This is a genomic window from Caballeronia sp. PC1 (genome assembly GCF_021353155.1).
Lineage (GTDB): Bacteria > Pseudomonadota > Gammaproteobacteria > Burkholderiales > Burkholderiaceae > Caballeronia > Caballeronia cordobensis.
Map to the genome: position 1 here is coordinate 115,344 of NZ_JAJUBH010000006.1, position 98,579 is coordinate 213,922.

Below are 98,579 nucleotides of genomic sequence, written 5' to 3' on the forward strand. Positions count from 1 at the left end.
GCAGCACCACGCGAAACGCGGGCAGCGGCTTGGGCAGGCTGCGGTTTTCACGCAACCGGCGGTAGATGTTCTCGACATCGATGATCGCGTCGTCGACCACCTCGCCGAGTGCGATTGCAAGGCCGCCGAGCGTCATCGTGTTCAGACTCACGCCCAACGACGTCAGCACGATGATCGCAACGAGCAGCGAAAGCGGTATCGCCACGGCGGAGATGACGGCTGTACGTGCGTTCAGCAGAAACAGGAAGAGCACCGCAACGACCAGCACGGCGCCGACGATCAGCGCCATTCGCAGGTGACTGACGGACGCATCGATAAAGTTGGCCGGCCGGAACACACCTGCATTGACCTCGACACCCTGTTTTTCGAGCACGGGCCGCAGGCTCGACAATGTTTTCTCGATGCCCTTTGTGACGGCGAGCGTGTTGGTGCCGTACTGACTCTCCAGGACCAGCATCACGCCAGGCTGACCCATGATCGAGGCCGCGCCTACAGTGGGGGCGGGCGCCCAAGTCACCGTCGCGACATCACCGAGTCGAACGGCGGCGCCGTTGCTCCAGCGCAGCGCGATAGCGGCGAACCTTTCGGGTGTCGTGACCTGGCCGTCCGCGTTGATGGCGATGCGCTGATTGTCGTTCTCGATGAACCCCGCGCCGCGCACGCCGGTAGATACGCGCGCCGCTGCCACCACGTCCTGCATCGTGAGGCCATAGCGCAAGAGCTTCGTGGGATCGACCTGGATCTGGAGTTGACGGGTTTGTCCGCCGAAGACGATGGCGTCCGCCACGCCGGGCACGCTGAGCAACTGCGGTCTGATGGTCCACTGCGCGATGTCATACAGTTCCAGCAGAGAACGCTTTTTCGAGGTCAGGCCAATCGCGCGCACGACACTGGTCGTGGTGGTGAGCGGCAGCAGCTTCGGCGGCATGACGCCGGCCGGCAGGCTTGCCGCAAGTGCGCTCACCCGCTCGGAGACCAACTGGCGGATCTGCATCACGTTCGCATGTTCATCGAAGACCAGCGTGATGGCAGACAGGCCCTGCATCGACTTGGAGCGCATCGACTGCAGCCCGACCATGCCGCGTAGGGCGTTCTCGACAGGTTGTGTCACGAGCGTCTCGACTTGCTCACTGGTGAGGCCCGGCGCTTCGGTCTGGATGATACTCATCGGCGGAGCGAACTCGGGAAACACATCGAGCTTCGCGCGGGTGAGCGAGTAGAGACCGTAGCCGGCCGTGATAAGGGCCAGCGCATAGATCACGCCGCGAAAGCGCAGCGAGAACCGGATGATTGCGTTGAGCATGAGCGGTTTGTTGGATTCGTGTCTACCGGGCGAAACAACGGGTCAGTCATCGCATTCGGGCGGATCCTTGCAGGCCGTCGCGATCCCTTGAGGCTTCAGTTCCTCGGATAGCAGCAACTGGGCGCCTTGCGTGACGACGCGGTCCCCAGTATGAAAGCCGGAGTTCACGAGAAAGCCCTGATCGCCCTCGTCGCCGGCGGAGACATAGCGGCGCGTGAAGTGATCGGGTGCTGTCTGCACGTAGGCCCACGGCTGTCCGCCGTACCAGACGACGGCCGACTCGGGAACGACGAGCCTCTGTGAGGCCGGCGCCGGCATTGGCACATGCGCTCTGGTGCGGGTGCCAACAGGCAACGCTCGATCCGCTGCGTAAAACCAGGGACTGCCTTGTATCGATGGATCGGCCAGCGGCGACGCCGACAGCTTCGTCGCGGTGACATGCTCGCCGTCGGGAGCGTCCACCGTGATGCGCGCTGGCGCGTTACTCTGGAGCCCCGCGGGCAGCGTCACGCGCAACACCGCCGTGCGGCCCGCAAGCAGCCGTTGAAACACGTCGGATTTCGGGTCCATCGACGCCCGCGCGAGCGCATCGCCGAACTGCTGGCGCAGCGTCGCCTCCAGCCCGCTGACCGTTGTGGTGGCCGATTGCAGCTTCGCCTGATCCGCCTGCATCACTGCTCGCGCGTCCTGCAGGCTCTTCTGGGAGACGTTGCGATCATCCTCGTACAGCACATTGCTGCGCTCATACTGCGTATGCGAATTACCGGCCTGAGCGGTGAGCGTATCGAGATCGGCGCGTGCGGCGGCCAGCCGGTTATGCAGGTCGAAGAGCGGCTGAAGATCGACGACCGTCGCCCATGCGTTAGTGTCAGGCCGTTTGGTGACGAGGGCGAGCGAGGCAGCTTCGATGTGGCTTGCTTGCTGGATCGCCTGGCTGACGGTCACCACCGTCTCACCATTGATCGTCTGAACGGCCGGCCGGGACGCCGGCTGCGCGGCCACGGATGATGCAGATGGTTTCGGATAAAGGTTTTGATAGATGTACCAGCACGCGCTGGCAGCCAGCGCGATCGTGATGGCAGAAAAGAAGAGCAGCCGGTATCTCATCGCCGTGGTTCCTGTTGAGTCAGAGATTCGTTGGCCGCCTCGGGCTCAAGGGGGCGCTGCATGGCATCCTCGAGCACACCGGCCGCCTTTTGGGCAGCGACGACGGCATCCAGGTGCGTCATTTCGTTTGCCTCGAAGTCGGCCTTGGCCTGCGTGAGCGTCAGACGATCGATGTTGCCGGCGGCGAAACCTGCCCGCTGACTGTCCAGCTGACGCCGTGCGGTGGTGAGATGGCGTGCAGAGAGCTGCACGGCGTCAAGGCTCGCCCGATAATTCGCGAGGGCACGATCCAGATCACCGAGTATCGAATCCTGCAAGGCCGCCGTGCGTGCCGCGGCTTCCTCGCGCTTCGCCTCGGCCTGCGCAATGTTCCTGGTTCTGGTCGAAGATCGGCAGCATGATACCCGCAAGTCCGAAGCCTATCTTGTGTGTACCGGTGTCGTATGTGTAGCCGGGTCCGAAATGGATGTCGGGATACTGTTTGGCCACTTCGAGCTGAAGCGCCGACTCGGCCGCCGCGTACTCGGCGAGCGAGGCAAGCAGATCGGCGCGATGGAAAATGGCATCGCGTTGCGCGTCAGCGGCAGGCGGCGCTGGCAGTGACGTACCGAATTCGTCGAGGGTGAACTGGAGGCCATCGAGCGCGGCCGCCGGCACACCGATCGCCGCCGCCAGTTGCGCAAGCGCATCCTGCTGCGCGCTTCGGGCCGCAGCCAGATCAGCCTGCGCCTGTGTCGCCGCGAGAACGGCCGCGTCGACATCCGGTCCCGAGTTTTCGCCGACCGATCGGCGCTTGCTGACCATCCGAACGACCTGCTGCAGTGCTTCCGCCTTGCGCGACAGATCGGCCCCGCGTTCGCGCGCGGCGTACAGAGCGACCAGCGCGTCCCGAACGTGTCCGCGGACCTTCCACGCTTCGTTGCCGATCGCAAGGCGCGCGGCTTCCGACAGGTGAGTCGCCTGATCGAGGCGGTAACCGCGCTTGCCCGCGGTCTCGATCGGAATGTCAAGGGCAGGGCCCCAGATGAAGGGCGCGCCCGGTCCAGGATTGGGCGTAGCGAACTGGAACGGCAACTGCAGGACGGGGTTCGGCATTGCGTCGGCAGCCTGAATGCCGGCTTTCGCGGTGCCCCAGTGGGCGCGCGCAACATCGAGCGCGGGACTGTAGTACCACGCCGCGAGCGTCAGCATCCGTTCGTCCCACCGGGCCGTCGGCCACGGCTGGACGTCGTGACCGAGTGCCTTCGTGAGAAACGCGCGCAAGTCCTCGCTCGCGAGTGAGCGCTGCTCAAACTGTTGGGCCAGTTGATCAGGCGCGATCGGCTGTGCGTGGTAGGACGCACAACCGGTGAGTAAGGTAAGGACAATCAGTATCGCGCGGCGCATTCCGGCATCCAAGGGTCTCCCGGCCGCAGGGGCGGACCGCTCATGACCCGGATGCTACGCACCCAGTTGTGAAATTTTCGTCAACAACGTGGCTCTCAGTCCTCCGCGGCGCTCGCGGGTCCCGCCAGGGGCAGGCTCAGCGCCACGCGCGTGCCCTGATCCTGTTCGCTTTCGATCTGAATTGCCCATCCACGCCGGTCGCAGATCTTTTTGACGATCGACAGGCCAATACCGAAACCCTTTGCTTCAGACGGCGTTTGCGAGGCCTGGTAAAACCTGTCGAAAACATGCGGCAACGCGTGCTCCGGAATGCCCGAGCCCGTGTCTTCGATGTGCAGCCGGCCGCGCGCGTATGAGAAGCGCACGCAGCCATGATCGGTGTACCGCAGCGCGTTGTCGGTCAGATTCGACAGAACGATTGCCAAAGCAGAGGCGTCCGCTTTGACTTGAACGCTGCTACCGACGTCGATCACCGTCTGCACGCCGCTGGCGGCACAGCGCTCCGCAAATGGCGCGAGCGTGGTCCCGATCATGCGCGTGAGATCGACCGACTCGACGCGCTGGGCAGAATCGTCGCGGGCAAGCATGAGAAGCGCATTGACAAGCTTGTGCATGCTGTCCACCGCGCGGTTGATCTGCGCGAGCCGGGCGCGCGACTTGCCGCTGATTCGCGAGTCCTGCTCCAGCAATTCGCAGCTGGTCTTGATCGCCGTGAGCGGCGTGCGCAGTTCGTGACTCACGTCGCCAGTGAACTCTTTCTCCCGCGCGATCATATCCGCCATGCGCCGATGATAGTCGTTGAAGGCCTCGACGAGCTCGATGAGCTCGGCTTCGTCATATCTGCCTGGATTGATCAGAGCTGCGCTTTCGTGCCGTAGTGCCTTGACCTGGCGGGCAAGGCTCGCGACCTGCCGCACCAGCAGTCCCGCGACGCCGTACGAAAGCCAGACCGTCAGCAGCGCAAAGAGGCCCGTGCCCGCCATCAGCACGTTGATCATCTCCTTGAAATGCTTTTCGTAGGCGCTGAAGTCGTAGACACGGTAGAGGCGCGCCCCTTCAATCGCCGCGATGCCAACGTGAATCTCCCGATCGCCGACGATGATCTCGTGCGTTCCGGCGGCCATCATGGCGACGCGCGATGGCAGCGCCTGCGATGACTCGTCCGCTGCCGACACGTAGCCGCCGAGTCGCTGGTCGAAGGGCGGCAGCAACGACGGATCTGCCTGGTAGCTTCGCAGCACGCTGACCATATCATCGTGGATCAACGCGGCAATGAGCCTTTCCTCTTGCGCTTCGGCAAGTACCCTGACGCCCAGCGCCTGGGCGATGAGCAGGACGATCGTCAGCGCCGAGAAAACCAGCGCGACCTTGAGGCGCAGGCTACTTCGCATCGGTGTCGCGGGCGACGAGCCGGTAACCGAGCCCGTGGACGGTTTCGATCAACTCTGCCTCGCCTCGTTGCGTCAGCGCCTTGCGCAGCGTGTAGATGTGCGCGCGCAACGTGTCGCTGTCAGGCTGCTCGTCGCCCCAGACCTCTGATTCGAGCTCGGCCCGGCCGAATACCCGGCCCGGCGCTTGCATCATGATTCGCAGCAGCTGCAGGCATTTCGGCTGCAGCTTGATGAGTCGGCCCGCACGCTCGACCCCAAGCGATGTCAGATCGAGTCGGACATCCGCAACCCGTAGTTCTTGGGCGGCGACTTCGCCTCTGTAGCGTTTGATCAGCGCACCGAGCCGGGCGCCCACTTCTCGCAAGGAAAACGGCTTGACCAGGTAGTCGTCGGCCCCATGCATGAAGCCGGCGAGCCTGTCGTCGAGCGCGTCCCGGGCCGTGAGCATCAACACGGGCGTATCGCGATGCGCTTCTTCGCGCAGCTTTCGGCACAGCGTGAGGCCGTCCATGCACGGAAGCGACAAATCGAGCAGGATGGCATCCCACGAAACGGCGACCGCCATCTCCAGACCAGCCTGACCGTTGGAGGCGTAGTCGACCACGTACCCGTTCGCTTCAAGATAGTCGTACAGGTTCGCGGCAATTGACGCATCGTCCTCGACAACAAGCACTTTCATCAGCTTTTGGTCACCGGTTATTTTCTAGTTCGATTTTGACAGCGACGTTAATTTTTAGCCTGGTTTGGATGTTGTGGTTCTGCATGAGACGGAGTGTGCTAAGCCACATTCGTACCGCGTCTCTCTCACCAGTTTCAAAGGCGTCGTCTGCGCCGCTGCCTCGGCGCAGGGAAGGTAAGATCCGCGGAAGGACGTTTTTTGACTTCAAAGCCCAGTGCGTTAGTGCTCCTAGTACGTGCAATCCGACCAATGCAGCCAAGCCATATGCTGCTAACGAGTGAAGTTCCCCCAGCCACTTCGATAAATCACGGCTCTGTTGGACAATGATCGGTAGAGAAAAAGCCGAAAAAGCGCGCGGCGTGGCCGGCGGCATTAGTCTTCATCCAACCAAGCAACGGAATAGCCACCATCAACACATAAAGCACATGATGGACCGCTTTTTCGGCAAAGCGAGCGGCTGTACCAACAGCGTTGATCGACCGTGGCAGCATATGTCGCGCCCTGAGCCGGTTTGCAAGGCGGACGGCCGCAAGTCCAAGTATGAGAATACCAATTGACTTGTGAAGCGCAATTAGATTTTCATGGTCGTCTAACATCAGGCCGATAAACAAATTGCCAATAAGTGCTACCGCCACTAGCCAATGCAGAAGAATGACCGACAGAGGATATCGCGTAACCTTTTTCATCATAAGTTACCTCTTCGCATGGGAGACTTATGCGAATCAGCTAAGCAATTTGTGGTAGCGCCTCTTCGTACCGTTGATTTGGAGCAGTGCTCGCTTTGCGTCGCTCATATTGTTCGCCTGGATCGCCTTCTCGACCTGTGCCAGTTCCTCCCGCAGGGCCTGCATGCCTTCGTCGTACGTGCGCTGATCATCGTGATAGGACTCGCGGCTCGCCTGCCGCGCGTCGCCTTCGAACCTCGTCACATAGCCCCGCAGTTCAGGCATTGTGGTACTCGCCAGTGCGCCCTGCATCGCGCGCTTCATGTCCTTCATCAGCGTCTTGATTTCGCCAGCGTGCGCTTGTGGCGCGGCGGCAAGAAGTGAGGCACACAGCAGCGCGCAGAGGTTCATGTAAAGCCGGGGTTTTGCCATGGCGTTCGATCCAGTAACAATAGTAAGTCTGACGGCTTTCAAAACCGCAGGCTAGTAGAGCGTCAGCACTGGCCTGCAATCGTAAAGAAAGGTGTGACCGTCGGAATGCGTGCTCGTGAGGAGGCAGTCGCTCCCGCCAAGAGAAAATCATCTATAGGGTTGTTTCTTTCAAGTTTGTTTCAAGACCTGGACGCGAATGCCTGAACGAATTGGTCTCGCTCGAGCCCGGAATGTGCCACGAAGCGAGTGCGCAAACCCGTTGATCCAAAAAGAGCCCGGCGGATGCCGGGCATAAAGGACAGCCGTGCCGTTTTAATGTCACGACTGCCGCGTGGCTTGACGAAACATACCGTTCACTATCCATCCGCCTTGTTTCTTGCCTTCACCTACCTTGTGCCGCGCCACCCGTCGTCGCCGACCGTGGAATTTGCAAGAGTCGATTTAGTTGTCGCAACGCCCACGATCCCATCGGGACGGTACCCGATTACAGATGTCCACGAGTGGGCTCAACCGTCGCCATACTGCAGGCCGATAGTTAACGAAAGCTTAAGCGAAGCCATGCCGCTAAAACCAGTTGCGCGCTACTTCCGCCGTGGACTTGGTCTCGGATGTCAGCGCGTATGGGCTCTGGCTGGAGAATCCGACCGCCACGCTGCAAAGTCGGTTGCGCAAGTTTCCTGGACCGACGGACAGCCGTAGGTGAAGCGAGCCCGGCGGCGATGTTAACTGTTCTCACGCAAGCGCGGCTCATCGCTTTTTTCTGCAACGCACACATGCGGAATGCGCGCGACTGGGAAGCAGACGCGTACGGTCAGGCCACGACCTTCGAGGCCATGTGCCAGAGTGATCGAGGCATGATGCTGTTCCGCGATGCGGCGGACAATCGAGAGACCCAGGCCGCTACCTGTTGCTGCGTGGCCGTTCCCGCGGTAGAACCGCTCCCATACGCGCGTATGGTCCACCTCTGGAATGCCGGGCCCAGTGTCCCGTACCTCCAGCACCGGCCGACCCTCGTGACCGTAGACTTCTACGTCGACTCGCGAGCCAGCTCCTCCATACCGAATCGCGTTGTCGACGAGGTTGTTCAACAGAATACGCAAGTTTTCTGCGTTTCCGCTGACCGTCAATTTTTTACCTTCTGCGAGACCGAGGTCGACATTGTTGGATTCTGCGAATTTGGATCGCTCGCTTACAACGGAGCGAGCAAGAGCAGTGAGGTCGAATTGGCAGGTCTCAGCGAGCTGCGAGTCCGGCGCGAGCCTTGCCAGTGTCAGAAGCTGCTCAGACAAACGCGAGAGGCGAGTGGCACCCATTCTGAGTTGGGCAGTGATTTCCTCTCGCTCGGCGACGCTTGATGCCCGCTCCAACAACTCAGCTTGCAGTCCAAGACCCATGATGGGCGTTCGAAGTTCATGTGCGGCATCAGCAATGAAGTGTTTTTGCGCGGTGAATGCGTGATCGAGCCGAAGAAGAAGATCGTTGAGCGCATCGACAAGCGGTTTCACTTCACCGGGCATTGCCGCGGTGTCGATTGGCTGCATATTGTTCGCGTCGCGCCGTTTGAGATTTGCTGCGATCTCGCGCAGAGGCCGCAAACCGTAGCCAATCCCGAACCAAAGGAAGAGGGCGAGCAGCGGTATCAGCGACAGCACGGGCCAAAAGAGATGCATCGCGATTTCGGCGACTGCTTCCCAGCGGGCCTTCCTCAACTGCGCAACACGCACCAACACGTCACCTTCTCGCGTAACGAACGAATGCCATAGTTGCCCACCCACCATGATATCGGCGAGGCCGGCGCCGGCCGGCGGCGGCAAACTCGAATCGGGATCGCTGCTGAAAATCGGTGTAGAGCCGCGCCAGACCTGAAGCAGCACACCGTGCGATTGTTCGCCAGACATCCGGTCATCGTCGCTTCGCTGCAGACCGGTCAATGACACGTGATTGTCCTCATCGACCACCACATGCCGGCCGATCACCTTCAACTGGTCACTGAGGACTTCATCGAGTTCATACAATGCCCCCCAATAGGTAGCAGCACTTGCCAACAGGCCCGCTAAAAGGGTTGCGGGAAGCAGCCAGAGCACCAGTCGTCTGCGAAGGGATTTCACGCGATCTCCCCAATTTGATAGCCGACCCCTCGCACGTTCCGGATCGCTTGTGCACCCAGCTTACGTCGGAGGTTGTGTACATGAACTTGGATCGCGTTGCTCTCAATCTCCTCGTTCCAGCCGTACAGGCGCTCCTCGAGTTGCTCTCGAGTAACGACAACGCTGGGATTTCGCATCAACTCATGAAGCAGAGCAAACTCTCGCGCCGTCACACCCACTTCCACACCACGTAAAAGGACGCAGTGACGGGCCGGATCGAGTTCGATCACCCCCGCTTGCAGTGTCGTCTGTGCCCGGCCAGCGTGTCGACGGTTCAACACGCGGATGCGAGCGAGTAGCTCCTCGAGCGCGAACGGCTTGACCATATAGTCATCGGCTCCTCCGTCCAAACCGCCAACACGATCTGCGATGCCGTCACGGGCTGTAATAATTATCACAGCGGTCGCGTCGTTGCGGGCCCGCAGTCTCTGAAGAAGTGTCAGACCATCTTGCTTCGGCAGTCCCAGATCGAGCAAAACCAGGCCGTACGAGGTGGTGCGCAGGGCGATGGAACCCGCTTCCCCGTCCTGTACCCAGTCGACGGCCATTCCTTCCCGCCGTAACCCGTACTGCAACCCGCTGCCAATTAGAACATCGTCTTCGACCAGCAGTACCCGCATATCCGATTCCTTAAAAGCCCGGAGTCAGTGGTGACTGTACAGGGACTTCCAGTTACTAGCTGGCCGCGCACCGCCCGATTGTGACAAGCCGCTCGGCGTACCACCCACGTCTCGACTAGCAATGTTTGGCGATTGCGCTTGCGCCCCAATACGCGCCTCCGCCGCTTGAATGTCGGCCGGATATTTCACTTTGTTGGGTTTATACCCAGCTCGCTCCAGTTGAATCAACTCGTTGCGTACTTGTGCACGGGAAACAGGGGTGTTCGATGCCTGTGCAAACGTTAGAGCCGGTGCGCTCAGCACCAGCGCCAGCGCCAAAACCTTGAATGTCGTGTTCATGTTCGATTCTCTCCAGTCAGGTGGACGTACAGCTGCGAGCGTTAGCGCGGGCAGCCCGTATTCCGCAGCTTGAGGGCGAAGAGTTAAGACATCGTTAACGCGGCGAATGTTGAGAGTTTTGTGCCCATGACCCACGTGTCACAACGCTTTCTGAGGAATGAAGCGCAACCCGTTGTTCCAACTGCAGACCATGGCGCGTTTCTGCCGACCGACCTCTGAAGTCCGATAGGAGACGCCAAGGGCAAGAATCGATCGTCGCGGTGGTGCTGGGACTGCCCAACGACAAACAACGCGACGTTGTTGGCGTAGCGGAGGTCAGCCCTCGAATCCCTCATCAAACTCACCGTACACTGACTAGGTAATTACCTGAGTCTTAGGCGACACTTAGCGCTGGAAACCTTCACGCCGCGATTTCAAGCAGCGGTTACTGCTGCTGGACGGTGTCTCACCTGCCGGATCGCGATCCAGCCTCCTTGACTGCTTAACCAAACCTTAAGTATGGCTTGTTAGCTTTTCTCCATCAGTTGCGAACATCCATGTTTGCAACTGGAATCTCTAGCAGGCTGTTGAAATACCCTCTGCGCGGGTCATCCGTGCGCAAGGGAGAAACGTTGATTTAAAGAATCGAACGACACTGAGCCCAAAGCGATGCGCGGCCCCGACGGCTATACCGAATCGATGTTCACGATGTCCAGACTGGACGATTTCGTTCCGGCCAATCATCCGCTGCGACCGATTCGCCTGTGGCTGAACGAGGCGCTCACGCGCATGGACGAGGTGTTTTCGCGCATGTACGAGAGCGAGGCCAAGGGCGGTCGCCCGAGCATCGCGCCGGAGAAGCTGATACGCGCGCTGTTGCTGCAGGTGCTGTATTCGATTCGCAGCGAACGCATGCTGATGGAGCAAATCTCCTACAACATGCTGTTTCGCTGGTTCGTCGGACTGGCGATGGACGATGCGGTCTGGGACCACTCCACCTTCAGCAAGAACCGCGACCGGCTGATGGTCCACGATGTCATGGTCAGCCTGTTCAACGAAACTGTCGAGACGGCGCGCGTGCGAGGTCACCTGTCAGGCGAACACTTCAGCGTGGACGGCACGCTCATTCAGGCGTGGGCGGGGCACAAGAGCTTCGTGCCCAAGACGAAACCGGATGACGATTCGCCGCCTGCGGGCGGGGCGGCTCGCAGGAGAACTGGCGCGGCGAGAAACGCAGCAACGACACCCATGAATCCAGCACGGACACTCAGGCGCGCCTGTTTCGCAAGAGTCGTGGCACGGGCGCGGTGCTTTGCTACATGGGTCACGTGCTGACCGATAACCGGCATGGTCTGGTGGTGAACGCACAAGTCACGCAGGCCAACGGCACGGCCGAACGGGACGCGGCCGCGCAGATGCTTGGGGATGCTGCGCGATTTGCCGGTAAGACCATAACGGTCGGCGCCGACAAGAACTACGATACGGCCGGATTCGTGGCGACGTGCCGGGAGAACAACGTGACACCACACGTGGCGCAAAACGATGCACGCGCGGGCGGTTCTGCGATTGACGCTCGAACCACCCGATGGCCCGGCTATGCAATCAGTCAGTGCAAACGCAAACGCATCGAGCAGGTGTTTGGATGGGGCAAGACAGTCGGCAAGATTCGGCAGGCGATGTATCGAGGTCTGAAGCGAGTCGACCAGCTCTTCGTGCTGACTCAGGCGGCGTACAACTTGACCCGCATGCGAACGCTTGCTGCCAGGGCAGCTTGAAAGAGTAAGCGAGAAGGAAAGCGGCATCGGCAGCATCTGAATCACAGAAAAGTCGGCGTCAATTCATTTGGAACACTGCATCGCGCTAGCTCTTCCGAATAATCGAGTGCGCGTTCACGAAGGGATATTTCAACGGCCTGCTAGGAGAACCTGATCATGAAACTGCTTCTCACATCTATTATCGTCGCCACACTGGCCTCCCCGATTGCGTCGATTGCGCAAACAGCCCAGCCACAGCTGAGCCGCGCACAGGTGCGCGCTGACCTCCGACAGATCGAGCAGGCCGGGTACAACCCCGCCCGCCGCGACGATGTCAGCTATCCAGCGGACATTCAAGCAGCCGAAATGCGCGTTGCAGCGCGAGACGGCTTGGATGGCGGTAGATCGAGCATGGGAGGCGCTCCGACTTCCACTTCCGAATCGGGTCACGCTACCGCGAATCACGGTCGGAATTCGCTCTTCAGTCACCATTGATCCGAGCGAAGTCGTTCGTGGGGGGGGAAGCTTGAGAAAGAGCAGCGGAAACACTGTCGTCCGCGTGGCGTCCGCCGTCACGACAACGTAGCCACACGGCGCAGGTCCGACGGCGGTTCTCTGGAAACCCCAGAAAGTTTGCACGGCGAGACGAGGCCGCCGCCATTGGTGGAGACCGAAGCCCTCGTGCACGTCGGACAGTCATCCGTTGGATAGTCATCGAATGACGCCCTCGATGCAAGGGAGGCAATCCTTAAATCTCCGCGGCCCAGGATTGAGCGGATTGTTGACCTGCCTCGCTGTGCACACCAACGATTCGCACGGGAGAGTTGTTGAAGTGCTCAGCTCGCATCGAGCGTTAGCCGGCGATCGCTCGTGTCTATTTGACGGGGCTCTTCGCTGGTACATCAGGAGCTGGCAATGAGAAGCTCGTTGACATTTACGTTGGCGTTGCTGCTTGCGGTGGCGGGCGCGTCGAGGCTTAAAGCGCAGGAGATTCAAGGAAAGACACGGCAGCAGGTCATAGAGGAGACCAGACAGGCGTGGGTAGACGGATGGCTTCCCTATAACCGACACGACTATCCGTTTAGCGCAGCAACGATTGAACGAAATAAGGAGCGGTATCAGAGGCTTCACCCTGGTGTCAGAGCGAAAAGCCCTTGACTTGGCCATGGATGAGCAAAGCGATCCAAGCGCGGCAACATTGTGGTCCGAGGTCGGCCTGCCTCTGCGAGATACGGGGGGGCGCACCGATCATCTCTGGTTTAGAGAGCACGGATAGCGACTCAGCGCCGCAAACGGGCCTATCGCTGCCTTACCAGGGAGCATGGATGCGAATGTACGCGTCGTCGGTCGTCAAGCCCGCCCCTCTGGTGTATATCCGATTTAACGGGTGGCGGGTGCACCGACGTGCGCCCACGTCGGCTCTGGGTATCCCGCGTTTTGTTGATCTCGCGCAACTCGTGGCACGTGCGACACACTTATTCTGGTGTGCGGACTCGTCGGCAAAAGAGAACACGGGGCGCGACAACTCGGAAACGGTGAACGGCGAGCGCACCAAAGTGCGCCAGGGTTCAGCAAATTGGCGATCAGGAAAGCCAATGTTCAAACGAATAATGGTTGGGATCGATGGAAGCCAGGCCGCCATCGGGGCACTCGCCGAGGCAATCCGCCTTGGGAGAGCGAAAGCGCTACTGTTCGTGCTGTCAGTGTCGTCGAACCCGAGGCCGACACGATCACCCCGTTCTCCGGCTTCGGTCACCCAGTGCCGGTTGCTCGATCACTTCGGGACGCGGCGCAGGCTGGGCTCGCGCGAGCATGTGATCTTTTCGTCCTAACCGGCGTTACTGGTGAAACCTCGCTGATCGATGCAGGCGACAGCGATGTTGCCTCAGTGCTGCTTCGCGAGTCACGTGCGTGGGGCTGACCTCGTCGTTCTGGGTACTCACGGCCGCCGCGGAATCGAACGCCTCCTGCTCGGCAGTACCGCCGAAACGTTCCTCCGGACGTCGGTTGTCCCTGTATTGGTCATTCCATCTCCGGAGGGCGTACAGCAAGGCGAGCAACGACAGCTGAAGTCTCAATGACATCCTGACCTTCCGCGCAGTGCAAAGTCGGCATCGCGGCACCCCCGCGGAACACCTCGGCATGTCGAAGGACCGTTTTGTGAAGAAGACCGTGTCGTCAGGCGAGCAGATCGAGTCGTTCGACGGCACGTGTACGCTGACCAAATGTCGATCGCAAGTGGCAAAGTAGATCACGGAGCATCAGCCATGACGGAGATCAATTCAGAAAATTTTCGCGTTCGCGAGGCCGACGAGGTCGATCTTGACAAGTGGCCGACGCGCGTCAAGCCCGCCTATAAATCGAAGGATGAATATCGCGCGATGCTGGGAGACCACACAGGAAGGCTTGTCAAACTTCAAGACTTGCTCTACGCGGACAAGCGTTATGCGGTGCTATTCATCTTTCAGGCGATGGACGCTGCAGGAAAGGATGGGGCGATCAAACACGTCATGTCGGGCGTCAACCCTCAGGGTTGCCAGGTGTTCAGCTTCAAACATCCAAGCACGGAGGAACTCCAGCACGATTTCCTTTGGCGCACCACTCGCGACCTCCCCGAGCGCGGCCGTATCGGTATCTTCAACCGGTCGTACTACGAGGAGGTTCTGATCCTGCGGGTGCATCCTGAAATTCTGCAAGGCGAAAGACTATCGACCGGCTGCGGCCGGGGCGAGGCGCTCTGGATGGGCAGGTACCGGTCCATCAAGGATCTCGAAGATCATCTGTATCGGAATGACACGCGTATCGTGAAATTCTTCCTGCACCTCTCGAAGGAGGAACAGCGCAGGCGCTTCCTCGCTCGCATTGACGAGCCGAACAAGAACTGGAAATTCAGCACGGCGGACATTGAGGAGAGGAAGTTCTGGGGCAGTACATGGATGCGTATGAAAGGTGCATGAGTGCGACGAGCACGGACTCCGCCCCATGGTACATCGTGCCCGCGGATGACAAGGAGGACGCGCGGCTTATCGTGTCGCAAATCATTCTCGATACGCTGGACACCTTGAAATTGCAGTACCCGGCGATGACTGAGGCGCGACGTAAGGAGCTGTTGGAGATTCGCGAACAGCTCGCTCAAGAGAATGACACTTCACGAGATCTGTCAGTTCGGACTGCCTGACTGTCGCTTAGGAACATGACTAGCCTAATCGAACGAAGGCGATACTCGGGAGCGTCGCCATCCAAGGAACACATCTGAAGATAAGTCTCCTCCGTTTGACGCATGAGACGCCGGACTCGCGCCACGCGATGCTTTAGCGAACTTACGGTCAACAAGCCTCGGCTTTCCTATCTGGGACATTGACTTTCGATGGCAACCGCCGCTCATAGTCACACCGGGTTTGGACAAGTACCACCAGCGCTTCAGACCACCGATCATTCGATGGGTCTCGGTTCGGCGGAGGTGCAGCGTCGCCTTCAGCAGTTCGGCGCTAACGCTATCGAGGATGCTCGCACGCCACTATGGCAGCAGTTCCTCGGCAAGCTCTGGGGACCCGTGCCCTGGATGCTCGAAGCGGTGATCGCGCTTCAGATTCTGCTCCGGCGCGACCAGGAGGCGTTTGTCATTTTATTTCTGCTCGCGTTCAACGCGATTGTCACCTTCTTGCAGGAGCGTCGCGCGCAGAATGCACTGACCCTGTTGCGCCACCAACTGCAGGTCAGCGCGCGCGTGCTGCGCGACGCAGGGTGGAGGCGCGTGGCGGCCGCGCAACTGGTGCCCGGCGACGTAGTACACGTGCGAGCAGGTGATCTTGTTCCGGCCGATCTCGTGCTGTTCGACGGAGCAGTCGTACTCGACCAATCGGCGCTGACCGGAGAATCCCTCGCCGTCGATGCAGGCCCCGGGCAACCTGCGTACGCCGGTTCCGTTGTGCGCCAGGGCGAAGCCAGCGGCGAGGTCACCGCCACCGGATCACGCACCTACTTCGGACGGACCGCGGAGCTGGTCCGCACGTCCAGCGCGCCCAGCCATATGCAGCGAACGATTTTTTCGATCGTCAAGCGTTTGGTCGGGTTCGATCTTGTGCTTATCGCGTTCGTCGTCTTCTATGCCGCGACGCATGATCTCCCGATGGCCGATACCGTGGTGTTCACGTTGTTGCTACTTGTCGCATCGGTTCCTGTTGCGTTGCCGGCGACTTATACGCTAGCCACGGCCGTCGCCAGTACTCGCTTGGCGAAACAAGGTGTGCTGGTTACCCGGCTTCCCGCGGTAGAGGAAGCGGCAGCGATGGACACCTTGCTCTCGGACAAGACTGGCACGCTGACACAGAACGTCCTGTCGGTCACAGAGGTGAAAGCGCTGGCCGCCGTCGACGACGCCGAAGTCTTACGCGCTGCGGCGCTGGCGAGCGATGAGGCCTCTCAGGATCCGTTGGACCTGGCAATTCTCGCCGCTTACAAAGCTGGTGAGCCGACCGAGCCCCTGCCCAAACGCATCAGCTTTCGGCCGTTCGTAAGCGGCCAGCGAACCCGTCTTGACGGGCGAAGGGCTACGCGACAGACGTGAGAGGCTGCCAGTTATGAGGCAGCAAAGATGCGATATCGCACGCTTTGTGGGTCGGCAAGCGTGTCAGGATGTCTTTCAGATACGCGTGGGGTTCGTGCCCGTTCAGTTGCGCTGAGCGAATGAGGCTCATGATCACAGCCCCACGTTGGCCTGCGCGAAGCGACCCCGCAAACAACCAATTGGTCCTGCCGATGGCCCATGGGCGTATTTGATTTTCGACCCAATTGTTGTCGATTGGTACGTGCCCGTCATCGAGGTAGCGCGTCAGCGCCTCCCAGCGCTTCAGGCTGTAATCCAAAGCCTTCGCAATGGCCGATCCGTCAGAAACGAGTTTCCGCTGTGTGACAAGCCATTCATAGAGCGCGTCGCACACGGGCTTGGCTCGGCTTTTACGAAGTTGGCGTCGAGCTTCGACATCCAAGGTCGCGGCATCGCGCTCGATGTCATAGAGCTCGGTGAAGAACGGTAGCGCCTGCTCAGCAAGCTGGCTGCTGTGATTGGCGTGCAGTTCGAAGAATTTGCGCCTCGCGTGAGCTGCGCAGCCGATTTCGGTGATGCCCTGAAGAAATGAGGCCTTGTAACCGCCGTAGTCATCACACACCAGCTTGCCACGCCAGCCGTCTAAGAACGTACGGGCATGCTCTCCAGCTCGGCTGCCCGCGAAGTCGTACACCACCGCGCGAAGGTGACTGAATTGCGTGGACGTATATGCCCACAGATAAGCCCGATGCGTCTTCCCTTGCCGGGGCTGAGCATCTGCACCGGCGTTTCGTCGGCGTGCAACACGCCTTGCTGCAAGATCTCTCGACGAAGGGCGTCGACCAGTGGCTGCAACTGCGCGCCACATGTGCCCACCCACGCTCCCAGCGTGGATCTCGGTATCGCCAGGCCCGCCCGAGCAAAGATCTGCTCCTGACGGTACAGCGGCAAGTGATCTGCGAATTTGTTGACCAGTACCGACGCTAGAAGTCCGGTGGTTGGGATGCCCTTGTCGATGACGTGCGCGGGCACGGGTGCCTGGATTAGCGTCTCACAGTGGCGACATACCCATTTACCGCGAATGTGTCGCTCCACCTTGAACACGCCCGGCGCGTAATCTAACTTCTCGCTGATGTCTTCGCCGATACGAACACGTTCGCATCCGCATTGGCACACCGTGTTGTCCGGTTCGTGACGGATGTCGACACGCGGCAACTGCGGCGGCAAGGGTGCGCGCTTGACGGTTCGTGTTGGCGCTTGCGTGAAGGCTCGAGCTCTTCGAGCTCTATCTCAATGGCAGCCAGGTCGCCATCAATCGCCTCGTCAAGCAGGCTCATTTGCTCGCTGTTGAGCTGTTCGCTGCGCCGGCCAAACTGCTGGCGCCTGAGCACGGAGATCTCGTGAGTCAGTTGGTCGATGCGAGTTTGTCGGTAATGCAGCTCCCGTTCTAGCTCACCGAGCTCTCGCCGTTTCTCCGTTACCTCCAGATCCTTGGCGTGGACCTCGGCGAGCAGTTGCGCTGCGAGGGCGCGCAACTGCTCTGGATTGAGGTCGTCGAGGTCGGCCGGCGGGTTCATGCAGACCAGTCTGCCAGAACCCCGCAAACGCGAGAAGCAGAACTGTATACGTCGCCCTTAACGCGTCAGATTATGCGTATCACGCCATCTTGGCCGATGCGCTGCCACGGCAGCCCGAGCACCAAGCCCGCCAGTTGCTCGTGCGTGAGCAACTGCTGCTTGGGTTCGCTGCCAGCGTGCGGCCAGACGAACCGCCCTCGTTCAGCCGGCGCGCTGCCAACCAGATGCCGATGCCATCGTGGACGAGAACCTTCAGTCGGTTGGCGCGGCGGTTGGTGAACAGATAGGCGTGGTGCGGATGCGCGGCGCCGAACACCTTCACCACGCGCCCCAACGCCGTGTCGAAGCCGGCCCGCATGTCCAGCGGATCGACTGCTAGCCAGATCTCGTCGACACGAATCACCGCAGCCACTCGCGCAGCCACGTCGCGCATTGCGCGGCTTCGGAGACCGGCCAGCTCACGGTTATCGACTGACTGCCCCGGCGAACTTCGACACGGATCTCCGTCGAGGCTACCTCCTTTACTCCCATAGCAACAGGGACGAACGCTGGTAGGGGTGTCGATTGAGCTTCTGCCGGGCCTTCAGACAAACGCTTTGGAAGTTTGCCTTCTGCCTGATCAAGCCAGCGGCGCAATAGATTCGCGTTGAGCCGATGTTCCAGCGCCACGGCCGACACTGACACGCCGGTGCCTTGGCAAGCGGCGACAACGCGCGCCTTGAATTCTTCGGTGTAGCGCCGACGACGGCGACGCGTCGGCAACGCCTCTTCTTCGATAGTGTTCACGTGTCCGCTTATTCGCTTTAGTGGACACGATACTCCCAACTGTTTCAGCTACATTCAAGGTGAGTTGCCGAGCCGCTTACGGCCGTTCGATCCGGCGACGCGCTCAAGCGAAGGAGTCTATGCAGTTGACGGCGACGAGTGGCGCGTGTTGAAGGGCGCGGCTAGCGCGGTATTCGCCCAATGCGGAACCGACGCAGCCCAACGCGAAACCGCGCAGGCAGCACAGCAGGTGCTTGCAGAGGGCGGTGCGCGCGTGCTGGCGATCGCGGCCGGCCCGGCAGGGGCCATTCGGCTTCTCGGTTTGCTCAGTCTGGCCGATCCGCCACGGGTCGACGCAGCAAGACTGATTGCGAAACTCGGCCAACTCGGTGTGCGCGTGATTATGGCAACCGGCGACGCCCTGGAGACGGCACGAGCCATCGGAAAGCAACTCGGTGTCGGGACGCGCGTCTGTGTGGCCTGTAGCGGCGACCTAAGTCAACCAGAGCACTGCGATATCTTCGCCCGAGTACTGCCCCAAGACAAGCATGCAATCGTACGGGCTTTGCAACAGGCTGAACATGTCACGGGCATGACGGGCGATGGTGTCAATGACGCGCCGGCGCTTCGGCAGGCCGAACTTGGTATAGCCGTCGCCAGCGCGACGGACGTAGCGAAGGCTGCAGCCGGCATAGTCCTGACGGATCCAGGTTTATCGGGCATCCTTACCGTTATCACCATGGGGCGCGATGTGCACCGTCGCATGCTGACTTACATTCTTAACAAAATCGTGAAGACGCTTGAGATTGTCGTGTTTCTCACGCTCGGTCTTTGGCTGACCGGCGGCTTCGTGATCTCGGCGCGTTTGATCGTGCTGCTGCTGTTTGCCAACGACTTTGTGACGATGAGCATCGCGGTTGACCGGGTGCGGCCGGCGAGCCACCCTCAGCGCTGGCAAGTCGGACAGCTCGTCGGAGCTGCTGCTCTGCTCGCTGCGGTCTCGCTTGTTTTCTCGCTATCGTTGTACGGCCTCGCACGCACCCAGTTAGGTCTGACCTCGACGCAGATGCAAACTGCGGTGTTCCTGATGCTGGTATTCACGACCCAGGCCAACGTTTATGTACTGCGCAACGATGGCCGGTTATGGACATTGGCCCCGGGGATTTGCCATGGCATCTGCCAGCGTTGCAGACGTGGTGCTCATTAGTGTAATGGCCGTGACTGGGACGCTGATGACGCCGATTCCGATCGAACTGGTCATCGTCATGGTCGGCGTCGTTGCGCTCTTCGCGCTTGTTCTCGACCAAGTCAAGCGGATCGTGTTTCAACGCTTCTCGCTCACTTGATCAATGACTGTAAGCGCAGGTCTTGCGTTCAGACATTGCGTGCTGCTCCGAGGGTAACGGAGTTCGGCCTAAGGGGACTAGTATGGCCGCTCGCTAAGGCCGCACAAGGGTGAGGGTGCCTCTGTCGCGACCGGGTAATAACAAATGACTCAAATTGGGGTGATCGTCAGGAAACCGACACGCCGAGGAGACGTCCGACACCAAATGTAAAAGCCGCCGCTGCAAGACCAATGACGATCTGACGAACTGCGGAGAAACCTGCGCTTCTTCCGTTGAATAGCGACGTAAAGACCCCGATCGCTGCAAGCGCAAGGACGCTCAACCCGATGCATTGCACAATCGCGAATTGACCAGAAGACCATAGGAATGGCATCGCAGGAAAGACTGCCCCGACGGCGAAAAGACAAAATGACACTCCTGCCGCGGACCATGGATTCCCGCCTAGCTCGGCTGGATCGAGGCCAAGCTCTTCGCGCGTGAGGGCATCGAGCGCTTTGTCCTTATCTCTCATGATTTGTGACGCGACGCGACTTGCTTCTTCGCTGTCGAGCCCCTTCGCCCGATAGATCAAGCGAAGCTCATGCTCTTCTGCTTCAGGCGTGTGCTCCAATTCGTCGGCTTCTTTTTGGATCTGTGTCTTCGCCAGCTCCCGGGCATTGGTGACCGATAGCCATTCACCCAGCGCCATGGAGCAGGCGCCGGCAATGATACCGGCAAGTGCCGTCAGGAGAATCGCCTTGTTTTGGTGCCTGCGCCAGAAACACACATAATCAGGCAGAAGTTCGACACCAACCCATCGTTGGCACCGAGCACAGCAGCGCGAAGATCGTTGCCAGAGGATACGCCCCTGTGCCACGACTCGGCATTGGCGATTTCGGCGCCTTTTGTCGCGGCAGGCTTGCCATCGTTCGCCATTGCCTGAACGACGCTGGCGTGGTGGTGCTCGTCTGCTGACATCTTAGCCGTGTCAGGATTGCCGGCATATTTGTTCCGATCTGCGAATTCAGCGGCAGCGAGCGACGGGAGGACAAAGCGTGGGCCGAACGCGCGGACCAGCGCCTTCATCAGTCCCGTCTTAATGCTTGGGCCTGTGCGAACACGTTGATGGTTAGCTCGGAGCTTATCTGCCCACACTTGAGCGTGCTGCCGCTCCGATGAGGCCAATTCCGCGAATGTCCGCTTTCGGTCCGCCTCCTTTTCGACGCGGGCGAGAGTCTCGTAGATCGCTGCGCTGTGCAACTCATCAGCTAAGTTTGCGCGATAGCGTCGTAGTTCGTTTTTCGATGCCATAGAGGCTATGCCATGGGATAGACGTAAGACTTTAACCCGGAAGTGCTTCAAGGCGCCGGCAAGACCCTTGGTGCGCCTATAACCAAGAATGGCAATGGTTCGTATTTGCGGACGTCCTTGTCGAGAAAGATGCGATCCACGCATCGATTCCGGCTAGACGCTATGGGTTTCTTAAGAATCGCCGACTACAATCACGGCACTGGTTGCTCGAGAAGCCCCCCTCTCGGTGGCGAAGCTCTCACATACAAGGTCCGTCTTGAAGCGAGATCTCGTCCGCATCGTTAGTGCGCATACAAAGCCGCAGCGCTAGCAGCGATGCTGATGCAACTTACTGAACTCGTCACTATTCAATGCTTTGGGATTCCGGAGAGGCTCTTTGAGCCGCCCCGATTTAGGCTGGCGGTTGCTGCGGCGATGGTCGCATTCGTTGGCGCGTCGCGGCTTGTCAGCTATCTCGCGTACACGAGTATCAACTGTATCGTCAACGTCGATGCCCGAAACGATTCACCTGACAGCCGAGGCGCGGTAATGCGATTCTTGAGCCAAATGCATCGTGACTTTACAGGCTCAGCGCCGGTGGCTCCAATTGACCCTGACGCCAGATCCTAACCAATTGGTCCTTTCCGATCGAGCTTATGCAGCGCAACCAGCTATCCAACGCTACCGACACCGTCACTCGAATTGCAGCGGGCGATGACCGTACGACGTACGATAACACTTCAATCTTCCTCCACTGGTTAACAGTCGGTTTGGTCCTCGCGCAATTTGGGCTGGCGCAGATCTGGGAATACGTTCCGCGGCCAACCCGGCATCTCATGATCGTGGCGCACATGTCGCTGGGCATTCTCTTGGCGGCGGTGATTGTGCTGCGGATCGTTTGGCGTCTATCGCCAGGACACGAGACGCCGCCCGCCACAGCTGGTTGGACAGAGCGTGCGGCCCAGGCGATTCACTATCTGCTCTATGGTCTGTTGGTTTCAGAGGCGGTGCTTGGTTTTGTTCTCCGTTGGTCGGGAAACGAGTCCATAAGCTTCTTCGGACTGCTGCTCCCACCACCGTTTGCACCTTTCAGTAAGTCAGTTCATCACGACATCGGGGAGGCACACGAATTCATCGCATGGACGATCATTGTGATGTCCGCCTTCCACGCGGCCGCCGCTTTGTTTCATCACTTCATCGTGCGAGATTCTGTGCTGATCCGTATGCTGCCGCACCTGAAGAAACGGTGAGAACGGTGACGGCCACTGTGCACACGCCTGCTAAGCAACGCAACGGCCATAAACCCCGCAGTATTCAGAGTCCCGCAATCACGTTTCTCAGCTTTTCGCGCAGTTCTTCCGCGATAGACGCTAGCGCCGAATTATTAGTGGCTTGCATCGACGCAACCGGGTCAACGGTCGCAACTTCAACGTCACCGCCCGCCGGCTCGTGGATTACGACGTTGCAGGGCAGCATGGCGCCGATCTTTTCTTCCGCTTGCAACGCCCGATAGGCAAAGGTGGGATTGCAGGCACCCAGAATTCGGTAGCGCCGAAAAGCGATGTCGATCTTCGCCTTTAGAGTGCCTTGGACATCGATATCCGTGAGAACGCCGAATCCCTGACTCGTCAACGCGTCGATTACACGACGGACCGCGTCGTCGAATGAAATCGCAAGAGTTTTTGCAAAGTAGTAGGCCATTTTGGGCTTCTCAAAAATGTATGAGATTGCGTAGTCCATGCCACGTTGTCGATCCCAGGCTTAATCGTTTGGGCATATAGCGCCGCCGCCGTCCCGTGGGCCGATACTTCATCCCGTGCAGGACCCGCTCCGTTTTGAGAAGTCGCATGTCATCGTTTGAAGGAGAATGTAGCCTGATGTCGTCCTTTTGTTTGTCGCGAGAAGCGCGGTGCGGAAATTTGCTTCGCGTAGCCTGCTTTTCTGGCCTATTGTCATTGTTTGCGGCGCCGGCGCCGGTTTCCTCGGCAGATCTCCCTCCAGTTATCAAGACGCTGCAGGCGCAAGGTATGAGCCTCCTGGGCCCCCTACCCGCGCCCCCCGGCATGACCGGCTGGGCAGGGCGGGCAGGCGTTCAACCACTTGCACTATATGTGACGAAGGACGGGCAGGACGCTATCGCTGGAACCTTCATCGACAGAAACGGCAACGATTTGACTGACGACGTGCTCAAGGCGTCCGCTGAACCGTCTATCTCGAAAGAACTCTGGGCCCAGTTGGAGCATGCCACCTGGGTCGTTGACGGAAAGCCGACTGCGCCAAAGGTCGTGTATGTTTTCACCGATCCCAATTGCCCGTATTGTTCGAGGTTCTGGGTCGAGGCGCGCCCTTGGGTGGATGCCGGACGGGTGCAAATCCGGCACGTGCTTGTCGGCATACTTACGCCTAGCAGTCCTGGAAAGGCTGCCGCACTGCTCACGAGTCGTGATCCGTCATCGGCCTTGCACGACTATGAAGCGCGGCAGACGAAGACGGTTGACGCTCAGATGGCGGCCGGCCACGCTCGGGCTCTTGAGGACAAGACGCTGGCGCCACTCGACCCGATCCCCGTCGACATCGCAAAAAAGCTAGCGGCAAACGCGGAGCTGATGCATGCCTTTACGATGCAAGCGACGCCGGGTTTTGTCTGGCGCGACAATGCGGGAGCTGTTCAGGCGCGCACTGGCTTGCCACCGGATCAACTCGAAAGCGTGCTCGGGCCGAAGCCTCGCTGAGCGATCGACCCAACAATGCTGTTAGCCGCGCAGGACACGTGACGGTGCCTATCGCGGGGCTTCCGACCGGTCGTTAGGCACGGCGTGCTCATTTCGGGAAAAGGTGCTTGAGCGCGTCGGATAGCGTCGCTTGTGAAAAGGGGCCTAGGTGCTCAGCGACGAGACGCCCTGATCGGTCGTAAAACAGTGTGGTCGGGTAACCTCTCACGGAGAGTCGTGTAGCAAGGTTACCGCGTGGATCGTGAAGCGAATGGTCCAAGCGAATGCCACGCGCTTCGAGATAAGGCCTTACGCCTGACGTGTCGATGTCTTCGTTCAGAAAGATGAAGTTCACGCCGGGCATCTCTCGCTGCATCTGTGCAAAGACCGGAAGCTCGGCTTGACACGGCGGGCACCAGGTCGCCCAGACGTTAATCACTGTCGGTTTTCCGGAAATCTGGATGATCTCGGTCGTATCAGTCGTGGTGGGCAGGGTCGCTCGAGGTAGATCAGGTTGCACCATTTGAGACGCGAGAACTTGTCCAGAACCGTAGACGACCGTGCCGGCAAGGAGTGCGACAATTACTGGAAGGCGGCGAGCATCCTTTCTTGTTAAACGCCAGGCTAAGATAAGGAATGATCCAAGCAATCCGGCCGGAGCGTCGAATCCGAGGTCTTGTACATCCAGGACTTGCAAAAGGTCGCCGTAGTCGGAAACATAGCGTGCAACGAATGCCAATCGAGCGACAAGCAATCCGACACAAATCACAATCGCGACGTCTGCCTCGGCGGTAGCGCGCCCGGGGCCGAGCACACCGGCAACCGACAGAGCTGCAAACACTGCCAACAAGAAAATCAACGGAGGCAGCGGTATAACAAGATGTCCAATCTGCATGATGGGTTTGCCGGCACCAAAAATTCAATGTGTTGCTGGGGCTCTGGGTCAGGCCGCCATTGCGACCTTCGCGACCATGCCTATCGCAATGAGTCCGGCGACCACCGCAAATGCCTGTTGCAGTCGTTGACCGCTCAAGCGATTCCCGATAAGCCTGCCGCCTAGCATGCCGATCATCGCGCCTGCGGCAAAAGGCACACCGACCTGCCAGTTCATCCGCCCGATGAGCGCTGTTGAGATGACGCCGGAAGCCGACACCAGCGTGATGACCGCGAGCGATGTCGCCATGATTGCTTGAACGGGAGCATTGGTTGCCTTCTGAAGCGCTGGCACGATGACGAATCCGCCACCTACGCCAAGCAGGCCAGACAAAAAACCGGCACCGATGCCAGCAAGGGCGATTGCTCTCGTACAGGCGGCAGTCCACACGAACCGGCCGGTGCCACCGTGCAACTGGCAGGGCTGGACAGGTTGGTCGCCCTGCACGGGCTGGGGTGTGCCGGTGGTGCCCTGCCTAAACAACCGCAGCGCCACATATGCTAGGACCGCTGCGAAGATGAGCGCAAGCGGCCCGTTCGGGAGGCGATGCGCGAGCCACAAACCCACGGGAGAAAATACTGTTCCCACCGCTGCCATCAACATAGCGGCCCGGTAGCGCACCAATCGAGCGCGCAGTCCCATGACTGCGCCTAATGCGGCCGATACCCCGACCGCCAGCAGCCCGACGGGCGCGGCTTCTGCAACGCCCAAATGAAGCCCGAACAGGAGCAGTGGAACGGCGAGGATGGCGCCGCCGGCACCGGTAAGCGCGAGAATGAGGCCGACTATCCCACCTAGTAAGGCGCTATTGACTAAAACGTGATCCACAGACTGACCTTTGTGAAAATGGTTAATCAACTGCTGGGATGTAGACGAGTGGGCTATTCATGCCCGTTGCATGGTCGCTTTTGCCCGCTCCACGAGTTCGAAGACGACCATGCCAGCGATCATTGCCGCCACGAAACCGACAGCTTTCGGATATCCCGCGCCGAGCGCGACCAATGCCGGGCCTGGGCAAAATCCGGCTAAGCCCCAGCCGATACCGAAAACAGCGCTGCCGAAGATTAGTCTCGACGTGATGGCCGTGCCGGCCGGAAGTTGCATAGGCGCTCCAAGGAGCGAACTGTTTCGGCGCTTCGCGACAAAAAATGCCAGAGAGCCGACCGCGATGGCTCCGGCCATCACAAAGGCAAGCGATGGATCCCAGCGGCCCGCGAGATCGAGGAAACCCAGCACCTTGGCGGGATTCGCCATGCCGGAGACCATCAACCCGATACCGAAAAGCAAGCCAGCGAGTAGGGCCGCGAGGCGTGTCATGAGGGCAGTCATATCAGCCTCCAATCAGGTGACGTTGCCGAAAACAGTCAAGATTCCGGCCAACATGAAGGTAGCGGTTGCGGCCAGCGAGCGCACCGACCCACGCGACAGGCCGCAGACGCCGTGACCGCTGGTACAGCCGCTGGCGTAGCGGGTGCCAATACCCACGAGAAACCCAGCAGCGAGGATAGCTCCCAGCCTGCGTCAATGTCCACGTGAGTAGACCTGCCGAGGACGCTTGCTACGACGGGCGCGCCTATCAGACCGGTGAGGAATGCAATCCGCCAGCCAACGTCATTGCGCGGCCAGCTCAGCAGGCCGCCGATGATGCCGCTTATTCCCGCGATTCGGCCGTTGCAAAGCACGAGCACGGCGGCGGCGATGCCGATCACGAGTCCCCGCCAGCGACATGCCGGGTGTGAAATGGATGACGTCAATCAGCATGATGGATCCCCTACTGCTGCGGGCAGAATTGTTCATAAAGTACCGCCATCACCGCGAGGGCTTGCGGGCTGGCCACCGAATAGAAGATGTTTTTGCCCTCGCGGCGCGTATTCACCAGGCCGCTTTCCCGCAACACGCCCAACTGCTGCGAGAGAGTGGGCTGCCGGATGCCGAGCAGTTGCTCCACTTCGCCGACGGAAAGCTCTCCTTGGGAAAGCTGGCACATCAGGAGCAGGCGGTCCGGGTTGGCGAGAACCTTCAGCAGGGCGCATGCATTTTCGGCGCCGGCCTGCATCGTGGCCAGATCGAGCGTCGGATTGGGATTGGAGTGTTTCATAAAATGTTCACGATCTATCTGAATATAGTATATTGCAAAACATAATGTTTGTGAATAGAATGGGCGCATCCAAGGAGCAACACATGAAGCCCATCATTCACCCGTTTTTCGACTCAGCGACCTGGACCGTGACATACGTGGTTTACGAGGAAGGTGATTCAGCGTGCGCCATCATTGACTCAGTGCTGGATTACGACCCGAAATCGGGCCGCACGTCTACGGCCAGTGCCGACAACGTGATTGCTTTCGTGCGCGAGCGCGGGCTGCGTGTCGAGTGGATTCTGGAGACCCATGCGCACGCCGACCATCTCTCTGCCGCCACGTATCTCAAGCGAGAAGTCGGTGGCCACATCGCGATCGGCAAGAACATCTGCCGGGTGCAAGGGGTGTTCAAGAAGCTCTTCAACCTGGAGCCCGAGTTTCGCCTCGATGGGTCGCAGTTCGACCATCTTTTCGCCGATGGCGAAACGTTTGCCATCGGCGGCTTGACAGGAAAGGCGATGCATGTGCCGGGTCACACGCCAGCTGACATGGCCTACCGGATCGGCGACGCCGTATTCGTCGGCGATACGCTCTTCATGCCGGACGTGGGCACCGCTCGTTGTGACTTTCCGGGCGGCGATGCGCACGAGCTCTATCGTTCCATACGCAAACTGCTGGACCTGCCGTTGCACACACGGCTCTTCATGTGCCATGACTATCCGCCCGAGGGACGCGAACCCACATGGGAAACGACAGTGGGTGCGCAGCGCGATGGCAACATCCATGTGCATGAGGGTGTGAGCGAGGAGCAGTTCGTGGCGATGCGGCAGGCACGCGATGCGACCTTGGCGATGCCCATGCTGATATTGCCGGCGGTACAGGTCAACGTCCGGGCGGGCGACCTTCCTCCGCCGGAAGAAAACGGAATCCGTTACCTCAAGATCCCGCTCAATGCTGTTTGATGCAGTGCTTGCCTGGCGTGGCGTCGAGAACGCCAGGCCGGCGCGTGGTTCAACGCTTTCAGGAAGTACCTCATGATTGTGCGCCCCCTCGCCACCGATCTTTCCGTTTCTCCTCAAATCAGTACTACTGATGTCTCAACTTTACAGGAACTCGGCTTTCGGTCGATTGTGTGCCACCGACCGGACGGGGAGGCGCCGAACCAGCCTTCGTTCAGAGAGATCGCTCACGCAGCGAACCTGGCCGGAATTCAGTCGATCTATCAACCGGTTGTACCGGGACAGGGTTTGATCGAAGAGGCCGTTGTGTTCGCAGCGCTTTGTGCCGAATTGCCCAAGCCGATCCTCGCCTATTGTCGCACCGGAACGCGGTCCACGACCCTGTGGGCGATGTCGCTGGCGGGCAATGTTACTTCGGCTATGGCGCGCGAGCGCACACAGCGAGCTGAATCCGATTCGGCAACCGTGGTGCCGGGAAACAAAGACGTACAGGCGGCGTTGGTGGAAGTTGTCGAGGCGGAACACACTGTAGTGATCGTCGGCGGGGGTGCGGCCGGAATCGCGGTGGCGTCAAGTTTGCGCGCCCGCGATCCCAAAATGGATGTCGCCATCATCGATCCTGCTGACACACACTATTATCAGCCAGGGTGGACGCTGGTGGGCGCCGGGATATTCGACGCCGCCGATACCGCGCGCACGATGGCCTCATGCGTACCTCCAGGCATTCATTGGATCAAAGCCGCCGTGCTAGCGTTCGAGCCCGACACTCACGCGGTGGTAATCGAGGGAGGGCGGAAGGTACGCTATCAGCGACTTGTCGTCTGCCCGGGGATCAAGGTCAACTGGCATGGCGTCGAAGGGCTCGTCGAAACACTGGGCCGCAACGGCGTGACCTCGAATTATCGTTTTGACCTCGCACCGTACACGGCGGATCTGGTCAAGCGAATGCGTGGCGGCACGGCGCTCTTTACTCAGCCGCCCATGCCCATCAAGTGTGCCGGCGCACCGCAAAAGGCGATGTATCTTTCGTGCGATACGTGGCGACGTAACGGTGTGCTGCAGAGCACGCAGGTGCAGTTCTTCAACGCAGGAGCCGCGCTATTTGGTGTGCCAGACTATGTGCCTGCGCTAATGGAGTATGTCGAGTCATACGGCATCGACTTGCGCTTCGGCCATACGTTGAGGAGCATCGATGGATCTCGCGGTCGCGCAACCTTCGAGCGCGTGCTAGCGGATGACAGCACGGACCGGGTCGAGTCGGATTTCGACATGATCCATGTGGTGCCCCCACAGACGGCGCCGGACTTCGTGCGCTCGAGTCCACTCGCGGACGCGGCCGGCTGGATCGATGTCGATCGCGGCACCCTGTGTCACACGAAGTATGAGGATATCTACGCGTTAGGCGACGCGATCAACGCCCCGAACGCAAAGACGGCGGCCGCCGCCCGCAAGCAGGCACCTGTCGTCGCACACAATGTTTTGGCAAGCCTGGGTCGCGTCGCTAGGATCGCACTGTACGACGGCTATGGATCATGTCCGCTAACGGTAGAGCACGGTAAGGTCGTGCTCGCGGAGTTTGTCTATGGTGGAAAGCTTGCACCGAGCTTTCCGGCCTGGCTGATCGACAGCACGCGGCCGTCGCGTCTAGCATGGTTCCTCAAGGAACGAGTTCTGCCGCCGCTTTACTGGAACGGCATGCTCAAGGGACGCGAGTGGATGGCGCGTCCTGCTCAGGTTGAGTGAACTTGAGCGCCGAATGCAATCGCGCCTGGTAAGGGCGGATTAAGCATTGGATTGTCGCTCGTGAAGGGCTTTGTGGAACAGCATGGCGGTACAGTGGTTGGCGATGGTGCGGTCATTCGGCGCGGATGTCCGATCAATTACCACAAACTGCCAAATCGCGACAACGCTGGTTCTTTATTGCAGAGCGTCACCGGGACCCAGTTCCGGGTCCCCGTCTTTTGAAGTGACGCCACGTGCGTGCTGCTTTGACTGATGGAGCGGTTCTAATCGGCACGGTAACCTTGCGGTCGCCCGGTTGCCGATCAAACCGGCCAGGGTTGTGTCATTTACCTGTCGGCGCGACGTCAGCCGATCTGTCGTCGGTGCGCGGCGCTACTCGCCATACAGCGTTGCCGACGTCGTCAGCCACAAGCAAGGCACCATGCGCGTCCAGTGCGACACCAACGGGTCGACCCACGGCGTAGCCGTCTGTCGTCAGGAAGCCGCTCAGGAAATCCTCAGGTACGCCAGCAGGTTTTCCATCGAAAAAATGGCACAAACACCACCTTGTAGCCGGTACGTGGTTTACGGTTCCATGACCCATGCTGGCCGACAAATGCGCCTCCACGATAATGAGGCGGAAACAGCGTTCGGTCGTAAAAGACCAGACCGAGCGAAGCCGTATGATTGCCGAGCGCATAGTCCGGCGCGATGGCTTTTGCAACCAGATCGGGGCGTTGCGGTTTGACGCGGGTGTCGATGTGCTGTCCGTAGTAGCTGTAGGGAAAGCCATAAAAAAGCGCCATCTTTCACGGCGGTCATGTAGTCGGGGACAAGATTGTTGCCGAGATCGTCGCGCTCATTGACTGCCGTCCACAACGCGCCACTGTCCGGTTGCCAGGCAAGTCCGTTGGCGTTGCGCAATCCAGTCGCATAGGGCCGCACATGGCCCGTGTCGATGTCGAACACGAGGATACGCGCTCGACCTTCTTCGGCGTCGACTCCATTTTCCCCCGCGTTGCTGTTCGATCCCACCGTGATGTACAGATGCTTGCCGGAGCGATCCGCCAGGATGTTCTTGGTCCAGTGATGGTTGATCGGCCCTGCCGGCAAGTCGGCAACCTTGACCCCGGGGCTTGTTATCTGGGTGCTGCCCGTCACATAGTTGAAACGCAGCAGAGCGTCCGTATCGGCAACATAGAGTTGATTGCCGATGAGCGCCATCCCGAACGGCGAGTGGAGGCCACCCAGAAACACGGTCTGAGTCCTCGCGACGCCGCTGCCATCCACATCGCGCAACAGCACAATGCGATCGGGGCTCGGCACACCGGCGCCGGCGCGCTTCATGACCTGCTTTCTGACCCAGCCGAATAGGCCGCTGCCCTTATCGTGTTCTTTTGGCGCGTCGCTTTCCGCGACCAGCACGTCACCATTGGGCAGCGTGTAAAGCCAGCGCGGGTGGGCGAGGCCACCGGCAAACCCGTGACGCGGTGCCTGCGGGAGCAGTGGGCGTGAAATCGTCGGGGCGCGCCTGAACAGGCGCGATGTTGACCATCGGAATCAAGGACGATTCCGGTGCCGGCATGACGGGCGACGAGCCGAAGCCGGTGTTGCTTGAAGCTGATGGCCCAATCGCACAAGAGGCCAGCGGCAAAACCAGTGAAATAGCCAGACGGTTTAGCAGGCGCATGTAGGTTCCGAGTGAACAGCGTTAATCGACGGTGTACGGGACGAACAGCAATAAACCGGCCATGACGTTGCCTGTTAAATGCGCAAACTATTCGGTGATTCAAGTGGAAAACCTCGGGCTCCCGGCTTCGGTCGTGCTGACCCCATTGACGGTCGTGCGGGAACAGCAGCGGAGTCGAGCATCCGAATATCTCCTCCCCCGGCGTCAGCTTTCCTTAAGATAAAGTCGCTAGGGTCTGTTTACATTTGCCGAAATGTGCTTACATCTCATCTTTTGCGTAAGTTTGCGGATGAGCCGAACACTGTTAAACGACGACGTATGGAAGCGATTAGAGCCGCTGTTGCCCGGCAAGCAAGGAGATGCGGATCGTCGATGCACGGACAATCGCATGTTCGTTGAGGCCGTGCTGTGGATTGCTCGCACAGGCAGTCCTTGGCGCGATTTGCCGGAGGAGTTCGGTCGATGGCATACGGTGTACATACGTTTCTCACGATGGCGTCGCAAAGGCGTGTGGGAACGTGTCGCACAGGCACTGGCCGAGCACGGCGAAATCGAGCATGTGCTGATCGATTCGACCATTGTCAGAGCCCACCAGCATGCAGCCGGCGCACTGAAAAAAACGGAGCGCAGGGGCTCGGACGATCGCGAGGGGGGCTGAGCACCAAGATTCATCTGGCAGTCGATGCAGCAGGTCGAGCGTTGCGATTGATCATCACCGAGGGTCAGGTCGCGGATATCGCGTGCGCGCAGGAATTGGTCGAGGGCCTGCGCGCCAACGCGATCATCGCCGACAAGGGCTACGACGCTGACGTCTTCGTCAAAAGCATTCGCGCCAGCCGTGCCAAAGCGGTTATCCCGCCACGCTCGAACCGCAAAACACGCCGTCGCTACGATCGAGCCCTGTATCGGCAGCGCAATCTGGTCGAGCGATTCTTTAGCCGTATCAAGCATTTCCGTCGCGTCGCCACTCGATATGACAAACTCGCCCACAGTTACCTCACATTTGCCTCAATCGCATGCACCTTTGGCCCGCTCGTGAATGTGAACAGGACCTAGCATCTATCGGATTTGCGTAGTGCTTTTTTCAGGCCAGCAGGCAATGTCCCGGGCGTAGTTGAAGGTTGAAGGCGGCGGTTCCCCGTTGGAAATCCGAGAGAATCGGGTTTCGACGACCAACTTCCCGGACAGGGAACCAAGGAGAACCGCCAAATGAAGCGTACCAAGAAGAAGCCCCAAAGCGCCAGCGCGCCGTTGCACGTGGTGCCCAAGCAGGACCCGGAAGGACTGCGTGCCTGTTTTGCCGAGAACAGTCAGCTCCTGTTGCCCATGCTCGATCTGATTCAGAACACCCGCGCGAGCATCGACGAGTTGATGCACGAAGCCGGCCGTAGCCTTGTCGAGCAACTGCTGGTGATCTCGGCGACGGAAGTCGCCGGCGAGAAGCATCCGGGCCGCAGAGGCGGCGAGATCCGCTGGCACGGCTCGCAGCAAGGCCAGATTGTGATGGACGAACGCAAGTTGAACGTGAAGCGGCCGCGCCTTCGGCGTCGTGGCGGCGGCGAAGTGCCGGTCCCCGCCTACGAGCAATTGAACGAGAATCCGCGGCTCGCCGAGCGCGTGCACGAGATCATGGTCACGGGCGTGTCGACGCGCAAATATGCCAAGGTCCTGCCCGAGATGGCCGGCACCGTTGGCATCTCCAAGAGCAGCGTCTCGCGCGAGTTCATCAAGGCCAGCCAGACGGCGCTCACCGAGCTGATGGGGCGGCGCTTCGATGACAAGGACTTTCTGGCGATCTACCTTGACGGCATCATCGTCGACTCACGTCACATCATCGCCGCTATCGGCGTGGACAGCCCCGGCGAGAAACACCTCCTGGGTCTCGCGAGCGGGTCGAGTGAGAACGCCCAGGTCGTCAAGGATCTGTTGCGCGGACTGATCGAGCGCGGCGTGCCTGCGGATCGCGAATACCTGTTCGTGATCGATGGTTCCAAAGCGCTGCGCTCGGCCATCGAGGAGTTCTTCGGCGAACGCGCCCACGTGCAGCGCTGCCGTGTGCACAAGCAGCGCAACGTCCTCGAGCGCCTGCCCAAGGAGAGCGTTTCGCAAACCGCCGCGATCATGAAGGCCGCCTACAAGTTGTCGACCGACGATGGCATCGCCAAGCTCAAGACGCACGCGGCGTGGCTCAAGGCCGACTATCCGGACGCCTCGGCCGCACTGCTCGAGGGGCTGGAGGAAACTTTCACGGTGAACAAGCTGGGCCTGACGCCGGCGCTCATGCGCGGGCTGTCGACGACCAACATCATCGAGAATCCCAACGGCGCGGTGCGCCGTGTCGCGGGGCGCGTGAAGCGCTATCGCGACGCCGACATGGCGTTGCGCTGGACAGCCGCGGGCTTCCTGGAAGCTGAGAAGCACTTCCGAAAAATCCTCGGCGTGAATGAACTCTGGATTCTCGCTGCGGCCTTGAAACGGTCACGCTCGAAATCAATTGACCATGATCGGAAGGTTGCCTAACCTATGCCGCACCCGCCGTCCCAACCTTCAACTGTCTTCGGGACATCGCCGGCCAGCAACTCAAGATTCGCAGGCCGCGCATCCCCATCGATTCATCAAGTCGTGACAACTTGAGGAGCAAGAATGGCGAAGATCTACAAAATGCAGCGTCCGGCATATGACGCGGTCGCACGCACACTGCACTGGCTAACCGTCCTGTTGGTCGCAATGCAATTTGTGATCGGCTGGACGATGCCGGACGTTCACAAAGACACGCAGCCGGTTGATCTGATCGCGTGGCATCTTGGGGTGGGCGCGACGCTCGTCGCCGTCATTGCAATCCGGGTGATCTGGCGATTGACGCATTGGCCCACGCCGGATGAACTGCCACCGCTACTCAGCGTCGTTTCGCGCATAACGCATGTTCTCCTCTACGCCGCCCTGGTGCTGGTGCCGCTGCTCGGCTGGATCAATGCGTCCTCAAGAGGCTGGGCGGTCCGCTTGCTGGGCGTAGTGTCCTATCCGGCGCTGAGCGAAACAGGCTCCCGCTTCGGCCACGCGATGGGCGATGTGCACGGCATCCTCGCATGGGTGCTCTTCGCGTTGATAGGTCTGCATGTCGTCGCAGCGCTGTTCCACCGCTTTGTCCTGAAGGACCATGTGCTGCAAAGGATGCTGCCCCACGCAAGGCCGTCGCCTGATCAGGTCGAGACCGCTAGGGTCCGCCAATGCCTAACACTCACAAGGAACCGCATCGAATCAAGGCGATCGGGTGGCTACGCGCTGCGGTCCTTGGCGCGAACGACGGCATCATTTCGACGGCAAGTCTGATAATCGGCGTCGCGTCCGCGCATGCCGAACACGGCCATCTGGTGCTGACCGGCCAGGCCGGATTGGCAGCCGGCGCGATGTCGATGGCGACAGGCGCGTACGTATTGGTCTCGTCGCAAGCGGATACAGGAACTGCGGCTTCCTGCCGATGCTTGCTTCGTGGCGGCATGCGGTGCGCCGGGACTTGTGCGACGGGTGTTGTGAATCGCGCAATTTCAGGACGGGCGGTTGAGCTCGCGCTTGTTTGCTGCGCGTCCGACCTTTCTTCTGATGCCGCAGACTTGGCCCAATGTATTCGTACCTCATGTTTTCCCAAGCCGTTCGCATGAATCAACCGGCGAACCACAGCCATCGTCGCGAAAGCTGGCATCAAAATCGGAAGGACGGACTGTTGAAGCCTCAGAGCGGATGTGGATCGGGATGAAAGACCGCCGTTGCCGAGCACCGCAGCCGCGGATTGCCCGTCTTTAAAGAAAGAGGAATGCCGCGCCTGCGGTGATGGTTGGTGCGAGCGCGGCGCCGAGCAATCTCAGGGGGCTTACCGCGCCTCCAGAGAACCGATGTCCCACTATCGCCAAGCCGGCCGGGTTGGGCGCGTTAGCAATTACGGTCAATCCGCCCCCAGTAACAGCTCCTGCCACGAGCAGATACTTTGCGCTGTCAGACAAACCAGATAATAGTGACCCCAGATAAGTGATGGCGGCATTATCCATCACCGCGGTCAGCCCGGTAGCGCCAAAAAAGAGAGTCAGCGCATCCATAGAACCCACGACCGGCCCCAGCCACCATTGTTGCAGTCCGCCGAGCACAATCAAGCCGCCGAGGAAGAATGCAACCAGGAGGCTTTCACGAAGCATGAGCGGCGATTGATGGCGCTCGTAAGCCTGGGTATATCCAAGGAAAAAGAGAAATGCTCCGATGAAAACGACCGCATGATGTGAATTGACGACGACCAGCGCAAGAAATCCTAGATGGACAAGTGTCACGCCGACAGGGACGCGCTTCAGTCCCGAAGTCTCATCGTCTTTGCTGACCTGTAGCCTCGGTATGCTATTCGCGGTTAGCCCAACGAAGACAGTCGCATTAAGAAGCACTGCGGCCGCCGCTTTCCAGCCAAATGTCGCCGCCATGAACGCGGTGTTCCATCCCCACACATTTGCAACCATTAATACTGGCGGGGCCGCATATGCAGTTATAACGCCGCCGATCGAAACATTAACGAAGAGCAACGCAAGGCCAAAATATTTGACGCGCTCCGGCGTCTGAGCAACGAACAACCGGTCACGTAGCAAGAGCGCCGCGAGCGTCATAGCAGCCGGCTCCGTTACGAAGGAACCGAGAAGCGGGATGGCAGACAAGGAGAACCAGACGATCGCCACTTCCGTGCGCACCGGAAGGAAACGAGACAGCCCAATCACCGCATTCGTGACAAGCACCAAAATCGGCCGGCTCGCCGCCATGACCATGATCACAAAGACAAAGAGCGCCTCTGTGAACTCGCGATGCTCTAAGTAGCCGACGGTCGCCTCGGCCCCAACAAGCACCCACATGACAAGACACAGCACAAGCGCCCAAAAGCCAAAGATGACCTCGACCTCTGCAAGAAAATGGAAGAGACCTGAGTGCTTAGGAAAGCGCCGGCCAAGTGTCTCGATTCGCGCTACGGCGAAAGTGTGGATGAGTGCGAGTGCGAAAATGACAGCGGCAGCAATTTCAATGAAATGAGGCATTGGTGGAAAGCGCGTGCGGAAGCAAACCCGCGAGTTCATTGTATTCATATCTTACAACAACCATTCACCGCGGAAAGCGGACGGGCGCCAGTCCATTGAGGCAGTTCGTGACACGAGCGGCGATACCCAAGAGGAGCTATCAACGCGTTGTTACCTCTTTCTCAGGGCTACAACGTCACTGATGCGGCGATCGTGGAGGAAGCGGACCCGTGCCAATACGGTATCGGCTAGCATCTGCTATTGACCGCGCCTACAAAGCGCACAACCTCGCCGCTGGCAACCTCAATTGCGATCAACGTGCAAGCAACAGCGAGGTGAGCGGGCGGAACGTGTCGCGTCTCTAAGATCCGCGTAAGTGGCTTTGGCTGGATAGCTCGGGATTGCGAACCCGTCACTCCGGATGCGAAAAGCGGCCCTAGGCATTTATGGCACAATGTGCTTCTTCTGAAGGCTGGTGCTCGCAATGCCTGTTAGCCGATCTCAACTCGCGTGCAGTTTCCCTTAGGTTTACCTTGGTAACGTTGTGGCTTCCCGCGAGCTTTGCGCAACAGAGCAAACAACTCTTCTTCTCAAGGCATTAATCGACAGGCGATCGCAATCGTGTTGTGTCCAAGTTATGAGAACGTCCAGAAAATTCGTGCGCTTGTCCAGCCACACCCTTGATCCGAATGTGCTGGAACGTTGGCGATCGAGCGTGCTCAGCGGCGGCTTTGCCGTTTTGTTCGTAGCACTGATCGCACGCGCATTTTGGGTACAAGGCATTAACGATGCGTTTTACCGCCAACAGGGAGAATTGCGGCAGGTGCGCGACTGGCCAACGCATGCTTCACGCGGTAGGATCCTTGATCGTAACGGATTGGCGCTTGCCATCAGCAGTCCAACTCGTTCGCTCTGCGTGGACGCGTCAGGCACCGACGAGCGCATTTCGCGACAGCAGATCGACGCGCTCGCTCGGCTTATAGACGTAAGGCCGACTGCGATCGAGCAGATTTACGCAGCACATCGCGGATTCGCCTATCTGAGGCGGGAAGTGCCACCTGATGTCGCCGAACGTGCGCTGCGTCTCGGCCTTCCCGGACTTTTTGCGCAGGATGACTATCGACGGTCGTACCCGGAAGGCGAGATCGCCGCCCAGATCACCGGCTTTACGGGCCAGGATGGAAGCGGGCAGGAAGGGATGGAGCGTTTCGCTGAACAGCGCCTGCGCGGAGCGGACGGACATCGACGGGTGCTTCGCAATACCCGCGGACAGGTGATTGACACCCTCAGCGTTCAAGCGCCCCGCAACGGCCGCGACCTCGCGCTCGCGATTGATCGTTCATTGCAGTATGCTGCGTTCGGCGCTTTGCGCGACGCGGTGAGGCGATCAAATGCGAGATCAGGTTCCGCTATCGTACTGGATGCACACACCGGCGAAGTTCTCGCCATGGCCAACTGGCCGAGCTACGATCCGAATCAGCACGATGCACGAAGTGGCATGGAAGTGCGCAATCGCGCCGTGACGGACGTCTTCGAGCCAGGCTCGGTGATGAAGCCGCTGACTATTGCGCTCGCGTTGCAGCGAGGACGAATTGCGCCCAACACAATCGTCCCTACCGACGGTGGGAAACTTCGACTCGATGGGCGAACCATTCACGACGACAAGAACTTCGGCACTCTCACCACCGCAGGGGTCGTTGAGAAATCGAGTAACGTGGGCACGACCAAGATTGCCTTGCTGCTCTCGGCTGCTGACATGTACGGAAACTTTCACGCGTTGGGGCTCGGTCACGCGCCTCGTGCTGGACTTCCCGGCGCGGCGGCAGGAAGGGTGCGCCCTTATCGCCACTGGCGCCGGATCGAGCAAGCGACGATGGCTTACGGTTACGGACTTTCCGCGTCGCTGCTGCAGCTTGCCCAAGCTTATACGAGCTTCGCGAATGGCGGGCGGATTGTGCCCGCGACAATCTATCGCCGAGATTCAGGATTATCGATGCCAGTGGGACGCCGCGTCTATTCGGAACGGGTTGCACGACAAGTGCTTGGGATGATGGAGAATGTGGTTTCCGCCGACGGTACTGCGCCGCAGGCCGCCGTGCCAGGTTACTCCGTCGCCGGTAAGACGGGAACCGCGTACAAATGGACGACAAAGGGCTACGATCGTCAGCAATATCGGGCTTCGTTCATTGGAATCGTGCCTGCTAAGCGGCCAAGAGTGGTGATTGCGGTATCGATTGACCGGCCACTGCATGGATCACATTTCGGCGGCGCCGTTGCTGGGCCGCCATTTGTCACGATCGCAACGCAAGCGATGCAAGTCTTGAATGTCGCGCCAGACAAGTCCACCGGGAAGAAGGCAGGCGTCCAGGCCACGATGTAGCGCCACTCACTGGTCGGCGAGCGACATGACGGTCGCACCGGGAGGTTGCTCGACGCCTTAACATGAAGTAGACCCACCTGATTTACGCCACGGCATATGCATATACCATTTTCGAGAAGGCTTCAGGAAACAAGAGTGAGCGCGCGCCAGCTGCTTGCGTTGCTGTGTCTTGTCGGTCCAGTGTGCGCGCACGCCGCTACTTGTAGTGAGACGCAAGAGGTACGCATCGTCGGTGATGCGCCTGCCGCGATTAGCTACGACATTTTCCAGGCGAGTCGACCAGTCGATGCGCGAAAGCTTCCATCGTTCATCGCTGCGCAGCAGGTCAAAATGCTTCCGGATGGAACTCTCGCATGTATCGTTACCGACGACGGTGTGGCCGACCCGGCGGCGATTCTAATTCAGGTCCCAAATGAACCCGTGAACTATTGGGTGAGGAGTTGGAACGTCGAGTTCCTGAGCGCTGCCTACTAGACGCGTGTGCGCATGGTGTGCGTCGAGCGAACCAGTTGAGCAACCGTCGTAGCGTCGCGGCCTTCGTCAGAAGCCTACCGCCAGCGCAAACGACTGCGTTGCGGGCCGCTATCCGCGATGGTCAACCGGTCGGACTCGACGTACCGATTTTGCCTACCGCTTTGGGGCGTATGGTAATGTGAAGGCGGCTTGCACCAATGGATGCTCTCTCTTAGCCGCCGCCTCGTTGCAAAGTCGGCCCGCAGAGTCCTAACGCGGTGTTGACGATAGCGAGGTGTGTGAGGGCTTGTGGGAAGTTTCCGGCGAGTTGCCTGCTCGGGGCGTTGTACTGCTCTGAAAGTAGGCCAAGATCGTTTGCAACGGAGAGTACGCGTTCGAACTGCATCTTAGCTTCCGCTGTGCGCCCTTGCATTTGCAGACAATCGGCCATCCAACACGAACACGCCAAAAAAGCGCCTTCGTTCGGTTCGGACGAAGCCTTCTTGTGCCGACGTATCAAACCCTTCTCATCCAAGTCACAGCGAATCCTTTCGATGGTCGAGGCCATGCGAGCATCGTCGGCAGGTAGGAAGCCGACGAGCGGCATCAAAAGCAGACTTGCATCCAACTCCTCACCTCCGTAGAACTGGGTGAAGGCGCCGAGTCCGTCGTTCCAGCCTTCACGGCAGATCTCCGCGTGGATGGTCTCACGCAATGCGGTGAACCGCGCGATGAGATGGGCGTCTACGCCTTCGATCGAGGATCGATGTTCGACGAACCGATCAAACGCGACCCATGCCATCACCCGAGAGTAGGTGAAGTGACGTGGTTTGGCGCGCGACTCCCAGATCCCCGAACCGGGTGTGTTCCAGACGGACTCAAGATGCTCGACAATGCGCCGTTGCACAATATCATCCTGGCTTGACGGCGGCATGCCCGCGCGACGTGCCACGTCGAGGCAGTCTATGACTTCGCCGAGGACATCCACCTGGTGCTGACCCGCAGCGGCATTGCCGATGCGTACGGGGCGGGCGTAACGGAAGCCCTGTAGCCAGTCAACGTTCCATTCATGCACGTGCCGCCCGCCATCGACGCGGTACAGGACCTGGATGTGCTCCGGCGAGCCGGCAATGGTGCGCAATACCCAATTGCGCCACGCGTATGCCTCTGCATCGAAGCCGGCATTCAGGAGCGCGACCATGGCAAAGCTTGTATCTCGCAGCCAGCTATATCGGTAATCCCAGTTGAGTTCGGCCGCGGGCGCCTCAGGTAGCGATGTGGTGGGCGCAGCAACGATCGCGCCGGTACCATGGTGAGTCAACGCTTTCAAGGTGAGGAGCGAGCGTTTCACGGCGCCAGGCCACTCGGTGCGCGCGGTATCGAACTTGCCGATCCAGCCACGCCAATAAGTTTGCGTATCGAGAAGCGCGGCCTCTGCATTGACGGCGCGCGGTAGCGGCTGATGCGACCTACCGTAGCTCATGACGAAAGCGATACGGGCACCGGCGGCAACGTCGAATACAGCTTGGATGATGTCGTCGGCTAATGACAGTTGCACATCGGTGCGCAAGACGACCTGGTCAGGTCCGATGCCAGCCTGTAGCGTACGGTCGATCCGCTCCACCCAAGGCGAGAGGCGCCCATAGTCGAAGCGCAGACGCAAAGTAGAACGCATCGTGACGGTCCCTCGCAATCCGACGACGATGCGTACTACCGAACTGGGGAAGTTGCCGACCGGCATGAAGTCGATGATGCGGACATGGCCGCCAAGCGTTTCAAAGTCGGTTTCGACGATGACGGTGTCAGGCTCGTAGCGGCGGTCTTGCCGGACCACTGCCTCGTCCGGTGCTAGAGACCAGGAGCCGTTCTCGGGGGTGCCAAGTAACGCTGCGAAGCACGCATCGTCATCAAAGCGCGGCCAGCAAAGCCAGTCGATCGAGCCGTCGCGGCTCAGTAGGGCCGCCGTGCTTCCGTCGCCGAGCAGTGCGTAGTCTTCGATCTGGCGGGTCATTTCGAGGACCCCGAGCGCCGCAAAAGACTCACCAAACCCACGGCGCCAAGGCAAGCAAGCGACCAGAACAACGTGCGATGGCGATCCGTGAACATTTCCCAGCTCTGCTGCTTGGCCTGCTCATCGAAGCGTCCGTGTGCGCTGAAGTCTCCAGGTACCGGTTCGAAGAGATTGTTGGGCGAACCCGGCACTAATGATTCGGCGGTCAGCTGACCGCTGTAACCGCTTTTCGCAAGATAGCGATCAATGAGCGCAGGCGCGACACGGTTGGCGAGGATCGCCTTGACTGTCGGGAAGCCCACCCAGACCTCGCGCCGACGGTGAGTCGCGGCGAAGTAAATGGCGCGCGCGGCGACTTCAGGCTGGAAAATAGGAGCGACGGGCCGCGCACGCTTGCCCATTTTGTTGAGCGCCCAGTCGAACTGGGGGGTGTTCACGGCAGGCAGGTCGACCATGGTCAGATGAACGTTCAGCCGGTCGTGAATGATTTCAGATCGTAACGAATCGGTGAAACCGCGAATGGCGAATTTTGCGCCGCAGTAGGCCGATTGAAGGGGAACCGACCTGTACCCTAGGGCAGAACCGACGTTCACGATCGTGCCTCGATTGCGCACACGCATGCGTGAAAGTGCGGCCATCATGCCGTGCACCTGTCCGAGATAGGTGACTTTGGTGGCGCGTTCGATTTCTTCGGGGGTCAACAAGGACACGGGCGCAAAGGCAGTCGCCATCGCGGCGTTCACCCAGACGCTTATCGGCCCGAGTGTCTCTTCAACTTCTGTTGCCGCGGCATCGACCGCGCCTGCATCGGCTACGTCAGTTGAAATGGGCAGTGCGCGCACGCCGTAGGCGTTGCGGAGTTCCTTGGCTGCGCGTTCGAGCCGCCCGGCGTCGCGCGACAGCAGCGCGACATCGAAACCATGACGGGCGAACTCTTCGGCCGAGGCTCGTCCTACTCCCGCGCCTGCCCCCGTCACAACGACTACCTTCTTCATAATAACCTCGTCCTAGAGTTCGCCCCTTGCCGCTAACGCCTCGATGCGATCCGCGGTACGCATCGCGATCGCCTGAATGGTGAGAGAAGGATTCACACCGCCGACGGTCGGAAACACAGAGCCGTCGCAGATCCACAGATTGTCGATGTCCCAGCTCCGGCAGTCCGCATCGACGACGCTCGTCGCGGGATCGTCGCCCATGCGCGCGGTGCCGTTCAGATGACACGTATCGTCGTCCTGACGCCATACGTCGCGCGCGCCGGCTGCATCGAGCGCCATGCTCATGTAATCGAGCGAATGCTTCACGAGACGCCTGTCGTTGTCGCATAGCGAATAGGTGACGCGCGCGACCGGCAGGCCGTACTGATCCTTCTCGTCGGCGAGCGTCACGCGGTTGCGCTCCTGCGGCATCGTTTCGCCGACGATCTTCAAGCCCGCCTGATGATTGTACTTGCGCATCTCGTCGACGAGCGCCTGGCCCCACAATCCGCGCCCGTTCTGCACGGCGGCCCATGCGACCGGCAGCGGCCCCTGGCTCATGTAGCAATAGCCGCCGAAGAAGTCCTTGCCCTTGTCTTCGTAATTCCAGTGCTCGGTCATCGAAAGCGACGGCGGCCCCTTGTACCAGCGCACCTCTTCTTCCATCGTGCCCCACGCGGCCTGATTCAACTGCACCATCAGATTTTTTCCGACGAGGCCGGAGCTGTTCGCGAGGCCATCGCGATAGCGGTCCGTCGCGGACATCAGCAAGAGACGCGGCGTTTCGATCGCATAGCCCGCGACGACGACATTGCGCGCACGCTGGAAGCGCCATCGTCCTTCGCGGAAGTATTCGACGCCGGTCGCGCGGCCATCGTCGCCCATGACGATGCGGCCGACCATCGCGAGATCGCGAATCTCGGCACCGGCGCGCACTGCACGCGGTATCCATGTGACGAGCGCGCTTTGCTTCGCGTTGGTCGCGCAACCCGACACGCAAAATCCGCGATAGACGCACGGATGCGCTTCGCCGCGCGGCGCGGATACGGTCGCGAGCGGCGTCGGCGTCCAGTCGATGCCGAGCGCTTCGCAGCCGCGCGCGAGCACGAGCGCAGCCGCGTTCAGCTCATGCGGACGATACGGATAACGCGGCCTTTTCGGTCCCCACGGATACGTGACCGGTCCCGCGATCTTCAGCGCATTCTCGACTTGCGCGTAGTAGCGCCACATCTCGCGCCAGTCGAGCGGCCAGTCCGCGCCATAACCGAGCAAGGCCCGCGACTTGAACCACTCGGGACGAAAGCGCAGCGACACCATCGCGAAGTGCACGGTGCTGCCGCCAACTGCCTTGCCGCTATTGTTGTTGCCGAGCTTGAGCGGATCGTCGCCGTCGCAGATGCGCTCGTCGGTCCAGAAGAGTTTCGATTGATGCGTCTCGTCCGATGCGAACTCTTCGAGGGGACGCCACCATGCGCCCGCATCGAACGCGACGACGCGAAAGCCTTTCTCCGCGAGACGGCATGCGAGCGTGCCGCCGCCCGCGCCCGTGCCGACGATCGCGAAATCGACCGCATCGTCTTCGTCGTATTCGCGCATCGGCAGCCACGCGCCATGATGGAAGACATCGGGCGCGCGTCCGTGCTTGCCGCGCGGCGCATGTTGCGGATCATCGGACACGCTGGTTCTCCTTCTTGGCGCGTGCTTCGTCGCCGGGCTTCGCTTCGACCGCGTCCCACGGATCGCGGCGATCGAACACCATGCGGACATAGCCGCGCGGATTCGCCGGTCCGCCGAAACCGATCTCGCTCCACGCGCGCGGATGCGAGTAATACGCACCGCAGATGTCGCGCAGCACGCGCATCGAGAAGAAGAGCGCGGGCGGCATGCGGCGCCATGCACCGTGATTCAACGTGCCTTGCTGCATGTCGCGCAGCAGCGCGTTCTGCGCTTCCTTGCCGATGCTCGCAAAGGGCAGTTCATGACGCGCGCGGCTTTCGGCATCGAGTGCGGCAAGGCCGATGCGCCATGCTTCGCGCATCGGTGGAAGACGCGTATCGCGATATCCGTCGCCGGTGTCTTTCACGAGCTCGGCATCGAGCAATGCGGGCAATGGCACGGGCTCGCGCTCGTCGTCCTGCGGCACGATGCACGCGCACAGCGCACGCAACGCGATCCATTCGACGGCATCGAAGAAGCGCGCTTCTTCCGGCGTCGCGAGACGTTCGTCGATGACCTTGCGCGTGATGTCGTCCCATGAGGGCGTATCGCGTTTCTTCGTGACGTCGTAGCCGGGATAGCGAGGCAGCGTCATCGCTCGGTCTCCCGCAGGCGCAATGCGGCGAGGGCCGCGAGCGCGAGCGCCGAAAAGCTCGGCGGCGCGGGCAAGGGCGGACCGTTGAAGAGATTCTGGCTCCAGTTGCGCCAGCCGCCCTGATTGCGCGCAATGCCGCGCGCATGAAAGCCCACGCCGATGAAACCGAGCGCCGTCGTCATGCGCAGCCAGAGCCGCGTGAACCAGCGCTCGCGCGGTGCCGCGATCGCGGCGTTCACGAGCAACGCGGACGCCACCGGCGGAATCACGATGGGGGCATACATCACCGGATTCTGGAACGCGCCGCGAAAATGCAGCAATGCGACTTCGCCGAGCGTGCCGGCGATGCCCGCGCTCGTCAGCAGCGCGAGCGCCTGTCCCGCCGGCATGCCGAACATTCGTGGCTCATGCGCGGGCTCGTCGCGCAGTCTTTCGGCGACGGCACCCAGCGCGCCCGAAAGCAGCAAGGCCATTGGGGCGCCGATCGGGGCGGCATAGAAGAGGTTATGCCAGCTCCATCCACCGGGACGCTTCGTGATGTTGTAGAGATGAAATCCGGTGCCAGCCACGCCCGCGAGCGCCGCGCCGAGATAGACCGAATCGCGTACCAGATGGCGCTGCGTCTCGTGATCGCGTCCGCCGTGCAGGCCCGCCAGCAGGGAGAGAGTGGAGGCGACGAGCGGCGTGAACATCGCGGGGTTGTCGAAGGAGCCGCGGTAGTGCTCCATCGCGCTATCCGCGAGCACGGAAAGCGCGAGCAGCGCGGAGCTGCGATTGAAGGTGCGCGCCGTATCGATATGCGTCTCCATCGGCGTTTCATGCGTGCGCGTTTTTCTGCCGATCAAGGCCGCGCCCGCAGCGGCGATGCCGCAGGCAATCGCGATGTTCCCTGACGTGATGTGCTTCATCGATCATTCCGTTGTCGTCTACGCGGCGAAGCGTTGCGCGTCCGCGTGTTTGAAATCGAGTCCGCAGCCGGGCCGAGAGAGGTCCGGCGCAATGGCGCCATCGATCGCGCGGGGCGCGCCGTCGAACAGCATCTGCTCGATGCGGACGTGATCGTGAAACCATTCCTGATGCCGCAAGCGAGGCGCGGCGCACGCGACATGCAAATGCATCGCGGGCGCGCAATGCGCGGAGAGCGGCACATGAAACGCATCGCACAGTGCCGCGACGCGCAGAAATCCGGTGATGCCGCCGCAACGCGTGACGTCGGCCTGCAGCACATCGATCGCTTGATTCGCGAGCAGCGCGCGGAAGTCGTCGAGCGTGTAGCCGTATTCGCCCGCCGCGAGTTCCATGTGCGCGGGCAACGCATTTCTTATCGATGCGAGTCCGGCGATGTCATCGGACGAAACGGGCTCTTCGAACCACATGACGTCGTGTTCCGCGAACAAGGCCGCGTAATGGAGCGCCTGCTTTCGATCGAGCGCGCCATTCGCATCGACGAAGAGTCCCGCATCGCGGCCGATCACTTCACGCGCGACACGCACGCGGTCCGGATCGCGGGAAGGTTCGCTGCCGATTTTGATCTTGACCCAGCGACAGCCGTTTTCGTGGACCCAATGCGCGAGCTGATCGCGCATGTCGTCGTCGGTATAGGTCGTGAAGCCGCCGCTGCCATAGAGCGGCACGCGCGCCCGCACGATGCCGAGCAGCCGCGCGAGCGGCATGTCGAGCAGACGCGCCTTCGCGTCCCACAGCGCGCAATCGATCGCGGAGATCGCCGTGGCCGCGAATCCCGAGCGGCCGATGTTGCGCACGCGCTGTTGCAGGCGCAGCCAGAGCGCGTCGATATTCCAGGCGTCTTCGCCGATGAGCAGGGAGCCGAGCGTCGCCTCAATGAACTTCGCGACGCTCGCATCGCTGTACGTATAGCCGATGCCTGTCTTGCCCGCCGCGACAATCTCGACGATGACGAGCGTCGTCGAATTCCATGCGAAGGTGCCGTCAGCTTCGGGCTTGTCGGTGGGAATGGTGTAGGCGCGCGTTCGAATCGTTTCGATCGGCGCCTCGCGCTTGGACAGATGCATGAACGATCACTTTTCCTTGTGGCCCGGCAGCACGGCGCTCAGCACCTGCTTCGCCGTATCGACGATCACATGGCTCTGGCTCGGATCGCCCTTCATGAGCGTGGTCGCGAACGCCTTCGCCTGCGCGATCGTGATATGCGGCGGCAGCGGCGGCACGTTCGGATCGGCCTTCACTTCGATCACGACGGGACGGTCCGCCGCGAGCGCTTCGTCCCACACGGCGGCCATGCGTTCGTCATCGTCGACATAAAAGCCCTTCAGCCCGATCAGTTCCGCGAACTTGTGATAAGGCACCGACGGAATGTCCTGCGATGCCTCGAACTTCGGATCGCCTTCCATCACGCGCTGTTCCCACGTGACCTGATTCAGGTCTTCGTTGTTGAGGACCATGCAGATCCAGCGCGGATTCGACCATTGCTTCCAGTACTTCGCGACCGTGATGAGCTCGGCCATGTTGTTCATCTGCATCGCGCCATCGCCGACGAGCGCGATCACCGGCCGCGCAGGGTGCGCGAATTTCGCCGCGATCGCGTAAGGCACGGCCGCGCCCATCGATGCGAGGCCGCCCGAGAGCGAGCACATCATGCCGCGCTTGACCTTCAGATCGCGCGCGTACCAGTTCGCGACCGATCCGGAATCGCTCGTAACGATTGCGTTCGCGGGCATGCGCGGCGACAGTTCCCACACCGTGCGCTGCGGATTCACGCCGCCTTTCGCGGGCTCTATCGCGCGCTTTTCCAGCTTCTTCCACCAGTCGCCGATCCAGCTTTCGATGTCCTCGCGCCACGCGTGATCGGTTTTCTGTTGCAGAAGCGGCAGGAGCGCGCGCAAGGTCTCCGCGCTGTCGCCGACGAGATTGACCTCCATCGGATAGCGGATCGACAGCATGTCCGCCTTGATGTCGATCTGCACGCCGCGCGCCGCGCCTTCCTTCGGCAGGAATTCGGAATAGGGAAAGCCCGAGCCGATCATGAGCAGCGTGTCGCATTCGGTCATCATCTTGTAGCTCGGCTCGGTGCCGAGCAGACCGATAGAACCGGTGACGAAGGGCAGGTCGTCGGGTAGCACAGCCTTGCCGAGCAGCGCCTTCGCGACGCCCGCGCCGAGCTTTTCTGCTATCGCGATGACTTCATCTGTTGCGTGCAGCGCGCCCGCCCCGACGAGTATCGCGACCTTCTTGCCGTCGTTGAGCACGTCAGCGGCGCGTTGCAGGTCGTCGTCCTGCGGCACGGTCTTCGGCGCGCGATACCCGACGCCCGAATGCAGCGTGCCGTGCTTGCGGCCTGGCGGCTCGTAATCGAGGTCCTGCAGGTCGTTGGGCAGTACGAGCGCCGTTACCTTGCGCCCGATAGCGCGATGCGCACCGCGCGATCGACGAGGTGACGAATCTGCGAGGGCACGCTCGCCTGTTGAACGAAGGCGCCGGCGACGTCCTTAAACATCGCGGGCAGATCGACTTCCTGCTGATAGTGTCCGCCCAATGCCGCGCGCGCCTGCTGGCCCGCGATGGCGAGGACGGGCATGTGATCGAGACGCGCATCGTAGAGACCGGTGACGAGATGCGCCGCGCCCGGACCCGATGTCGCGATGCACACGCCCAGCTCACCCGTGAACTTCGCATGCGCCGACGCCATGAATGCAGCCATCTCTTCATGACGCGCCTGAATGAATTCGATCTTGCCTTTAGCGCGACTGAGCGCGCCGAATACGCCGTTGATGCCGTCGCCGGGATAACCGTAAATGCGACGCACGCCCCAGGCATGCAAACGATCGACAAGGAAGTCGCCCACAGTCGCAGCCATCGCTTTCTCCAAAAATCGCCTCGGTAATTGGCCTACAACTGCATAACGATCAGAGAGCGTAGGCACGACGGTCTCTTTGACGCAATACCTATGCCGTCGCGCGTCACCGCGCGAGCATTTTTCCCTCTCATTCGAGAAAGCTGGCGATGTCCCGAAGACAGTTGAAGGTTGGGACGGCGGGTGCGGCATAGGTTAGGCAACCTTCCGATCATGGTCAATTGATTTCGAGCGTGACCGTTTCAAGGCCGCAGCGAGAATCCAGAGTTCATTCACGCCGAGGATTTTTCGGAAGTGCTTCTCAGCTTCCAGGAAGCCCGCGGCTGTCCAGCGCAACGCCATGTCGGCGTCGCGATAGCGCTTCACGCGCCCCGCGACACGGCGCACCGCGCCGTTGGGATTCTCGATGATGTTGGTCGTCGACAGCCCGCGCATGAGCGCCGGCGTCAGGCCCAGCTTGTTCACCGTGAAAGTTTCCTCCAGCCCCTCGAGCAGTGCGGCCGAGGCGTCCGGATAGTCGGCCTTGAGCCACGCCGCGTGCGTCTTGAGCTTGGCGATGCCATCGTCGGTCGACAACTTGTAGGCGGCCTTCATGATCGCGGCGGTTTGCGAAACGCTCTCCTTGGGCAGGCGCTCGAGGACGTTGCGCTGCTTGTGCACACGGCAGCGCTGCACGTGGGCGCGTTCGCCGAAGAACTCCTCGATGGCCGAGCGCAGCGCTTTGGAACCATCGATCACGAACAGGTATTCGCGATCCGCAGGCACGCCGCGCTCGATCAGTCCGCGCAACAGATCCTGACGACCTGGGCGTTCTCACTCGACCCGCTCGCGAGACCCAGGAGGTGTTTCTCGCCGGGGCTGTCCACGCCGATAGCGGCGATGATGTGACGTGAGTCGACGATGATGCCGTCAAGGTAGATCGCCAGAAAGTCCTTGTCATCGAAGCGCCGCCCCATCAGCTCGGTGAGCGCCGTCTGGCTGGCCTTGATGAACTCGCGCGAGACGCTGCTCTTGGAGATGCCAACGGTGCCGGCCATCTCGGGCAGGACCTGGCATATTTGCGCGTCGACACGCCCGTGACCATGATCTCGTGCACGCGCTCGGCGAGCCGCGGATTCTCGTTCAATTGCTCGTAGGCGGGGACCGGCACTTCGCCGCCGCCACGACGCCGAAGGCGCGGCCGCTTCACGTTCAACTTGCGTTCGTCCATCACAATCTGGCCTTGCTGCGAGCCGTGCCAGCGGATCTCGCCGCCTCTGCGGCCCGGATGCTTCTCGCCGGCGACTTCCGTCGCCGAGATCACCAGCAGTTGCTCGACAAGGCTACGGCCGGCTTCGTGCATCAACTCGTCGATGCTCGCGCGGGTGTTCTGAATCAGATCGAGCATGGGCAACAGGAGCTGACTGTTCTCGGCAAAACAGGCACGCAGTCCTTCCGGGTCCTGCTTGGGCACCACGTGCAACGGCGCGCTGGCGCTTTGGGGCTTCTTCTTGGTACGCTTCATTTGGCGGTTCTCCTTGGTTCCCTGTCCGGGAAGTTGGTCGTCGAAACCCGATTCTCTCGGATTTCCAACGGGGAACCGCCGCCTTCAACCTTCAACTACGCCCGGGACATTGCCAGAAAGCTTGATGACCGGCTCACGAGTAACGTCGATCCACCTAACGCGGCGATCGTTAATGTGTCCGGCGACGCCTTTGCAAAACTTCCAAACGTTTGTAAATCAGGCATGTTGTGACATATCGTGTTGTAACGAGGCCGTGGTTCGCGCGGTGTCGTGAGAAGGCCATTTGTGTCACAATCTGCGCAGAATCTCAAACCGCAGGTTGCAATGAAATTCCCGCGCTGGATAGACCGAAGAACGATACTGCACGGCAGGCGACTCTGGCTCCACTACGGGGTGTTCTGGCTCGGAGCGGTAGCGACGGGGCTGCTCGCTGTGCTCTATGCGCGCGTGATCGATTTCGGCTACGACACATTTCTGCGTTATACGCAGCAATTCTGGTGGCTGCCGCTCGTATTGACGCCAACGATGGCTGCTACGGGGGTCTGGATCACGCGTAAGTGGTTCCAAGGCGCCGAAGGTAGCGGAATTCCTCAGGTGATCGCCACACTTCACGCAGGGCGTGAGATGGGTCCGCGCCTGCTCAATCTTCGCATCCTCGTCGGCAAGATCGCCGTGTCGTTTCTCTCGATTCTGGGTGGGCTCACGATCGGACGTGAGGGGCCGACTATTCACGTGGGTGCTTCACTGATGTTCACGCTTCGATGCCTCTATCCGGCGCGCCTGCGACGCATGGGCGGGGCAAGTCTTGAGCGCAGGCTGGCGCTCGCAGGCGCCGCCGCAGGGCTCTCTGCCGCGTTCAATGCACCCCTTGCCGGGGTTGTTTTTGCCATTGAAGAGCTCACGCGCAGCTTCGAGCAGCGCACCAGCGGCGTCTTGATTACCGCAATCATTTTTGCCGGCATCGTGTCCCTTGGGCTGCAGGGCAACTATACGTATTTCGGCTCGATCGATGTGGGTAGCCACTTTCCGGATCTGCTAGCCGCGGCGGTGGTTCTCATCGGCGTGCTCGCCGGTGTCTTGGGTGGCGTCTTCTGTTGGCTATTGCTCAATACGCGCCGGTGGATGCCCGAGGCGCTCCTCGCCTGGCGGGCAAGCTACCCTGTGCTCTTCGGGGGGCTTTGCGGCCTGGTCATTGCGGTCATCGGCGTCGCAACAGCGAACCATACCTTTGGCAGTGGTTATGCGGAAGCACGCGGCATGCTCGAGGGGAGGGTGCAGTTGGGCGTCGAGTATCCGATCCTCAAAATGGCTTCGATGATCGGTTCCTACCTGCCTGGCGCTCCAGGCGGACTCTTCGCTCCATCGCTTGCTATCGGCGCCGGGATTGGCAATGCACTGCATCTGCTTTTCGGACAGATGCAGCTGCCGATGCTAGTGGCTTTGGGCATGGTGGGTTATCTGGCTGCCGTTACACAGAGCCCGATCACTGCATTTATCATCGTTATCGAGATGATTAATGGCCACGCACTGGTCATCTCTCTGATGGCAACTGCGTTGATATCTAGCCAGGTCTCGAAGTTTTTTGCTCCGCCGCTTTATGAAGCGCTCGCTCAAAGGTATGAGTCGGCAGGCTGATGGTGGCGCGAGGGGCCGTAAAGGATCGCCGGAGACGCCCCGAGCCTTGAGCGGGCCTACCCCTGTGCCTCGACGCTGCTGGCTAACCAGCCAAACGCGCGGTACTCGGCGAAATGCAAGGAGGCCAGCTCCAGCAGGCAGCGTTCGCCTTTCGGTGTGAGGTGAACTTCAACTAGCCGCCGGTCGGCTTCACCGGGCTTGCGAAGCACGAGTCCCGCTGCCTCGCATCGATTGACTAGCGCTGCGGTGCCGTTGGGCGCTGCTTGGAGGCGTTCTGCAATCTCGCCAACAGTCGCCCAGCTCTTTCCCGGAATGCCCTGCACATGCAGAAGCAGTTGATACTGGAGCGGTGTAATGCCGGCTGCGTGAGTGATCTCCTCGGAGTATCGGAGAAATTTCCGGAGCTGATACCGGAAATTGGACATCGACTCGAGGTCTCGTTTGGTAAGAAGGCCGCCCTGAGCGCGACTCTTTCGCTGATTCATGAGGGTAAGTCTCGTTTCGAGATGGCGGAAACAATGGCTCCCGGTCGTTCAACTGGCCACATGTTAGCAGAGCCCGACCTTTATCGAGCATACCGCTTAAGAGCGCAAGTGAAAGCGGCACGATGTGACATGTAGCGAGCCTACCGTCTTGCACGGCCGCCCCCGCCGGCTCCCTATGGCTTCCAAGACTACGTACGCGGAACACCGCTTGCTGCGTGTTTGCACCCTGATGCGGACCCGTTGGGTGTGCAGGGCAAGCGAGCGTTGGAGACCTTAGCGTCACCTTCGTCTGGTCTCATGTGCACGGGAGAACCTTCGATGCCAATATACGGATCGCCCGCCGCGGCGTCGATATGGCTTGCGCTATCCGTGCTATCGGCCATTATCGTCGCTTTCGACGTATGGCTAGGCGGACACCGGCAGCCGATGGTCATTATGTCCGTCGTCTGGCCGTTGACGATGCTTTACTGGGGTCCTGTTGGCCTGATCTTTTATTTTTGGTTTGGGCGGTCAACGCCGGGTGCTGAGAAAGCTGAACCTCCGATGTGGCAGGCCACCTTTCTCGGCGCGACCCACTGTGGCGCCGGATGTGCCCTGGGCGACTTCATAGGCGAATGGCTCGCGTTTGGGTTCGCAGTGACTATTGCCGGCTCCGCGTTGGCTGGGAAACTAGCGTTGGCCTTCGCGCTCGCCTACCTGCTTGGCATCGCTTTCCAGTATTTCTCTATTGCACCGATGCGTAGCTTGGGACTGCGCGACGGCATCGTTGCGGCTGTCAAGGCAGATACGCTTTCCCTGCTCGCTTACGAAATCGGTATGTTCGGTTGCATGATTGCTTTCTCCGAATGGGCCGCGTCGCTGGAGCCGACGAGCGCTGCATATTGGGTGCGCATGCAAGTGGCAATGGTCGCAGGTTTCGTCACGACCTATCCGGTCAATTACTGGCTGATCAAGCGTGGCGTGAAGGAGAAGATGTGAGCAGCGCACCTCGCCTCACTGCTCGGTCCGCCCGTTGTGGATTGGCGCTGACGATTGCGCTAGCTCACGACAAGGCTCGGGCGGGATTTGACGCGACGGCCCATGTGGCGACGTCCCTTGCCGGCACACAAACACCGCTCGCTTACTTCCTTCACAGCAAAGGTCCTGCGACCGAGCCGGTCCTTTACCTAGGATGGATACTCGCGGCCATCTGCACCGCCGTGTGCGCGATCATTACCGTTATGCTGATCATCGGGATGTTTCGGCGCCGTAAGCCTGAAGATCCAAGGTCGCTGAGCACCGAAGGAGGCACGAGCTTCGTTTATGTTGGCACGGCAATCTCCACAGTCGCCCTCCTAGGCATTACGGTGTATATGCTCGTCGTGCTCGCACGTGTCGCCCAACCACCGAACGAACCGGCGATGACTGTCACTGTCACGGCTTACGACTGGTGGTGGAAAGTCGACTACGGCGATGGTCCAAGTCATTTCTCGAGCGCGAACGAACTGCATATTCCAGTGGGCGTGCCGGTGCTCATCCTGCTGAAAAGCGCGGACGTCATCCACGCCTTCTGGGTGCCCGAGCTATCAGGCAAGACGCAAGCCATACCTGGCGTGACCAACCGTCAGTGGATTCAGGCGGACCGCCCCGGCGTATTCCGAGGGCAATGTACCCAGTACTGCGGCCTGCAGCACGCGCATATGGCCTTCGAAGTGTACGCCCAGCCGCACACGGACTTTGAGCATTGGATAGCAGCGCAGCGAATGCCGGCGCCCGTCCCGGCCAATGCTCAAGCGGCGAGGGGAGCCACGCTGTTTGAGAAGCGTTGCGCGGGCTGCCATACGGTTCGTGGCACCCGTTCCGCTGGCGTACAAGCGCCCGATCTCACACATGTGCTGTCCCGCCGATTGATCGCCGCCGGTACGGTCGCTAATTCGCCGGAAAGTTTGATGCAGTGGGTGCAGCACGTGCAGGAAATCAAGCCCGGTGCGCTCATGCCGGACATGAAGCTTTCGCCTGCGGAAGCGGGCGATCTTTCGGCCTATCTCGCTACTCTCAGGTAAGGAATAACGATGTCCGCGACGAGTGATCGCAGCGTGGTGCAGTCGGGGCGGGTGGCTTTCCGGCGAGAACCGGAATACGGCAGCGTGCCCGAGGGTTCGGACGCGGAAAAACGTCTGCGTGAAACTTGGGAAGGCGAGTCTGGCTGGCGCGGATTTTTTACGACGGTGGATCATAAGAAAATCGGCTTGCGGTACATCGTTACAGCTTTTGCCTTTCTTCTTATCGGTGGGGTCGAGGCCTTGCTGATGCGCCTGCAACTGGCGCGACCGAACGAGACGCTCCTGTCGCCTGAGCAGTATGCGCAGCTTTTCACTATGCACGGCGTGACGATGATATTTCTTTACGCCCTGCCGGTGCTGAGCGGCTTCGCTAACTTCCTCTGGCCGCTCATGCTCGGTTCACGTGACATGGCGTTCCCGCGCCTGAACGCGCTGTCCTACTGGTTGTTCTTGTTTGCGGGACTTTTCCTCTATTGCAGCTTTCCGTTCGGCGAGGCTCCGAATGCGGGGTGGTTCAACTACGTGCCGTTCTCCTCGCTCGAATATAACCGCGGACCCAATATCGATGTGTACTCGCTCGGTATGGTCCTGCTAGGCATATCGACGACGGTAGGCGCGGTGAACTTCGTGGTTACACTCTTTCGCATGCGTGCGGTCGGCATGTCAGTTGATCGCCTGCCGATCATCGTGTGGGGAACGCTCACGATCTCGTTTGCCAATCTTTTCGCCGTGCCGTCCGTGAGTCTTGCATTTCTATTGCTGTGGATGGATCGCAATGTCGGCACGCACTTCTTTGACGTCGCCGCCGACGGCCGACCGCTCCTTTGGCAGCACTTGTTCTGGATGTTCGCGCACCCTTGGGTGTACGTCGTCGTGCTCCCAGCGATGGGCATCGTCTCCGATGCATTGCCAACCTTTTGCAGGCGGCCGCTGGTTGCGTACGCCGCCGTGGCAATGTCAACAGTCGCCACGATGATAATCGGCTTCGAGGTGTGGATTCATCACATGTTTGCGACAGGCATCGCGCCGCTCGCACTGGCGTTCTTCGGCGCGGCAAGCGTGCTCATTTCGATTCCGAGTGCGGTGGCGGTGTTCGCGTGGATCGCGACGATATGGATGGGCCGCCCAGTTTTTACGGTCCCATTTCTTTACTTCGCGAGCTTTGTCCTGATGTTCGTGATAGGTGGTGTCTCCGGCGTGATGACTGCCGCCGTGCCGCTCGACTGGCAGCTGAACGAAACGTACTTCATTGTGGCGCACTTGCACTACGTCTTGCTCGGTATCAATGTCTTCCCCGTGCTCGGTGGCATTACCTACTGGTTCCCCAAATTCACCGGGCGCCTCATGAATGAGCGATTCGGGAAGATCGCCTTTTGGATCGTATTCATTGGCTTTAACGTGGGCTTTTTCCCGATGCACATATCGGGTTTGCTTGGCATGCCCCGACGCGTCTATACCTATCCCGAAGGAATGGGGTGGGACACATCCAATCTCGTCACGACCATTGGCTCATTTTTGCTCGGTATAGGCATTGTGCTATTTGCCATCAATGCGTTGCTCTCAGCCCGCCGCGGAAGTAAAGCCCCGCCCAACCCGTGGGACGCCTCAGGTCTTGAGTGGTCCGTCTCGTCGCCGCCGCCGCCCTATAACTTCGCCGTGCTTCCGATCATTGAATCACGCCATCCCATGTGGGAAGATCGAATTCAACCGACTGGCCGGCGTTCGCATCTGAAGGAAGGGTACCTGCTGCATCACGGCCGGGAGGCGTTGGGCGTCCATCCGTTCAGCGGCAAGCCAGACGTCATCTTGAAGATGCCGGATGACGCATGGTCCCCTTTCCTCCTTGGCGTCTTCGCCGCATTCATGTTCCTCGCATTGCTGCTGCGTTCACCTTCATTCACGATCATCTCTTTCGCCGCGAGCGGCGTGACGCTGATTGCGTGGATGTGGCCGCGTCGGTCATTGGCGCAGCGCGAACCGCCCACGCCCAAACAGGTGACTGCGGCGCCGAGTGCGCTAAAGGACGATGCACTTCCCGTGGGCAGCGCCGGCGAACACCCGGCGGGTGGTGGGGTGTTCTCGCGCTTGTCGCCACAGAGGCAAGCCTCTTCGGTTATCTGCTCTTTAGTTACTTTTACTCGCAATCCCAAACGCAGCTGCCATGGCCCCCCGAGGGCATACCGAAGATCGGCGTTGGCGCGCTGAGTACCGGCGTGCTTGTCTTGAGCAGCGTGTTCACGTGGTTCTCCGAGCGCACGCTCAAGAAGAACAAGCGATGGTGGGCTTTCGCATGGTTGCTGGTCGCAATCGTACTCGGACTCTTTTCGTCGGCGTACAACTGAAGGAATGGCACAACCATCCGTATGGATTGACTGCGCACCTCTACGGTTCGCTGTACTTCACCATCACCGGCTTTCACTTGGCGCACGTTCTAGTGGGACTGGTAATCCTGATCTTGTTGGCAATATGGATCGCGTTGGGCTATTTCGACGAAGCGCGCAATGCGCCGATGCGCATCGGCGGCCTTTACTGGCACTTTGTCGACGTGGTGTGGCTGTTCATTTTCACCGCGCTCTACGTGACGCCGATTTGGCTCAGGGGTCAGTGATGCATCCGCGCGTCCCCACAGACGAAGGACTGACACAGGTGGAGAAACGCCGCCTATGGATTTATGCAGGTGCGGGATTCTTTATCTCACCGGGTGCATGGCTTTTGCAGGTCATCGTTTCTGAGACCGTTTCCGCGCAGACGTGCGATGCAACGACAACACCGCTCCGGTCGCCGGGTGTCACCCATATGCACACATGGTTGTACGCGACATCGGCCCTGGCACTTGCGATTTCGATCGTATGCGCGGCACTGTCCACGTACGGCTTCGCTCTCTTGCACGCGAGGCAAAACAGTATCAGAGCGCAGGGCGATCCTAACGAACTGAAGGAGCAACCGCGGCGCGAACAGGAAGAGATTAGTCGAAAACGATTCATCGCTCTATGCAGCGCATTGATCGGTTGTGGATTTGTGGTGGGACTAGTGTTCACGATCCTCGCGGAAGTGTTCCTCGATTCTTGCAGTCAATGGCACTGATATGAACGCGCCAAGAAGCTCGAAGCCGACCACCGTCCTGCTGTTGCTACTTGTGGCACTCGCCGTTGGCGCGTGTAGCGGAAGCGCTGATGATCATTTGCCGACTGCCGTTACCGCGCAGTCGCCCGCGACTAGCGATCCGAAGCTCGTTGCGCGTGGCGAATATCTTGCAAAGGCGGGCGACTGCAGCGCATGCCACGACGCGGCTGACCATACCCCGCTGGGTGGAGGCCTGCCCGTCAACTCGCCTTTCGGCCCGATCTATGCGAGTAACATCACGCCTGATCCCACATTCGGCATCGGCCGCTACTCGTTGAAGGAATTTTCCGATGCCCTGCGCTACGGCAAGCGCCGCGATGGAGAGCGCCTTTATCCAGCAATGCCGTACGCGTCGTTCGCGAAAATGAACGACGCTGACGTGACGGCGCTGTATGCGTACCTGATGCATGGCGTGACGCCCGCAGCGAAACGCGCGCCGCGGACGCACTTGCCGTTCCCGTTCAATCAACGCTGGGGTATGCTGTTCTGGACTTTCGCTTTCGGTAACCGCGATGAGTTTTCACCTGATCCCAAACAAAGTGCTCAGTGGAATCGCGGCGCGTACTTAGTCCAAGGGCTCGGGCATTGCGGCGCCTGTCACACGCCGCGTGGCCCAGCGTATAACGAACTCGGATATAGCGAGGCGTCGCCGTTATACCTAACCGGTGGGGTGGTCGACCATTGGTTAGCACCCAACCTCACCGGCGATCGGGGAAGCGGATTAGGGCGCTGGTCACGGCAAGACATCGTCAACTTCTTGCGCACGGGCCACGGCGCTGGCACGATCGCGTTCGGCGCGATGGCGCCCGCCGTGGAGGACAGTACCCAGTATCTTACCGATTTGGACCTTAACGCCATTGGCGAGTATCTCAAATCGCTCCCCCCGCAGCAAGCGTACGGTGCCTACGACAACGACGCGCGTGCCAAGCTACAAACTGCGCGCAGCCTTGAGACTGGAGAAAACGAACGGCCTGGCGCAGGTATATACCTGTCGTTCTGCGCCCGTTGCCATCAGCCCGACGGGCGCGGCGAACCAGGCAAAGTGGCGGCCTTGGCCGGCGCCCCTCTCGTTCTGGCTGAAGATCCGACCTCAATCATGCGCATCGTCATTGAAGGCAGTAAAAGCCCTGCCACCGAAACCGGCCCCGCAGCGCAGAAAATGCCTGCCTTCCATCACGAGCTGACGTCGCACGAGATTGCGGAGGTGATCAGCTTCATCCGGAGCACGTGGGGAAATCATGCGGCGCCGGTCTCCGACCGACAGGTCGAGCGGCTTCGCTCGGAGATTCATAAGTAGTGGCCTCCCGACGGGAGGTTCGGCGGCGCAGTCGCTGGGGCTCGCCAAACAGTCGAAACATGAGAGCTCAAGACAACATTTCTGTCGACCTATTCCGTTTCGAGCCACCCCGGAACACCGACACTGGCTCCCACTGGAATAGCAGAAAGAGGTAAGGCGACTCCGAGGAACTTGCACCGGTGCGCGATGGCGCTGAAAGAGCGAGGAGCCGAGGCCGAGGCCCTCCGGACCGTTGCACCGCTGCCGCGCTTGACAAAACTGCTCGCAGGGGTGATCAGATCCCGCTGGTGTCGTAGCTACGACGGTGCGCCTCACATCTCCCACTTCTAGCTGCGATGGAGCAAACCCCAATATCACCCGTACAGGCAGATATGGCACACTGTGCTATATCAACATTGTGCGTCACGGTCGTACACGGCATAGAAGCCTAATGGATGCGGAAAACGCCCGATACGTGCGGAAACGACCGATAATGCTTTGGCGAGGATCTCGATGAAGTAGTCGGTCTTGCAGAATGGCGCGAAGCCAGGCGCCGCTTGCGAATAGGTGCAAATAGAGGGTTGCGGAACTCCCAGTTTCAATATGGAATTGGCCTATCTTCTGGGAGTGAGAAGCGCCGATGAGCACACCGGATTTCTTCCGCAGCCGCTTGGATGCGATGATCGATATGCGGCATCCCCTGGCGGTCTTGGCGAGCCGGATGCCTTGGACGTCGATAGAGGCGACGTTGACACCGATCTTCGAGCGACGTGCTCGCGAAGGCCGGATAAGCGCGGAGATTGATCTGTTCGGCACGGCATCCCAACTGGCCGGTGCAGGCCTCAGCTCTGCCGGACGTCCGCGCCTGTCGATCCGGCTGATGGTCGGGCTGCTCTACCTGAAGCACGCGTACAACGAAAGTGATGAATCGGTTTGTGAGCGCTGGGCACAAGACGTGTACTTCCAGTTCTTCTGCGGCGAGGAGTATTTTCAGCCGCGCATGCCGTGCGATCCGACGAACCTCGTGCGGTTTCGGCAGGCGCTGGGCGAAGCCGGCGTCGAGGAGTTGCTCGCGACGACAATTGCAACGGCCGTGCAAATGAAAGCAGTGAGGCCGGCGGAGTTCGAGCGCGTGATTATCGATACGACGGTCCAACAGAAAGCGATTGCCTATCCGACTGACAGCCGATTGCTGGAAATAGCGCGAGGCAAACTGGCAAGGCTCGCGCAACGTGCCGGATTGACACTGAAGCAAACCTACGAGCGAGAGGGGAAACAGTTGCGTCGCCGCGCCGGTGGCTATTCGCATGCGAAACAGTTCAAGCGACTGCGCCGGGTGCTCAAGTGTCAGCGCACGATACTCGGACGATTGCTGCGCGACATCGAGAGAAAGTTATCGAACGCATCCGCCGAGCAACAGGCGTCCTTGAGCATCTGGCTTGAGCGCGCCTGGCGTATCTACCGCCAGCGGACGAAGGATAAGCACAAGCTCTACGCGCTTCACGCGCCAGAAGTGGAATGCATCTCGAAAGGTAAGGCTCGCCAGCCCTATGAATTTGGCGTCAAGGTAAGTCTCGCGATCACGGAGAAGCAAGGCCTTATCGTCGGTGCCCGCTCGTTTGCGGGCAACCCGTATGACGGGCATACCCTGGCCGGACAACTTGAACAAACGACCATCTTGCTTCAGGATCTGCCGGGCGTATCGAAGCCCAGGACCGTGCTGGCCGATCTTGGTTATCGTGGTGTGGATGCCGAGATCGCGCCGGTACAGTTGATTCACCGAGGTAAACACAAGACGCTAAGCAGTACACAGCGACGATGGTTAAAACGTCGCCAAGCGATAGAACCGATCATCGGGCATGTGAAGCAGGACCACGGCATGCAGCGTTGCTGGCTAAAAGGACAAACCGGCGACGCATTGCACGCCGTGTTGTGCGCAGTGGGCTACAACCTACGCTGGTTGTTGGGTGCCATTGTTCGTCTGGGGCTTGGCCCCCTGTTGCTTGCACTTGCGTGGCTGCGCTGCGTGCCGGAGATATGGCAGGAAGCCTTGCCCGCACCTCCCGCAACTGCCTGAGTTGGCGGAGTGCGGCGGAAGTCGGTCGACCGCCGGAAAACGTCCGCGATGGAAATCGAATTTTGCAGGTCGGACGAAGTACCTTTCTTGGTTGCCGAAGCTATGGATCGTCGACGCTTTGTGTGGCTTTGTTGAAGTCGCCAACACTGCCCCGGGACTCATCCACGGAGCATTGACTTGTGACGAAGTGGCGCAGCTGAATGACCAAGCATCGGCAAGCCGACGTTACTTTTCGACATACGACCTTCAGCATCGCGACCTTTTCGTGACTGTCGAGCACGCTCGTCCGGCGAGTGCAATCGGTGCGGACCGTTCTGCCTCGCTGGATGACGCAACTTTGTACGGTGCCGGCGCGACCTATATGCAGCGAGTGGGATTTGGCGTCGGAAGCTGCGCGCTGACAGCGCTGGGCTATTCTGCTCCTTCCGCCATTCATCCCTTTGAAAACGAGCCGTGATCGGCGGCTTGTAGTGAATCCAGTTTTTAAGCATGGTCAGAACTTCCGCGCTACTGTCGATTTCGACTCTACTGTTGTCGAGTGTTTGTCACGCCGATGGCTACGACCATACGGTCATTTATACAGGAAAGGCCAATAATGGTGCCGTCGTGCATTTGCGGCTGTTCGAGGGTGACACCGGAGCCGGTGTGGCAATCGTCGAGTCTCGATTCCAGGTAAATCGCTTTTACGAGACGTTGACCTACCGGGTGGCGTGGGGCCGAAATGCGCTGGCCGGGGCGGGCGACTCAGTTCGCGTCTGGCTTCCTGGAAATCCGGTGGTGCACCTGTACTGCGGTGGAGCTCGGAACCTGGCGTGTGCATCTGAGGAATCCTTCGTAATAAATGCTCTCGGCGTATCTGCGCAACAATGGGAGCGCACCATTGAGGAGGGTGGTTGAAGAATGGAAGGTTCTGACGAGCCTTTCCCACCATCGCTCTTGACGCCGATCGAGGCAACGCGCTCGCCGAGCGCGGCGACTGATGTTCACCAGCGACCCAAGGGCCACGCACAGCGAGATGTTGCGGAGCGATCGGCAAGCTACCCGTACATCAGGAGTTTTGGCGCGGGTGCAAGCGACCTTGACTCCTTCGTCTTCTCATGCGGCGGCCGACTCTTCTCGCAACAATCGTCGATCTCAAATCGTCTCTCACGTCAATCATTCAAGATATTCTTGTGTCACGCCATTCTATTTTTCAGTGCCGATAGACGATCTGCTCGTGAGGCGTTGATGTTGTTCGGCCGAAGACGCGATCACGGCAGTACCGAACCTGTCGCGTTGCAGGGCCGGAGCGGCCGGCGATGCGGTGCATCGGGCGCCGAGTCGACGTAACATGGCACTTAAATTCGTGGACGCGCCGATTGTTCAAAATCACGCTATCGACGCCGATCGTCGCTGAAACGTTAGAAATCTCCGCGAACGTTTAGAAAAGAAGCAGGTTATGCCGCTCAACGACAAGGTCGTCGCGGTCGTCGCTGCATCAGAGAACCAGAGAATATCGGCCTCGCGCCTCACATCTCGTGTGAACTTACTCCGCCGATGGAAAGGACTCAGGCCTTCGCGATATCCTAACGTTAAGCAGAATTCAGGGGTGTCTCGCTATGATCGCTCGATGGCAGTGGGTGTTGAAAAGGATCAGCAAGCGATTGTGGTTCCGGACAGGACTTTTCTCGGTGTTGGGCGTCGCAACGGCTTTGCTAGCGCTGGCAGTCAAGCCTTATATTCCAGACGACCTCTCCGCACGCGTCGGCGCCGATGCGCTATCAATGATCCCGGCACCGCGATCGACGTCATTGGCAGAGGGGTACGCATCCTTTCACGGTGGGACCGGCGATCGGAGTTAAATGAGGAGCCGTTGCAGGGCTGCGACCAAGTTTTCGTGCCCGGCCTATCCCTTGCTGATCTCTTCGACGACTTCTTCGGTCCCTTGTCCCGCGACGCAGCAAGCATGCTGGAAGTAGGCATCCGGTTGCAGAAATCATTGGCGTTGCTTGCTCGGAATTGGAACACTTCGTTCGAGTTGGCGGCCGTGCGTCACGCTGCGCTCGCGCTGAAGCGAGCCGAGATTGCGCTCGACCTTGAGGAGGATAAAATTCAATTACGGCGGCTGGCTCTGAAGGTGCGTGCCGTTGAGTAAGTTATTTGTAGAATTCAGTAAATTGCGGCTCATGGTGCGGATGCAGAGTTACTCTGCTAGGGTCTGCCCGGCATTTCTGGATGTAAGCACGCCCGCACCATAGCCAAATAGCGACGATCGGCAAGCCGCCTTTCAAAATACTCAACTGTTGTGTGACCGGACTCTTCTGTTAAGCGTGCACCGATTCGGACGCCGGCGAAGAAGGTTTTCGCACTCAGTCGGATAGAATGTTTCGCCACGGCAATGCGCACATTGCGCGTCGCGCCGGCCCAGCGAGACTCGATACAAGTAGCCACCATTGCGGCGGACGCATCTGTGTGCGCCGATAAGAGCGGAGACATGGCAAAGGGACCGTCCTCACGGGAGCAAGCGAACAGGGTCAGGCTGAGGGCTAGCATGAGGGCCAGACGCTGCTGCGTCTTCGAGATTTTTGGCGATGATCGCATTCACATCCATGACTTCAATAACGCTGACAAGCCGATTGTTGCTGCGTAAAATAATAGACGCCACCGAAGAGGTGCCACGTGTCTGCCGGCAATAACGGATTGCTAGTCGACTCGCGATCTGTATAGCACATCGATAAGGTGAGGCGTTAGCGTAGCACGTCGCTGTTGCGTAAACAGGAGCACGGCCGTCATTTGAGACTAGGTAGCGGCCAAGTTGATAACCTGTCTTAAGGCTGCGCTGAGCAAGATCTCACGGACCTGCAAGGCGCCGGGACTTCGCGTGCTGGTAGTACCGACAGTTGCGTCACTGATGTTCAGCAAAGCCGATCGGACACTGTACTGCGCAAGTCCTGCTCCTTGATGGGAACCGTGGGGGTTCAATTTGGTCGACCTAACATGAGAGACGCAGGGCAAATGCAGGAGACGAAATGAGACGCCTATTGACCGCTGCACTTTTCATCGCTTCTTTGGTTTCTGGTGCGTCGTTCGCATCTGACAAGAACGCGACGCAAGCCGCAGGGGATCGCAAAGGGGCAGGTGCGCATGCAGAAACTTTTGGACTGTTCCATCCGAAGCTGCAAGCAGAGGGGTTGTCAGACTGGAATACGTTAGTACCCGGATCAAAGCTGTCGGGCTACGGTTTCACGTATGGCGGATTGTGGGCCTCGTCGTCCTCAAGGCATCCCAAGGCTCAGCGAAAGCGCTTGTATTTGCATCATTGATCGACAAGGCGCTTACGACAACGTTTCAGCCGACCGATCGACTTGCTAGTCGATTGCAGGTCCACTGCTTTCTCCGCGCTGCGCCTTCGGCATCTGTCTGGGCGTTCTAGCGACGCTCGTTTCAGCGTCCGATCAGGTGAAATTGTCCTCTTTAGACGCTTGCTGCCTGCGCCGCAAAAAGTGACAGCGTACCGAGAAGGATCCAGCCTCCTATGATGAGAACAACATGGCGGCGTCCTGAAGACGGTCGGACGCCAAAGAGACTGCATAACGCGCCCCACATCAAGGATACAGTGAACAATAGCTTCGTGACGAGGTCGGGAGAGTAACCGAGGGCCAAACAACATGCGAAAACAATGAGAATCAAGAGCGAACATCCGGCCATTGTGAGCGTGATATCCCAGAATGAAGGCTTGTTCAGTTGAAGACCAAATATTTGCATTCGACGTCTCCGGAATGAGTTGACCGTTTGAAGGATGTCGCCTCGCGCGTGGCCGGACAAGTCTCAGATGCTCGTCGGCAATTCGGGTGTCAAGCTCTAGCATCGGTCTGCATCGGTCTGCATCGATTGCGCCGGCTCTCCTTGACAGACGGACTTACGTACGATGCGCCCAATAGTCAGTCCCTGTCCGAAGATTGAGACCATGACCACGAGGTACGTCATGGCCAAAATGACTTCACGTGCGTCGCCGCTCGGAAGTGAGAGGGCGAGCGCAACGGAAATGCCTCCACGCAAGCCACCCCACGTCAAAACCAGCCATGAGCCGCGCGGCAGTCCTGCGGCGCGCCGGAAAAAGGCAATTGGAGCACCTACCGTAAGAAGCCGAGCAGCTAGCGCAATGACATAAGCGACAACGCCGGCAAGTATCATCCTCGAGGTGAATGGGACGATCAGGGCCTGCATGCCAATTAATACGAAGAGCAAGGCGTTGAGAATCTCGTCGATGAGTTCCCAGAACATGTCGACATAGTGGCGCGTTGTCTCAGACATTGCATGCTCGCGACTACGGTTGCCGGTCATCACACCGGCAATAACCATCGCAAGCGGACCAGAGATCTCAAGGTGACTGGCCAGCGAATAACCCCAAGGACGGCTGCCAGGGTGAGCAAGACCTCAATCTGGTAATGGTCGACTGATGCGAGGAGTCGATACAAGGCATATCCTAATACCCACCCAAAAGCAATTCCGCCGCCAGCTTCACGCAGGAGGATGAGCGAAGCGCTCGAAACGCTCGGTGCGTCACCGCTTGTTGCGAGGGCGAGCATCAAGGAAAAAAGCACGACCCCCACGCCATCGTTGAAAAGAGACTCCCCAGTAATGACAATTTCCAGATTACGTGGCGCGCCGGCGGATCTTAGAATGCCCATGACTGCAATTGGATCGGTCGGGGAGATCAGCGCGCCAAACACCAAACAATAGGGCAGAGACAGTCGCATGTCGAGAAGCGGCAGCAACAGCCATATCGCGACCCCGACCACGGCGGTTGAGACGCTCGTGCTCACGATGGCGAGCGCCAGGACTTGCCAGCGATAGTTCGCAAGTCTGGCAAAGTCAACATGCATGGCGCCCGCAAAAAGCAGAAGCGACAACATGCCCTGCAAGAGCAACTGACTGAAGTCAACAGAGTGAAGGAAGCCCGCTTCGGCAAGTTTCAAACCATGGACGAACCCAAGCACGTCCCATCCGAGCCCATCGAGGACCACGAGCAAGAACGTCACCCCCCAGCGATGTCGCCATGACGCCAATGGTTGTCGGGAGTCTGATGAATCGATGATTCAAGTAGGCCAATACCGCGGTCATCGAGATGCTGATTGCGACGATATCGAGCACTGTCGATCCTCTTTAAGCAGGTTCTGTGCGAGGTTAAAAGCGAGCACGCGCACAACGTGCGATGCAGCGCTCGCCAGAGCCGCGCGGCCTAACCTTTGAGCGGCGCTGAGGCGGTGCCAACAGCGCGCACGCGTGGCCGAGTAGATTTGCTTGGTTCGTCTTCTTGCGCCTGATCCGCAGCGTCGCCGACAAGGTAGAGCGTGCGCGTGGGGACCGCGAAATCCATGCCGCGCTCCGCTAACCCGGTCATAAGATCCAGATTGATTGTCTGCTGAATATCCATGTAAAGGTTGAAGCTAGGATCGGTGACGTAATAGACCACTTCGAAGTCCAAGGAACTCTCACCGAATTGCTTAAAATGCGCGCGGTCAAAACGTGTGTTACCCGCGGATTCGACGGCGGCCTTCACGATCTGCGGGACCTCTTTCAGTTGTTCGGGTTTAGCGTCGTAGGTCACTCCGAAGGCAAACACGATGCGACGCTCCGACATTCTCTTATAGTTGTGTATCGTGTTTTTGAGCAGTTCCGTGTTGCTGCAGACGATCTGCTCGCCGCTCAGGCTGCGAATGCGGGTGGTTTTGAGGCCGATGTGCTCGATGCTTCCAGCGACGTCATTGAACACGATGAAATCGCCTATCTCGAACGGCTTGTCCAGGCCGATTGCCAAGGATGCGAACAGATCGCTGAGAATGCTCTGGACGGCCAGTGCGACGGCAACACCGCCGACGCCCAAACTGGCGACGAACGCGGTGATATTCACGCCCATGTTGGCGAGAACGGCGAGCAGAAGAACAGACCACAGCAGCGCTCGGAGCATCCATGACATCATTGTGGTGATGACCGGATTGTGAGCCGTTGCCGCAGCGCTGGTGAGGCGCCGGTGGGTCCAGACCGAAACGCCGTGATTAACCCAGAGCGCCAGCTGGAAACCAACGACGAGAAACCACAAATGGCTGATTCGACTATCCCACTTTGCCGACAGATCAATGAATTCGGTGCCGATCAGCAGTGAGGCCATCACAATCGTCAATCGGTGTGTTCGGTCAAGCACATCAACAACGATGTCGTCAAAGTGAGTTGATGTCTTCGCCGCGATCCTGCCAAGACGTGCGACGCAAATGCGAAGTAGTCCTGACAAGATCAGGTAGCTCGCCACAACGGCGACTGCTGCGTAGAGCCATTCGACAGGCGGTATGCCGAACACCGCTCCGAGATCGAACCATTTTGCCGAACTGAACCATTGCATCGGTAATTTCCCCTCTTATCGTTACTATCACTTACAGTCTGTCTGTACAACGGTGCAAGAGTTCCGTACTCTCATTCAGAAAGTTTGATGGCGTTGTCCACCAGGGCACCCGGCGCGACAAGGCCCTTTTCGCGATGTGAACCGATGTGGCGATTGCGATGCTTGAAATGCTGGCGCACGCAAGCGTGCTGAGCATATGTTCGAACCGCTTTCGGCATACACCTGTTAGCCGTTCATCGGCCTGCTTTTCGAGGTGAATCGACCGTCTAAGGATCCACGGGCGCTTAAACGCCGAAGCGACTTAAGATGGATTTAAGTGTCGAGGAAGAAAGTGGCTGGCTCCGAGAGCAACGGAGCAACCAGGAATGCGCGCAGGGGTGTTGGGCGAAGGGCTCGGTTCGCGTTCGGTCTGTCAGCCTCGCTTGCATTCCGATTAGAGGAGGACCACATTGGCGAAGAACATTGTGCACGGGGATTATGAGGTTATGCTCGATGTGCAGCCGTTTCGAGGGACAAATAGCGTCTGGATCGACGTCACGATTCGGCATGTCGTTACTGGAGTCGTGTTTTATTCATGCTTGGAGCCGTACCCCTGTATTGCGGGGAGCTTGTCCGAGGAAAAGGCGCTCAAATCGGCGATCACGAACGCATGTGGCCGAATCGAGTTCCTTGGTCGGATTGGCCAGTTATAGGGTATTTGTTTATTCAAGTCCGCGTCCGCCATTGGCCGTCGCTTGATAATTGCGTTTGTGACGCGTTTTGAGAAAGACGAATCATTGGTACACCACCATACGACGGGCCTGCAGGCGTCGGCCGTGTACGACCTATAATGGACTTGAATTTTTTGAGAATGCTGTGACGAGTGCGATGGCCTGAATCACGGACGCTGGTGGTTCGCTAAACGCTTCGCAGATCGTCTGTTAGAGTGCATCCCGTTGGAGTCAAGGCACGTGCTGACATCAGAAGGCGCCGACGACGCCGAAATCATTATTCGCCCGTGTTCAGGCGGTGGATGGCAGGTCGAAGTTCCGACTGAGCATGGCAAGCGCGTCACTTTCGCTTGCAGCGAACAGGAGGCACTGGTCTTCGCGCGTGAAAGCCGGCCCGAGGCGAACGTCCGTATTCTACCGGCAACCGACTAGGCGGGGGTGTCTTCAACACTGGCTTTGAACTCGAGCGAACGAGGCGAATGACGATTCCGTCTGATCGATTCAGGAATTTCCTGGCAGTGCCGAGCGCAGGGGCGGGACCGGAAGGTCGTGGCCTTCGATGAAGGCCGCAGCGTACCAAATCGCGAACTTGAGAGCGCTCTCTTCGGTAGCAAAAATACCGAGTTCGCCGAGCGACGTCGACTGTCCGTCCTCTTCAAGGATCGAAACGCTAGCGACGAATGCAGCGCCCTTACGGGTAACGGAGGGCTCGAATGCCGCTCCTGAATGATAGATCACCATCGATCCTCCGTTTGCGCGGCGCTGTTTAGCGCGCAGGTTTCGGTGCCGCACTAGAGGCTTCGACAGTGCAGTGGTTACTTTCCTAAGACAGTGGGCTGTCTGTTGGCTGACCATTTTAGGCGTGGAAACGGGTGAAACGGCGTTAGTATCGGTAAGTTTTCGGACGCGTTCACGCGAGTCGCCAGTCGTAGTCGGCGCCGGGGCTAGCATGGCAGCGCATCGGCCAAGATAACGTGACACGAATCGTCGGACACCTCGAAGGTGACGCACCGGGCAGGATCAGCGATCAGCATCTGAGTCAGCATTCCTATGTTTTTTGACGTTCTTCCGACCGCCCGACACTTTCGATCGCTGCCACCGTCGTCGCCGGAGGTCGGTTCTTATCTGCCCGGCGATGGGCACTGACTCGACCCGATCCTAAGAAGGGTGCATGCGGGAGAGCCGACAAGCATCGGCGGCGTGTTGAAAACCGCGCTCGCAGGGTAAGTGTTCGCGGGTCAGGAGGTCACCACGCCTTGGACTTGATACAACCCCGGATCGGATATACAATTATATTAAAGTGTATCCATGCCATGGGAGTGATCATGCAGGTCGCGAAATGGGGTAATAGCCTTGCCGTGCGGTTGCCCGCAAGTGTCGTCGATGCGCTGGGCTTGAAGGAAGGCGACGATATTGAGATTTACGCTGCCGATTCTGGCGCGTTCTCGGTCAGCAAAAAGCCGACCGTTGCCGAGCGGATTGAGCGCCTGCGCAAGTATCGGGGACGTCTGCCCGCGGACTTTAAGTTTGATCGCGAATCGCTCAGCGACCGGGGATAACGCCGAATGACAGTGGCCGCACCGACTCGGTTCGCCGTCGATAGCAACATACTCGTCTATCTGTTTTCGGACGATACCGCAAAGGCCGACAGGGCTGAGGCATTGGTGGCTAGCGGAAATTTCAGGCCAGTCATCAGTACTCAGGTGATGAACGAGGTCACGCTTGTGATGAGCCGGAAGATGGGCTTATCGTGGCCTGAGATCGAGCACATCTTGGACGATGTCGAAGTGTTTTGCGAAGTCGTGCCGCTGACACTTGAAGTTCATAAAGAAGCACGTCGGATTGCAGCGCACTACGGATTCAGGTTTTACGATTCCTGCATTATTGCTTTCGCATTGCTCGCGGATTGCGAAGTCCTCTACAGCGAAGACATGCACCACGGTCAAGTCATCTTCGACCAGCTGACCGTGATAAACCCGTTTTCTTGAGCAGATGGGTCTATTGACTGAACAACTGCGCGTCTTATTGCTTGATCGTAGGCTCGCCGCGGAGCCGTACACAGTCATTAATGAGCACCGTTATTTGACATAACCTAACTTATCGCATTTTAATTTTGGTAGGCCTTATGTCAAGGACCATCGGCTGACTGGGCTCGTTATGCGTCACGTTATGTCAATTTCCACGAATTGCCGCTAGTGCTGTCGGCTGGACAGCCGATGCCAGGTCGGCATCCCGATTTGTACCGTAGCGCCGCCGATTTTGCGCCGCTAGGCTGGATCGCTTCGTGATCGCCGCGGAGCACAGACGATGGAAAGCTGGCGAACAGGCTATCTTGGGATCCGTCAAGTACCCCGCGATCTGAGCGAGTTTGAACTCAACACTTTCTTCACGTTCTCGAAGCAAGAGATCGCGCTCATCGAGACGCGGCGATCTGATTTATATCGTCTCGCCGTTGCGTTGCACGTCGGGTTCGTACGAATGTCCGGCCGATCGCTGGATTCCTATCGCCAGATACCTGCGATGCTGTGGCGGCACCTCGGTCGACAATTGCATGTCCAGCCGCCCGATCTCGGAACGCTGCGCTCGATCTACGACGGACGCTTCGATACGCTGTCCGACCATCAACGATTTGCTCAAATCATCGCGAACTTCCGCACGATCTCAGAGCACCAACGTCGATACGTGATCCGTTGGCTGAAAGAACAATTGACGGGTCGCCTAGAGCGCGGCCAATTGGGCAACGACCTGAAGCAATGGTTCTACGAACATCGGATCGTCATACCCAACGAACGGACAATCCGACAGTTCATCGTCCAAGCAGTTCGCGATATCGAGAGTTCGCTCCACGAGGAATTTCAGCGAACCTTCGGCCCGGAGAAATTGGACAGCTGGGCACGCCTTTTACCCCAGCCACACAAGGAGTACGTGAGCCTGCAGGGCTGGCTTTGGGCTGTGCCGCTCCGTGGTTCGACTCAGCAGATGGGTGAAGTGCTGGATAAGATTAATCTCCTTACCATGCACGGCGTCGCATCCCCATGGCCAAGCGCATGCAACGATGCAATTGTTCGCTATTACGCTCGTCGCTGTGCCAACCGCTCTCCATCCATCAGCAAACGGATCGCGCCGCAAAGCCGGAGGCTCGAGGCCGCCTGTTTCATGCGTTATTCGCTGTGCACGGCGACCGATCACGTACTCACGATGCTCCGGCGCTGGTGCAGAAAGTCGTGAATGATGCATCTCGCGCGCTCGACGCGGCGAAGAACAAGCTTGACGATCAGCTTCGCGAGTTCGCCCTGGCTGTGAAGGCGTTGGCGATTGACGAGTCCCTGTCGCGCGAACAGCTTGGTAGCGCGCTCTGTGAACTGGCCGACACAGTTCTCTGCCCACCGCAAAGCCGCCGCAGCCTCATGCGGCAGCATCTAATCGGCAAGCGACACTCGGCACGGAACCTATTGATGCGGATAGTGCAACTGCCCTTCGAGGCTGATTCCACTCATCCCGTACTCGACGCGATCGTTCTGCTTCGAGATCTTTATCGCCGTCACGCTTACTTACTGCCCGATGGGTTGAATATTCGTCTGGGTCGCGCGTGGCGCGAAGCGATCGACGGATTCGACCGAATCAAAGCCATGAAGGCGTTCGAATGGGCCACGTTGTTCGCCCTGCGCGTCGCGCTTCGCAACGGATCCGTCTATGTGGAGCATAGTTTCGCGTTCCGTAGTCGAACGCGCATGTTGATTCCGATGGGGGAGTGGATCGCCAAACGCAACAATCTTTACGGGCAACTGGGTCTTCCGCAAGATCCCAAGGAATTTCTCGATCCGATCCTTGCACTTCTCGATCAAAGGCTTGATCTCTTGCTCGAAGCGGTGAAGCAAGGGGATGTGCAAGTTGATACGGCCGTTCATTTGAGTCCGCTCAATGCCCAGCCGGCGGACAACGAAGCGGATCGCCTGCGACAGGCGATCTACCAGGCGCATCCGCAGGGGCAACTACCGGAGATCATCCTCGAGATCGATAGCGCAACACGATTCAGTTGGCTTTTGCTCGGGCGTGAACCTCGCTCACGAGTGGAACTGCTGATGGTCTATTCTGCCGTGCTCGCGCATGGAACATCTCTCTCGGCCGCGGAACTCTCTAGGATGGTGCCCGAGGTGTCAGGCGACGCGATCCGGCAAATGATGAAACGCTTGGCGGACGAGAGAAAGCTGAGGCTTGCCGCCGATGCAGTTCTTGAGTTCATGCACGAGCACCCTATCGCTGCTCACTGGGGCCGTTCTGATCTCGCGTCTTCCGACATGATGTCGCTCGAAACCACACGAAAGGTATGGCAGGCTCGGGCAGATCCAAGGCGTCGCTCGGCATCCATCGGAATGTACACACACGTGCTCGATCGTTGGGGCATCTTTTACGATCAGCCGATCGTTTTGAATGAGCGGCAAGCAGGTGCGGCCATCGAAGGTGTCGTGCGCCAGAGTGCCACGAAAGACATCGCTCAGCTCGCTGTCGACACGCATGGGTACACCGATTTCGCGATGGGCCTGGCCCGCGCGCTTGGATTTGATCTCTGCCCTCGCCTGTCGCATCTTCGTGATCGTCGGCTTCACGTTCCTCGCAGCCAGGACGTGCCGCAAGAGCTTTGCGCCGTGACAGACCGCGACATCAGACTTGACCTCATCGCTGAAGTCTGGGACGAGTTTGTCAGGATTGCTGCATCGATTCGCTCAGGAAAATGTACTGCAGTGGAAGCCCTAACCCGCTTCGGCTCAGCAGCGCGTGGGCAGCCGGTCTATGACGGAGGCGTCCACATCGGTCGGCTTTTCCGTAGCATCTTCCTGATCGATTACTTCACGAACACGACATTCCGGACGGAGCTGCAGCACGTGTTGAATCGGGGCGAGGCCGTGCATGTGGTTCAACGCGCGATTCATGTTGGACGCATCCCAGTCGAATTGGCACGGCGCGAAGATTCGCTCTCAGCCGTGTCTTCCGCATTGACGCTGCTTGCGAACATTCTGATGGCATGGAACACGACCCACATGCAGCATGCGCTCGAGGCGCTGCAAGCCTCCGGAGGCGAATCGCCTGGAGCCGAACAGCTCAGAAGGATTGCGCCGACGCATCTGGAGGGCATCAACCTGCGCGGGACCTTCATTTTTCCGGTTGGGCGCTACGCAAGCAGACTCCTTCCAAGCTTGGTTCAAGGTACGGCGACGCGTGACGCCACTCAGCGCGCATAGCGATGCGCCGGATCACGCTCGAGGGTAGACAACAAGTCCTTGATCTAAAAAGGCATTATTTTGGCGCCAGAACGCAAAGCCTTGTCGGAGCTAGAGCGCCCTAACCCGGAATTTGCACGGAAATCAAGGTCACCCCGGCTTCCGCGAGCAGCACATTCTATGGCCCGGCAGCCGGTCGGCCCCCGCATGGTTGTCGCAACCGTGATCGCGCTTGTGATGCGCGTGCGGCCCGCCGATGAAAACGATGATCCGTTGCTCGCAGCCAATCCCGCGACGCGCACCTGAAACCCGACTGAACGATACGGAAAATACTAATGAACATTGATTGTCACGGTCACTACACGACCGCGCCGCAGCAGCACGAGGCACGATGCAAGCAGCAGATCGCTGCGCTCGCGGATGGCGTTTCGCCGCCGCCACGTCTCGTCATCACGTTCGTGCGCATCGATCATGTTGGGTGCGTTTCCGCCGCGCGATAGCGACAGCCCGCCCCCACGCGACGGTCCGACTTTCCCGGCTGACTCTCGCCTATCGAAGTGCAAGCCGCCCGTTACGCCGGCACGTGGCCGGCGGCTCGCCACGATCCATCGGACGATTGGGCGCAATGGCGCAGCCGCCCTGACGTTCGCGTCCGAGCTCTTACCAGAAGTCTGCTTTACGTTCCGAAGTTCCTTCGGAAAACGAGCATCCTGCAGCGAACTAGCCTCGCATTATTCTATGACGAGAGCTAGTACCCGCAGCGGACTCCCTGACCCCGCCTTAATCTTGAGTGGTGCCGACATGATTACGACGCCGGTAGACGGTAGCTGATCAAGGTTTTTAAGACATTGCAGCCCGAACCGATTCGAGCCGTGCATGAGAGTGTGACACGGATAAGGTACTGGCCAAGCGTATGATTGCCCGGCATCCGTATTAATGGTCTCGACGCCGAAGCCGTGAACTTTGCGCTCCTGTATGAGCCATTCCACCGCTTCTTGCGTAGGTCCGGGCGTGTGTGCACCATCCTCATGCATGTTGAGGAAGGCGACGGGATCAGTGCGTTTAGACCAGTCGGAGCGTAGTAGCACCCACGCGCCGGCCGGAATGCGGCCGTGCTCGGATTCCCACGCTTCGAGAAAACTGACACTTAAGAGCCAGTCCTCGTTGGCCGCCACTTCTGCAGTCGCATCGATCACGACAGCCGGGGCGATAAAATTTTTAACGTCTATCGTATCTACGGTGTTCTGCTCGTGGTCTTTCCCCGTCACCCAATGCGCAGGAGCGTCGAAGTGCGTCCCTGTGTGTTCGCCGCAGGAAAAATTGTTCCAATACCAGCCAGGGCCCTGCTCATCGTAATGACTGATCTTTTCCATTTTGAACGCCCAGACCTGGCCATACTGTGGCGGCAATTGCAGCGCCGGGAAATCAGGCGATAGCGTTTGCGTCAGGTCAACGACGCGTACCCGGCCGCTCGCGAGATCGTTGGTAAAGTGCTGGAGACTGCTAGTCATGTTTGGCTCCGTTTCTTCATGGTTAACTATCTATGCACTGAGTTGCGCCCCCAATGCGCCCACGCCTTTTCGAAAAACTGCCGCATTGTCAACACACATAAAAGCATTCAGAATCATGGTTAAGCCGTCTTCGTGCCTGGAGACAAACCAGCAAGCGGAGCAATCGTTTTCTATCAATGGGCGGATGCGCCTCCAACGCAGACCATTTCAAGCATGAGCAATCCACCTGCCAGCGGCTTCATCGACAACTACACGCCCGCTCTGCTTGCACAAGTCAGCCAACTCATCTCCGGCGAATTCCATGCGATCGTGCAAGCAGCCGGCTTCGAAGTCTCTGACTGGCGCGTGTTATCGACGCTCTCGGAAGGCAAGACAATCAGCATTGGACAGCTCTCTCAGATGACCGTCACGAAGCAGCCCACCGTCACACGCTTGCTGGACCGTATGGAGGCACAAGGTCACGTCAAGCGCATCCCGCACGACACGGATCGACGGGTCACGCTGGTGCGCATTACGCCGCAAGGCCAAAAACTCGTCTCCGCGCTAATCAAACAGGCCAAGGCCCACGAGGAGCGTGTGCTGGCTCCGTTGGGAAAGGCCAAAGCGGATGAACTCAAAGCCACCTTGCGCCTACTTCTCAATCTGCATCGCCCATCCGCGTGATTCGTTCCTTAGCCAGGTCGTTCACCGTGAGGTCGCTTTCGGCCGCGCCATCTTGAACATCGCCGCCTCTTCGATCTCAAAGTAGTCCGCGGGGCCGCCGCCGCGCATGACCGGGCGTGCGGCCGCCGTTGCATATCCCTCATCGCTTAGCAGCGCGCGGGCAACGTGCACGCCGACCACCTCACCGATCACCATCCACGTATCGATTGGGCTGCCGTTGGCGCGTTGTAACAGCATCACGTCAGAGACCCTGCACTCGAATGAAACAGGGCTTTGCGCCACGCGAGGCGCCGACACGATGCGCGATGAAGTCGGATCCACCCCGGCAAGTGCGAACTCGTCGACATCCGCGGGCACCTCCCCGCTCGTCAGATTCATGTGCTCGCATAGCTCCCGGGTCACCAGGTTCCAGACAAACTCTCCTGTGTCACGCGCATTCCGCACTGTGTCCTTAAACCCCACGCTCGAAAATGCGAGGACGGGCGGCGAATAGTTGAAGATGTTGAAGAAGCTATATGGCGCGAGATTGAGCGCGCCCTCTAGGTCGCGTGTGGAGATCCAACCGATTGGACGAGGACCAACAATCGCGCCCAGAGGGTCGTGGGCGAGACCGTGGCCGTTCGCTGGCTCGTAAAAGTGCAGGTCTTTGCAAGCGGCATGCTGCGAAACAATAAGCGGCGGCGCACTCATGGTCAGTATTTTCCGGACAGGAGTTCACCGCAACCGGCCACCTCAGTGCGTAAGTCAAGACGCCGCAGCATCTGCCACGTTGTCGCCACCGCCGCCGAGACGGTCGGGACGCCAGACTCGTCCTGCACGCGCTGGATAGAGGGCAACGACTGCATTTGCACACACGCAGAAAGCACCAGCGCATCGATGTTCGCCCGATTCAGACGTTTGTAGATCTCCACAAGCCGCGCCGGATCCTGCGCGGCCACCTGGAGGTTATCCGGAATTTCCAGTGCGACGTAGTCCTGCACCTCAATGCCTTCGCTCTCGATGTACTCCACAACCATTTTCGTCAAGGGCTTCATGTACGGACACACCACGGAGACCCGCTTCGCGCCGACCGCATGCAACCCGTCGACGAGAGCGCCGGCGCTCGTCACGACAGGCGCAGGCGCACCGTTTTCGACAGTACGATCGAAAAGACGCTTTTCAGACACGCGGTGATATCCCTGTCCCATGCTCATGATCGCCACGAGGCACGCATAGCCAAGCACCTCGACACGCGCATCCGAGAGCTCAAGCGCACAGCGATCGCTGTCTCGGTCCATCGCTTCGAGTTCCTCCTTGACGACCTGCTTCATCCGCATGCGGCTCGAGTGGAAAGTGAAGCGCTCGGCGAAGTCGCGCTCACGCGCACGGAACATCGCGGGTATCTCGGTTTCCATCGTCGTATTGGATGAGGGCACGATTTGCCCGATACGCAGAACACGCGGTTGTGTCATGACTTGCTCTCGGTAAGCTCGAAGGAGTTGAGGTCCACCTGTTCAGCTTCAGCGCTCACGCGGTCAAAAGTGTCGGCCGCTCCGTCGATGTACTGCGCTGGCGCGAGCGGCCGGCGGTTCACACGCAGATCGAACACGTCAAAGCGGTTGTAGTGGCCCGTGATGTCATGCATCTGGCGAGGCTGGATGCAGCGCCCAAGGTCGATGTCGGCGTACACGATCCCTTCCTCGTCGATGAGCGGTTCACCGATGACGCGACCGTCCGGGCCCAGAATGCCGGAGAAGGCGCTATTGCGGCGCGCGAGCAGCTCACGCGCCTGCGGATGCGTTGCGCTCATCGCGTCAACGATCTCCGGCGAGACCGTCGAACACGAGACCACCGTAAACAGCTTGCCTTCGAAGCAATGCGCTGCGGCCCGCACGCGAATCGCCTCAGCCATGTCGTAGTCGGGGGGCGCCACCGGCAGCGCAATATAGCTCGCCACATGAACGAGTTCCCCTTGCGCAAGGAGGCTGAAACGCGCCAGCGTATTGGTGTTCTCACCACAAGCGAGTGAGCCGAGTGGCCCAATGCTGGTTTCGTGCACACGCAGTGCGGAGCCATCGCCATTTGCCCAGGTGAGCTTTTCAGCCCACGTTGGCACGAGCTTGCGATGACGTCCCAGGATGCGCCCCTCGTCGCTGATCGTTAGAAGCGTGTTGTACAGCGTGCCAATGCCTGTTCGACTACGCTCGTTCACGCCGACCACGACATTGATGTGATGCGCTTTAGCGGCGGCGGCAATGCGGCGAATTTCGGGTCCCGGAATCTCGATCGCCGACTTGCAAAGCTTCTCGAACCACGGACTGCCTTCCACCGGATTCATCACCCAGTTCCAGTACGGATAGCCCGCCACGAACACTTCAGGAAAGGCAACAAGCCGCGCGCCGTTGCCGGCTGCCTTGCGAATAAGCCCGCAGACTTTGTCGACGGTAGCGTCAGTGTCGAGGAACACAGGAGCGGCCTGTACCGCGGCCGCCTTGAATTGAGGGAGGTTAAGCATGAGGGTGTACTCGTTTGTTCAGCACGTTGAGCGGATCTCAACGGCGGTTAGACGGCTACCACAGGATGGCGAAGCTCACCAATGCCCTCCACCTGTGCTTGCACGACGTCACCAGGCCAGAGCCATTCCTGCGGCGAACGGCCCGCGCCCACGCCGTCCGGCGTGCCGGTCGCGATGATGTCGCCCGGCTCCAGTGCGATGGCTTTGGTGATGTCGGCGATGAGCGCGGGCACTTTGAAGAGCATGTGACGCGTATTAGAGCTTTGCTTGGTGACGCCGTTGACCGTGAGGCTCAAGTTAAGCGTGTGCGGATCGGGAATTTCATCTGCCGTGACAATGCATGGCCCGAACGGTGCATACGTGTCCTGCCCTTTTGAGTAGATCCATTGCCCAGCGCGGCGGCAGTCACGTGCGCTCATATCGATCATCACGCTGTAGCCGAACACGTATTTGAGCGCGTCAGACTCGCTGACGCGTTTTGCTCGCGTACCCATGATGACCGCGAGTTCCACTTCCCAGTCGAGCTGCTGCGTAACTTCCTTGTTATGCTCGATGGCGTCGCCTGGGCCGATCACCGACGTTGGCGGCTTCGAGAAAATGACGGGTTCCTTCGGCAAGTCCTCCGATGTGTCGAGCGTGCGGCTCGATTCCGCAACGTGCTCAACATAGTTGAGACCGATACCGAAGATGTTCTTGCGAGGGCGTGGAATGGGTGCTAGCAGCTTGACGTTCCTCGCCGGTATAGAGACGCCGACAGGCCATTTGCCGCGCTGCTCATCGAGTAACGCGCTGGTTTGATACACCGCCTGCGGGCCGAGATCGATGAAGTCGAGCATGCTCTTGGGCAGGGGGAAACCCGTGGCGGCGCCGAGGCGCTCGAGGTCGACGACAGTATCCTCGATGATCGCACCCAGACGGGCGGCAGCACAAACCTCGGAACGATAGGTGACAAGACGCATGGTAAAACTCCATAAAGCCCGTCCGACGACAGCGGGCAAATATTGAATCGAATGTTCTAGTGCCAAACAATCACACAGCTACTGTCTGATGGCCGCCGTTGTCGACAAGGGCCTCTTCGCGATACAAGTTGAGCGCATGCATGACCGGCAAATCGTTGAAGCAGAACAAACACGCGTCGTCCGACGACGAAAGGTTCGCGTGCTCGTGGAACGCCCACGATGGGACGCAGAAAATGTCGCGTTCGGTCCAGTCCAGGCGCTTGCCATTGATGATCGAATAGCCGCTGCCCTTTGCGACCTGATAAATGAAGCTGCCCGTGTGGCGATGCGCGCGCGTGTGCTCGCCCGGACGCAACAACTGCATGCTTGCGCCAATGGTCGACATGACCGGCCCACCCGTCACCGGATTAACGTAGTGCATCAGCACGCCATCGAACGGAGAACCGTCGGTCGCATGTGCATGCCGTACGAGTGCTTCGTAAGTCGGTTCCCACTCGTACTTGAATAGCGGGGAGTAGCGCTTATTCCAGTCACCGTTTTGGGGGCGCAGACCGGGCGCACCCCAGCTTGCCGTGGAGTCGTTCACGGCGTGCGTAACTGCCTGCCGAAGATCCGGGTGCACCGCATAGAACCCGGCCTCCAAGGCATTGACAAGTGGAATGTCGAGACCGTCTTGCCAGATACATGGCGAGCCGTCGTCCGCCACGCCGTGTTCATGCCAGGTGCCATTGGGGGTAAGCACGAAATCGTTGCGCCCCAACGTCATCTTGTGGCCGTCGACTACGGTATAGGCGCCAGTGCCTTCCATGATGAAACGGAGCGCCGAGGAAGAATGAGCGTGCGCCGATGCAACTTCGCCCGGGTGCATGACCTGAAGTCCCGAATAAAGCCAGCCCACGGCGGCTGACACATCGCGGCGCCCTGGATTACTCAGGTAGATCACGCGTCGGCCGGCCTTTTCGGGCGACACCAGCTGCACGGAACGAAGCACATGTTCGCGCATGTCGCGATACCGCCAAAGTACCGGCACCGACTCCGACTTCGGCTCCCACGGTTCGATCTTGTTCGCCACGGTCCACAGCGCGCCTGCCTCAAGGCTTTCTAGAGATCTGTAGTAGGCAATCAGTTCTGGCGTGTCCTCTACATCTGCACGGCCCGCGACGCCCTCGCGATACGTGTCGTAATTCTGCTCAGCCATGTCGTTGCGACTCCATCGGATGAATTTAGATCAACCTGGCACGCGGCCATCTCACGATGCGGTGCGCTGAAAAGCGCGTTCCATTTGCTCTTTCGCAAACAGATACTGGCGTGGCCATTCCACGTTCCGGTAGCCAAGCTTTGCGCTTTCACGCAACAGCCACGCAGGATCGGCGAGATGTGGACGGGAGATCGCGCAAAGGTCAGCACGCCCCGAAGCGATGATGCTGTTCACTTGATCGCCCTCCGTGATGGCGCCAACAGCAATGGTCGGCACCTGAGCCTCGTTACGCACACGGTCGGCAAAAGGCGTTTGATACATGCGGCCGTAGACTGGTTTTTGCTGCGGCGTGACTTCGCCAGACGAGCAATCGATCATGTCCGCGCCAGCGGCCTTGAGGAGGCGTGCGATCTGCACCGCGTCGTCGCCGTCAATGCCACCTTCCATCCAATCGGACGCCGAGATGCGCACTGAGATCGGCTTTCCTTCCGGCCACGCAAGGCGCACCGCGCGAAGTACTTCCAGGGGAAAGGCCATCCGGTTTTCGAGCGATCCTCCGTATTCGTCGTTGCGCTGATTGGTGATCGGCGAGATGAAGCTCGACAGCAAATAGCCATGGCCTGCTTGCAGTTCTAACCAGTCAAAACCGGCTGCATCGGCGCGACGGGCGGCCGCTGCGAAGTCCTCGCGCACGCTCTCCATGTCCTCGCGCGTCATGGCTCGAGGCGTTTCCGACACACCGGCCAAATACGGCAGCGGCGACGCAGACATCAAGGGCCAGTTGCCGGCCTCCAGCGGATGGTCCATCTTCTGCCAACCGAGCTGCGTCGATGCACGGCGTCCCGCATGACCCAGCTGAATCCCGATACGCGCACTGGAGTTGTCGTGAAGGAACCCAACGATGTGTGCGAATGCCGCCGTCTGATCATTGTTCCAAAGTCCCGGACAGGCTGGCGTCGCCCGCGCTTCCGGCGAAACCGCTGTCATCTCGACCATGACGAGCCCTGCGCCACCGAGCGCGCGGCTACCAAGATGCACGAGGTGAAAATCACCCGGCACACCGTTTTCGCACGAGTACATTGCTGTAGGAGACACCACAATCCGATTTTTAAGTTCCACGTCGCGGATTCGATACGGCGTGAGCATCGGCGGCACAGCATCCTCAGCGATCGTCGCGCCTGCTTGTTTCGCAAGCCGCCTTTCGTAGCCTTCGAGCCAGTCGCGATCCCGCAAGCGAAGGTTTTCATGAGAGATTCGTTGCGAGCGGGTAAGCAATGAATAGGCGAACTGTTCGGGTTCGAGTCCAGCGTAGCGGTTCACATTCTCGAACCAATCCGTGGAATTACGCGCAGCATTTTGTATCTTGAGTACTTCGACGCCGCGCACCGCCTCATAATGCGCAAGCTGCGTTTCAAGCGAATCACCAACGGTTGCCAGGCTGCGTGCAAGCTCGACGGCATCTTCGAGTGCCAGCTTCGTTCCCGATCCGATCGAAAAATGAGCGGTATGCGCCGCATCGCCCATTAGCACGACCGGAACCTTCTTCCCATCGCCTCGCATGGTCCAGTGCACCCACTTTTCGCAGATGACGCGCGGGAAGCGGATCCAGATTGCGGAGCCGCGTAGATGCGTGGCGTTGCAGATGAGGGGGTGGCCGTCTAGATACGGTGCGAAAAGTCTCTCGCAATATGAGATGCCCTCTTCCTGACTCATGTCGCCAATCCCTGCGGCCTGCCACGTCTCCTCGGGCGTTTCGACAATGAATGTGGAGAGACCGTCTTCAAAACGATAGGCATGTGCCTGGAACCAGCCGTGCTCGTTCTGCACAAAAATGAAATTGAATGCGTCGAACACCTTTTTCGTGCCAAGCCACACGAAACGGCATCGGCGCTCGTCGATGTCAGGTTTGAAGGTTTCCTGATACTTTCTACGCGTGAGGCTATTGACTCCATCCGACGCAATTACGAGGTCCGCATCGTACTTGCGGGCGATCGCTTCATCATCTTCTACAAATTCCTCGAAAACCAGTTTTACGCCCACGTCTTCACATCGCGCTTGAAGAATGTTGAGGAGCTTCTTACGGCCAATGCCGATAAAGCCGTGCCCGCCGCTTCTAACGGAACGGCCTTTGAAGTGAATCTCGATATCGTCCCAGCGGTTGTACGCATCCCCGATCGTCTCGGCTGACACAGGATCGGCCTCGCGCAGGTTGTACATTGTGGCGTCCGAAAACACGACGCCCCATCCGAACGTGTCGTACGGACGATTGCGCTCAACGACCACAATTTCATTCTTTGGATTCCACACCTTCATTAGTAATCCAAAGTACAGGCCTGAGGGACCACCTCCAATGCAGAGGATCTTCATTTTCCTTGCTCCGATATTTCAGATTGACCTATTCAGCCTTGCCGGCAATCGTTGCCCATTTCATCGATCGGCCGCAACTGCGCACGCATTGGCTGCCCGCTCAATCACCACTCGCAAATCTTCTGGAATGGAAATGGATTCGTGGGTGTCCAGCGATGTGGTCACGATCGTCTGCCGCGCAGCCATACGAACTACGTCATCTGCGCCGGTACACGTCCACCCGAGCGTAAGTGACTTCTGTCCGAGGCGTTCCACGTCAAGCGAGAGCCGAACCTGGTCGCCCATTTTGCTGATCGCCTTGAAGTCGACCTCCAGATGTACCGTCGGCATTCCGACGCGCCGTGTGCTCAGTACGCCGTGATAGCCGTCGGGCAACAGTTCGTCGATCCACAGTTCGATCAAGTCGTTGAACAGCACGAAATATTGTGGATAAAACACAATCCCGGCTGCATCGCACTCGGAAAAGTGAATCTTGCGCTGGCGCTCGAATACATGGGCTTTCATGCTTATTCCTTAGGCGTGTAACCGGCCGTTCAAGCCAGCGCGTGCTGCGCAAGGGCCGCTTTCAATTTGTGGCCATGCTCATCGGCGAGCGCCGCGTCGCGCAACTCGCGTAATGTGGCGGGCGCAAGTCGCCCACCGGCTCCTTGCACTGCTGCCATCAACGTCTGATAGTTCCTTAGGCCCCGCGCGTACGTGTCGCTATAGCCTTTTACGAGGCGCTGGCATTGCGCAATTTCAAGGGCCAGGGCGGGATTGCGTTTGGCCGTCTCGGCGATCTGTGCCAGCCATTCTTCGATACGGACATTTTCGTGCTGATATCGCAGCGTGCTGCGTCTGATCGTGCGCAAACTCGCGACCACGTGCAGCATCAAATAGCCAGACAACGAACTGGTGCGGACCACCCGTCCAGACTGCGTGCTTCGCTTAACGAGCCCATGGAGCCAATGCGGCTTCGCCAACCAACGGCCGAGCGACGCGGGCAGCGTCTCGCAGATCTCCTCGATGCGCGGATGCATGAATTCGTTGATCTCCAGCAGTTGGTCCGACTGAGCCTGCACTTCACCGCGCACGCGCTCGAAGCGCGCGCCGCGAGTCTTCAGGTCCGCCACACGTATCGTGTCTTCAAATGACATCCACAGCGCAAGGTGTCGTGCGGTCTCACGTAATAGCGCGACCTCCTGCGCGGGCACTGCGCTGACCAAGGCGACGAGCCGGTCGAGGTAAAGTCGCGCATAGGCGGGATCTTGATAGTCGATCAAGCGACGCACGCCTTCGAGGGCAATCCGCTGAACCGCGGCAGGAAATTCGGTGCGTACGCGCTCGACCAGCCGAGCCACCGTCGCATTGCGAGGTGCTGGTTGCACTTCGTCCGAAGGCTCGCCGATGCTGGCGCTTTCCTCCACGCTTGCACGGTCGAACGCCAGCGCGAAAGCTCGCGAGCTCGGCTTCACGCCAACGCCGCCGCGCTCAATGGTCTCCTCGAATTCGCGGCGGCTGAACGGCAGTACGCCCGCGCCGGCGAGCGCGCCGAACAGCACGGCACTAATCACGCTGGCGCTTGCTTGAGCTGCGTGCGCCATATCAAAGCGAATGTAGCGCTTTGCGGCCTTGCTGGCGTGCGCGATCAGCGTTTCGCTATCCACGCGGCCATCACCCATTGCAGACTTTTCCGAGATCGAGTAGACCCGGTGAGTGGAGGAAATGAGCGTCGTGCGCTCCGGAGTGACAAGTCCACGTTGTACCGCGCGGCCTGCCTCCATCAGTTCCGAAGCAAGGACGACATCCACGTCGCCCGGCAAGGGCATCAACGCAAGCACGGGCGCTCGGGCAAGGCCTGGTTCGGTCGGAAAGAGCTCGACGTAATAGATTGTCGCCCCGGTACGCTGTGCAACGCCGGGAACCGACGTGGTCTGGGCGCGATAGCCGTTGTGCTCGCCGAGGTCGACGATCCAGTCGGCGAGCACACCGCCGCCCTCACCGCCCATGGCGAGAATCGCAATTTTGATGGGTTGAAGACTCATCGTATCTATCCTGGATCAGAAGGCGTAGCGCGCCCGGCGTGCGGCGCTGCGGCGTTGAAGCCAGCCGATAACCGCATCTCGTGTGCGCTGCCGCAGCTTGTCCGCGCGTGTGGGGTTGCTGATAATTTGCGCGCGATAGAATGACGGACACAGCACCGCTGCATGGGAAACTTCCCCGCATAAGCCGCAGCCCACGCAGCTGTCGAGGACGCTCGCCACCGGATCGGTACGCAACGGATCGGGATTGGGTTTAATCGACAGCGACGGGCAACCCGACAGACGGATACATGAATGATCGCCCGTACACGTATCGGAGTCGATGCCGAATCGTTCGCGCACCACCCGCTCGCCCGCCGCCATTGCCTTGCGAAGCTTTGGCTTCTCGCGCCGCTGCTTGTTGAGCATGCACTCGCTTTGCGCGATCAGCACTTTGGGTCCTTTCGCAGAAGTAGTGAGGGCTTCCTTAAGCGTCGCCTTCATTGTCTTCAGGTCATAGGTGCGCCGAACCGTTTTGACCCATTTCACGCCAACGCCGCGCACTGCCTGCTCGATTTCATGCCCCGTGCTACGGGTCGGGTTCAGTGCGGTTGAAGAGAGAATGTCCTGGCCACCCGTGGCTGACGTATAGCTGTTGTCGACCACCACAGTCAGGTTGTCGCTCCTGTTGAAGACGGCATTGGCAATGCCACTTGTCAACCCGTTGTGCCAGAACCCGCCGTCGCCCATGATGGAAATGGCGCGCTTCGCTGCGGGTGCGTTGAGCGCGGCGGCGCTGGCACCGCCCAGTCCATATCCCATCGTCGTCGCACCGAGATTGAACGGCGGCAGGATCGAGAACAAATGGCAGCCAATATCGGCACTCACGTGATGCGGTCCGATCTCGCGCTCGAGCAACTTCATCGCAGTGAAGATAGGACGCTCAGGGCAGCCTGTGCAAAAGCCAGGCGGGCGCGCGTGCACGTTCTCGTTGAGAGCCGGTACTACATCGACTTCGGGCTGGGAATTCTCCACTTCCACGCGACTCGTCGCAGCTTCTTGCACCGCCACCACCGGTATCACCTTACGCGGCGCAGGCTGCGGCTCAAGCACGCCGTATTGTTCGAAGAAGGCGCGCAGCCCCTTCATCACTGTCGCGGTGTTGTACTCGCCGGCGAGCGGCAAGACATCCTTTCCGTGCAGCGCGGCGCTAACGCCGCGCTGACGAAGGATCGCGCTCGCGTTCTGCTCGACGAAGTTAGGCTGGCCTTCCTCGATCACAAGCACCGCGCGCTTATCCGCGCAGAAACGCTCCCACTCCGAGTCGATAAGCGGATACGCCACGTTCATCACATACATCGGAATTTTCGATTCCCCATACACGTCCGCTAGACCGAGGCGCTCGAGTGCGCGCAAGACCGTGTTGTAACTGCCGCCCTGCACGGCAATGCCGATGTCCTGCCCATCAGATCCGAAGAATTCGTTAAGTCCGCGAGACTCGACGAATTTGACGGCCGCCGGCCAACGCTCATGAATTTTTTCGCGTTCGTGTGCAAAGCTCGCGGGCGGCAGCACGATACGGTCGACGTCGCGCGCTGGGTTCTCGAGTGCGTCCTTGATTGTGAAGGCGGAGCGCCTGTTATTAGCCGCGACGAACTGACCGTGCAAGTGGCACGCACGAATGCGAAGCTGCAGCATGACCGGGGTATTGCTTGCCTCCGAAAGCTCGAAGCCATCCTTGACGGCTTGCACAATGCACGGCAGGTTCGGGCGTGGGTCAAGGAGCCAGATCTGGGACTTCATCGCGAACGCGTGACTGCGCTCCTGCATGATCGACGAGCCTTCGCCGTAGTCCTCGCCGACGATGATCAGAGCCCCACCCGTTACGCCGCCAGACGCAAGGTTCGCCAGGGCATCCGACGCCACGTTTGTGCCCACGGTTGCTTTGAACGTGACGGCGCCGCGCAGCGGGTAATTGACCGAGGCCGCCAAGGAGGCGGCTGCGGTCGCCTCGCTCGCACTGTTCTCGAAACGAATGCCGTGGTCTTGCAAAATGTCCTGAGCGTCGGCCAGGACATCCATGAGATGCGAGATGGGCGCGCCCTGATAGCCGGCCACGTATGCCACACCTGATTCCAGTAGCGCTTTGGTCACCGCAAGGATGCCCTCGCCACTGAACACCTCCCCCGCGCCCAAGCGCAGCTTCTTGACTTCCTCAACAAACGAACGCTCAGCCATAACCGCCCCTTTGACAAACTGTTCCTATCGCGCACGACGCGACAATCACCGTGATTGATACCAGTATATTTCCATTTTCAATATTTCCAAAATCATGGTTGTCCCTTAAGAGCGGCGCTTGTCAGAGAAGGCGTGACCGCTCAATGCACATGTCTGTTGCACTGATCCGGCTTACGCCTCGCTCAAGTTGACCAGAACAGCAGCGCTAAGCAGACAGAATTGGCATATCTTAGGTACTCCATATTGATATCCTGTCTCCTCGGCGACGTGCATGTCGGACCCCATATCCGCGAAGGGTGCTACGACCCCGCGTTATCTGCGTGACGGGACAGCACCAGCGCTTTCAGAACGTTTTTGCAATGGCAACACGCAACCCCAACTGATCGGGCGTACCTAACATCGCGACGCGTTCACACTCGCCGGCGACTACCAAAGCACAAGCTGTCCGACGCCGAGGCGTTGTGCGTTCTCAATAGCACGTACCGATGCCGCCAGATCCTCCATGGGCAGCCCAAGTGATTTGAACACCGTCAGCGCCCTTGGGCCTGACCTGCCCAAGTGTTCGCCAATGAGCACTTCCCCGAGTTCTGCAAGAATGTGATCCGCCGTAATCAACCCCTCATCCAGCGGTATCAAATACTCGCCACACTCCGCTTCCGCCTGCGACCGGGAGTCAACAAAACACTCGGCCGAGCAGAAAACGTCGGCCGCAAGCTCACGGGACGTCGGGGCGCTCGTCCCCACCGCATTGATATGGCAGCCTTCCTTGATCCAGTCTAGCTCGAGAATCGGCGTTTGCGAGGCGGTCACGGTGCAAATGACATCTGCATCCGACACCGCAGCCTGGGCACTCGGGCAGACCTCGCAGTCGCTCGCCTTAGCAAGCCGGCTCGCCTGCTCAGCATCGATTCCCCAGACAGTGAACTTCGCTCCAGGGGCGAGCACGCGCAATGCGTCGATATGCGCGCGTGCCTGACGTCCCGTACCTAGAATGGCGATCCTTTGCAGGTCTTTCCCGGCTAGTGCTCGCGTTGCCACCGCGGATGTTGCTGCAGTGCGCGTTGCGGTGATTTCGTTGGCGTCGACCATGGCAGTGATTACGCCGGTTATGCCGTCGTGAATCAACACCGCGCCTTGATGGGTATCCAGTCCGAGCGCGTGATTGGCGCTGGAAACCATAATGTCTTTCATCGCCCACAGGGGTCGCTCGCCGCGCCGGAACACTGGCATCAGCCCCATCATGGCGGGGGTGTCCTCGGCACGAAGAACGACGCGCGGAAACTGGCGGTATTGGCCGCGTGCGTTGTCCGCGAGCGCCGTTTCAATTGCGTCGATGCAGTCTGCCATTGTAAGTGCGTGTGCGACGTCGGATTTGTTCAGTACCAGCATGTTATGACCTCTACTGTCTCTTTGCGTCGAGTCACGCTCGCGTTCGAACGCACGGATAACTCACGATACAAACTCCGGTAGCGTGAATGCAGTGATGGGCGGCACGAACGCACGCCATGGACGGACGTCGACAAGGCAAGTCTGCGCACTGCATCCTTGCGAGAGCCCGGAGGCCGGCCGGTCCAGCGTCAGTACGTTTGGATTCCCGTGCTTGTCGAGACCCGTGTCGACATCCGGATCGAACCATGCACCGGTGTTCAGCCGCGCAACTCCAGGCATGACATCCCGCGAGAGTCGAGCGCCAGCGAGACACCGTCCTCGTTCGTTGAAGACCTCCACCAATTGACCGTCGGCAATGCCGCGGGTCTCGGCGTCGGCCGGGTTGAGATATATCGCCTCGCGCCCGTTGATCTTGCCGGCTTGGCTGTAGGGGCTTGCATCGAGCTGGCTGTGTAGGCGACGCGCCGGCTGGTCAGTCAAAAGATGCAGCGGAAATGTCTGCGCGGCAGGCGCACCTAACCACTCAGGCGGCGCCAGCCACACCGGATGGCCCGGACAGTCGGCGAGCCTGAAGCCTGCGACCCGCTCCGAGTAGATTTCGATCTTTCCCGAGGCTGTGTTTAGCGGAAATTTGTCCGGGTCCATCACGAAATCGGCAAGCATCGTGATCGGATGATCGTGCTCGCTCAAATCCACCATGCCGGCTTGCCAAAAGAGATCAAAGTCGGGCAACTCGATACCCCGGTTCCGATTCAACACTTGGCTCCGATCGTACATTCTTCGCAACCAGCCGCGCGCGTTCAACGACTCTGTGAACAATTCGCCGCACCCCAAGCGATGCGCGAGTGCGGCAAAAATATCGTAGTCGTCTCGCGACGCGCCCGTTGGGGCACGCACTTTCTTCATTGCAATAAAAAACGCCTCTCGCGTGGCCATGCCAATATCGTCGCGTTCGAGCGAGATGGTCGCCGGCAGCACGATATCCGCGCGCTTTGCACTTGGCGTCCAATATTGCTCGTGGATGACGATCGTCTCGGGCTTGCGCCAGGCCCGCAGCATCCGATTGAGATCCTGATGATGATGAAACGGGTTCCCGCCAGCCCAATACACTAACCGGATATCCGGATACGTATAGGTGTCGCCGTTGTAGGTGAACGGCTCGCCAGGATGAAGCAACATATCGGCGAAACGCGCCACAGGGATGAAATCCGACACGGCATTTTTACCTTGGGGCAGGGTCGGGCCACGCGTCTTCACATGTGCGCTACCAGGGAGGTTGGCAGCACCATAACCAACACCAAAGCCTCCCCCCGGCTGACCGATCTGACCAAGCATAGCGGCAAGTACGACGACCATCCAAAACGGCTGCTCGCCATGGACGGCTCGCTGCAACGACCACGCCACGTTGAGCATCGTGCGCGAAGCCGCCATACGCCGTGCCAACGCCACGATCGATGAGGCGGATACACCGCTGATTGCTTCCGCCCAACCCGGCGTTTTCGCTTGCCCATCAGACTCACCGATCAGATATGAGGCAAAGACGTCAAAGCCAACGCAGTAACGCGAGAGGAAGGCCCGATCGTAAAGCTCTTCCGTCAACAGAGTCCACGCAAGTGCGAGCATCACTGCTGCATCGGTGTTGGGACGGCAGGCAATCCATTGCGCCTCCCCGCTGAGTGCGCCAAAATTGTCACGCACCGGTCCAATGTTGACAAAATGAGCACCACCGGCCTGCATTCGCGCCAAGCCGGTCGGCACGCCATGTATGCCGACGCCGCCGGCGTTCATCTGCGCGTTCTTAATGGGCACCCCTCCGAAGCTAACAAACAGATCGGTGTGTTCAGCCAACGTGTCCCAGGATGAATGCGAGGCCATCAGGTCATCCATCGGTGCTACCACATGAGGCAGGATGACGTTAGCGGCCCCGAGACTGTAGGAATCGACGTGACGCACGTATCCGCCAGCGGCGTTCAGGAAACGATGGACCTGACTTTGAGCATGATGAAAGCGCCCCGCGCTGGACCATCCGTAGGAGCCACCAAAGATGGAGGCGTTCCCGTGCGCACCACGCACGCGCTGGATCTCGGTCGCCACCAGATCAAGTGCGTGATCCCATTCAATCTCGACAAAAGGTTCCTGTCCGCGCAGGTCCGGCCTGGCGCCTGGGCCCGACTTCAACCAGCTTTCTCGCACGGCGGGTCGTCGTACACGCAACGCTTCAAGGGTATCGTCCAGCAAATGCACGCCAATCGGGCTTGGGTCGGGGTCACGAGGTAGCGGACGCAGCTCGTAAGCGCCGTCCGCGCGTGTGTCGACTTCGTAAGTACCCCAGTGCGCGAACGTATAGGTAGGCATTTTTATCGATCAAAAAGAAATGAGATGAGTCATCGAACGGAGCTGCGACGCGCACAGCGCTCCGTCGGCGGCGTTTAGCTGTCGATCTTTTTGAACAGCGCCTGCATGTCATTGCTCGAGAACGCTTGATCAACGACAAGGGCCGTCCCTTGAATGTGCCAGGACACCGCCGGAGTACTTATGTCGCCATAAGCGTCGAAGCGAATCGGTCCAATGGCGCCGACGTATTGAATAGGTGCACCCTTCTTAATCAGCTCCAGCGCCTTCCGGAACTCATCAGGTCCGGTGCCCACCTGCGTCCCTCCCGCGGCGTAGACCTTGCGCATCGCATCGCGGATGGCCGAGCCGGACAGACTGGGCGCAATATTCATGGCCAGACCTAGCGCGATCATAGCGTCGTACTCGCTATAAATGCCCGGGCCGTCCGCACTGGCCTTGTACGCCGTTTCGTATGCTTGTCGAAGTACGTTCACCGACGGACCAGCCGCTGCCGAGATATCGATTCCGACGGCCTTTTGCAGATACTTGGCTCCAACGGCCGAGACGAAATCCGGACTGCGCAACGCGTTGTTAAGAATCAGATTCTGCGTGCCGCCGAGTGAGATCCAGTCTCGTGCAATCGTCGCACCATCTTGCGGAAATGCCACCAGAAATAGAGCGTCCGGTTTTTCATTCAACATCGAACTTACTTCAGCGCGATACGAAGGCTGGTTCTCGTTATACGGTACCGACTTCACGACCTTGCCCCCGAGCTTCTCAGTCGCATGAATGAAACCCTTCGCGAGACTTGTTCCGTAATCGGTGTTGACGAAAATGATTGCGATGCGTTTGTACCCGCGCTCGGCAGCAAGCTGACTTGCCGGATACGCCATGGTCTTGGCAGTGGGAAATGTTCGAAAGAAGTAGCCTCCAGTCTTGCCCTCCTGCGCCAGGGTAGTCAGGATCGGCGATGACGAACAACAAGAGATCTGGGGAATTTTGGCGGTCGCCGTCACCGACGTGGCAATCGGAACCGTAACACCGCTCGACACGCTGGCAACCAATGCGGAGACGTGCTCGACATCGACCAGGTACTTCGCCGCGTCGACGCCGACATTCGGCTGCCCTTGGTCGTCCTTGAGCCGGAACACAACGGGGCAGCCCTTCACTCCTCCCGCCTCGTTGATATGCTTGACGGCAAGTTCCGCGCTGTTCGCGATGCTTTTGCCGACGGCGCCGAGCGAGCCGGTGAGGGGCAGCACGCCGCCGATCTTGACCGGGCAGTTCACCTCCGGGGCGGGCGATGCGGCGAAGGTCGTTATTGGCAAACCAATTCCAAATGTGATCCAGGCAAAGCATGCGCGCAGCGATTTCGTCGCAAGATGTTTCATGAAAGAACTCCTTGATTCGTGACAGTAGTGTTCAGAAGCGGTGGCGCATACCCACGTGGAAGACGAATTGGCGCGTTCCAGTCGCGGCCGCAGCGATACCGGGGTTGATTTGTGCATTCGTGGCATCCCCTGCCGCAATTTGATATGCAAGCATGGCATACAGATCCGTGCGTTTTGAAAAGAGGTAGTCGCCGAACACATTGAACTGGTGGTATTTCGGCCTCTTCTGAGTTGCATCGATGGTACCCATGGAATAGGTATAGCCCGTCGCAATAGTGATCGACGGTTTCAGGAAGTAGCTTGCCCAGATTTCGTAGTTGTTGAATGTCACGTCGGCACCGGCCCCATTAGTGTCCTTGAAGCGAGTGTTCGTGTATGCGATCGACGTCTTGACGTTGCCGATTGTGTATGCGCCGGTCAGGCCTGCCACTTGTTGGCTGGCGGTTTGTGCCCCGACGACCGCTGTGCCGAAAATTGCGTTCGAAGAGACAAAGTTGCCATCAGGAAATTCTTGAACCGGGTTCTTCGCAAAAAAGTAGCCGGCGCCAAGATATAAGGGGCCGTTACTGTAGCTGCCGCCGAGGCTGATCATACTTCTTGCGCCAAATTGTCCGGCCACGCCACCCATGGCATATAGGGCGCCGAAGCTCACGCCGCCGAGGTTCGCGCTCGTAAATTTGATCGAGTTGTCGACGCGAAACGAGTTGTTGGTGTTATCGACATCACCGGCGTGAGCGAATTGACCACCGTATGTGCCGTTCATCGTGCCGGGGCCGACGAAGTTGACGAACGGATCATACTGGCGACCGATGGTCAAGGTGCCCAGCCCCGCGCGCGACAGCCCCACAAACGATTGACGACCAAAGCCTCGTCCACCCTGCCCAAGCCTGCCTGAGAAAGCGTCGAACCCGTTCTCTAGTGTGAAGATCACGGTCGTGCCACCGCCGAGGTCTTCGCGTCCGGTGAGCCCGAATCGGCTACCCTGCAGAAAACCGCTTTGCATGGCGAACACGCGCCCCGCCCTCGTATTACTCACATATGTCACGCCAACGTCGACGATGCCATACAGCGTGACGCTCGTTTGCGCTTGTGCAGCACTGCTGCAAACCAGCCAACCAGCCACCGCGAGTCCTCCGAGTATCTTTTTCATATCCTAACCGACTTGTCATAAATTAATAGTACTAATCAAAGATGCTTGCGCTTTCGCCGAATCGTAAATCGCACCAAATGCTTAAAGATGACCGATCAAAGTTAGTGCCGGGCGACGCCGGAAGCCAGGTCCACTCCACTCACGTTCGTTGGTGAAATGTGCTTGGAGACGGTGCGCTTTTCCGGCAGCAACCCGCTCGGCCGACGGAGAAGCACTAGCACCAGGGCGACACCGATCAGGATCGGCGTAAGGGCGGCGGACCGGGCTTGCTGCGCGGCAGGAATCAGATGCCCCAGCGCATAGCCGATACCGCTCCACAGGCCCCAGACAACAAGGCTACCCAGAATAGCGCCACGATTATTGCCCGATCCACCGACGATCAACATTGTCCAGATCTGGAACGTCATCAGCGGCAGATAATTATCCGGCGAGATGAAACCAATGAAATGGGCTTGCAAAGCGCCTCCTAATCCCATGATCATCGACCCCAGCACAAAGGCTTGAAGTTCGTAACGCTTGACGCTTTTGCCCAACGACGCGGCAGCCACCGAATCTTCACGGATCGAGCGCAATACGCGCCCCCACGGGCTGGAGGCTAAAGTCTCAACGGCGACATACACCACTGCGACAATCGCCGCGAGCATTACCAGGTTGAGCATGAGCAACTCACCTGCCGAACTTGCTACATGCTCAAATGATTTGGGGATTAAACCGATGCCAAACGGTCCGCCCGTAAGCTTTTGCTGGTTTACCAGCAACGCCTGGATCACGATCGCCACGCCAAATGTAGTGATTGCAAGATAATCCTCTCGTAGGCGCAGCGTCACGAAGCCAATTACTGTGGCGGCGATACCCGACAACACGACCGCCCCAATCCAGCCGATCATGATCGGCAAACCTAGTCCACCTACGCGCTCGGCCACTGGAGCGCTCGTCAAAAGAGCCGAGGTATATGCACCAATCGCAACGAAGCCCGCGACCCCGGCGTTGAACAAGCCGGTGAAGCCCCATTGAACATTGAGCCCTAGACTGATCACCGCGAATATGAACCCGGTCGCGAAGAAAAACTCTAGATAGTTGATCATGCACGTGCTCCAAAAATGCCGTTGGGACGCAACAGCAGGACCGAAATCAAGACGATGAATGCCGCAGCGGAGCGGTATTCGCCGCCGATCCACGCCACTGCCAGCGATTCGGAAATGCCCACGATGAGCCCGCCGAGCACAGCACCCTGCACACTGCCTAGCCCTCCCAGAATGGCTGCCGAGAACAGCGACAGGAGCAACTCGAAGCCCATCTGCGGACGCACCTGTGTGAGCACACCAGACATGGTGCCGGCCACAGCCGCCAGGCCGCCACCGAGCAGACAAGTGGCATAGACCGCGACACGTGTGTTGATGCCGGCCACGCGGGCGAGGCCGCCATTCTCGCCTGCTGCTCGCATCGATAGCCCAATGTGGGTGCGCGTCAAAATAAAATGCACGGCGATAACCATGGCGATCATTACCGCGATGGCCGCCAGTTGATCCGGTGTCGCCCGAATGTCGCCGATGATCGGCATCGCGATCTGCAAGTCTCTGCTGAAGTATTGCGGCTGTGCACCGAATAGCAGTTCTAGCAAACTGCGCAAAGACAAGGAGATGCCGAAGCTCGCCATGACCACGACCATGCGTGTGTTCGATGCGCGCAGGCGCGAAAAGACGAGCCGGTCGAGCACTAGGGAGAGGGTTCCCGTCACAAAAAAGCTCGCAAGCAGCGCAGCGATTAACGCCCATCCAAACGAAAGTTCGCCGATAGGTTGCGACGTCGCTCCCCACCAGCCTGCGATGGCGTAGGAGAGATACGCGCCCCACGCGATGAACTCGCCGTGGGCGAAGTTCGCAAAGCGCATGATCGAGTACGTCAAGGTGACGCCGATGGCGCCGAGCGCGATGACCGAGCCTAGCAGGACACCATCGAAAGCAAGCTGCATATTCATTGGGTAGCTCCTGCACTGGCGTTGTGTGCCCCCGTCAGACCAAGATACGAATGCGCGACGTCCGGGTCGTCGAGCAGCGTCGCTGCCGTGCCTTCGTGACGCTGCGTTCCCTCGACGAGAATGTAGGCGCGGTCGGCGATTGTGAAGGCAGCCCGCACGTTTTGCTCGACCATGACGATAGACATACCCGCGTCGCGAACGCGGAGTAGCTGTTCGAAAAGCATCTCGACCATCTTGGGCGATAGCCCTGCCGAGGGCTCGTCGAGCATGATCAGGCGGGGTTCGACGATCATGGCACGAGCGATTGCTAGCATCTGTCGCTGGCCACCTGACAAGCGGCCAGCCTGCAACGAGCGCAAGCGCGCTAGGTCGGGGAAAAATTCGTAGATCGTTTCCACTCGCTGCTTACGCATCCCTCGCGGCAAACGATGCGCGGCAATGGCAAGATTTTCCGGGATCGTCATGCTGACGAAGACATTCTCTGTCTGCGGTACGAAGGCCAAGCCTTTATCGATCATCCGATGGGCTGCAATCCGCGTGATATCCCCGCCGTCGAAGTGCACCGTACCCGCATGCTTTTGAACGACACCAGCAATCGTCTTTATGAGCGTCGATTTTCCCGCGCCATTCGGACCGAGTAGTAGCAGGATTTCGCCCTCGTAAGCCTGGATATTTGCATCGCGCACGATCGACAGCGTTGGTTCATAGCCTGCCCAGAGACCTTCGGTTGAGAGAATGATGTTTGGTTTCAGCACGATGCCCCCCCCAGATAGGCTTCCAACAACCGGGGATCGGAGGTCACTTCGCCCGGTGTTCCGCTGCAAAGCATCTGTCCGCGCGACATGGCGAAAACTCGATCGCACAGGCGTGTGACCATATCCATATTGTGTTCGATCAACAGGAAACTCATTCCTTGTTCGTTCAGCTCTCGGATGCGGGCGATGATCGTTTCGAGCAACGACGGATTGACTCCAGCAGCCGGTTCATCCAGCAGAATTACTTTTGGGTCTGCTGCTAAAGCGCGTGCAAGCTCCAAGAGCTTGCGCTGACCACCAGATAAAACGCGCGCTGGTTGATCAGCCAGTTTGAGTAGCGCAACAAAGTCCAGGAGGTCGCGCGCTTTATCCAGATTCTCACGCTCTTCACGCGCAACACGTCTCCATTGGAGCCAGTTCGGTAGCAATGCCTCGCCCGCTTGTTTGGGGAATGCGACCATCACGTTCTCCAATACTGTCATCTCGGGAAACGGTCGCGGTATTTGAAACGTGCGACCCAGTCCCATACCGATACGCCGGTGCGCAAGCTTGTGATGCCCTGGCATCCCGTCGATCCAGACCTCACCGCTAGTCGGAGACAAGCTGCCGGCAATCAGGCTGAACATGGTGCTCTTGCCCGCGCCATTCGGACCGATGAGCCCGGTGATGCTGCCGCGTGACACATGCAACGACGCTTCGTCCACTGCGACCAATCCGCCAAAACGGCGCGACACGTTTTTGACATCGATAATGTTGTTACTTGTCGGAGAGTTATTCACGGGGTTAGCTCCGTGGCAACGCATGCGCCAGCGCACGGTCGAGACGCTCGGACACACTGTCAGCCGTCACCGATCCCGGAGACCAACGCATGCACTGACCCCGCGTGTCGGTCACGATGCCCTGCGCCATCAACGCGACTTGCAAGCTAGTCGCATTAATATGATCTGGAATTCGTACCATCACGCTTCCGCCGCGCCAAGCATCGTCTTTTGGTGAAAGCAACGGCAATTGATGAGAATCCGCAATATCGATCAGAGCGGCTGACAACGTTAGATTACGAGCACGCGCGGCCGGCACGGTCTGCGCCAATGTCCACTTCAAGCCAGGATGTGATGCGATGAAGGGCAGATAGGACGGAGTGCCATTGTCGAAACGTCGCGCATCCGGTGCATAAGTAAATGCGTCGATTGCCCAGTTAAAGGGGTCGGGTTGGCTGAACCAGCCTCGAAGCGTTGGCTCTAGTTCCGTGAGCAACTCACGGCGCAAATAAGCCAACCCTGCTCCCGGGACGCCGGACAGCCATTTGAGCGATGTCGCGACGGCGAGGTCGGCATCCATAGCAATGACGTCGATAGGCAGAATGCCCACGGCCTGCGTGATGTCTACCGCAATCAGACTGCCTTTGGTCCGACCGTGTTGAACCAGAGTCTCGATATCGGCCCGTTTGGATGCTGTCGACGATACGTAAGTTATCAACGCAACGGCGACCTCGCTGTCCCAGTGGGCTATGAAATCTTCGTCCTCGATAAAAGCGGCGTCTTCACGCAGAGGAACGGTAACGAGCTCAAAGCCACGCAACGCACTCAGTCCACGCAAAAGGAAATGCAGGCTTGGGAAGCAGTCTTCAGCGATCAGCACGCGCCGGCCTCGTAACGTGCGGTCGGGCAACGCACCGATAAAGTTCGATACCGTCTGAGTGACGTTCTCCGCAGCGAAGATCGATCCAAATGGTGCATTGATGAGCGCTGCCCAGTCATCGAGCATCGCTTGTCGAGCGTCGATCATCGGATTCCATCGCGCTCCGGCAACATCACACCATTCATCGACGAAGGTGGCGAGAGCGGCTTCCACGGCTTGACGTTGACCAGGAAACCGGCCAACCGAGTGGTACAGAAGCCAACCGGAGTCGTCTTGTAGTTCTTTAGCGTTCATCTAAAGTAGATTCATCTCAAAAAGGACTGTCAATCCCGAGTGGAAATTCCCGGGCGGCGTTGGTTGCATTGCTTGCCACCTTGATGTTTCCGTGCTATTTTTGATCACGTGATCATTTGATCAAAACATCAAATTCAGTGTTGGCCGATCAAATTTAAATGTCAAGCAAAATTAATTTCGAAGGCGCGGTCGTGCCCGTATCTGCGGCGCGTGTGACCGTGCAGGAAAAGATCTACGCCGACTTGCGCATGTCGTTGATGAGAGGCCGATTCGACCCCGGGCAACCCATGGTGATTCAGGCGCTCGCCAGTGCGTACGGCACCAGTCCCATGCCGGTGCGTGAAGCAGTCCGGCAGCTAGTCGCCGAAAACGGACTGAAATCACTTCCAAACGGCACCGTGCAGGTGCCTCAGGTCAGCGAAGACAAGCTCCACGATCTGTGCGAAGCGCGCCTTGCGCTCGAGGGGCTAGCGACGTCGCTCGCTTGCGAGCACATGACGACGGCAACGCTGCGCAAGCTCAAAGGATTGATCGCAGAGCATGAGCACGCGATGGAAGACGACGGCATCTACACCAGCCTCGACAAAAACCAGGAATTCCACTTTCTGATCTACGCCACTTCGCGCTCCACGGTCCTTCCACCTTTGATCGAGAGTCTTTGGCTGCAGTACGGGCCATACATGCGATTCATTTCGCGTCACCTAGGTTCTCAGGTGATCGAATCGCTACGGTCCAACGGCACCGACTTTCACCATCTCCTTCTCGAAGCATTTGAGAAGCGCAATCCGGCGGCCGCACGGGCAGCGATGGAAAGCGATATCCGACGCACAACGAACATGCTCTCCGACCTGCTCAAGAGCGGCGCGCACACTACCGATCCTCAAACATGACAGCCTGGTCCCTTAGATTGACAGAAGCGCGTTCCGGTCTGGACGTCACCATCGAACTGCTGGAGAAAAAAGCGCCGGCGAACGTCGCGTTCTTGCGCAACCTGTTGGCCGAACCGTGCGAGATGCCCGCGATTCATGCCATATGGACGGGGCCGGAAATCTCGTGTCCAATCCCGTCTGCCCTGGTGCCCCCCGAGTTGGCGGAAGTGCCGCTCCCTCCCGAGAATGCGACGCTGACGCCGCAACCGGGGGACTTGGTGTTGGCGTATGTGCCCGCACGGATGTGGGGCGGCAGTCCAAGCCCGATCTTCGATCTCGGGGTTTTCTACGGACCCGGTGCGCGTATGCTGTTTCCGATTGGGTGGTTGGCAGGTAGCGTCATCGGCAAAGTTTTGCCGCAAGATCTCGCTGCTCTCACCGAAGGTTGCATCGCGATTCGACAGCAGGGTGCTTGCACGCTGCGCTTTGAGGCTAAGTAG

Annotated in this window: 76 protein-coding genes and 16 pseudogenes (1 of these 92 only partly in view); 38 read left to right on the forward strand and 54 right to left on the reverse strand. The window is 59.3% G+C overall.

What is annotated here, in order from left to right:
* The 11 genes and pseudogenes from LY284_RS38150 to LY284_RS38195 all read right to left on the reverse strand — a co-directional run.
* On the reverse strand, positions 1-1,303 hold the 5' end (the start) of the coding sequence (locus tag LY284_RS38150) for an efflux RND transporter permease subunit (RefSeq protein ID WP_233392422.1). Its footprint begins 1,811 nt before the window's first position; 1,303 of the gene's 3,114 nt are visible here — the first part of the coding sequence; it begins with the start codon at positions 1,301-1,303; the stop codon falls past the left edge of the window.
* 42 nt (positions 1,304-1,345) lie between these two features.
* Positions 1,346-2,410, reverse strand: coding sequence for a metal transporter (locus LY284_RS38155; RefSeq protein WP_233392424.1), 1,065 nt, complete (start codon positions 2,408-2,410; stop codon positions 1,346-1,348).
* Positions 2,407-3,796 (reverse strand): annotated as a pseudogene (locus LY284_RS38160) (TolC family protein). Before LY284_RS38160 ends, LY284_RS38155 begins: the two are co-directional and overlap by 4 nt.
* Before the next feature lie 95 nt (positions 3,797-3,891).
* Positions 3,892-5,187: a HAMP domain-containing sensor histidine kinase gene (locus tag LY284_RS38165; protein ID WP_233392425.1), complete on the reverse strand. Its 1,296-nt coding sequence runs from the start codon at positions 5,185-5,187 to the stop codon at positions 3,892-3,894.
* Positions 5,177-5,866 (reverse strand): response regulator transcription factor, encoded by a 690-nt coding sequence (locus tag LY284_RS38170; RefSeq protein ID WP_008344692.1) that lies wholly within the window; start codon positions 5,864-5,866, stop codon positions 5,177-5,179. The genes LY284_RS38165 and LY284_RS38170 overlap by 11 nt, the downstream gene beginning before the upstream one ends.
* A 10-nt stretch (positions 5,867-5,876) precedes the next feature.
* On the reverse strand, positions 5,877-6,239 hold the full coding sequence (locus tag LY284_RS38935; protein WP_255727898.1) for a cytochrome b: 363 nt from the start codon (positions 6,237-6,239) through the stop codon (positions 5,877-5,879).
* On the reverse strand, positions 6,172-6,555 hold the full coding sequence (locus LY284_RS38940; RefSeq protein ID WP_255727899.1) for a cytochrome b: 384 nt from the start codon (positions 6,553-6,555) through the stop codon (positions 6,172-6,174). Before LY284_RS38940 ends, LY284_RS38935 begins: the two co-directional genes overlap by 68 nt.
* A 33-nt stretch (positions 6,556-6,588) precedes the next feature.
* Positions 6,589-6,963 (reverse strand): cytochrome b562, encoded by a 375-nt coding sequence (locus LY284_RS38180; protein WP_233392159.1) that lies wholly within the window; start codon positions 6,961-6,963, stop codon positions 6,589-6,591.
* A gap of 722 nt (positions 6,964-7,685) precedes the next feature.
* Positions 7,686-9,071, reverse strand: coding sequence for an ATP-binding protein (locus tag LY284_RS38185; RefSeq protein ID WP_233392427.1), 1,386 nt, complete (start codon positions 9,069-9,071; stop codon positions 7,686-7,688).
* Positions 9,068-9,730: a response regulator gene (locus LY284_RS38190; RefSeq protein ID WP_008344683.1), complete on the reverse strand. Its 663-nt coding sequence runs from the start codon at positions 9,728-9,730 to the stop codon at positions 9,068-9,070. The genes LY284_RS38185 and LY284_RS38190 overlap by 4 nt, the downstream gene beginning before the upstream one ends.
* Before the next feature lie 24 nt (positions 9,731-9,754).
* Positions 9,755-10,069 (reverse strand): DUF4148 domain-containing protein, encoded by a 315-nt coding sequence (locus LY284_RS38195; RefSeq protein ID WP_008344682.1) that lies wholly within the window; start codon positions 10,067-10,069, stop codon positions 9,755-9,757.
* 648 nt (positions 10,070-10,717) lie between these two features.
* On the opposite strand from LY284_RS38195, the pseudogene LY284_RS38200 reads away from it, so the two are divergent.
* The 7 genes and pseudogenes from LY284_RS38200 to LY284_RS38220 all read left to right on the forward strand — a co-directional run bounded on the left by LY284_RS38200 (position 10,718) and on the right by LY284_RS38220 (position 16,369).
* Positions 10,718-11,823 (forward strand): annotated as a pseudogene (locus LY284_RS38200) (IS5 family transposase).
* Between the two features lie 156 nt (positions 11,824-11,979).
* Positions 11,980-12,297, forward strand: coding sequence for a DUF4148 domain-containing protein (locus LY284_RS38205; protein ID WP_008344681.1), 318 nt, complete (start codon positions 11,980-11,982; stop codon positions 12,295-12,297).
* A 420-nt stretch (positions 12,298-12,717) separates the two neighbouring features.
* A complete protein-coding gene (locus tag LY284_RS38210; RefSeq protein WP_233392429.1) occupies positions 12,718-12,960 on the forward strand; it encodes a DUF4148 domain-containing protein in 243 nt (80 codons plus the stop codon).
* A gap of 437 nt (positions 12,961-13,397) precedes the next feature.
* A complete protein-coding gene (locus LY284_RS39500) occupies positions 13,398-13,634 on the forward strand; it encodes a universal stress protein (RefSeq protein ID WP_375294359.1) in 237 nt (78 codons plus the stop codon).
* Positions 13,635-13,679: 45 nt separating this feature from the next.
* Positions 13,680-13,883 carry a universal stress protein gene (locus LY284_RS39505; RefSeq protein ID WP_375294360.1) on the forward strand — a complete coding sequence of 68 codons (204 nt, stop codon included), beginning with the start codon at positions 13,680-13,682 and terminating at the stop codon, positions 13,881-13,883.
* Between the two features lie 186 nt (positions 13,884-14,069).
* Positions 14,070-14,980: pseudogene (locus LY284_RS38215) on the forward strand (ADP-polyphosphate phosphotransferase).
* 189 nt (positions 14,981-15,169) lie between these two features.
* Complete coding sequence (locus LY284_RS38220) at positions 15,170-16,369, forward strand: HAD-IC family P-type ATPase (RefSeq protein ID WP_255725365.1); 1,200 nt, start codon at positions 15,170-15,172, stop codon at positions 16,367-16,369.
* Here LY284_RS38220 and LY284_RS38225 read toward each other — a convergent pair.
* The 3 genes and pseudogenes from LY284_RS38225 to LY284_RS38235 all read right to left on the reverse strand — a co-directional run bounded on the left by LY284_RS38225 (position 16,353) and on the right by LY284_RS38235 (position 18,711).
* A pseudogene (locus tag LY284_RS38225) lies at positions 16,353-17,925 on the reverse strand (IS66 family transposase). The gene LY284_RS38220 and the pseudogene LY284_RS38225 sit on opposite strands and share 17 nt — an antisense overlap.
* A 79-nt stretch (positions 17,926-18,004) precedes the next feature.
* The gene (tnpB, locus tag LY284_RS38230) at positions 18,005-18,358 is read right to left on the reverse strand and encodes an IS66 family insertion sequence element accessory protein TnpB (protein ID WP_233392433.1); all 354 of its coding nucleotides are present in this window, start codon (positions 18,356-18,358) and stop codon (positions 18,005-18,007) included.
* Positions 18,325-18,711, reverse strand: a complete 387-nt coding sequence (locus tag LY284_RS38235; protein ID WP_014194150.1) for a transposase — start codon at positions 18,709-18,711, stop codon at positions 18,325-18,327. The genes tnpB and LY284_RS38235 overlap by 34 nt, the downstream gene beginning before the upstream one ends.
* Before the next feature lie 145 nt (positions 18,712-18,856).
* Between LY284_RS38235 and LY284_RS38240 the strand changes: the two genes are divergently transcribed.
* Positions 18,857-19,897: an HAD-IC family P-type ATPase gene (locus tag LY284_RS38240; RefSeq protein ID WP_233392435.1), complete on the forward strand. Its 1,041-nt coding sequence runs from the start codon at positions 18,857-18,859 to the stop codon at positions 19,895-19,897.
* Positions 19,860-20,036 (forward strand): hypothetical protein, encoded by a 177-nt coding sequence (locus tag LY284_RS38245; RefSeq protein ID WP_233392437.1) that lies wholly within the window; start codon positions 19,860-19,862, stop codon positions 20,034-20,036. Before LY284_RS38240 ends, LY284_RS38245 begins: the two co-directional genes overlap by 38 nt.
* Positions 20,037-20,202: 166 nt before the next feature.
* Here the strand turns inward: LY284_RS38245 and LY284_RS38250 are convergent.
* A pseudogene (locus LY284_RS38250) lies at positions 20,203-21,326 on the reverse strand (VIT1/CCC1 transporter family protein).
* A gap of 635 nt (positions 21,327-21,961) precedes the next feature.
* Between LY284_RS38250 and LY284_RS38255 the strand changes: the two are divergent.
* Entirely contained in the window at positions 21,962-22,555 is a 594-nt protein-coding gene (locus LY284_RS38255) for a cytochrome b (protein WP_233392439.1), read from the forward strand.
* 64 nt (positions 22,556-22,619) lie between these two features.
* Here the strand turns inward: LY284_RS38255 and LY284_RS38260 are convergent, their stop codons facing one another.
* Positions 22,620-23,045, reverse strand: coding sequence for a DUF302 domain-containing protein (locus LY284_RS38260; protein ID WP_233392441.1), 426 nt, complete (start codon positions 23,043-23,045; stop codon positions 22,620-22,622).
* Between the two features lie 137 nt (positions 23,046-23,182).
* On the opposite strand from LY284_RS38260, the gene dsbG reads away from it, so the two are divergent.
* Positions 23,183-24,037 carry a thiol:disulfide interchange protein DsbG gene (gene dsbG / locus LY284_RS38265; protein WP_233392522.1) on the forward strand — a complete coding sequence of 285 codons (855 nt, stop codon included), beginning with the start codon at positions 23,183-23,185 and terminating at the stop codon, positions 24,035-24,037.
* Positions 24,038-24,125: 88 nt separating this feature from the next.
* Here the strand turns inward: dsbG and LY284_RS38270 are convergent, their stop codons facing one another.
* The 5 genes and pseudogenes from LY284_RS38270 to LY284_RS38290 form a co-directional block, all read right to left on the reverse strand.
* Positions 24,126-24,911 (reverse strand): TlpA disulfide reductase family protein, encoded by a 786-nt coding sequence (locus tag LY284_RS38270; RefSeq protein ID WP_233392443.1) that lies wholly within the window; start codon positions 24,909-24,911, stop codon positions 24,126-24,128.
* A gap of 48 nt (positions 24,912-24,959) precedes the next feature.
* Positions 24,960-25,778 (reverse strand): sulfite exporter TauE/SafE family protein, encoded by an 819-nt coding sequence (locus tag LY284_RS38275; protein WP_233392255.1) that lies wholly within the window; start codon positions 25,776-25,778, stop codon positions 24,960-24,962.
* A gap of 57 nt (positions 25,779-25,835) precedes the next feature.
* Positions 25,836-26,267, reverse strand: coding sequence for a DUF6691 family protein (locus tag LY284_RS38280; RefSeq protein WP_033537289.1), 432 nt, complete (start codon positions 26,265-26,267; stop codon positions 25,836-25,838).
* Positions 26,268-26,280: 13 nt separating this feature from the next.
* Positions 26,281-26,711 (reverse strand): annotated as a pseudogene (locus tag LY284_RS38285) (YeeE/YedE family protein).
* A gap of 10 nt (positions 26,712-26,721) precedes the next feature.
* Positions 26,722-27,048: a metalloregulator ArsR/SmtB family transcription factor gene (locus LY284_RS38290; protein ID WP_008344668.1), complete on the reverse strand. Its 327-nt coding sequence runs from the start codon at positions 27,046-27,048 to the stop codon at positions 26,722-26,724.
* Positions 27,049-27,131: 83 nt separating this feature from the next.
* On the opposite strand from LY284_RS38290, the gene LY284_RS38295 reads away from it, so the two are divergent.
* Together LY284_RS38295 and LY284_RS38300 are read left to right on the forward strand one after the other, a co-directional pair.
* On the forward strand, positions 27,132-27,992 hold the full coding sequence (locus tag LY284_RS38295) for an MBL fold metallo-hydrolase (protein ID WP_008344666.1): 861 nt from the start codon (positions 27,132-27,134) through the stop codon (positions 27,990-27,992).
* A gap of 72 nt (positions 27,993-28,064) precedes the next feature.
* Positions 28,065-29,732 carry a bifunctional protein tyrosine phosphatase family protein/NAD(P)/FAD-dependent oxidoreductase gene (locus tag LY284_RS38300; RefSeq protein ID WP_233392445.1) on the forward strand — a complete coding sequence of 556 codons (1,668 nt, stop codon included), beginning with the start codon at positions 28,065-28,067 and terminating at the stop codon, positions 29,730-29,732.
* A 322-nt stretch (positions 29,733-30,054) separates the two neighbouring features.
* Here LY284_RS38300 and LY284_RS38305 read toward each other — a convergent pair.
* Positions 30,055-31,401, reverse strand: a pseudogene (locus tag LY284_RS38305) (PQQ-dependent sugar dehydrogenase).
* A gap of 289 nt (positions 31,402-31,690) precedes the next feature.
* On the opposite strand from LY284_RS38305, the pseudogene LY284_RS38310 reads away from it, so the two are divergent.
* The 4 genes and pseudogenes from LY284_RS38310 to LY284_RS38325 all read left to right on the forward strand — a co-directional run.
* Positions 31,691-32,457, forward strand: a pseudogene (locus LY284_RS38310) (IS5 family transposase).
* A 153-nt stretch (positions 32,458-32,610) separates the two neighbouring features.
* Complete coding sequence (locus LY284_RS38315) at positions 32,611-33,921, forward strand: IS256 family transposase (RefSeq protein ID WP_008345072.1); 1,311 nt, start codon at positions 32,611-32,613, stop codon at positions 33,919-33,921.
* A 123-nt stretch (positions 33,922-34,044) separates the two neighbouring features.
* Positions 34,045-34,602: pseudogene (locus LY284_RS38320) on the forward strand (cytochrome b); the annotation flags it as partial.
* A 26-nt stretch (positions 34,603-34,628) separates the two neighbouring features.
* Positions 34,629-34,871, forward strand: a pseudogene (locus tag LY284_RS38325) (VIT1/CCC1 transporter family protein); the annotation flags it as partial.
* A gap of 327 nt (positions 34,872-35,198) precedes the next feature.
* On the opposite strand, the gene LY284_RS38330 reads toward LY284_RS38325, so the two are convergent.
* The gene (locus tag LY284_RS38330; RefSeq protein WP_233392448.1) at positions 35,199-36,461 is read right to left on the reverse strand and encodes a putative Na+/H+ antiporter; all 1,263 of its coding nucleotides are present in this window, start codon (positions 36,459-36,461) and stop codon (positions 35,199-35,201) included.
* Between the two features lie 643 nt (positions 36,462-37,104).
* On the opposite strand from LY284_RS38330, the gene LY284_RS38335 reads away from it, so the two are divergent.
* Positions 37,105-38,820, forward strand: coding sequence for a penicillin-binding protein 2 (locus LY284_RS38335; RefSeq protein WP_233392451.1), 1,716 nt, complete (start codon positions 37,105-37,107; stop codon positions 38,818-38,820).
* Positions 38,821-38,955: 135 nt separating this feature from the next.
* Complete coding sequence (locus LY284_RS38340) at positions 38,956-39,294, forward strand: hypothetical protein (RefSeq protein ID WP_233392453.1); 339 nt, start codon at positions 38,956-38,958, stop codon at positions 39,292-39,294.
* A gap of 211 nt (positions 39,295-39,505) precedes the next feature.
* Here LY284_RS38340 and LY284_RS38345 read toward each other — a convergent pair whose 3' ends face one another.
* The 8 genes and pseudogenes from LY284_RS38345 to LY284_RS38380 form a co-directional block, all read right to left on the reverse strand.
* Positions 39,506-41,284: a glycoside hydrolase family 15 protein gene (locus tag LY284_RS38345; protein ID WP_233392454.1), complete on the reverse strand. Its 1,779-nt coding sequence runs from the start codon at positions 41,282-41,284 to the stop codon at positions 39,506-39,508.
* On the reverse strand, positions 41,281-42,279 hold the full coding sequence (locus LY284_RS38350; RefSeq protein WP_233392456.1) for an SDR family oxidoreductase: 999 nt from the start codon (positions 42,277-42,279) through the stop codon (positions 41,281-41,283). Before LY284_RS38350 ends, LY284_RS38345 begins: the two co-directional genes overlap by 4 nt.
* 12 nt (positions 42,280-42,291) lie before the next feature.
* The gene (locus LY284_RS38355) at positions 42,292-43,935 is read right to left on the reverse strand and encodes a GMC family oxidoreductase (RefSeq protein ID WP_233392458.1); all 1,644 of its coding nucleotides are present in this window, start codon (positions 43,933-43,935) and stop codon (positions 42,292-42,294) included.
* Positions 43,925-44,569, reverse strand: a complete 645-nt coding sequence (locus LY284_RS38360; protein WP_233392187.1) for a gluconate 2-dehydrogenase subunit 3 family protein — start codon at positions 44,567-44,569, stop codon at positions 43,925-43,927. The genes LY284_RS38355 and LY284_RS38360 overlap by 11 nt, the downstream gene beginning before the upstream one ends.
* Positions 44,566-45,477, reverse strand: coding sequence for a hypothetical protein (locus LY284_RS38365; RefSeq protein WP_008344650.1), 912 nt, complete (start codon positions 45,475-45,477; stop codon positions 44,566-44,568). The genes LY284_RS38360 and LY284_RS38365 overlap by 4 nt, the downstream gene beginning before the upstream one ends.
* Before the next feature lie 18 nt (positions 45,478-45,495).
* A complete protein-coding gene (locus tag LY284_RS38370) occupies positions 45,496-46,602 on the reverse strand; it encodes an enolase C-terminal domain-like protein (protein ID WP_008344649.1) in 1,107 nt (368 codons plus the stop codon).
* Between the two features lie 6 nt (positions 46,603-46,608).
* Positions 46,609-48,404: pseudogene (locus tag LY284_RS38375) on the reverse strand (thiamine pyrophosphate-requiring protein).
* A 192-nt stretch (positions 48,405-48,596) separates the two neighbouring features.
* Positions 48,597-49,905: pseudogene (locus LY284_RS38380) on the reverse strand (IS256 family transposase).
* A gap of 324 nt (positions 49,906-50,229) precedes the next feature.
* On the opposite strand from LY284_RS38380, the gene LY284_RS38385 reads away from it, so the two are divergent.
* Positions 50,230-51,540: a chloride channel protein gene (locus tag LY284_RS38385; RefSeq protein ID WP_233392460.1), complete on the forward strand. Its 1,311-nt coding sequence runs from the start codon at positions 50,230-50,232 to the stop codon at positions 51,538-51,540.
* Positions 51,541-51,596: 56 nt separating this feature from the next.
* Here the strand turns inward: LY284_RS38385 and LY284_RS38390 are convergent, their stop codons facing one another.
* Positions 51,597-52,025, reverse strand: a complete 429-nt coding sequence (locus LY284_RS38390; RefSeq protein WP_008344646.1) for a MarR family winged helix-turn-helix transcriptional regulator — start codon at positions 52,023-52,025, stop codon at positions 51,597-51,599.
* Positions 52,026-52,343: 318 nt separating this feature from the next.
* On the opposite strand from LY284_RS38390, the gene LY284_RS38395 reads away from it, so the two are divergent.
* From LY284_RS38395 to LY284_RS38440, 10 genes and pseudogenes are all read left to right on the forward strand, one after another.
* A complete protein-coding gene (locus LY284_RS38395) occupies positions 52,344-53,003 on the forward strand; it encodes a DUF4396 domain-containing protein (protein ID WP_008344645.1) in 660 nt (219 codons plus the stop codon).
* Positions 53,000-54,067: a cytochrome c oxidase subunit II gene (coxB, locus tag LY284_RS38400; RefSeq protein ID WP_233392462.1), complete on the forward strand. Its 1,068-nt coding sequence runs from the start codon at positions 53,000-53,002 to the stop codon at positions 54,065-54,067. The genes LY284_RS38395 and coxB overlap by 4 nt, the downstream gene beginning before the upstream one ends.
* A 9-nt stretch (positions 54,068-54,076) precedes the next feature.
* Positions 54,077-56,675: pseudogene (gene ctaD, locus LY284_RS38405) on the forward strand (cytochrome c oxidase subunit I).
* Positions 56,676-56,713: 38 nt separating this feature from the next.
* The gene (locus LY284_RS38410) at positions 56,714-57,151 is read left to right on the forward strand and encodes a hypothetical protein (RefSeq protein WP_233392191.1); all 438 of its coding nucleotides are present in this window, start codon (positions 56,714-56,716) and stop codon (positions 57,149-57,151) included.
* A gap of 1 nt (position 57,152) precedes the next feature.
* On the forward strand, positions 57,153-58,487 hold the full coding sequence (locus LY284_RS38415; RefSeq protein WP_233392464.1) for a cytochrome c: 1,335 nt from the start codon (positions 57,153-57,155) through the stop codon (positions 58,485-58,487).
* 619 nt (positions 58,488-59,106) lie between these two features.
* Entirely contained in the window at positions 59,107-60,543 is a 1,437-nt protein-coding gene (locus LY284_RS38420; protein ID WP_233392193.1) for an IS5 family transposase, read from the forward strand.
* Between the two features lie 91 nt (positions 60,544-60,634).
* Positions 60,635-61,000 carry a hypothetical protein gene (locus LY284_RS38425; RefSeq protein ID WP_233392195.1) on the forward strand — a complete coding sequence of 122 codons (366 nt, stop codon included), beginning with the start codon at positions 60,635-60,637 and terminating at the stop codon, positions 60,998-61,000.
* Between the two features lie 32 nt (positions 61,001-61,032).
* Entirely contained in the window at positions 61,033-61,440 is a 408-nt protein-coding gene (locus LY284_RS38430) for a hypothetical protein (protein WP_233392466.1), read from the forward strand.
* Between the two features lie 541 nt (positions 61,441-61,981).
* The gene (locus LY284_RS38435; protein ID WP_233392468.1) at positions 61,982-62,677 is read left to right on the forward strand and encodes a DUF2254 family protein; all 696 of its coding nucleotides are present in this window, start codon (positions 61,982-61,984) and stop codon (positions 62,675-62,677) included.
* A gap of 874 nt (positions 62,678-63,551) precedes the next feature.
* Positions 63,552-63,845, forward strand: a complete 294-nt coding sequence (locus tag LY284_RS38440) for a hypothetical protein (RefSeq protein WP_144403854.1) — start codon at positions 63,552-63,554, stop codon at positions 63,843-63,845.
* A gap of 538 nt (positions 63,846-64,383) precedes the next feature.
* Here LY284_RS38440 and LY284_RS38445 read toward each other — a convergent pair.
* A pseudogene (locus tag LY284_RS38445) lies at positions 64,384-65,564 on the reverse strand (cation:proton antiporter).
* Positions 65,565-65,764: 200 nt separating this feature from the next.
* Entirely contained in the window at positions 65,765-66,922 is a 1,158-nt protein-coding gene (locus LY284_RS38450) for a mechanosensitive ion channel family protein (protein ID WP_233392469.1), read from the reverse strand.
* Positions 66,923-67,872: 950 nt separating this feature from the next.
* Between LY284_RS38450 and LY284_RS38455 the strand changes: the two genes are divergently transcribed.
* Positions 67,873-68,064, forward strand: a complete 192-nt coding sequence (locus LY284_RS38455; RefSeq protein ID WP_233392205.1) for a hypothetical protein — start codon at positions 67,873-67,875, stop codon at positions 68,062-68,064.
* 69 nt (positions 68,065-68,133) lie between these two features.
* Here the strand turns inward: LY284_RS38455 and LY284_RS38460 are convergent, their stop codons facing one another.
* A complete protein-coding gene (locus LY284_RS38460) occupies positions 68,134-68,373 on the reverse strand; it encodes a hypothetical protein (protein WP_233392207.1) in 240 nt (79 codons plus the stop codon).
* A 584-nt stretch (positions 68,374-68,957) separates the two neighbouring features.
* Here LY284_RS38460 and LY284_RS38465 point away from each other — a divergent pair.
* From LY284_RS38465 to LY284_RS38480, 4 genes and pseudogenes are all read left to right on the forward strand, one after another.
* The gene (locus LY284_RS38465; RefSeq protein WP_233392212.1) at positions 68,958-69,191 is read left to right on the forward strand and encodes an AbrB/MazE/SpoVT family DNA-binding domain-containing protein; all 234 of its coding nucleotides are present in this window, start codon (positions 68,958-68,960) and stop codon (positions 69,189-69,191) included.
* A 6-nt stretch (positions 69,192-69,197) separates the two neighbouring features.
* A complete protein-coding gene (locus LY284_RS38470) occupies positions 69,198-69,620 on the forward strand; it encodes a PIN domain-containing protein (RefSeq protein WP_233392214.1) in 423 nt (140 codons plus the stop codon).
* Positions 69,621-69,939: 319 nt separating this feature from the next.
* Positions 69,940-72,872, forward strand: a pseudogene (locus LY284_RS38475) (Tn3 family transposase).
* A 314-nt stretch (positions 72,873-73,186) separates the two neighbouring features.
* Positions 73,187-73,294, forward strand: a pseudogene (locus tag LY284_RS38480) (amidohydrolase); the annotation flags it as partial.
* Between the two features lie 288 nt (positions 73,295-73,582).
* On the opposite strand, the gene LY284_RS38485 reads toward LY284_RS38480, so the two are convergent.
* Positions 73,583-74,362, reverse strand: a complete 780-nt coding sequence (locus LY284_RS38485) for a cyclase family protein (RefSeq protein WP_233392471.1) — start codon at positions 74,360-74,362, stop codon at positions 73,583-73,585.
* Between the two features lie 213 nt (positions 74,363-74,575).
* Here LY284_RS38485 and LY284_RS38490 point away from each other — a divergent pair, with 213 nt between their 5' ends.
* Positions 74,576-75,025 (forward strand): MarR family winged helix-turn-helix transcriptional regulator, encoded by a 450-nt coding sequence (locus LY284_RS38490; RefSeq protein WP_233392474.1) that lies wholly within the window; start codon positions 74,576-74,578, stop codon positions 75,023-75,025.
* Between the two features lie 21 nt (positions 75,026-75,046).
* On the opposite strand, the gene LY284_RS38495 is transcribed toward LY284_RS38490, so the two are convergent.
* The 18 genes from LY284_RS38495 to LY284_RS38580 all read right to left on the reverse strand — a co-directional run bounded on the left by LY284_RS38495 (position 75,047) and on the right by LY284_RS38580 (position 97,210).
* Positions 75,047-75,715, reverse strand: coding sequence for a flavin reductase family protein (locus LY284_RS38495; protein ID WP_233392476.1), 669 nt, complete (start codon positions 75,713-75,715; stop codon positions 75,047-75,049).
* 2 nt (positions 75,716-75,717) lie between these two features.
* Positions 75,718-76,476: an Asp/Glu racemase gene (locus LY284_RS38500; protein ID WP_304503024.1), complete on the reverse strand. Its 759-nt coding sequence runs from the start codon at positions 76,474-76,476 to the stop codon at positions 75,718-75,720.
* Positions 76,473-77,519: a carbon-nitrogen hydrolase family protein gene (locus LY284_RS38505; RefSeq protein ID WP_233392478.1), complete on the reverse strand. Its 1,047-nt coding sequence runs from the start codon at positions 77,517-77,519 to the stop codon at positions 76,473-76,475. Before LY284_RS38505 ends, LY284_RS38500 begins: the two co-directional genes overlap by 4 nt.
* 47 nt (positions 77,520-77,566) lie before the next feature.
* Entirely contained in the window at positions 77,567-78,478 is a 912-nt protein-coding gene (locus LY284_RS38510; protein WP_233392480.1) for a fumarylacetoacetate hydrolase family protein, read from the reverse strand.
* Positions 78,479-78,548: 70 nt separating this feature from the next.
* Positions 78,549-79,676 (reverse strand): cupin domain-containing protein, encoded by a 1,128-nt coding sequence (locus LY284_RS38515; RefSeq protein WP_233392483.1) that lies wholly within the window; start codon positions 79,674-79,676, stop codon positions 78,549-78,551.
* 51 nt (positions 79,677-79,727) lie between these two features.
* Complete coding sequence (locus tag LY284_RS38520) at positions 79,728-82,043, reverse strand: bifunctional salicylyl-CoA 5-hydroxylase/oxidoreductase (RefSeq protein ID WP_233392485.1); 2,316 nt, start codon at positions 82,041-82,043, stop codon at positions 79,728-79,730.
* A 60-nt stretch (positions 82,044-82,103) separates the two neighbouring features.
* On the reverse strand, positions 82,104-82,547 hold the full coding sequence (locus tag LY284_RS38525; protein WP_233392487.1) for a thioesterase family protein: 444 nt from the start codon (positions 82,545-82,547) through the stop codon (positions 82,104-82,106).
* A gap of 29 nt (positions 82,548-82,576) precedes the next feature.
* A complete protein-coding gene (locus tag LY284_RS38530) occupies positions 82,577-84,067 on the reverse strand; it encodes an indolepyruvate oxidoreductase subunit beta family protein (protein WP_233392489.1) in 1,491 nt (496 codons plus the stop codon).
* Between the two features lie 15 nt (positions 84,068-84,082).
* On the reverse strand, positions 84,083-86,281 hold the full coding sequence (locus LY284_RS38535) for an indolepyruvate ferredoxin oxidoreductase subunit alpha (RefSeq protein WP_233392492.1): 2,199 nt from the start codon (positions 86,279-86,281) through the stop codon (positions 84,083-84,085).
* Positions 86,282-86,707: 426 nt separating this feature from the next.
* Positions 86,708-87,670, reverse strand: coding sequence for an ornithine cyclodeaminase family protein (locus LY284_RS38540; protein WP_233392495.1), 963 nt, complete (start codon positions 87,668-87,670; stop codon positions 86,708-86,710).
* Between the two features lie 60 nt (positions 87,671-87,730).
* Positions 87,731-90,025 (reverse strand): molybdopterin-dependent oxidoreductase, encoded by a 2,295-nt coding sequence (locus tag LY284_RS38545; protein ID WP_233392497.1) that lies wholly within the window; start codon positions 90,023-90,025, stop codon positions 87,731-87,733.
* A 74-nt stretch (positions 90,026-90,099) separates the two neighbouring features.
* Positions 90,100-91,395 carry an ABC transporter substrate-binding protein gene (locus LY284_RS38550; protein WP_233392498.1) on the reverse strand — a complete coding sequence of 432 codons (1,296 nt, stop codon included), beginning with the start codon at positions 91,393-91,395 and terminating at the stop codon, positions 90,100-90,102.
* 31 nt (positions 91,396-91,426) lie between these two features.
* Positions 91,427-92,545, reverse strand: a complete 1,119-nt coding sequence (locus tag LY284_RS38555; RefSeq protein ID WP_233392501.1) for a porin — start codon at positions 92,543-92,545, stop codon at positions 91,427-91,429.
* 101 nt (positions 92,546-92,646) lie between these two features.
* A complete protein-coding gene (locus LY284_RS38560; protein WP_233392503.1) occupies positions 92,647-93,630 on the reverse strand; it encodes a branched-chain amino acid ABC transporter permease in 984 nt (327 codons plus the stop codon).
* Positions 93,627-94,523 carry a branched-chain amino acid ABC transporter permease gene (locus LY284_RS38565; RefSeq protein ID WP_233392505.1) on the reverse strand — a complete coding sequence of 299 codons (897 nt, stop codon included), beginning with the start codon at positions 94,521-94,523 and terminating at the stop codon, positions 93,627-93,629. Before LY284_RS38565 ends, LY284_RS38560 begins: the two co-directional genes overlap by 4 nt.
* Positions 94,520-95,278, reverse strand: a complete 759-nt coding sequence (locus LY284_RS38570; protein WP_233392507.1) for an ABC transporter ATP-binding protein — start codon at positions 95,276-95,278, stop codon at positions 94,520-94,522. Before LY284_RS38570 ends, LY284_RS38565 begins: the two co-directional genes overlap by 4 nt.
* Positions 95,272-96,057: an ABC transporter ATP-binding protein gene (locus LY284_RS38575; protein ID WP_233392509.1), complete on the reverse strand. Its 786-nt coding sequence runs from the start codon at positions 96,055-96,057 to the stop codon at positions 95,272-95,274. Before LY284_RS38575 ends, LY284_RS38570 begins: the two co-directional genes overlap by 7 nt.
* A gap of 4 nt (positions 96,058-96,061) precedes the next feature.
* The gene (locus LY284_RS38580; protein WP_233392511.1) at positions 96,062-97,210 is read right to left on the reverse strand and encodes an aminotransferase class V-fold PLP-dependent enzyme; all 1,149 of its coding nucleotides are present in this window, start codon (positions 97,208-97,210) and stop codon (positions 96,062-96,064) included.
* Positions 97,211-97,368: 158 nt separating this feature from the next.
* Between LY284_RS38580 and LY284_RS38585 the strand changes: the two genes are divergently transcribed.
* Positions 97,369-98,100: a GntR family transcriptional regulator gene (locus tag LY284_RS38585; RefSeq protein ID WP_233392515.1), complete on the forward strand. Its 732-nt coding sequence runs from the start codon at positions 97,369-97,371 to the stop codon at positions 98,098-98,100.
* A complete protein-coding gene (locus tag LY284_RS38590) occupies positions 98,097-98,579 on the forward strand; it encodes a DUF3830 family protein (protein WP_233392517.1) in 483 nt (160 codons plus the stop codon). The genes LY284_RS38585 and LY284_RS38590 overlap by 4 nt, the downstream gene beginning before the upstream one ends.

Coding starts and splice junctions, on each gene's coding strand:
- LY284_RS38155 (WP_233392424.1), bottom strand. CDS start 2,410: ATGAGATACCGGCTGCTCTTCTTTTCTGCCATCACGATCGCGCTGGCT.
- LY284_RS38270 (WP_233392443.1), bottom strand. CDS start 24,911: ATGCAGATTGGACATCTTGTTATACCGCTGCCTCCGTTGATTTTCTTG.
- LY284_RS38260 (WP_233392441.1), bottom strand. CDS start 23,045: ATGGACTACGCAATCTCATACATTTTTGAGAAGCCCAAAATGGCCTAC.
- LY284_RS38510 (WP_233392480.1), bottom strand. CDS start 78,478: ATGCGTCTTGTCACCTATCGTTCCGAGGTTTGTGCTGCCGCCCGTCTG.
- LY284_RS38280 (WP_033537289.1), bottom strand. CDS start 26,267: ATGACACGCCTCGCGGCCCTACTCGCTGGCTTGCTTTTCGGTATCGGG.
- LY284_RS38350 (WP_233392456.1), bottom strand. CDS start 42,279: ATGAAGAAGGTAGTCGTTGTGACGGGGGCAGGCGCGGGAGTAGGACGA.
- LY284_RS38550 (WP_233392498.1), bottom strand. CDS start 91,395: ATGAAACATCTTGCGACGAAATCGCTGCGCGCATGCTTTGCCTGGATC.
- LY284_RS38170 (WP_008344692.1), bottom strand. CDS start 5,866: ATGAAAGTGCTTGTTGTCGAGGACGATGCGTCAATTGCCGCGAACCTG.
- LY284_RS38330 (WP_233392448.1), bottom strand. CDS start 36,461: ATGCCTCATTTCATTGAAATTGCTGCCGCTGTCATTTTCGCACTCGCA.
- LY284_RS38165 (WP_233392425.1), bottom strand. CDS start 5,187: ATGCGAAGTAGCCTGCGCCTCAAGGTCGCGCTGGTTTTCTCGGCGCTG.
- LY284_RS38545 (WP_233392497.1), bottom strand. CDS start 90,025: ATGCCTACCTATACGTTCGCGCACTGGGGTACTTACGAAGTCGACACA.
- LY284_RS38490 (WP_233392474.1), top strand. CDS start 74,576: ATGAGCAATCCACCTGCCAGCGGCTTCATCGACAACTACACGCCCGCT.
- LY284_RS38430 (WP_233392466.1), top strand. CDS start 61,033: ATGGTCAGAACTTCCGCGCTACTGTCGATTTCGACTCTACTGTTGTCG.
- LY284_RS38345 (WP_233392454.1), bottom strand. CDS start 41,284: ATGACCCGCCAGATCGAAGACTACGCACTGCTCGGCGACGGAAGCACG.
- LY284_RS38470 (WP_233392214.1), top strand. CDS start 69,198: ATGACAGTGGCCGCACCGACTCGGTTCGCCGTCGATAGCAACATACTC.
- LY284_RS38500 (WP_304503024.1), bottom strand. CDS start 76,476: ATGACACAACCGCGTGTTCTGCGTATCGGGCAAATCGTGCCCTCATCC.
- LY284_RS39505 (WP_375294360.1), top strand. CDS start 13,680: ATGTTGCCTCAGTGCTGCTTCGCGAGTCACGTGCGTGGGGCTGACCTC.
- LY284_RS38300 (WP_233392445.1), top strand. CDS start 28,065: ATGATTGTGCGCCCCCTCGCCACCGATCTTTCCGTTTCTCCTCAAATC.
- LY284_RS38590 (WP_233392517.1), top strand. CDS start 98,097: ATGACAGCCTGGTCCCTTAGATTGACAGAAGCGCGTTCCGGTCTGGAC.
- LY284_RS38370 (WP_008344649.1), bottom strand. CDS start 46,602: ATGCATCTGTCCAAGCGCGAGGCGCCGATCGAAACGATTCGAACGCGC.
- LY284_RS38450 (WP_233392469.1), bottom strand. CDS start 66,922: ATGCAATGGTTCAGTTCGGCAAAATGGTTCGATCTCGGAGCGGTGTTC.
- LY284_RS38565 (WP_233392505.1), bottom strand. CDS start 94,523: ATGAATATGCAGCTTGCTTTCGATGGTGTCCTGCTAGGCTCGGTCATC.
- dsbG (WP_233392522.1), top strand. CDS start 23,183: ATGTCGTCCTTTTGTTTGTCGCGAGAAGCGCGGTGCGGAAATTTGCTT.
- LY284_RS38315 (WP_008345072.1), top strand. CDS start 32,611: ATGAAGCGTACCAAGAAGAAGCCCCAAAGCGCCAGCGCGCCGTTGCAC.
- LY284_RS38385 (WP_233392460.1), top strand. CDS start 50,230: ATGAAATTCCCGCGCTGGATAGACCGAAGAACGATACTGCACGGCAGG.
- LY284_RS38420 (WP_233392193.1), top strand. CDS start 59,107: ATGAGCACACCGGATTTCTTCCGCAGCCGCTTGGATGCGATGATCGAT.
- LY284_RS38180 (WP_233392159.1), bottom strand. CDS start 6,963: ATGGCAAAACCCCGGCTTTACATGAACCTCTGCGCGCTGCTGTGTGCC.
- LY284_RS38520 (WP_233392485.1), bottom strand. CDS start 82,043: ATGAAGATCCTCTGCATTGGAGGTGGTCCCTCAGGCCTGTACTTTGGA.
- LY284_RS38190 (WP_008344683.1), bottom strand. CDS start 9,730: ATGCGGGTACTGCTGGTCGAAGACGATGTTCTAATTGGCAGCGGGTTG.
- LY284_RS38245 (WP_233392437.1), top strand. CDS start 19,860: ATGGCATCTGCCAGCGTTGCAGACGTGGTGCTCATTAGTGTAATGGCC.
- LY284_RS38395 (WP_008344645.1), top strand. CDS start 52,344: ATGCCAATATACGGATCGCCCGCCGCGGCGTCGATATGGCTTGCGCTA.
- LY284_RS38560 (WP_233392503.1), bottom strand. CDS start 93,630: ATGATCAACTATCTAGAGTTTTTCTTCGCGACCGGGTTCATATTCGCG.
- tnpB (WP_233392433.1), bottom strand. CDS start 18,358: ATGCGCGACGTGGCTGCGCGAGTGGCTGCGGTGATTCGTGTCGACGAG.
- LY284_RS38295 (WP_008344666.1), top strand. CDS start 27,132: ATGAAGCCCATCATTCACCCGTTTTTCGACTCAGCGACCTGGACCGTG.
- LY284_RS38935 (WP_255727898.1), bottom strand. CDS start 6,239: ATGCCGCCGGCCACGCCGCGCGCTTTTTCGGCTTTTTCTCTACCGATC.
- LY284_RS38255 (WP_233392439.1), top strand. CDS start 21,962: ATGCAGCGCAACCAGCTATCCAACGCTACCGACACCGTCACTCGAATT.
- LY284_RS39500 (WP_375294359.1), top strand. CDS start 13,398: ATGTTCAAACGAATAATGGTTGGGATCGATGGAAGCCAGGCCGCCATC.
- LY284_RS38220 (WP_255725365.1), top strand. CDS start 15,170: ATGGCAACCGCCGCTCATAGTCACACCGGGTTTGGACAAGTACCACCA.
- LY284_RS38290 (WP_008344668.1), bottom strand. CDS start 27,048: ATGAAACACTCCAATCCCAATCCGACGCTCGATCTGGCCACGATGCAG.
- LY284_RS38530 (WP_233392489.1), bottom strand. CDS start 84,067: ATGAGTCTTCAACCCATCAAAATTGCGATTCTCGCCATGGGCGGTGAG.
- LY284_RS38365 (WP_008344650.1), bottom strand. CDS start 45,477: ATGAAGCACATCACGTCAGGGAACATCGCGATTGCCTGCGGCATCGCC.
- LY284_RS38585 (WP_233392515.1), top strand. CDS start 97,369: ATGTCAAGCAAAATTAATTTCGAAGGCGCGGTCGTGCCCGTATCTGCG.
- LY284_RS38505 (WP_233392478.1), bottom strand. CDS start 77,519: ATGCTTAACCTCCCTCAATTCAAGGCGGCCGCGGTACAGGCCGCTCCT.
- LY284_RS38390 (WP_008344646.1), bottom strand. CDS start 52,025: ATGAATCAGCGAAAGAGTCGCGCTCAGGGCGGCCTTCTTACCAAACGA.
- LY284_RS38515 (WP_233392483.1), bottom strand. CDS start 79,676: ATGGCTGAGCAGAATTACGACACGTATCGCGAGGGCGTCGCGGGCCGT.
- LY284_RS38440 (WP_144403854.1), top strand. CDS start 63,552: ATGAGACGCCTATTGACCGCTGCACTTTTCATCGCTTCTTTGGTTTCT.
- LY284_RS38535 (WP_233392492.1), bottom strand. CDS start 86,281: ATGGCTGAGCGTTCGTTTGTTGAGGAAGTCAAGAAGCTGCGCTTGGGC.
- LY284_RS38555 (WP_233392501.1), bottom strand. CDS start 92,545: ATGAAAAAGATACTCGGAGGACTCGCGGTGGCTGGTTGGCTGGTTTGC.
- LY284_RS38465 (WP_233392212.1), top strand. CDS start 68,958: ATGCAGGTCGCGAAATGGGGTAATAGCCTTGCCGTGCGGTTGCCCGCA.
- LY284_RS38940 (WP_255727899.1), bottom strand. CDS start 6,555: ATGATGAAAAAGGTTACGCGATATCCTCTGTCGGTCATTCTTCTGCAT.
- LY284_RS38435 (WP_233392468.1), top strand. CDS start 61,982: ATGCCGCTCAACGACAAGGTCGTCGCGGTCGTCGCTGCATCAGAGAAC.
- LY284_RS38485 (WP_233392471.1), bottom strand. CDS start 74,362: ATGACTAGCAGTCTCCAGCACTTTACCAACGATCTCGCGAGCGGCCGG.
- LY284_RS38195 (WP_008344682.1), bottom strand. CDS start 10,069: ATGAACACGACATTCAAGGTTTTGGCGCTGGCGCTGGTGCTGAGCGCA.
- LY284_RS38525 (WP_233392487.1), bottom strand. CDS start 82,547: ATGAAAGCCCATGTATTCGAGCGCCAGCGCAAGATTCACTTTTCCGAG.
- LY284_RS38580 (WP_233392511.1), bottom strand. CDS start 97,210: ATGAACGCTAAAGAACTACAAGACGACTCCGGTTGGCTTCTGTACCAC.
- LY284_RS38415 (WP_233392464.1), top strand. CDS start 57,153: ATGAACGCGCCAAGAAGCTCGAAGCCGACCACCGTCCTGCTGTTGCTA.
- LY284_RS38210 (WP_233392429.1), top strand. CDS start 12,718: ATGAGAAGCTCGTTGACATTTACGTTGGCGTTGCTGCTTGCGGTGGCG.
- LY284_RS38360 (WP_233392187.1), bottom strand. CDS start 44,569: ATGACGCTGCCTCGCTATCCCGGCTACGACGTCACGAAGAAACGCGAT.
- LY284_RS38205 (WP_008344681.1), top strand. CDS start 11,980: ATGAAACTGCTTCTCACATCTATTATCGTCGCCACACTGGCCTCCCCG.
- LY284_RS38495 (WP_233392476.1), bottom strand. CDS start 75,715: ATGAGTGCGCCGCCGCTTATTGTTTCGCAGCATGCCGCTTGCAAAGAC.
- LY284_RS38540 (WP_233392495.1), bottom strand. CDS start 87,670: ATGCTGGTACTGAACAAATCCGACGTCGCACACGCACTTACAATGGCA.
- LY284_RS38460 (WP_233392207.1), bottom strand. CDS start 68,373: ATGGTGATCTATCATTCAGGAGCGGCATTCGAGCCCTCCGTTACCCGT.